Source organism: Streptomyces sp. 6N223, from assembly GCF_052246635.1.
Taxonomy (GTDB): domain Bacteria; phylum Actinomycetota; class Actinomycetes; order Streptomycetales; family Streptomycetaceae; genus Streptomyces.
Genome location: NZ_JBQQCA010000021.1, coordinates 1 through 109,843, shown reverse-complemented (window position 1 = coordinate 109,843; position 109,843 = coordinate 1). Strand labels below are relative to the sequence as shown.

General features: G+C 73.8%; 86 protein-coding genes and 1 pseudogene. 50 read left to right on the top strand and 37 right to left on the bottom strand.

Annotation, left to right across the window (positions count from 1 at the left end):
• Positions 1-150: 150 nt before the first annotated feature.
• Positions 151-1,512 (bottom strand): type I glutamate--ammonia ligase, encoded by a 1,362-nt coding sequence (gene glnA, locus ACTWQH_RS15605; protein WP_443287136.1) that lies wholly within the window; start codon positions 1,510-1,512, stop codon positions 151-153.
• Between the two features lie 404 nt (positions 1,513-1,916).
• Between glnA and ACTWQH_RS15600 the strand changes: the two genes are divergently transcribed.
• Genes ACTWQH_RS15600 through ACTWQH_RS15580 form a run of 5 tightly spaced genes read left to right on the top strand, consistent with a single transcriptional unit; the run spans position 1,917 to position 6,484 of the window.
• Positions 1,917-3,437, top strand: a complete 1,521-nt coding sequence (locus ACTWQH_RS15600) for an ATP-binding protein (RefSeq protein WP_443287135.1) — start codon at positions 1,917-1,919, stop codon at positions 3,435-3,437.
• Between the two features lie 36 nt (positions 3,438-3,473).
• Entirely contained in the window at positions 3,474-3,884 is a 411-nt protein-coding gene (locus tag ACTWQH_RS15595) for a roadblock/LC7 domain-containing protein (RefSeq protein WP_443287140.1), read from the top strand.
• Positions 3,881-4,282: a DUF742 domain-containing protein gene (locus tag ACTWQH_RS15590; protein WP_443287134.1), complete on the top strand. Its 402-nt coding sequence runs from the start codon at positions 3,881-3,883 to the stop codon at positions 4,280-4,282. The genes ACTWQH_RS15595 and ACTWQH_RS15590 overlap by 4 nt, the downstream gene beginning before the upstream one ends.
• Complete coding sequence (locus ACTWQH_RS15585; protein ID WP_443287133.1) at positions 4,263-4,943, top strand: GTP-binding protein; 681 nt, start codon at positions 4,263-4,265, stop codon at positions 4,941-4,943. The genes ACTWQH_RS15590 and ACTWQH_RS15585 overlap by 20 nt, the downstream gene beginning before the upstream one ends.
• Positions 4,940-6,484 (top strand): cytochrome P450, encoded by a 1,545-nt coding sequence (locus ACTWQH_RS15580; RefSeq protein WP_443287132.1) that lies wholly within the window; start codon positions 4,940-4,942, stop codon positions 6,482-6,484. Before ACTWQH_RS15585 ends, ACTWQH_RS15580 begins: the two co-directional genes overlap by 4 nt.
• A gap of 166 nt (positions 6,485-6,650) precedes the next feature.
• On the opposite strand, the gene ACTWQH_RS15575 is transcribed toward ACTWQH_RS15580, so the two are convergent.
• The gene (locus ACTWQH_RS15575) at positions 6,651-7,655 is read right to left on the bottom strand and encodes a terpene synthase family protein (RefSeq protein WP_443287131.1); all 1,005 of its coding nucleotides are present in this window, start codon (positions 7,653-7,655) and stop codon (positions 6,651-6,653) included.
• 357 nt (positions 7,656-8,012) lie between these two features.
• Between ACTWQH_RS15575 and ACTWQH_RS15570 the strand changes: the two genes are divergently transcribed.
• Positions 8,013-9,788: an NAD+ synthase gene (locus ACTWQH_RS15570; RefSeq protein WP_443287130.1), complete on the top strand. Its 1,776-nt coding sequence runs from the start codon at positions 8,013-8,015 to the stop codon at positions 9,786-9,788.
• Between the two features lie 18 nt (positions 9,789-9,806).
• Here ACTWQH_RS15570 and ACTWQH_RS15565 read toward each other — a convergent pair whose 3' ends face one another.
• The 5 genes from ACTWQH_RS15565 to ACTWQH_RS15545 form a co-directional block, all read right to left on the bottom strand.
• A complete protein-coding gene (locus ACTWQH_RS15565; protein WP_443287129.1) occupies positions 9,807-10,418 on the bottom strand; it encodes a hypothetical protein in 612 nt (203 codons plus the stop codon).
• A gap of 45 nt (positions 10,419-10,463) precedes the next feature.
• On the bottom strand, positions 10,464-11,729 hold the full coding sequence (locus tag ACTWQH_RS15560; RefSeq protein WP_443287128.1) for a putative T7SS-secreted protein: 1,266 nt from the start codon (positions 11,727-11,729) through the stop codon (positions 10,464-10,466).
• Between the two features lie 92 nt (positions 11,730-11,821).
• A complete protein-coding gene (pspAB, locus tag ACTWQH_RS15555; protein WP_443287127.1) occupies positions 11,822-12,436 on the bottom strand; it encodes a PspA-associated protein PspAB in 615 nt (204 codons plus the stop codon).
• A 5-nt stretch (positions 12,437-12,441) separates the two neighbouring features.
• The gene (htpX, locus tag ACTWQH_RS15550; protein WP_443287126.1) at positions 12,442-13,341 is read right to left on the bottom strand and encodes a zinc metalloprotease HtpX; all 900 of its coding nucleotides are present in this window, start codon (positions 13,339-13,341) and stop codon (positions 12,442-12,444) included.
• 93 nt (positions 13,342-13,434) lie between these two features.
• Positions 13,435-14,520 (bottom strand): endonuclease/exonuclease/phosphatase family protein, encoded by a 1,086-nt coding sequence (locus tag ACTWQH_RS15545; RefSeq protein ID WP_443287125.1) that lies wholly within the window; start codon positions 14,518-14,520, stop codon positions 13,435-13,437.
• Between the two features lie 225 nt (positions 14,521-14,745).
• Here ACTWQH_RS15545 and panB point away from each other — a divergent pair, with 225 nt between their 5' ends.
• Positions 14,746-15,624: a 3-methyl-2-oxobutanoate hydroxymethyltransferase gene (panB, locus tag ACTWQH_RS15540; RefSeq protein WP_443287124.1), complete on the top strand. Its 879-nt coding sequence runs from the start codon at positions 14,746-14,748 to the stop codon at positions 15,622-15,624.
• A gap of 95 nt (positions 15,625-15,719) precedes the next feature.
• Here the strand turns inward: panB and ACTWQH_RS15535 are convergent, their stop codons facing one another.
• The 3 genes from ACTWQH_RS15535 to ACTWQH_RS15525 all read right to left on the bottom strand — a co-directional run bounded on the left by ACTWQH_RS15535 (position 15,720) and on the right by ACTWQH_RS15525 (position 16,978).
• Positions 15,720-15,914 (bottom strand): hypothetical protein, encoded by a 195-nt coding sequence (locus tag ACTWQH_RS15535; RefSeq protein WP_443287123.1) that lies wholly within the window; start codon positions 15,912-15,914, stop codon positions 15,720-15,722.
• Positions 15,915-15,936: 22 nt separating this feature from the next.
• Positions 15,937-16,668, bottom strand: coding sequence for an NADPH-dependent F420 reductase (gene npdG / locus ACTWQH_RS15530; protein WP_443287122.1), 732 nt, complete (start codon positions 16,666-16,668; stop codon positions 15,937-15,939).
• A 70-nt stretch (positions 16,669-16,738) separates the two neighbouring features.
• The gene (locus ACTWQH_RS15525; protein ID WP_443287121.1) at positions 16,739-16,978 is read right to left on the bottom strand and encodes a hypothetical protein; all 240 of its coding nucleotides are present in this window, start codon (positions 16,976-16,978) and stop codon (positions 16,739-16,741) included.
• Between the two features lie 33 nt (positions 16,979-17,011).
• Between ACTWQH_RS15525 and map the strand changes: the two genes are divergently transcribed.
• The 7 genes from map to ACTWQH_RS15490 all read left to right on the top strand — a co-directional run bounded on the left by map (position 17,012) and on the right by ACTWQH_RS15490 (position 25,287).
• Positions 17,012-17,884, top strand: coding sequence for a type I methionyl aminopeptidase (map, locus tag ACTWQH_RS15520; RefSeq protein ID WP_443287120.1), 873 nt, complete (start codon positions 17,012-17,014; stop codon positions 17,882-17,884).
• Positions 17,885-17,970: 86 nt separating this feature from the next.
• Positions 17,971-18,636, top strand: a complete 666-nt coding sequence (locus tag ACTWQH_RS15515) for a biliverdin-producing heme oxygenase (RefSeq protein WP_443287119.1) — start codon at positions 17,971-17,973, stop codon at positions 18,634-18,636.
• Positions 18,637-18,645: 9 nt separating this feature from the next.
• The gene (locus ACTWQH_RS15510; RefSeq protein ID WP_443287118.1) at positions 18,646-20,268 is read left to right on the top strand and encodes an alpha-amylase family glycosyl hydrolase; all 1,623 of its coding nucleotides are present in this window, start codon (positions 18,646-18,648) and stop codon (positions 20,266-20,268) included.
• 132 nt (positions 20,269-20,400) lie between these two features.
• A complete protein-coding gene (locus tag ACTWQH_RS15505; RefSeq protein ID WP_443287117.1) occupies positions 20,401-21,561 on the top strand; it encodes a phosphatidylinositol-specific phospholipase C1-like protein in 1,161 nt (386 codons plus the stop codon).
• A gap of 48 nt (positions 21,562-21,609) precedes the next feature.
• Positions 21,610-22,626 (top strand): aldo/keto reductase, encoded by a 1,017-nt coding sequence (locus ACTWQH_RS15500; protein WP_443287116.1) that lies wholly within the window; start codon positions 21,610-21,612, stop codon positions 22,624-22,626.
• A gap of 280 nt (positions 22,627-22,906) precedes the next feature.
• Positions 22,907-24,031 carry a HesA/MoeB/ThiF family protein gene (locus tag ACTWQH_RS15495; protein WP_443287115.1) on the top strand — a complete coding sequence of 375 codons (1,125 nt, stop codon included), beginning with the start codon at positions 22,907-22,909 and terminating at the stop codon, positions 24,029-24,031.
• A gap of 8 nt (positions 24,032-24,039) precedes the next feature.
• Complete coding sequence (locus ACTWQH_RS15490; RefSeq protein WP_443287114.1) at positions 24,040-25,287, top strand: hypothetical protein; 1,248 nt, start codon at positions 24,040-24,042, stop codon at positions 25,285-25,287.
• Between the two features lie 6 nt (positions 25,288-25,293).
• Here ACTWQH_RS15490 and ACTWQH_RS15485 read toward each other — a convergent pair whose 3' ends face one another.
• The gene (locus ACTWQH_RS15485; RefSeq protein ID WP_443287113.1) at positions 25,294-25,680 is read right to left on the bottom strand and encodes a VOC family protein; all 387 of its coding nucleotides are present in this window, start codon (positions 25,678-25,680) and stop codon (positions 25,294-25,296) included.
• A 67-nt stretch (positions 25,681-25,747) separates the two neighbouring features.
• A complete protein-coding gene (locus ACTWQH_RS15480) occupies positions 25,748-26,617 on the bottom strand; it encodes a helix-turn-helix transcriptional regulator (RefSeq protein ID WP_443287112.1) in 870 nt (289 codons plus the stop codon).
• Between the two features lie 113 nt (positions 26,618-26,730).
• Here ACTWQH_RS15480 and ACTWQH_RS15475 point away from each other — a divergent pair, with 113 nt between their 5' ends.
• Positions 26,731-27,495 carry an NAD(P)H-dependent oxidoreductase gene (locus tag ACTWQH_RS15475; protein WP_443287111.1) on the top strand — a complete coding sequence of 255 codons (765 nt, stop codon included), beginning with the start codon at positions 26,731-26,733 and terminating at the stop codon, positions 27,493-27,495.
• 21 nt (positions 27,496-27,516) lie between these two features.
• Here ACTWQH_RS15475 and ACTWQH_RS15470 read toward each other — a convergent pair whose 3' ends face one another.
• Entirely contained in the window at positions 27,517-27,660 is a 144-nt protein-coding gene (locus tag ACTWQH_RS15470) for a hypothetical protein (protein WP_443287110.1), read from the bottom strand.
• Positions 27,661-27,784: 124 nt separating this feature from the next.
• Between ACTWQH_RS15470 and ACTWQH_RS15465 the strand changes: the two genes are divergently transcribed.
• The 6 genes from ACTWQH_RS15465 to ACTWQH_RS15440 all read left to right on the top strand — a co-directional run bounded on the left by ACTWQH_RS15465 (position 27,785) and on the right by ACTWQH_RS15440 (position 31,799).
• Complete coding sequence (locus tag ACTWQH_RS15465) at positions 27,785-28,036, top strand: hypothetical protein (RefSeq protein ID WP_443287109.1); 252 nt, start codon at positions 27,785-27,787, stop codon at positions 28,034-28,036.
• On the top strand, positions 27,990-28,502 hold the full coding sequence (locus ACTWQH_RS15460) for a DUF6879 family protein (protein ID WP_443287108.1): 513 nt from the start codon (positions 27,990-27,992) through the stop codon (positions 28,500-28,502). Before ACTWQH_RS15465 ends, ACTWQH_RS15460 begins: the two co-directional genes overlap by 47 nt.
• Positions 28,503-28,527: 25 nt before the next feature.
• Positions 28,528-29,376, top strand: coding sequence for a helix-turn-helix domain-containing protein (locus ACTWQH_RS15455; RefSeq protein ID WP_443287107.1), 849 nt, complete (start codon positions 28,528-28,530; stop codon positions 29,374-29,376).
• Between the two features lie 102 nt (positions 29,377-29,478).
• Positions 29,479-30,681, top strand: coding sequence for a radical SAM protein (locus ACTWQH_RS15450; protein WP_443287106.1), 1,203 nt, complete (start codon positions 29,479-29,481; stop codon positions 30,679-30,681).
• Entirely contained in the window at positions 30,678-30,842 is a 165-nt protein-coding gene (locus ACTWQH_RS15445) for a hypothetical protein (protein ID WP_443287105.1), read from the top strand. Before ACTWQH_RS15450 ends, ACTWQH_RS15445 begins: the two co-directional genes overlap by 4 nt.
• An 84-nt stretch (positions 30,843-30,926) precedes the next feature.
• Entirely contained in the window at positions 30,927-31,799 is an 873-nt protein-coding gene (locus tag ACTWQH_RS15440; protein WP_443287104.1) for a GNAT family N-acetyltransferase, read from the top strand.
• Positions 31,800-31,803: 4 nt separating this feature from the next.
• Here the strand turns inward: ACTWQH_RS15440 and ACTWQH_RS15435 are convergent, their stop codons facing one another.
• Both ACTWQH_RS15435 and ACTWQH_RS15430 read right to left on the bottom strand, forming a co-directional pair.
• Positions 31,804-31,992 (bottom strand): hypothetical protein, encoded by a 189-nt coding sequence (locus ACTWQH_RS15435; RefSeq protein WP_443287103.1) that lies wholly within the window; start codon positions 31,990-31,992, stop codon positions 31,804-31,806.
• A gap of 11 nt (positions 31,993-32,003) precedes the next feature.
• Positions 32,004-32,855, bottom strand: a complete 852-nt coding sequence (locus ACTWQH_RS15430; RefSeq protein WP_443287139.1) for a helix-turn-helix domain-containing protein — start codon at positions 32,853-32,855, stop codon at positions 32,004-32,006.
• Between the two features lie 173 nt (positions 32,856-33,028).
• Between ACTWQH_RS15430 and ACTWQH_RS15425 the strand changes: the two genes are divergently transcribed.
• The 4 genes from ACTWQH_RS15425 to ACTWQH_RS15410 all read left to right on the top strand — a co-directional run bounded on the left by ACTWQH_RS15425 (position 33,029) and on the right by ACTWQH_RS15410 (position 35,904).
• Complete coding sequence (locus ACTWQH_RS15425; protein WP_443287102.1) at positions 33,029-33,229, top strand: hypothetical protein; 201 nt, start codon at positions 33,029-33,031, stop codon at positions 33,227-33,229.
• A 25-nt stretch (positions 33,230-33,254) separates the two neighbouring features.
• Entirely contained in the window at positions 33,255-34,049 is a 795-nt protein-coding gene (locus ACTWQH_RS15420) for a hypothetical protein (RefSeq protein ID WP_443287101.1), read from the top strand.
• Complete coding sequence (locus ACTWQH_RS15415) at positions 34,046-34,642, top strand: class I SAM-dependent methyltransferase (protein ID WP_443287100.1); 597 nt, start codon at positions 34,046-34,048, stop codon at positions 34,640-34,642. Before ACTWQH_RS15420 ends, ACTWQH_RS15415 begins: the two co-directional genes overlap by 4 nt.
• Before the next feature lie 194 nt (positions 34,643-34,836).
• Positions 34,837-35,904: a glycerophosphodiester phosphodiesterase gene (locus ACTWQH_RS15410; RefSeq protein ID WP_443287099.1), complete on the top strand. Its 1,068-nt coding sequence runs from the start codon at positions 34,837-34,839 to the stop codon at positions 35,902-35,904.
• 26 nt (positions 35,905-35,930) lie between these two features.
• Here the strand turns inward: ACTWQH_RS15410 and ACTWQH_RS15405 are convergent, their stop codons facing one another.
• Entirely contained in the window at positions 35,931-38,351 is a 2,421-nt protein-coding gene (locus tag ACTWQH_RS15405; protein WP_443287098.1) for a hypothetical protein, read from the bottom strand.
• A 98-nt stretch (positions 38,352-38,449) separates the two neighbouring features.
• Positions 38,450-38,698 (bottom strand): SCO4226 family nickel-binding protein, encoded by a 249-nt coding sequence (locus ACTWQH_RS15400; protein WP_443287097.1) that lies wholly within the window; start codon positions 38,696-38,698, stop codon positions 38,450-38,452.
• 244 nt (positions 38,699-38,942) lie between these two features.
• On the opposite strand from ACTWQH_RS15400, the gene ACTWQH_RS15395 reads away from it, so the two are divergent.
• Positions 38,943-39,872, top strand: coding sequence for a hypothetical protein (locus ACTWQH_RS15395; protein ID WP_443287096.1), 930 nt, complete (start codon positions 38,943-38,945; stop codon positions 39,870-39,872).
• A 52-nt stretch (positions 39,873-39,924) separates the two neighbouring features.
• On the opposite strand, the gene ACTWQH_RS15390 is transcribed toward ACTWQH_RS15395, so the two are convergent.
• The gene (locus ACTWQH_RS15390) at positions 39,925-40,914 is read right to left on the bottom strand and encodes a threonine ammonia-lyase (RefSeq protein WP_443287095.1); all 990 of its coding nucleotides are present in this window, start codon (positions 40,912-40,914) and stop codon (positions 39,925-39,927) included.
• Positions 40,915-41,001: 87 nt separating this feature from the next.
• Between ACTWQH_RS15390 and ACTWQH_RS15385 the strand changes: the two genes are divergently transcribed.
• The 3 genes from ACTWQH_RS15385 to ACTWQH_RS15375 all read left to right on the top strand — a co-directional run bounded on the left by ACTWQH_RS15385 (position 41,002) and on the right by ACTWQH_RS15375 (position 45,814).
• Positions 41,002-41,910 (top strand): LysR family transcriptional regulator, encoded by a 909-nt coding sequence (locus ACTWQH_RS15385; protein ID WP_443287138.1) that lies wholly within the window; start codon positions 41,002-41,004, stop codon positions 41,908-41,910.
• A 51-nt stretch (positions 41,911-41,961) separates the two neighbouring features.
• Positions 41,962-43,638 (top strand): protein kinase domain-containing protein, encoded by a 1,677-nt coding sequence (locus ACTWQH_RS15380; protein WP_443287094.1) that lies wholly within the window; start codon positions 41,962-41,964, stop codon positions 43,636-43,638.
• A 373-nt stretch (positions 43,639-44,011) separates the two neighbouring features.
• Entirely contained in the window at positions 44,012-45,814 is a 1,803-nt protein-coding gene (locus ACTWQH_RS15375; RefSeq protein ID WP_443287093.1) for an exopolysaccharide biosynthesis polyprenyl glycosylphosphotransferase, read from the top strand.
• A gap of 14 nt (positions 45,815-45,828) precedes the next feature.
• On the opposite strand, the gene ACTWQH_RS15370 is transcribed toward ACTWQH_RS15375, so the two are convergent.
• Positions 45,829-46,830, bottom strand: coding sequence for a GDP-L-fucose synthase family protein (locus ACTWQH_RS15370; RefSeq protein ID WP_443287092.1), 1,002 nt, complete (start codon positions 46,828-46,830; stop codon positions 45,829-45,831).
• Between the two features lie 30 nt (positions 46,831-46,860).
• Between ACTWQH_RS15370 and gmd the strand changes: the two genes are divergently transcribed.
• From gmd to ACTWQH_RS15350, 4 genes are all read left to right on the top strand, one after another.
• The gene (gene gmd, locus ACTWQH_RS15365) at positions 46,861-47,898 is read left to right on the top strand and encodes a GDP-mannose 4,6-dehydratase (RefSeq protein WP_443287091.1); all 1,038 of its coding nucleotides are present in this window, start codon (positions 46,861-46,863) and stop codon (positions 47,896-47,898) included.
• Positions 47,899-48,064: 166 nt separating this feature from the next.
• Positions 48,065-50,824 carry a LamG-like jellyroll fold domain-containing protein gene (locus ACTWQH_RS15360; protein ID WP_443287090.1) on the top strand — a complete coding sequence of 920 codons (2,760 nt, stop codon included), beginning with the start codon at positions 48,065-48,067 and terminating at the stop codon, positions 50,822-50,824.
• Entirely contained in the window at positions 50,824-51,264 is a 441-nt protein-coding gene (locus tag ACTWQH_RS15355) for a hypothetical protein (protein ID WP_443287089.1), read from the top strand. The genes ACTWQH_RS15360 and ACTWQH_RS15355 overlap by 1 nt, the downstream gene beginning before the upstream one ends.
• A gap of 42 nt (positions 51,265-51,306) precedes the next feature.
• Complete coding sequence (locus tag ACTWQH_RS15350) at positions 51,307-52,161, top strand: glycosyltransferase family 2 protein (RefSeq protein ID WP_443287088.1); 855 nt, start codon at positions 51,307-51,309, stop codon at positions 52,159-52,161.
• Here ACTWQH_RS15350 and ACTWQH_RS15345 read toward each other — a convergent pair.
• Positions 52,106-53,281 (bottom strand): glycosyltransferase, encoded by a 1,176-nt coding sequence (locus ACTWQH_RS15345; RefSeq protein ID WP_443287087.1) that lies wholly within the window; start codon positions 53,279-53,281, stop codon positions 52,106-52,108. The genes ACTWQH_RS15350 and ACTWQH_RS15345 overlap by 56 nt on opposite strands.
• 368 nt (positions 53,282-53,649) lie before the next feature.
• Between ACTWQH_RS15345 and ACTWQH_RS15340 the strand changes: the two genes are divergently transcribed.
• Positions 53,650-53,889: a hypothetical protein gene (locus ACTWQH_RS15340; protein ID WP_443287086.1), complete on the top strand. Its 240-nt coding sequence runs from the start codon at positions 53,650-53,652 to the stop codon at positions 53,887-53,889.
• Here the strand turns inward: ACTWQH_RS15340 and ACTWQH_RS15335 are convergent.
• On the bottom strand, positions 53,879-54,580 hold the full coding sequence (locus ACTWQH_RS15335) for a class I SAM-dependent methyltransferase (protein WP_443287085.1): 702 nt from the start codon (positions 54,578-54,580) through the stop codon (positions 53,879-53,881). The genes ACTWQH_RS15340 and ACTWQH_RS15335 overlap by 11 nt on opposite strands.
• Before the next feature lie 241 nt (positions 54,581-54,821).
• Between ACTWQH_RS15335 and ACTWQH_RS15330 the strand changes: the two genes are divergently transcribed.
• From ACTWQH_RS15330 to ACTWQH_RS15315, 4 genes are all read left to right on the top strand, one after another.
• Complete coding sequence (locus ACTWQH_RS15330; protein ID WP_443287084.1) at positions 54,822-56,510, top strand: serine/threonine-protein kinase; 1,689 nt, start codon at positions 54,822-54,824, stop codon at positions 56,508-56,510.
• Complete coding sequence (locus ACTWQH_RS15325) at positions 56,507-57,964, top strand: O-antigen polymerase (protein ID WP_443287083.1); 1,458 nt, start codon at positions 56,507-56,509, stop codon at positions 57,962-57,964. Before ACTWQH_RS15330 ends, ACTWQH_RS15325 begins: the two co-directional genes overlap by 4 nt.
• A 95-nt stretch (positions 57,965-58,059) precedes the next feature.
• The gene (locus ACTWQH_RS15320; RefSeq protein ID WP_443287082.1) at positions 58,060-58,446 is read left to right on the top strand and encodes a hypothetical protein; all 387 of its coding nucleotides are present in this window, start codon (positions 58,060-58,062) and stop codon (positions 58,444-58,446) included.
• Between the two features lie 40 nt (positions 58,447-58,486).
• The gene (locus ACTWQH_RS15315; protein ID WP_443287081.1) at positions 58,487-59,263 is read left to right on the top strand and encodes a class I SAM-dependent methyltransferase; all 777 of its coding nucleotides are present in this window, start codon (positions 58,487-58,489) and stop codon (positions 59,261-59,263) included.
• 63 nt (positions 59,264-59,326) lie between these two features.
• Here the strand turns inward: ACTWQH_RS15315 and ACTWQH_RS15310 are convergent, their stop codons facing one another.
• Genes ACTWQH_RS15310 through ACTWQH_RS15300 form a run of 3 tightly spaced genes read right to left on the bottom strand, consistent with a single transcriptional unit; the run spans position 59,327 to position 63,672 of the window.
• Positions 59,327-60,550, bottom strand: a complete 1,224-nt coding sequence (locus ACTWQH_RS15310; RefSeq protein WP_443287080.1) for a hypothetical protein — start codon at positions 60,548-60,550, stop codon at positions 59,327-59,329.
• A gap of 3 nt (positions 60,551-60,553) precedes the next feature.
• Positions 60,554-62,311 carry a lipopolysaccharide biosynthesis protein gene (locus ACTWQH_RS15305; protein WP_443287079.1) on the bottom strand — a complete coding sequence of 586 codons (1,758 nt, stop codon included), beginning with the start codon at positions 62,309-62,311 and terminating at the stop codon, positions 60,554-60,556.
• On the bottom strand, positions 62,308-63,672 hold the full coding sequence (locus ACTWQH_RS15300) for a glycosyltransferase (protein WP_443287078.1): 1,365 nt from the start codon (positions 63,670-63,672) through the stop codon (positions 62,308-62,310). The genes ACTWQH_RS15305 and ACTWQH_RS15300 overlap by 4 nt, the downstream gene beginning before the upstream one ends.
• Before the next feature lie 166 nt (positions 63,673-63,838).
• Here ACTWQH_RS15300 and ACTWQH_RS15295 point away from each other — a divergent pair, with 166 nt between their 5' ends.
• Positions 63,839-64,384, top strand: coding sequence for an adenylyltransferase/cytidyltransferase family protein (locus ACTWQH_RS15295; protein WP_443287077.1), 546 nt, complete (start codon positions 63,839-63,841; stop codon positions 64,382-64,384).
• Here the strand turns inward: ACTWQH_RS15295 and ACTWQH_RS15290 are convergent.
• A complete protein-coding gene (locus tag ACTWQH_RS15290) occupies positions 64,273-65,049 on the bottom strand; it encodes a CDP-alcohol phosphatidyltransferase family protein (protein WP_443287076.1) in 777 nt (258 codons plus the stop codon). The genes ACTWQH_RS15295 and ACTWQH_RS15290 overlap by 112 nt on opposite strands.
• 77 nt (positions 65,050-65,126) lie before the next feature.
• On the opposite strand from ACTWQH_RS15290, the gene ACTWQH_RS15285 reads away from it, so the two are divergent.
• On the top strand, positions 65,127-66,098 hold the full coding sequence (locus tag ACTWQH_RS15285; RefSeq protein ID WP_443287075.1) for a hypothetical protein: 972 nt from the start codon (positions 65,127-65,129) through the stop codon (positions 66,096-66,098).
• Between the two features lie 24 nt (positions 66,099-66,122).
• Here the strand turns inward: ACTWQH_RS15285 and ACTWQH_RS15280 are convergent, their stop codons facing one another.
• The 5 genes from ACTWQH_RS15280 to ACTWQH_RS15260 form a co-directional block, all read right to left on the bottom strand.
• Positions 66,123-66,872 carry a bifunctional DNA primase/polymerase gene (locus ACTWQH_RS15280; RefSeq protein ID WP_443287074.1) on the bottom strand — a complete coding sequence of 250 codons (750 nt, stop codon included), beginning with the start codon at positions 66,870-66,872 and terminating at the stop codon, positions 66,123-66,125.
• Between the two features lie 232 nt (positions 66,873-67,104).
• Positions 67,105-68,103: a small ribosomal subunit Rsm22 family protein gene (locus ACTWQH_RS15275; RefSeq protein WP_443287073.1), complete on the bottom strand. Its 999-nt coding sequence runs from the start codon at positions 68,101-68,103 to the stop codon at positions 67,105-67,107.
• A gap of 118 nt (positions 68,104-68,221) precedes the next feature.
• Entirely contained in the window at positions 68,222-69,565 is a 1,344-nt protein-coding gene (locus ACTWQH_RS15270; protein WP_443287072.1) for a multidrug effflux MFS transporter, read from the bottom strand.
• Positions 69,566-69,659: 94 nt separating this feature from the next.
• Entirely contained in the window at positions 69,660-71,309 is a 1,650-nt protein-coding gene (locus tag ACTWQH_RS15265; RefSeq protein WP_443287071.1) for an alkaline phosphatase D family protein, read from the bottom strand.
• Between the two features lie 252 nt (positions 71,310-71,561).
• A complete protein-coding gene (locus ACTWQH_RS15260) occupies positions 71,562-71,828 on the bottom strand; it encodes a dsRBD fold-containing protein (RefSeq protein ID WP_443287070.1) in 267 nt (88 codons plus the stop codon).
• Positions 71,829-71,940: 112 nt separating this feature from the next.
• Between ACTWQH_RS15260 and ACTWQH_RS15255 the strand changes: the two genes are divergently transcribed.
• From ACTWQH_RS15255 to rocD, 3 genes are all read left to right on the top strand, one after another.
• Positions 71,941-72,441, top strand: a complete 501-nt coding sequence (locus ACTWQH_RS15255; protein WP_443287069.1) for an Lrp/AsnC family transcriptional regulator — start codon at positions 71,941-71,943, stop codon at positions 72,439-72,441.
• Between the two features lie 84 nt (positions 72,442-72,525).
• Positions 72,526-73,395 carry a dimethylargininase gene (gene ddaH, locus ACTWQH_RS15250; RefSeq protein ID WP_443287068.1) on the top strand — a complete coding sequence of 290 codons (870 nt, stop codon included), beginning with the start codon at positions 72,526-72,528 and terminating at the stop codon, positions 73,393-73,395.
• Entirely contained in the window at positions 73,392-74,597 is a 1,206-nt protein-coding gene (gene rocD, locus ACTWQH_RS15245) for an ornithine--oxo-acid transaminase (RefSeq protein WP_443287067.1), read from the top strand. The genes ddaH and rocD overlap by 4 nt, the downstream gene beginning before the upstream one ends.
• A gap of 30 nt (positions 74,598-74,627) precedes the next feature.
• Here rocD and ACTWQH_RS15240 read toward each other — a convergent pair whose 3' ends face one another.
• Positions 74,628-75,218 (bottom strand): Rv1733c family protein, encoded by a 591-nt coding sequence (locus ACTWQH_RS15240; protein WP_443287066.1) that lies wholly within the window; start codon positions 75,216-75,218, stop codon positions 74,628-74,630.
• A 291-nt stretch (positions 75,219-75,509) separates the two neighbouring features.
• On the opposite strand from ACTWQH_RS15240, the gene ACTWQH_RS15235 reads away from it, so the two are divergent.
• Positions 75,510-76,040: a hypothetical protein gene (locus ACTWQH_RS15235; protein WP_443287065.1), complete on the top strand. Its 531-nt coding sequence runs from the start codon at positions 75,510-75,512 to the stop codon at positions 76,038-76,040.
• 114 nt (positions 76,041-76,154) lie between these two features.
• Entirely contained in the window at positions 76,155-77,147 is a 993-nt protein-coding gene (mgrA, locus tag ACTWQH_RS15230) for an L-glyceraldehyde 3-phosphate reductase (protein ID WP_443287064.1), read from the top strand.
• Between the two features lie 93 nt (positions 77,148-77,240).
• On the opposite strand, the gene ACTWQH_RS15225 is transcribed toward mgrA, so the two are convergent.
• On the bottom strand, positions 77,241-78,014 hold the full coding sequence (locus tag ACTWQH_RS15225; protein ID WP_443287063.1) for a thioesterase II family protein: 774 nt from the start codon (positions 78,012-78,014) through the stop codon (positions 77,241-77,243).
• A gap of 337 nt (positions 78,015-78,351) precedes the next feature.
• Here ACTWQH_RS15225 and ACTWQH_RS15220 point away from each other — a divergent pair, with 337 nt between their 5' ends.
• Entirely contained in the window at positions 78,352-78,981 is a 630-nt protein-coding gene (locus ACTWQH_RS15220) for a response regulator (protein WP_443287062.1), read from the top strand.
• Here ACTWQH_RS15220 and ACTWQH_RS15215 read toward each other — a convergent pair.
• Together ACTWQH_RS15215 and ACTWQH_RS15210 are read right to left on the bottom strand one after the other, a co-directional pair.
• Positions 78,948-80,099: a hypothetical protein gene (locus ACTWQH_RS15215; protein ID WP_443287061.1), complete on the bottom strand. Its 1,152-nt coding sequence runs from the start codon at positions 80,097-80,099 to the stop codon at positions 78,948-78,950. The two genes, ACTWQH_RS15220 and ACTWQH_RS15215, sit on opposite strands and share 34 nt — an antisense overlap.
• Positions 80,092-81,195 (bottom strand): sensor histidine kinase, encoded by a 1,104-nt coding sequence (locus ACTWQH_RS15210; RefSeq protein WP_443287060.1) that lies wholly within the window; start codon positions 81,193-81,195, stop codon positions 80,092-80,094. The genes ACTWQH_RS15215 and ACTWQH_RS15210 overlap by 8 nt, the downstream gene beginning before the upstream one ends.
• A gap of 280 nt (positions 81,196-81,475) precedes the next feature.
• On the opposite strand from ACTWQH_RS15210, the gene ACTWQH_RS15205 reads away from it, so the two are divergent.
• The gene (locus ACTWQH_RS15205; protein WP_443287059.1) at positions 81,476-81,691 is read left to right on the top strand and encodes a DUF5988 family protein; all 216 of its coding nucleotides are present in this window, start codon (positions 81,476-81,478) and stop codon (positions 81,689-81,691) included.
• A gap of 144 nt (positions 81,692-81,835) precedes the next feature.
• Here ACTWQH_RS15205 and ACTWQH_RS15200 read toward each other — a convergent pair whose 3' ends face one another.
• From ACTWQH_RS15200 to ACTWQH_RS15190, 3 genes and pseudogenes are all read right to left on the bottom strand, one after another.
• Entirely contained in the window at positions 81,836-82,309 is a 474-nt protein-coding gene (locus tag ACTWQH_RS15200; RefSeq protein ID WP_443287137.1) for an AfsR/SARP family transcriptional regulator, read from the bottom strand.
• A 6-nt stretch (positions 82,310-82,315) separates the two neighbouring features.
• Positions 82,316-82,546, bottom strand: a pseudogene (locus tag ACTWQH_RS15195) (AfsR/SARP family transcriptional regulator); the annotation flags it as partial.
• Positions 82,547-82,641: 95 nt separating this feature from the next.
• Complete coding sequence (locus ACTWQH_RS15190) at positions 82,642-83,415, bottom strand: AfsR/SARP family transcriptional regulator (RefSeq protein WP_443287058.1); 774 nt, start codon at positions 83,413-83,415, stop codon at positions 82,642-82,644.
• Between the two features lie 747 nt (positions 83,416-84,162).
• On the opposite strand from ACTWQH_RS15190, the gene ACTWQH_RS15185 reads away from it, so the two are divergent.
• The 3 genes from ACTWQH_RS15185 to ACTWQH_RS15175 form a co-directional block, all read left to right on the top strand.
• Positions 84,163-92,751 carry a type I polyketide synthase gene (locus ACTWQH_RS15185; RefSeq protein WP_443287057.1) on the top strand — a complete coding sequence of 2,863 codons (8,589 nt, stop codon included), beginning with the start codon at positions 84,163-84,165 and terminating at the stop codon, positions 92,749-92,751.
• Positions 92,752-92,764: 13 nt separating this feature from the next.
• Entirely contained in the window at positions 92,765-99,520 is a 6,756-nt protein-coding gene (locus ACTWQH_RS15180; protein ID WP_443287056.1) for an SDR family NAD(P)-dependent oxidoreductase, read from the top strand.
• The coding region (locus tag ACTWQH_RS15175; RefSeq protein ID WP_443287055.1) for an SDR family NAD(P)-dependent oxidoreductase at positions 99,517-109,843 on the top strand (10,327 nt) is incomplete at its 3' end. The genes ACTWQH_RS15180 and ACTWQH_RS15175, both read left to right, overlap by 4 nt.

The window sequence follows — 109,843 nt, the reverse complement described above, 5'->3', positions numbered from 1 at the left end:
TATCCCCGCCCGCCCGCCCGCTCGGGGGCTCCGCCCCCGGACCCCCGGTCGCCGCCCACACCCCGGCACCCACCCGGGGTGAGCGCCGTCGTCAGCCACCGCACCGGGGTGGGTGAGGGCCGGGCGCCGTCGTCACCGGCCGGGCGGGATCTACAGCACCGGGAGGTTCTTGCGCAGCTCGAACGGCGTGACCTCCGACCGGTACTCCTCCCACTCCTGGCGCTTGTTCCGGAGGAAGAAGTCGAAGACGTGCTCGCCGAGCGTCTCGGCCACCAGCTCGCTGCGCTGCATCAGCGCGATCGCCTCGCCCAGGTTCTGCGGCAGCGGCTCGATGCCCAGCGCGCGGCGTTCCGCGTCCGTGAGGGACCAGACGTCGTCCTCCGCGCCCGGCGGGAGCTCGTAGCCCTCCTCCACGCCCTTGAGCCCGGCGGCCAGCAGCACGGCGTAGGCCAGGTAGGGGTTGGCGCCGGAGTCCAGGGAGCGGACCTCGATGCGGGTGGAGCCGGTCTTGCCCGGCTTGTACATCGGCACCCGGATCAGCGCGGAGCGGTTGTTGTGGCCCCAGCAGATGTACGAGGGCGCCTCGCCGCCCGCGCCCGCCGGGCGCTGGGCTCCGCCCCAGATCCGCTTGTAGGAGTTGACCCACTGGTTGGTGACGGCGGAGATCTCCCCGGCGTGCCGGAGCAGCCCGGCGATGAAGGAGCGGCCGATCTTGGACAGCTGGTACTCCGAGCCCGTCTCGTGGAAGGCGTTGCGGTCGCCCTCGAAGAGGGAGAGATGGGTGTGCATGCCGGAGCCGGGGTGCTCGGAGAAGGGCTTGGGCATGAACGTGGCCTGCACGCCCTGCTCCAGCGCGACCTGCTTCATCACCAGCCGGAAGGTCATGATGTTGTCGGCCGTGGACAGCGCGTCGGCGTACCGCAGGTCGATCTCCTGCTGGCCGGGGGCGCCCTCGTGGTGGGAGAACTCCACGGAGATGCCCATCGACTCCAGCATGGTGATGGCCTGGCGCCGGAAGTCCATGCCGACGTTCTGCGGGGTGTGGTCGAAGTACCCGGAGGTGTCGGCGGGGCTGGGCGCGCTGCCGTCCACGGGCTTGCTGTTGAGCAGGAAGAACTCGATCTCGGGGTGGGTGTAGAAGGTGAAGCCCAGGTCTGAGCTCTTGGCGAGGGCGCGCTTGAGGACGTACCGGGGGTCGGCGTAGGAGGGCGAGCCGTCCGGCATGAGAATGTCGCAGAACATGCGGGCGGTGCCGGGGGACTCGGCGCGCCATGGCAGGATCTGGAACGTGCTGGGTGCGGGCTTCGCGATCATGTCGGACTCATGGACGCGCGCGAATCCCTCGATGGCGGAGCCGTCGAAGCCGATGCCCTCCTCGAACGCCTGCTCAAGCTCGGCGGGGGCGACGGCGACGGACTTCAGGAAGCCCAGCACGTCGGTGAACCACAGCCGCACGAACCGGATGTCGCGCTCCTCCAGCGTGCGGAGCACGAACTCCTGTTGCTTCTCCATAGTGACCCATCCTCGCAGGCGGGAGTTTCCAGGGCATTGCGCATGCGCGCGCACGCGGGACGTGGAGGCGCCGCCCGACCTCCTGTGCACATTGTGGGGCAACGAAGCGCCCGACGCGGGGTGGGGGGCGGCGGAACTTTCGCCGGTTTCCGGCCGGTCGTCCAGGCGTTTTTCCCGCGACACGCGGGGGCCGGGGGGCGTATACCGCAGACCGGACTCGTTTGGGGGAGGTTTCTCCATCCGCCTGCGGAGCAGCCTCGATTCCCCCTACCCTCCCAGTCACATTGCGAGTTGCCGTGGCTACCTTTCGTTGATCGCACGGAAGTGTGCCCGTAGCGGCTCGCACATGTCAGGGGCATAAGCCCTGCCAGAGAGCCACCAAGAATAAACAGAGAGTGATCAGAGTGAGGAAGCCCATGGAGCGTGCCGCCGCATTACCGCGAGACCAACGCCCCGCCCGCGCCGCCCTGTGGGGCGCCGCCCCCGCCCTGGTCGCCGTCTGCGCCGTCGTCGCCACTCTCCTCGCTCCGGCCGGTGCGCGCCTGGAGGTGCTGGTCACCGGGGGCGTGGCGACGCTCGCCGTGGGCCTGCTCGCGGGCGAGACGATGCGGCGCGGGCGGGCGATCGCCGCGCTGCGGGCGCGCCTCGACTCCCACCTGTCGGAGACCGCCCGCCTGGGCGAGGAGGTGCTGCCCGCCGCGATGACCCGGGCCCGCCGGGAGATGGAGCTGACCAAGACCTTCGACCCAGCGCCGGAGTCCGCCGTGGATCCGCGGATGGCGGAGTTGCTCAACAACGTGCTGTTCAAGGTGACGGACACGCTGCGGGAGATGGAGTTGCAGCGCGACTCCGGCAAGCAGGCGATCGTCAACATCGCCAACCGCATCCAGGCGGAGATCAACCGGATGCGCGAGGAGATCGGGCGCATGCAGTTCCGGCACGGCTCGCCCGGGATGCTGGGCGACCTGATGCGGGTCGAGCACGGCATCAACGTCGCGGGCCGGTTCGCCGCGGGCCTCGCCGTGCTGGGCGGTGGCGGGCCGGTACGCCGCTGGACCAACGCGGTCTCGCTCTACGACGTGATGCGCGCGGGCGCCGGGCCGATCAACGAGTACCTGCGGGTGGAGCAGCAGCGGGTGGTGGAGGTCGGGGTGCGCGGCGACGTCGTCGAGCCGCTGATCATCATCCTGGGCGAGCTGCTGGACAACGCCACCCGCTACTCGCCGCCCACCTCGATGGTGATCATGAACTCCGAGGAGGTCGCCACGGGCGTGGAGATCTCGGTGGAGGACAAGGGCACGGGCCTGTCGGAGGAGAAGCGGCGGCGGGCGGAGTTCCTGCTGCACCAGGGCGTTGACGGCATCGACATCGAGGATCTCGGCGAGACGGCACGGCTCGGGCTGCGGGTGGCGGGCATCCTCGCCAGCCAGATCAAGGCACGCATCTCGCTGCGGCCGTCGACCTGCGACGGCGTGCGGGCGGTGGTGTTCGTCCCGCAGGACCTGCTGGCCCCGGCCCCGCCGCTGAAGGGGCCCTCCATCCACAATCCGCACCCGTCGGTGCTCGCGGCCGAGTACGCCGCCACGGCGGCCGAGCCTGCGCAGGACGACATGTACGAGTACGAGCGGGGCCCCAACGGGCTGCCGCAGCGGCGGCTTCGCCGCGCCCTGGACAGCACCCAGCCCGGTCCGCCCCCGCCGCCGCCCCGCGAGGCGGAGGACGCGAACGTGCCCGCGGCCGGACCCGGGGCAACCGGGGAGGGCGCGGACGGCGTGGCAGCGGGGGAAGGAGCGCCCGCCGCGCGGCGGGAGACGGGGCAGTGGGTCGAGGCGTTCTTCGCCGGTGCGAAGTCCGACCCCGACGGCGCCGCACCGGCACAGGCAGGCTCGCAGGCCGCGACCACGGCCGAGAAGGAAGATGAGTAGGACGTGACACAGCATCGGATCAACCGGCTCAAGAACATGGACTGGCTGCTGCGGGACCTGGCCGCCACCGTTCCCACGATCCGGCACATCGTGGTGCTGTCGGCCGACGGGCTGTGCATGGCGCGGCACAGCACCGAGCGGGACAGCGCCGAGCGCATCGCCGCCGCCGCCTCGGGCATCAAGAGCCTGGCCCAGTCGATCGCGGCCGAACTCCCCCCGGAGGACCCGGAGGCGGACGGGCGCGGCGAGGACGTGCGCGTGATCATCATGGAGCTGGCCGGTGGCTTCTTCTACCTGATGTCGGCGGGCGAGAAGTCCTATCTGGCGGTGACGGCGGGCCCCGAGGTCGACCCCGGCCTGGTGAGCAACCGGATGCGGGACCTGGTGCTGCGCATCGGTGAACACCTCTCCAGCGCGCCCCGCGCGCACGAGCGGGCGGCCCCGTGAGCGCGCGCGAGGGGCCGCGCGGCGGCCCGGGGAACGACGCGAGCTCCCGCGAGGGGCCCGCCGTTCCGCTGTACGTGGTGACGGGCGGGGGCTCGGAGGAAGAGGAGGACCCTTTAGTCCTGGATCTGGTCACGCTGGTCGTGGCCCGATCCGCCCCCTCCTCCGGTATGCGCCCCGAACAGGCGGCCATCCTGCGCATGTGCGGGCGCCCGCTGTCCGTGGCCGAGATTTCCGCTCACCTCGACCTCCCGTTCAGCGCCGTCAGCCTGCTCGTCGCCGACCTCAGGTCCGGCGACCACGTGGAGGTCAGGGAGACCCGGGCCGAGCAGGAGCAGGCAGCGGCCGACCCCGATCTTGAGACCCTGAAGGCGTTGATCGATGGACTCCAACGACTCTGAGCTCACCGCCCTGTCCGCCGGTCCCCGGGACGAGGACCTGCTGCCCAGCTCGGCCGAGAAGTCGGTGAAGGTGGTGATCGTCGGCGGGTTCGGCGTGGGCAAGACCACCATGGTCGGCTCCGTCAGCGAGATCCGCCCGCTCACCACCGAGGAGACGATGACCACGGCGGGCGTCGGCGTCGACGACCTCGCCGGGATCGAGGGCAAGACCGAGACGACGGTGGCGATGGACTTCGGCCGCATCACGCTGAACGACCGGCTGGTGCTGTACCTCTTCGGAACGCCGGGCCAGCAGCGCTTCTGGTTCCTGTGGAACGGCGTGATCGAAGGCGCGCTGGGCGCGGTGGTGCTGGTCGACACACGGCGGCTGGAGGACAGCTTCGCCGCCATGGACCGCCTGGAGCAGGCGGGCATCCCGTTCGTCGTCGCCATCAACAACTTCCCCGACGCCCCGCTGCACCCGGTGGCCGAGCTGCGCGCCGCGCTTGACCTGCCCGATCACCTTCCGGTGGTCAACTGCGATGCCCGCAAGCTGGATTCGAGCCGGGACGTGCTGCTGACCCTGATGCGCTACCTCTACACGACCGCGAACGCCGCGAATCCCGCCGCGCCCCACGCCACGACCGCCACGACCGCGACATCGGAGGCACCGACACGATGAGCGACTCACCCACCGTCCCCCCGGCGCAGGTCTCGGCGGCTCCGGCCGCGGGCGGAGCCGCGAGCCCGCCGCCCGGCTGCCCCGCGCACGTGCCCCGCCGGGGCACGGGGCACGGGAACGGTGCCGCACCCGATCCCGGCATAGGGCCCGGCGGCGTACAGCGGCTCTACGGCCCCGGCGTCGCGGCCGACCCCATGGCGGTCTATGACAGGCTGCGCGCCGAGCACGGCGCCGTCGCCCCCGTCCTCCTGGAGGGGGACGTCCCCGCCTGGCTGATCCTCGGCTACCAGGAGATCCTGCACGTCACCCGCAACCCGCGCCGTTTCAGCCGGGACGGCCGCAACTGGCGGGAGTGGCAGGAGGGCAGGGTCAGGCCGCAGGACCCCATCGCGCCCGTGCTGGCCTGGGGCCCGGACTGCACCCACCAGGACGGCGCGGAGCACCAGCGGCTGCGCCAGGCGGTCAACGAGAGCCTGGAGCGCTTCGACCGCCGCGGCCTGCGCCGGAGCGTCGTTTACCACGGGCACAAGCTGATCGACGAGTTCTGCGAGTCCGGGCGTACCGAACTGCTCGGCCGCTACGCCCAGCAGCTGCCGATGCTGGTGCTGACCAACCTCTTCGGGCTGCCGGAGTCCGCGGGCCCGAGGCTGGTGACGGCCAGCCGCCAGCTGCTGATGGGCACGGAGAAGGCGGTCACCGCCGATCAGTACATCCAGCGGACCCTGGGCGGGCTCGTGACGCGCAAGCACGCCGAGCCCGGCCACGACCTGACCTCCTGGCTGATCGCCCACCCCGGCGGCCTGTCCGACGAGGAGGTCGCCCACCACCTGCGGCTGGTGCTGATCGCGGCGAACGAGTCCACGACCAACCTGATCGCGAGCACCCTGCACATGGTCTTCACCCACCCCCGCTTCCACGGCTCGGTGCGCGGCGGCCGGATGACGCTGCCCTCGGCGGTGGAGCAGGTGCTGTGGGACGAGCCGCCGATCTTCGTCTGCCCGGGCGGCTTCGCCCAGTACGACATGGAGTTGGCCGGGCACAGCGTCCGCCGGGGCGACGTGTTACTCCTGGGCCTGGCGGCGGGCAACTCCGATCCCGGCATCCGGCCCCAGCCCGGCGAGCTGATGCACGGCAACCGCTCGCACCTGTCGTTCACGTGCGGCCCGCACGAGTGCCCCGGCCAGGACATCGGCCGGGCCATCACCGGCACCGGCATCGAGGTGCTGCTCGGGCGGCTGCCCGACATCCGGCTGACGGTGGAGCCGGACGAGCTGACCTGGAGCGCGTCCACCTGGTCGCGCCATCTCGACGCGCTGCCGGTGGAGTTCACCCCCCGCGAGCCGGTACGGCCCGCGCGCCCACCGGCGCCGGGCGCGGCGCGTCATGCGGCGCTGCGGGAGCTGGGTGGCGACGAGGAGCTGCTCCCGGCGGAGGGAGAGGCGGAGGCAGAGGCAGAGGCGGCGTCCGGGCCCGCTCCGACGCGGCGGCGCCGCTGGCGCGCGCTGCTGCGCCGCAGCCGTGCCGGCGGCCGGGGCGCGTGAGCTCTCCCCCACCCCGCTCCTTCCTGAACCGGGGCTCCGCCCCGGACCCCGGCCGCCCACACCCCGGCACCCCACCCTGGGGCGAGGGCCGTCGCGAAACGGCGGGCGGCGGCCGTCGCGACACCGTGGGCGGCGGCCGGGGGTCCGGGGGCAGAGGCCCCGGGGGTCACACCGGCGCGGTCAGGTCGCCGATCACGGCGGGCTGCTCGGCCGCGTCAGCGGCGTAGCGGGCCGTCGCCGTCCCCCACAGCTGGTTGCCGATCATCCACGCGCGCAGCCCCGCCACGTACCGCTCCAGGTCGGCGCGCCCCCGGCCGTCCAGGCCCCAGCGGTCCGCCAGCTCCGGCAGCCGCCCGGACAGCTTCAGGAACAGCTCCACCCGCTCCCGCACCATGCCGGCCACCTGCGCCATGGCCTCGCGCCTGCCGCGGCCCGTGTCGCGCTGCCGTATCAGCACGAGGTTGTGCGGGTCCCCCTGCGCCTCCTCCCGCTCCACCGAGTGCACGTCGTTGCAGAGGAAGATGACGTCCCCGGCACAGCGGGTGAGGGTCTGCACCTCCTGGCTGTAGTACGCCGCCCACGGGACCTCGAAGTGCCCGGCCCGCTCGATCAGGTCGAAGCAGGGCGCGGTGCCCACCGCCTGGCGGCGCAGTGCCACGTACGCCGCCTCGTCCAGCCGTACGCCGAAGTGGCGGTTGGTTGCCTCGTCGACGTACGCGCGGAAGAAGCGGTGGAGGTTGCCCGCGGCACGCCTGCGCCAGGCCGGCGACATGCCCTCCGCGCTGCGCCGCCACACGTCGGCGTGGGCGCGGACGATGGGGGCGGTTCGCGGCGGGGGCGGCCCGGGTGGCCGCTGGGAGACGACGGCCAGCTCGGTGGCGAGCGCCGCCGCCCGTTCCGGCTGGTGGCCGAGGTCGCCGTCGAACTGGTCGTCCAGCGGGAAGCCGAGGCAGACGGCGTCGGTCACCAGGTCCAGGTCTCCGGGGGCGGCGTCGGGATAGGCGTACGCGGCGAGGTCTGTCAGCCGCCACTCGCGATAGCGGCGCAGCGCCTCGTCGCCGCGCACGAGGTCGTGGTCGCGGATCCAGGCGAGGTGGTGCTCGCGCGCCCGGTCCGCCTCGGCGTTGATGCTCGCTCGGAAAGGCAGGTAGAAGGCAATGTCCTGGGGCATGTCACTCCCCCTGCTGCTGCCACGCTGACGACGTGGCTCAAATCTGCCCGGGCGTATGCAGTGGCAACCGGAAGGCGGAGATCCTGGCCGAATGACAGGGGGCAGGCGAGTTCAGCCGACATCGCGGCAGCAATCATGCCGCGGGGCACATGCCGCCGCACCTTGCCATGTTCACTTCACGTCACGCGGACGTCATTCCCACGCGCGCACGCAGCCGGAACGCGCCGGCGGCCGGAAACCTCCGGCTCGCGAGCGGCGGAGCGCGCTCGCGCGCCCACGCGCCCGCGCGCACCCCGGTCCGCGCGCCATAGCGTCAGTCGGACGATTAACCCCTCCCGGCGCACTAGACTCGGCGGTGTGCCTCAGCTACGCATCGCCCTCAGCCAGATCGACGCCCGGGTCGGCGACCTGACCGGCAACGCCGACGCCGTGGTCCGCTGGACGCGGCACGCCGCCGAACGCGGCGCCCACCTCGTGGCGTTCCCGGAGATGATGCTCACCGGGTACCCCGTCGAGGACCTGGCGCTGCGCGCCGCCTTCGTCTCCGCCAGCCGGACCGCGCTGCGCGACCTGGCCGCCCGGCTGGACGCCGAGGGCCTGGGCGAGCTGCCGGTGCTCGTCGGCTACCTCGACCGGGCCGAGGAGTCCGAACGCCCGCCGGGCAACGTGGGCCAGCCCGCGGGCGCCCCGCAGAACGCCGCCGCCGTGCTGCACCGGGGCGGGGTGGCGCTCTCCTTCGCCAAGCACCACCTGCCGAACTACGGCGTCTTCGACGAGTTCCGCTACTTCGTCCCCGGCCAGACCCTGCCGGTGCTGCGGCTGCACGGCGCCGACATCGCGCTGGCGATCTGCGAGGACCTGTGGCAGGACGGCGGCCGTGTCCCCGCCGCACGGGCGGCGGGCGCCGGGCTGCTGCTGACCATCAACGCCTCGCCGTACGAGGTGAACAAGGACGACACCCGGCTCGACCTGGTGCGCAAGCGCGCGGCGGAGGCGGGCTGCGCGCTGGCGTACCTGGCGATGGCCGGCGGCCAGGACGAGCTGGTCTTCGACGGCGACTCGATCGTCGTCGACCGGGACGGCGCGGTGCTGACGCGCGGGCCGCAGTTCGCCGAGGAGTGCCTGCTGATCGACCTGGACCTGCCCGCCGCCTCGCCCGCCCGGGAGCCCGGCGAGGCCGGCGAGGGCCTGCGCATCGAGCGCGTGGTGCTGTCCGACGCGCCGCTGCCGGCGTACGAGCCCCGCTACCCGGCGGGCGCGCCCGGCCGCTTCGCCGAACGCCTCGGCGACGACGAGGAGATCTACCGCGCGCTGGTGACGGGCGTGCGCGCCTACGCCGCGAAGAACGGCTTCCGCTCGGTGCTGATCGGCGTCTCCGGCGGCATCGACTCCTCCCTCGTGGCCGCCATCGCCTGCGACGCGCTCGGCCCGGAACACGTCCACGGGGTGGCCATGCCCTCCCGCTACTCCTCGGAACACTCCGTCGCCGACGCCACCGAGCTGTCCCGCCGCACCGGCCTGCGCTTCCGCACCGTGCCCATCGGCCCGATGTTCGACGCCTACATGGGCGGCATCGAGCTGACCGGCCTCGCCGAGGAGAACCTCCAGTCCCGCCTGCGCGGCACCCTGCTGATGGCGATCTCCAACCAGGAGGGCCACATCGTCCTGGCTCCCGGCAACAAGAGCGAGCTGGCCGTCGGCTACTCCACGCTCTACGGCGACTCGGTCGGCGCCTACGGCCCCATCAAGGACGTCTACAAGACCCTCGTCTACCGCCTGGCCCGCTGGCGCAACGCCGACGCCGAACGCCGCGGCGAGGTGCCGCCGATCCCCGAGAACTCGATCACCAAGCCCCCCAGCGCGGAGCTGCGCCCCGGCCAGGTCGACACCGACTCGCTCCCCGACTACGAGGTGCTGGACGCGATCCTGGAGCGCTACGTCGACCGCGACCAGGGCCACGAGGAGATCGTCGCGGCGGGCTTCGACCCCGAGCTGGTCACGCGGGTGCTGCGCCTGGTCGACACGGCGGAGTACAAGCGCCGCCAGTACCCGCCGGGCACGAAGATCTCCCCGAAGGTCTTCGGCAAGGACCGGCGTCTGCCGATCACGAACGGCTGGCGGGAGGGCCGCTGACGGTCGCCGGGGGCGGCGTCAGGCGGGTTCCACGATCAGGCTGTTCGCCATGTCCAGCGCCGCGTCCATCATCAGCGCGGCCAGCCCCGACCTGTTGAAGGTGATGGTGAACTCGATCACGCCCTCGGGGTAACACTCGGGCAGGACGTAGTGGGTGAGCTCCTCGATCAGCGGCTGACGGCCGTCGTCGGTCGGGGCGTCCTCCACCGTGAGGATCTCCTTCACCTGGCAGGCGGGCCCGAGCGGCAGCGTCACGAGCTCGATCTCCGGCTCCCGGAACCGGCGGGAGCGCGGCCCGCGCACCACCTCGGCGATCGCCTCCACCGTCCGCCCCGCGTCCGGGCTGTCCCGGGGCACCAACCACGCGACCGCCGCCACCAGGGGCCGCGTCTCCGGCGGCGTCAGCGGCACGTACACCGCCACGGGCCCGGCGCTGTTCTCCTGCGCGATCTCGTCGAGGAGCTTCAGCTCGGGCAGCAGCGCCTTAGCGTACCTGCGGTACTTCCGGTCGAGCACCCCGGCCCGCTGCGCGACCTGCCGCGAGACCATCTGGGGCGCCCCGGGCTGGCCGACGGGAAAGTAGATCCACTCGGGCTCCAGAAAGTTGAACTCGCCGATGATGCCACCCACGTGACGTCCTCTCCTGTCTCGTCCGCGTCGTCCCCCCGCTCGCCGTCAGAACAGCTCCCTGTCGGCCCACTGCGCCACGGAGACGCCCGCATCGATGGTGTCGGTGATGGCACCGTAGTCGCTGAATCCCTGAATGGCAGCCATCGCCCCGAGCGCCCCCGATGCCTGCAGCGTCAGCCCTCGCTGGCCGGCCGCGGCGACATCGGTGACGTCGGAGCCGCGGCCCACCAGAGAATAGGCCCCGCCGCCCCGGAACGTGAGGTCGTCCCACGCCTGCCGGCCCACCTGCCGGACGAAGTCGCCAACGCTGCGAGGAGCCTGACTGGCGGCGTCGCTGGCCGCGTCCATCAACTGGCGTCTGTTCGCGCTCACCGCCGTTCGAGCCGAGCTCACGCGCTGGATCGCCGGCACCGTTCCGCGCCCCGCCCGGACCAGATCGTCGTAGCCCCTGAGCCGATTGGCCGTGCTCACCATCCTCGACGTCCTTCCCAGCGCGCTGACGATGCCCCCGGTGGCGAGGCCGAGAACATCCATGGCGGCCGCCCCCCACTCGCCGTTGACGACGTTGCCGAGCAGGGACAGGGCGGTGCCCGCGATGGCGATGAACGCCAGCGCCTGGCCCAGGAAGGGCACCCAGCCCAGGAAGATGGACAGCACTCCGGCTATGGCGGCGATCGCGCCCGCCCATTCGCCGACGGTGGCCATGAAGTCCTGGAACGCGCCCCACAGGCTGCTGGAGTTCTTCAGGCCGTCGTTGTCGATGAACTCGTTGATCGCGTCCGCCGCCCGCTGCGCCGCGCGGTCCTTGTCGTCGACGATCGTGGCCAGTTGGTCGCGCAGGCTCTGGATGGTGGCGTTCGCCGTGTCGATCTGGTCCTGATAGTCCTGGTGCTCGTCGTGGTTGTCGGCGTCCTCGTCCTCCGACTCCGACGCCAGCGGGCCGTACGTGTCCAGCGTGTCCTGCTCGGTCACGGCCTGGGAGCGAAGTTCCTCGCTGTCCTCCTGCGCGGACTTCAGCTCCGGCCAGTACTCCTCCAGCGCGTCCGCCGCCGCCGCGTAGCGGCCCTTGGCGCGGATCACCGAGTCGGATAAGTCCGTCGACCGCTCCCGGAAGGCGTCGGCCGTCTGGCCCACCCACGTCTGGGAGTCCTCGTGCACCGAATCCAGCGTGTCGGAACACCGCTGGATCAGATCGGCCATGTTCCGGTACCGCTCGGCGGCCTCCTTGACCGCCTCCCAGTCCCCCGGCACCGGATCCGACCCGTCGTCCGTCAGCGGCGACCAGTCCCGCGCGCGCGGCGGATCAACCACAACAACCCCCCATGACGCCTTGCATGTCTGTCAGTTGGTCAAGATGCCCCCGTGGCGTGGTCGTTGCCCACCCTACAGAGCCGACAATGGCGTCAAACCGCCAGGCCCGGCGCGCCCCAGACCGGGAACCAGCGGGAGAGGTCCTTCTCCAGCCTCAGGTCGTTCTCCAGCAGGCCGCGCAGCTGGAGTTCCAGCGCGTTGTCGCGCTTCTCGCGCGCGCCCGGCACGGGTGCGAAGGGGTAGAAGGTGCCGCGCTTGTAGAGATAGACGAGGGCGAGGGGGCGGGCGGGGGTGGCGCCGGTGCCGTGGAAGGCGACCAGGGAGCACAGCAGCTGGGGGCCGAAGCCGCCGTCCTGCAGGGCGGTGTTGACCGCGTGCAGGTCGTTCACGAGGCCGGCGACGTCGTCGGGGGCCTGGCGGGAGAGCAGCCAGGTGTAGCCGTAGGAGTCCTGGCTGAACTCGACGGGGATCGCCGAGGGCCCGTCGCCGCGCTCGGTGTCGGCGTCGAGGAGGGCCCGCACCTCCTCGCGGATGCGGGTGAAGGCGCCGCCCTCGACGCTGGCGAAGCAGACGGAGCCGAGGCCGGTGGGGGTGAAGCCGGCGCCCGCCTGGAGGGTGATGGCCGCCGAGGGGACGGCGAAGAGCTGGTCGAGGTCGGGGCGTACGGGCTTGGTGCGGCCGAGGAGGGCGTCGAGCAGGCGTCCCATCGCGCTCAGCCCCGCCCGCCGAGCTGTGCGGAGAGGCGGCCGAGCTGGTCGAGCCGCTGTTCGAGCGTGGGGTGCGAGGAGAACAGGCTGCTGAAGCTCTTCCCGCTCAGGGCCGGGGCGAAGTAGAAGGCGTTGAACGGCTCGGCCCGCCGCAGGTCGCGGGTCGGGATGCGGGCCATCTGGCCGGAGACCTTCGTCAGGGCCGAGGCGAGCGCGGAGGGGCGGCCGGTCAGCAGCGCGCCCGCGCGGTCGGCGGACAGCTCGCGGTAGCGGGACAGCAGCCGGGTGAGCAGGAAGCTGATCACGTAGACCAGGGCGCTGATCAGGGGGATCAGCAGCAGCATGGGGTTGTTGTTGTTGCGCCCGCCGCCGGCGAAGCCCGTCCACAGCGCCATGCGGGTGATCAGCCCGGCCATGACGCCCAGGAACGAGGCGATCGTCATCACCGCCACGTCGCGGTGCGCGACGTGCGACAGCTCGTGCGCCAGCACGCCCTCCAGCTCCTCCGGCTCCAGCCGCCGCAGCAGCCCGGTGGTGGCGCAGACCAGGGAGTTACGCCGGCCGCGGCCGGTGGCGAAGGCGTTCGGCACGTCGGAGTCGGCGATGGCCACGCGCGGCTTGGGCATGTCCGCGAGCGCGCACAGCCGGTCCACGGCGCCGTGCAGCTCGGGCGCCTGCTCGGGCGTGACCTCCTTCGCGCCCATGCTGAACGCCGCGATCTTGTCGCTGAACCAGAACTGCACGATGAACAGGCCGCCGACGAGCAGCACGATCAGTGGCCAGGCCTTGCCGAGGGCCACGATCAGCACGCCCACGAAGATCACGTAGAGCAGCCCGATGAGGAACATGGTGGTGACCATGCGGCCCGTGAGGCCGCGATCCGGGGCGTATCGGGTGTGTGCCATGGTTCCTCCCGGAGAAGCCCGAATAGGGTGGCCTCTATCAAAAATAGCCCTACCGGGAGAAAAGCTCAGAGCTCAGAGGTCAGAGCTCAGAGGTCAGGGGTCGAGGCGGGAGGCCACGGGCAGGTGGTCGCTGCCGGTGGAGGGCAGGGTCCAGGCCGAGACGGGCTCCACGCCGCGCACCAGGATCTGGTCGATGCGGGCCATGGGGAAGCTCGCGGGCCAGCTGAAGCCGAAGCCCGCGCCCGCCGCGCCCTGGGTGGAGCGCAGCTGCGAGGTGAGGGGGGCGAGGGCGCCGTCGTTCATGGTGCCGTTGAGGTCGCCGAGCAGCACCACGCGGTCCTGCGGCTCGGCGGCGATGCTCTGCGCCAGCATCTCGGCGGCGTCGTCCCGCTGCCCGGCGGTGAACCCGGCGTTGAACTGCACGCGCACCGACGGCAGGTGCGCCACGTAGACCGCGACCTGGCCGAGGCCGGTCTCCTCGCCGGTGCTGATGGTGGCGCGCATGGCCCGCGTCCAGCCGAGGCCGATGTCCACGGGGCGGGTGTCGCCGATCGGGTGGCGGCTCCACAGCCCGACCGTGCCCTCGACGGCGTGGTAGGGGTAGGCGTCGGCCAGCTCCTCCCCGTACGTCGCGATCTGCGTCTCGGGCAGCTCCTGGATGGCGAGCACGTCGGCCCCGGACGCGGCGAGCTGCCGGGCCGTGCCGGCGGGGTCGGCGTTGCCCGCGTCGACGTTGTGGCTGACGACCATGAGCGCGCCGCCCTCGCCGGTCTTGTCCACCAGCAGGCCGCCGAAGAGGTCCAGCCACACCAGGGCGGGCGCCAGCAGCGCCACCACCGCCGTGACGGAACGCCGCAGCACCGCGCAGAGCGCCAGCACCGGGATGCCGAGGCCCAGCCAGGGGAGGAAGGTCTGGAGCAGGCTGCCGAGGTTGCCGATCCCGTTGGGGACGCGGGAGTGGACCAGCATCACCAGGGCCAGCAGCAGCGCGGCCCCGGCGACCACCCAGCCGCGCGTCCAGCGGCCACGGCGGTCGCGCCAGCGCGGGCCGGGCCGGGCGGCGGCGCCCCCGGCGCCCCCGACGTACGGGGACGGGGCCGGGGGCGTCGGCCCTCCGGCCGTCGACTCCGCCGCGGCTCGCGCGCCCCGCCGGGCCTCCGGGGAAAACAACCGTGCCATCCCTGTCCTCGCTGACCGTGCCGACCGTGCCAAAACTGACCTCCCCGCCCCGGAACCCTATGGGAACGGGGCCCCCGCTCGCTCGTATGGACCATGACGAGCCGGGGCCGCCGAGGGGTTCCTGAACGCGGCGATTCCTCAATCGCCGTCGCGGTGCCACCATGGAGTCCGATCCGGGGACGCCGTCACGGCGCTTCGAGACGAGGCACAGACAGGAGCATCGCGATGAACGCGACGACGCAGACCAGCCCTGCCCAGGGGGCGACCGAGCCTGGGCTCTACGGCGGCAGGAGCACCCGCCGGATCACCGTGCGGGACATAGCGGCCGCCAAGCGGCGGGGCGAGAAGTGGCCGATGCTCACCGCGTACGACGCGATGACGGCGTCCGTCTTCGACCAGGCGGGCATCCCCGTGATGCTGGTGGGCGACTCGATGGGCAACTGCCACCTCGGGTACGACAGCACGGTGCCGGTCACCCTCGACGAGATGACCATGCTGTCGGCGGCCGTGGTGCGCGGCACGCGGCGCGCGCTCATCATCGGCGACCTGCCCTTCGGCTCCTACCAGGAGGGCCCGGTCCAGGCGCTGCGCAGCGCCACCCGCCTGATGAAGGAGGCGGGTGTGGGCGCCGTGAAGCTGGAGGGCGGCGAGCGCTCCGCCGACCAGATCCGGCTGCTGGTGGAGTCCGGCATCCCGGTGATGGCCCACGTGGGCCTCACCCCGCAGTCCGTCAACGCCTACGGCGGCCACCCGGTCCAGGGGCGCGGCGAGGAGGCGGCGCAGCAGCTGCTGCGGGACGCGAAGGCGGTGCAGAACGCCGGCGCCTTCGCCGTGGTGCTGGAGCTGGTGACGGCGGAGCTGGCCGCCGAGGTCACGCGGAGCCTGCACATTCCCACGGTCGGCATCGGATCGGGCGCGGAGTGTGACGCGCAGGTGCTGGTGTGGACCGACATGGCGGGGATGACGGACTGGCCGGGCGGGCGCGTGCCGCGCTTCGTGAAGGAGTACGCGCGCCTGCGGGAGGTTCTCGGCGACGCGGCGAAGGCGTTCGCCGAGGACGTGGTCGCCGGCGCGTACCCGGCGGAGGGGCACAGCTTCCACTGACGGCTCCTGCCGCCGGGGCCGTCGTCCCTGGGGCTTCGCCCCAGGGACCCCACCCGGTTGGCGGGGTGGCGGGGCGCCGTCGTCGGCGCGGTGGCCTACGCGGCTCGCGAGCGGCGCAGGTAGTACCAGGCGACGTTGGACGACAGTCCGGCCAGCAGGACCCAGACGATGCCCAGCCAGTTGCCCCTGGTGAAGGAGACCACCGCCGCCGTCACGGTCAGGGCGCACAGCAGCAGGGCGTAGTAGGCGAACCGCCGGGCCTTGGCCCGGGGCGTTGCGGCGGGGGACATGACTCGTGCTCCGGTCGTCGTCTCAGATGTCGGTCAGGCGGATGCCGGCGTGCGCCTTGTAGCGGCGGTTGACGGCGATGAGGTTGGCCACCAGGGACTCGACCTGGTGCGCGGTGCGCAGCCGTCCCGCGAAGACCCCCCGCATGCCCGGGATGCGGGCGGCCAGGGCCTGCACGATCTCGCAGTCGGCCCGGCTGTCGCCGAGCACCATCACGTCCGTGTCGATCTCCTCGACGGCCGGGTCCTGCAGCAGCACCGCCGAGAGGTGGTGGAACGCGGCCGTGACCCGCGCGTCGGGCAGCAGCGCGGCGGCCTGCTGGGCGGCGCTGCCCTCCTCGGGGCGTACGGCGTAGGCGCCGCGCTTGTCGAACGCCAGCGGGTTGACGCAGTCCACCACGAGCTTCCCGGCGAGCTCGGCGGTGAGCCCCTGGAGGGTCCTGGCGTGCCCCTCCCACGGCACGGCGACGATCACCACGTCGCTGGCGCGCGCGCAGGCGGCGTTGTCCATGCCCTCGACGCCGAGGCCGAGCCCGGCGGCCGCGGCCTCGGCCCGCTCGGTGGAGCGGGAGCCGACGATCACCCGCTGCCCGGCCTTGGCCAGCCGGTACGCCAGCCCTCTGCCCTGGTCCCCCGTGCCGCCGAGCACGCCGACCGTGAGGCCGGAGACGTCCGGCAGGTCCCACGGGTCCCTGGCCGGGGCCGCCGCCTTCTTCGCTGCCTGGGTCTGGCCGGCAGCCTGCGCGTCGCTAGTCATGCCTGAATACTGCCAAGCCCGCGGGGGTGCTCGGCGCCAGGGGGCCGCAGGGGCCCCGATCCCGCGGCGCCTACGCCTCCCGCTCCCCCTCCTCGCGGTCGCTCCAGCGGGGATCCTTACGCCATGCCGTCTCGCGGTCGCGGGCGATCTCGATCGCGCGCGCGGCCTCCTCGCGGGTGGTGTACGGGCCGAGGCGGTCCTTGGCCGGGCACTCGGGGCCCTCCTCGACCTTGCTGTGCTTCAGGCAGTAGTACCACTCGCCGGGGCGGCCCGTGGGCTCACGGCGGGAGCGGCCGAACAGAGGTGCCATACGCTCATCCTGCCCACCCGTAAACTCGATCGCATGTCTCCGCAGCAGCTTCTCGCCCCGGGCCGGCTCTCCCCCGCCCGCTCCGTGCCCGCCGCCATCCCGCGTCCGGAGTACGTGGGGAAGGGCAAGAAGGGGCCCGCCCCCTACACCGGGCCCGCCGCGCAGAGCGCCGAGACGATCGAGCGGATGCGCGTGGCCGGGCGGCTCGCGGCCCGCGCGCTGGCCGAGACCGCCGCGCACATCGCGCCCGGGGTGACCACCGACGCCCTGGACGAGGTGGCGCACACCTTCCTCTGCGACCACGGCGCCTACCCCTCGCCGCTGGGCTACCGGGGCTTCCCGAAGTCGCTGTGCACCTCCGTCAACGAGATCATCTGCCACGGCATCCCGGACTCCACGGTGCTGCGCGAGGGCGACATCGTGAACCTGGACGTCACGGCGTTCACCGGCGGCGTGCACGGCGACACGAACGCCACCTTCCTCGTCGGCGGCGAGGAGGCGGTGGACGAGGAGTCGCGGCTGCTGGTCGAGCACACCCGCGAGGCGCTGGAGCGGGCCATCAGGGCGGTCAGGCCGGGGCGCCGGATCAACGTGATCGGCCGGGTCATCGAGTCCTACGCCCGCCGCTTCGGGTACGGCGTGGTGCGCGACTTCACCGGGCACGGCATCCACACCGCCTTCCACTCCGGGCTGCTCGTCCCGCACTACGACGACCCGGGGGCGACGCAGGTGATGGTGCCGGGGATGACGTTCACGATCGAGCCGATGCTGAACCTGGGCACGCACGAGTGGGAGATGTGGGACGACGGCTGGACGGCGGTGACGAAGGACCGGCGGCGTTCGGCGCAGTTCGAGCACACGCTGGTGGTCACGGAGGACGGCGCGGAGGTCCTCACCCGTCTTTGAGCATCGCCTGAACCTCACCCGGCCGGTTTACCGACAGGCTGTCGGCAACCTTGACTTAGGCAAACCTAAGTTGTCACCATGGCGAGGTGACCACCGCGCTCGACGCCACCGCGACGCCGTTCTCGACGCTGATCCGCGAGGCGTCCCACCAGCAGCACACCGAGGCCGAGACCTCCCCCTTCATGAGCGAGATGCTCGACGGCCGGCTGGGGGTGGCGGCGTTCCGGCAGTACACCGAGCAGCTGTGGTTCGTCTACCGCGCCCTGGAGGGGGTGGCCGACCGGCTGGCCGGCGACCCCGTGGCCGGGCCCTTCGTCCGCCCCGAGCTGTTCCGCACCGCCGCCCTGGAGCGGGACCTGGACCACCTCCACGGGGGCGGCGACTGGCGCGCGACGCTCAAGCCGCTGCCCGCGACCGAGCGGTACGCCGCCCGCGTGCTGCGGGTCGCGCGCGACTGGCCCGGCGGGTACGTCGCCCACCACTACACGCGGTACCTCGGCGACCTCTCCGGCGGCCAGGTCATCCGGGGAACCGCCGAGAAGACCTGGGGCTTCACGCGCAAGGGCGACGGCGTCCGGTTCTACGTCTTCGACCACATCGCCAACCCGGCGGCGTACAAGCGCGAGTACCGCGCCCGCCTGGACGCCATCCCCGTGGCCGCGCCCGAGAAGCTGCGCATCGTGGACGAGTGCCGCCACGCTTTCGCGCTCAATTCCGCCGTCTTCCGGGACCTGGACGAGGCCAGCCGCTAGCGTGCGGCCATGTCGTCGACACCCGCAACGCCCCCCGCCTTCACCCACCACGTGCCGTCCTGGCTGGCCGACGCCGTCCTCTACCAGATCTATCCGCAGAGCTTCGCCGACGCCTCCGGCGACGGCATCGGCGACTTCAACGGCATCACCGAGCACCTTGACTACCTGGAGTGGCTCGGCGTCAACGCCGTCTGGCTCAACCCCTGCTTCGCCTCCCCGTTCCGCGACGCGGGCTACGACGTCTCCAACTACCTGGCCGTCGCCCCCCGCTACGGCACCGAGGACGACCTCGCCGAGCTGGTGGACAACGCCACGCGGCGCGGCATCCGCGTGATGCTGGACCTGGTGGCCGGGCACACCTCGGACCGCCACCCCTGGTTCACCGCGGCCGCCAACAACCCCGGCGACAACCGCTACATCTGGACCACCGGCGAGGAGAAGGAGCTGCCCGAGGGCTTCGTACCCTCCCCCGGCAGCCGCCCCGGCGGCTACCTGCCGAACTTCTTCGACAGCCAGCCCGCCCTCAACTTCGGCTACGGCCGCCCCGACCCGGCCGAGCCCTGGCGGCAGCCGATCGACGCCGACGGCCCGCGCGCCAACCGGGCCGCGCTGCGCGAGGTGATGGACCACTGGCTGCGGCTCGGCCTGTCCGGGTTCCGCGTCGACATGGCGCACTCGCTGGTGAAGGACGACCCGGGCCTGGCCGAGACCAGCAAGCTCTGGTCGGAGCTGCGCGCCTGGCTGGACGACACCCACCGGCAGGCGGCGCTGCTGGCGGAGTGGGGCGACCCGACGGTGTCGGTGCCGGCCGGGTTCCACGCCGACTTCTTCCTCCAGTTCGGCGGCCCGGACGACGGGCTGCCGCTGCGTTCGCTGTGGAACAACGGGCACGGCACGGTGCACGAGCACTGGGAGCAGGAGAGCTGCTACTTCGACGCCGAGGGGCGCGGCTCGGCGCTGGAGTTCGTCTCCGCCTGGGAGGCGACCGCCACCGTCATCGCCGACCGCGGCTACGCCGTGCTGCCGACCGCCAACCACGACTTCTCGCGCCTGGCCTGCGGCCCGCGCACCGCCGAGCAGCTGCCCCCGGCGTTCGCCTTCCAGCTCACCTGGCCGACGCTGCCGGCCGTCTACTACGGCGACGAGATCGGGATGCGGTACCAGCCGGGGCTGCCCGACCGCGAGGGCAGCGTGCTCGGCCCGCGCTACAACCGGGCGGGCTCGCGCACGCCCATGCAGTGGGACGACACGGCGAACGCCGGCTTCTCCCCCGCCGCCGCCGAACGCCTCTACCTGCCCGTCGACCCCGACCCTGCCCGGCCCACGGTCGACGCCCAGCGCGCCGACAGCGGCTCGCTGCTGAACCTGGTACGCCGCCTGATCGCGCTGCGCAGGTCCACGCCGGAGCTGGGCACCCGCGGCTCGGTCGAGGTGCTGCACACCGGCTATCCCCTCGTCTACCTGCGCGGCGGGCGCTACCTCGTCGTCGTCAACCCGCGCCGGGACCCGGCGACGCTGGCGCTGCCGCGGGCGGAGATGGCGAGGGCCCGCCCGGTGGAGCGCTCGGGCGTGACGGTCGGCGAGAGGGACATCGCGGCGGAGGGCTTCTCCTTCGGCATCTTCGCGCTGTGACCGGCCGGGCGGCCGGCGTCCCGGGGCCCTGAGCATTCACCGCGGCGGCGGCTGCCGGGCATGTTCCGGCCAACAACCCCCGGCAGGATCGGCGTCCCTCACCCCCTCCCCACGCCGACACCGGGAGTCACCGTGCCGTTCCGCCTCCGCGCTTCCGCCACCGTCGCGGTGCTGCTCGCCGCCGCCGGCGTGGCATCCGTCCCGGGCGCCGCGCCCGCCGCGCCCGCCGCGTCGTCCGCACCGGCCGTCCGCATGAACGAGATCCAGGTCATCGGCACGCACAACAGCTACCACCGCGAGCTGAGCTTCGAGGAGAAGCAGATCCAGCAGCAGGAGCACGGCGACGCCAACTTCTGGAATCTGGAGTACTCCCACGCCTCGCTGCCGGCCCAGTTCGGCGCCGAGCGCGTGCGCTCCCTCGAGCTCGACGTCTTCCCCGACCCCGAGGGCGGCCTGTACGCCGAGCCGCTGGTGCGCGGCGAGGCGGGGCTGCCGCCGCTGGACGACCCGGCGTACCAGCGGCCCGGCTTCAAGGTGCTGCACTGGGCCGACCACGACTACGGCACCAACTGCGTCGCCTTCGCCGACTGCCTGCGGCAGGTCCGCCAGTGGTCGCGGGCCAACCCCACCCACGCGCCGCTGTCGATCCTGCTGGAGATGAAGAGCACCGACCCCGCCATGGAGGAGATGGGCGGCCCGACGAGCCCGCTGTGGAACGGCGCGATGCTGGAGGATCTCGACGCCGAGATCCGCTCCGTCTTCGGCGAGGAGGACCTCATCACACCCGACGACATCCGCCGCCCCGGCCAGACCCTGGAGCAGTCGGTGCTCCAGGACGGCTGGCCGGCGCTGCGCGCCTCGCGCGGCACGGTGATGTTCCTGCTGAACCAGGGCACGGCGCCGGCCACGCTGGAGTACCTGGACGGGCACCCCAACCTCGAGAACCGGGTGCTGTTCCCCAACTCCCTCCCGGGCCAGGACCACGCGGCGTTCATCGGCCACGACGACCCGCTGGGGGCGAACGAGGCCACCATCCGGGACTTCGTGGAGCGGGGCTACCTGGTGCGCACCCGCGCCGACGTGCCGTTCGCCGAGGCGTCCAGCGGCGACACCGAACGCCTGCGCGCCGCCCTCGACTCCGGCGCGCAGATCATCAGCACCGACTTCCCCGTGGTCGGTCTCGCCGCCCGCCACGGCAGCGACTACGTTGCCGAGCTCCCCGGCGGGCACGCCGTGCGGTGCAACCCCGTCAACGCCCCCGCCCAGTGCGTCTCCGGCCGGCTCGAACGCTGACGGAACGGGCTTGCCCTGGAGCGCCCTCCAAGACGCAGACTCCCGCACATGAGCACAACGATGACGAACAGAGCGCTCGGACGAAGCGACATCAGCGTCAGCGCCCTCGGCTTCGGCTGCTGGGCCATCGGCGGGGAGTGGTTCAGCAGCCAGGGCCAGCCCTGGGGCTGGGGCCCGGTGGACGACGAGGAGTCGGTGCGGGCGCTGCGGCGCGGCATGGAGCTCGGCGTCACCTTCTTCGACACGGCCGACTGCTACGGCACCGGCCACAGCGAGGAGGTGCTCGGCCGGGCGGTCAAGGGACGGCGGGAGCAGGTCGTGATCGCCTCCAAGTGGGGCAACACCTTCGAGGACGGCCGCCGGGTCTCCGACCTGGCCCCCGACCTCACCCCGGCCTACGCCCGCCGCGCCCTCACCGCCACGCTGCGGCGCCTGGGCACCGACCACCTCGACCTCTACCAGCTGCACGTCAACCAGGCCCCGCTGCCCGAGGCGGCCGAGCTGCGCGAGGCCTGCGAGGCGTTCGTGCGCGAGGGCCTGATCCGCGCGTACGGCTGGTCGACCGACGACCCCGCCCGCGCCCGGCTCTTCGCGGAGGGCCCGCACTGCGCCTCGGTCCAGGTCAACGCCAACGTCTTCGAGGACGCCCCCGAGATGTTCGCGCTGGCCGGCGAGGTGCCGCTGGCCGCCATCATCCGCGGGCCGCTGGCCATGGGCGTGCTGACCGGCAAGTACAGCGCGGCGCCCGGGACCGGACCGGCCCTGGCCGCGGGCGACATCCGCTCCGCCCCGCCCGAGTGGCTGCGGTTCTTCAGGGACGGCCGGCTCGCCCCGGAGTGGGCCTCCCGCTTCGACGCCGTGCGCGACATCCTCACCAGCGAGGGCCGCACCCCCGCCCAGGGCGCCCTGGCCTGGCTGTGGGCCCGCAGCCCGCACACCGTCCCGATCCCGGGCATCCGCACGGTCGCGCAGGCCGAGGAGAACGCCGGCGCGCTGGCGTCCGGCCCGCTGACCGCCGGCCAGGTGAAGGAGATCGACACCCTGCTGGAGCGCCCCGGGAGCTGAACGCCCCGCGGTGAGCGGGCCGGCTGAGTTCGGGTATCAGCGGCGCCTCAGGAGCGTTTCAGCGGGCCGTGGAAGCCTCTGACCAGCGGCTCTCGCCGCGCGCGCAGGAGGTAGAGGAAGGAGGCTGCCATGGAGATCAAGGTCAAGAAGGTCGAGGCCGTGAAGGCGACCCAGAACCCGGCCACCTGAGGCACACCGGCATCGTCCGGTCATCCCACCGCGGGGAGGGCGTTCGCGCCCTCCCCGCGGCCCCTGTTCCGGCCCCGGCGAGGGAGACGATGTGCGTGTCACGTTGAAGGAATGCGTGTGGGAGACGTTCGGAGACGATCTCCAGGTGGTCTTCGACGCCCGCGAGGCGATCACCGTCAGCGATCCGACCGGCCAGATCGCGGCGTTGCTGAGCGAGCTGAGCCGCGCGCCGCAGACCGCCGCCGAACTCGCCGCGGCCCTGGCCCGGCGCGACTTCGACGTGAGCGAGTCCGCCGTGTGCGAGGGCCTGGAGGGCCTGGACACCCTCGGCCTGGTGGAGGACGCCGACGGCCGCTGGCTCGGCGATCCGGCCGCCGACGCGCGGCACTTCTCCAACCTCTCCTTCTTCTCCACCTACGCCGGGCTCGAACGCCCTCGGGCGGCGTTCGCCCGGCGGCTGCGCGGGGCGCACGTGCTGGTGCTCGGCGTCGGCGGCGGCGGTTCGGCGGTCGTGCAGTGCCTGGCCGGGCTCGGCGTCGGGCGGCTGACCCTGGTGGACCGCGACCGCGTCGAGTCGCGCAACTTCGCCCGGCAGTTCCTCTACCGGCACGCGGACATCGGGCGCCGCAAGACCGAGCGCGCCGCCGAGTGGGTGCGCGAGTTCGACCCGGACGTCGAGGTGCGGGCCGTGGAGCGCTGGATATCCGGCCCCGGCGACCTGGCGGACCTCGTCGAGGGCGTGGACCTCATCGCGGGGGGCATCGACGGCCACCCGGACGCGGGCCTGTGGGTGAACGAGGCCGCCGTCCGCGCCGGCGTGCCCTTCGTCGGCGGCGGCGGGACCCGGTCCCAGGTCATGTACCAGTCGGTGGTGCCCGGCGAGACCGCGTGCCTGGCCTGCGACGCCGCCGACCGGCCCGCCCCGGACAGCGCGGCGGGCGCGGCGCTGCGGCTCGCGGAGAAGATCGAGCTGAGCAACCCGCTCACCGGGCCGATGGCGACGCTGATCGGCTCGCTGATCGCCTTCGAGGCGCAGCGCCACCTCTCCGGCTTCGAGCCGCCGCGTGCCGCCGGCGGCCGCGTCGTGCTCGACCTTCGGGAGGGTCTGGCGCCCACGTGGCAGCCCTTCACCCGCGACCCCGGCTGCCGGGTGTGCGCGCTCGCGCCGCGCCGCGACGGGGAGCGCGGGGAGCGCGGGGAGGGCGGAGAGCGGTGAGCGGCGCGATGGACACGGAGACCACGGTGCGGCTCAGCCCCACCCTGAGCGTCGTGCCGGAAGGCGAGGACGAGGTCCTGGTCGGCGACCCGGCCACCGGCACCTTCGTCACGATCCCGGCGGTGGGCGGCGTCGTCATCGCGGCGCTCCAGCGGGGCGCCACCCTCGCCGAGACGGCCGCCGAGGCCGAGGCGTTCGCGGGCCAGCCCGTCAACATCCCCTCCTTCGTGGAGACCCTGCGCGAGCTGGGCTTCCTGGCCGAGGACGCCGACGACGCGCCGCAGGAGCCGGTCCGCAACGCCCCCATCCAGGCCCGGCGCTGGCTCACGGCCGTCCGCCAGGAGACCGTCCGCCCCTTCTTCGGCCCGGTCGCCTGGGCCTGCTACGCCGCCTGCCTGCTGTTCGCCGTCGGCGTCTTCGCCGTCCGCCCCGGCATGGTGCCCGACCCGTCCGAAGACCCCTTCGTCTTCGACGACATCGGGCTGAGCGCCCTGGCCTGGGTGCCCTTCGTGTGGTTCACGGCGGCCAGCCACGAGCTCGGCCACTGGCTCGGCGCGCGGGCGCTCGGCATCCAGGCCCGCTTCGGCATCGACCGGCGCATGGTCAACCTCGTCTTCGAGACCGACCTCACCCAGCTGTGGACCCTCCCGCGCCGCCAGCGGTACGGCCCGCTGCTGGCGGGCCTCGCCGTCGACTCCGTGCTGCTGGCCGCGCTGCTCGCCGGCCGGCTGCTGGCCGGCGACGACGGCGGCGTCCTCGGCTCGCTGCTGGCGGCCTGGGCGTTCATCAAGGTCGTCCAGATGCTGTGGCAGTCGATGGTCTTCCTGCGCACCGATCTGTACGCGGTGCTGGTCAACGCCCTGGGCTGCCGCAACCTGTGGCGCGTGAAGTCGCTGATGCTGCGCCGGGCCTTCGGCCGTCTCACGCCGGAGCAGGCGGAGGAGCTGGCGGAGGCGAGCGAGGCGGACCTGCGCGCCGGCCGCTGGTTCCGCTGGCTGTGGGTGGGCGGCTTCCTGGGCGTGGCCGCGTGGTTCGGCCTCCTGCTGGTCCCCATCTTCGCGGAGGTCCTGGGCTGGGCGGCCGACGGCGTCGCCGAGGGCCCGCTGGACGCGAGCTTCTGGTACCGCCTGGTGTGCGCGGGCCTGCTGATCGGCCCGGAGTCGCTGGCGCTGGCGCTGGCCGCCCGGGAGTACGCCCAGCGTTACGCGGCCCGCCGCGCACGCCGCGCGGCGGGCCGGGCCACCACCCGGGCGTGAGGGCCCTCAGCCCTGGGTGAGGCAGAACTCGTTGCCCTCGGGGTCGGCGAGGATCGTCAGGCGCTCGTGGCGTTCGACGACCTTGGCGCCGAGGGCGGTCAGCCGGCGGATCTCGGCTTCCACATCGGTCGCGAGCAGGTCCAGGTGCATGCGGTTCTTGACCACCTTCGGCTCGGGCACGCGCTGGAACCACAGCCGGGGGCCGGCAACGCCGCGCGGCTCGACGAGCACCGTGGGGTCGTCCTCGGGGTCGTCGATGCCGAAGGCCTTCAGCCGCGCCAACTCGGTGGCGTCGTAGGGCGCGACGGCGTACCCGTCCAGGGCGTCGGCCCAGAAGCGGGCGATGGAGGCCGGATGAGCAGCGTCGACGACGATGTCGTGGAGGCGAGCCATCTGATCATTTTGCCGTCCCGCGCGCCGTGCTGTCAGGCGGATTCGGGAGCTGATCGGATCGAATCGGTCACCGCCCGCCGACACCGGCGCCGACATCGGCGGCACGCTCGGCGAGGATGCGCAGCGCCGCGGCGGCGTCGCTGCCCTCGGGCGCGGCGTAGACGTGGACCTGCACGCCCTCCTGCCCGGGGCCGGCCGGCACGTGCAGCGTCTCGTAGTCCAGCGCGAACTCGCCGGACCCGCCGACGGCCGGCAGGCGGAACCGCTTGGTGCCGCTGGTGCAGCGCACCACGTCGCCCGTCTCCCACAGCCGCCGGAAGTCCGCGCTGAGCGTGGTGAGTTCGGCGACCAGCTCGGCGAGGTAGGCGTCGTCCGGGTAGCGGCCGCTGGCGTAGCGCAGCATGGCGGCCATCTCGCCGGCGCGCTCCTCCCAGTCGGGCATCAGGCGCCGGGAGGCCGGGTCGAGGAACGCGAACCGCGCCTGGTTGCGGTCGCGGGCGTCCGGATCGGCGAGGCCACCCATCAGCGCGCCGCCGAGCGCGTTCCACGCCAGGACGTCGAGGCGGTGGCAGGTGACGAACGCCGGCATGCCGGGCATCTCGTCCAGCATGCGCCGCAGCAGGGGGCTGACCCGGCCGCTGGGCGGCCCGCCGCGGCGGGCCGAGGCGAGGGTCCACAGGTGCTCGCGTTCCGTGGCGCCCAGGCCGAGGACCCGCGCCAGCGCCCGCAGCACCTCGTCGGACGGCTGCGTGGCGCGGCCCTGCTCCAGCCGCACGTAGTAGTCGACGCTGATCCCGGCGAGCTGCGCCAGCTCCTCCCGCCGCAGCCCCCGCACCCGGCGCCGCGCCCCTGCCGCCAGTCCCACGCTCTCGGGCGCCACCCGCGCCCGGCGGGACCGCAGGAAGCCGCCCAGCTCCCGCCCGTCATCGTGTCGCATGCCGTCTGCCATGTCCTCCAGTGTGCGGGTGGTCCTGCCAGTACCAGGAACGGCCTTCCGCAGGAAGCGCAGGATTCTGGCTGAGCCCCGCCCCCTCTGCGAGAACTGATGCCATGACCAGAAACGTGTTGATCGTCAGCGCCAACCCCGAGCCGCGCTCGCTGACCGCCTCCCTCACCACCTTCGCCGCCGACGAGTTGCGGGCGGCGGGCCACGAGGTGCGGGTCTCCGACCTGTACGCCATGAAGTGGCGGGCCGCGCTCGACGCCGACGACTACCCCGACCACGACCCGGCCGAGCGCTTCGACATCATGGCCGTCTCCACCCGGGCGTACGCCGCAGGGCGCCTGTCGGCGGACATCGCGGCCGAGCAGGAGAAGCTGCGCTGGGCGGACGCGGTCATCCTCCAGTTCCCGCTGTGGTGGTTCGGCCCGCCGGCCGTCCTCAAGGGCTGGATCGACCGCGTGTTCACCGCGGGCTTCGCCTACGGCGACACCGGCCGCCCCCTCTACGGCGGCGGCCACCTGTCCGGGCGCCGAGCCCTGCTCTCCGTGACGATCGGCGGCCGCGAGTCGGCGTACTCCGAGCGCGGCATACATGGCCCGCTGGAGCACCTGCTGTTCCCCGTGCACCACGGCGTCTTCTCCTTCACCGGCATGGACGTGCTGCCGCCCTTCGCCATGTACGGGACGGATTCGGTCGACGACGACGCGTACGCCGCCACGACCCGCGCCTACGCGGCGCGCCTGCGCACGCTGTTCGCCGAACCCCCCATCCCCTACCGGACGCTGACCGGCGGCGACTACGACCGCGAGATGCGCCTGCTCCCGGGCCGGGAGACGCCGGGCGCGACGGGCTTCGACCTGCACGTCAGCTGACGGCCGCGGCCCGGCCCTGCGTCAGCCGTCGAGCCCCTCGCCGTGCTGCCTCATGGCGTCCGTGGCGACCCTGCTGAAGTCCGCCGCGCTGGGCAGCAACTCCCGGACCTCAGGCGGCAGCGCCGCGTAGGTGCTGACGGCGAGCGGGGTGGCGCTGCCGCGCAAGGCGTTTGGCGGGGGCCTTGTTGCCCGCGCGGCTGGCAAGTTCCGGCACACTTCTTCCTCTGCCAGCGAGTCGGGCGGCACGCTCTGGCATACAGATCGACGCCTACACCGGAAGGTGGACATCATGACGCTGCGCAAGCTGGGCAAGGACCCCGACAGCCCGAGCGGCGGTTCTCCCACTATCTACCTTGACGAGGAGAAGGACACCTACCTCGTTCAGGGCTGGAAGGTGGAGGACGGCGGGCGCCGTGATCAGATGGACATTCCCGGGCACGAGGACGTCATCGAGATTCCGCGCCGTATGGTGCAGTTCTTCTTGGAGGTACAGGGTGACGAGGGTTCCGACGTTCAAGGAGCTGTTCCAGGGCAGTCGTAAGTCGGCTGTCCATCTGGAGATGCGGGACGCGTACATGAAGTCGGACCCGGCCTACATCGACTGGGAGGGCGGTGCTCATCTCGACCCCGCCGCACGCTGGTCCGACTGGCTTGTCCTAGTGTCCGAAGCCGTGGGCCGCGGCGTCGATGTCCGCCGCGCCCGGATCGTCTCGGAGCCGGTCAGCAAGTACATCCGCTTCGAGCACGAAGTCACCGATGGCCTGAACATTGCAGCCGGCGAGCAGGTGCGCTGGCTGCCTCGCAAGAGGGCCGCCGGCATCGCACTGCCAGCCAACGACTTCTGGCTGTTCGACGGCACGACTCTCCTGGTGAACCACTTCGACGGTGAAGGCGAGATGCTGGCTTCCAGCATCAGCGATGACCCCCAGGAGATCCAGCTCTGCGCCAGCGCCTTCGAGGCCGCTTGGGAGCGCGGCATCCCACACGCCGACTACCGGCTGGCCTGACGCTCGCAGGAAGACCCCGACAGCGATGCCCTCTCCTTCCTCCAGTGTCCAGGAGGCCCGCAGGGCCCTCGGCCAGCGCTTGCGCGAGATCCGGAAAGACGCCGGGCTCACCGCGCGAGCGCTGGCCGCGCGCGCGGGCTGGCACGAGTCCAAGTGCTCACGCTACGAGAGCGCCGCCCGCACACCCTCGGAAGACGACCTCCGCACCTGGGCAGAGCAGTGCGGCATGCCACAGCTTGCCGACGAACTCATCACCACCCTGCGCGGTATCGACGGAATGTACGTCGAGTGGCGCCGCATGGAGCGCTCTGGTCTCCGCAAAGCCCAGGAATCCGTGGTGCCGCTGTGGGAGCGCACGCGCCGCTTTCGGATCTACTCCTCGTGGCTCATCCCCGGCCCCGTGCAGACCGCGCCGTACGTGAAGGCGCTGCTCACATCGATTCGCGACCGGCGCGGGCTGATCGATGACGTGGACGAAGCGGTCCATGTCCGCATGGACAAGCAGCACGTCGTGCACGAGGGGAACCACAGCTTCGCGATCCTGCTTGAGGAAGCGGCGCTGCGCTACCGTATCGGGGGCCCTGAGGTCATGACGGGCCAGCTCAGGCACCTTTTGTCCACGGCCGCCCTGCCTTCTGTATCGGTGGGAATCATTCCCCTCACCGCGGACCGCTCCGGTATCTGGCCCGTTGAGGGCTTCTTCCTCTACGACGCCGACGTGGCGAACGTCGAGCTGGTATCCGCCCATCTCACTGTCACCCAGTCCCACGAAATCAATCTCTACGCAGATGCGTTCGCTCGTCTCTCCGAACTCGCCGTGTACGGAGGCAAGGCCCGTGATCTGATCACGGATGCGATCGACGCGCTCGGGTGACTCCCCGGCAAGTTCCGGCAGACTCCTGGAGGCCCCGATTGCGGCCCTCCTACCGTGGTTGCACGTGCCAGACAAGGCGGGTTCCAGGGAGAGAGAGCAGCGATGAGCTACACAGAGCCAGAGGAAGCCGACGAGGCCACGAGGCGCCGGACGGCCGCCGCTGAACGCGCCTCGCGCTGGCGTCGTCTCATCGCAAGCCCATTCCTTGACGGCCACCTCGTCGTACGGCCGGGCAGCACGAGGGCACTACGCATCCCCGCCCACCACTTCGCGGAACTGGCCGCCGCCGCGGCCTCACACCAGCCGACGCCGTCCTGGTTGCGAGCAGCCGTCCGGCAGCGGTGGGGCCTCGACATGCCCACCGGTCCGGTCGGCGAATCCGTGCTCGTGCGCGCACCGTCCGACTACGGCTTCAGCAGGGCGAGCTGGGAAATCAACCTGGGCTGCAACTTCGACTGCCCCCACTGCTATCTCGCCGCAAAGCAGTTTGCCGGGCTGACGTGGGAGCAAAAGGTCAAGCTCCTTGACATCATGCGCGACGCCGGAGTGCTGTGGCTCCAGATCACCGGAGGTGAGCCCACCATCGACCGCGATTTCCCCGGCGCATACCGCTACGCCCACAGCCAGGGCATGATGCTCACCGTCTCCACCAACGCCTCCCGGCTGTGGAACCGCGACATCCTGGCTCTGTTTCGCGACTGCCCGCCCTACCGGATCGTCGTGAGCATGTACGGCGCCACCGAGGAGACCTTCGACCATTTCACCCGGCGCCGAGGGGCATGGAAGTCGTTCAAGCGCGGCATCGACTCGGGCCGAGCCGCGCGCCTGCCCCTGCGTCTGAACATGATCGTCACCAACGAGACGGCGCACGAGGCAGATCAGATGGCCGCCCTCGCCGAGAAGTGGGACATCCCTCACCACGCCTACACGAACATGACGCCCACCATCTACGGCGGCCCCGAGAGCCTCCTCGCCCAGTCCACCGAGCATCTACGCGAGCGCAAGCCGTTCACCGGCTGCAACGCCGGAGTGACGTTCTTCCACGCCGACCCGCACGGCCGGGTCAGCATCTGCAAGGTCGGTCGAGACGACCAGATCGACCTCATGTCCGAGGGCATCGAGGGCCTGCGCCGGCTGCCCGGCATCTCGGACAAGCTCATGCTTCGCACCGGGGGCTGTGAGGGGTGCGCCCTGTCCGGCACGTGCCGCGTGTGCCGCCCGCTCGCCAAGCAGTACCAGGAGGCGAAGGCACCACTGATCAACTACTGCCAGCACGGCCTACCGAAGGAGAAAGTGAGCGTATGAGTCCCGTGCCCGTGACCATCGGCCGCAAGCCGCCGCCCAGCCGTCCGGAGCTTCCCGAGGCGATCGTCGCGACGCCGAGCGTCGCCCTGGTCGACGACCTCGACGACCTGCTCGAAGGGGTCGCCTGCTCATGCAGCGGGAGCGACGACAACCCCCACTGACCTGCATTGATCAGTTCCGGTCAGGCCCTGGCGAACGTCGTGCCAGGGCCTGTTCCGTATGCGCGTGACGAGTAGGGTGCGGACATGCGATTCCGTTGGGAGTGGCTTCGCCCAGTGGTGACGGTGCCCTTCGTACCGACAATCGGCCCGGTGCACCCGTCGGTCCTGACCGAGGATCTGTTCGCGGACATCCTGACTGCCGCCTCGACCGGTGAAGGCTTCCTGCGCTACGACAAAGACATTCGCTGGTCCCAGCGCAAGGACGAAAGCGTCCTGACCGAGGACATCGTTCATCGGCCCGGCGAGACCCTGATCCCCACGCTGTCCCGGCGTGGTGCCGGGATGATCAGGGTCCACCTCTACGACATCGAGAGCGACAGCGTCCTGGCCGCCTCCGAGCTAGCTCAGAAGCTCGCCGCAACCCACGGCACCGCAAAGGCCCGCGTCGTCCGCTTCCTCGGCCCAGAGGTACCCAAAGGGCGCGGCGTACGCATCCAGCTCAAGGACTTCAGCAAAGCACTCTGCCCGGCACCCGAAGGGCCCGTACCCCCCTTCAGCGAGCTACCGCAGCAGGAGCGGGCAACCTTCGCCGACTTCGCCGACGAGATGGCGGCGGACGGCTTCGCCTTCCTCTACGGACAGATGCGGGCCGGGAAGGTCGGCCCGGTCCTCACCGTGGTGCTGGACGGCAAGGTGGCCGGGGCCATCGGCCCCATGGAGATCCGCCCCGACGCCATCGGAACGCGCCAGCTCATGCCGCAATACTTCGGTGTCCTGGCGAAGCACCGAGGCGCAGGGCTGGGACGCCTGCTGTGGCGAGCCGCGATGCACTGGGGACAGACCCACGGGGCGGCGTACCAGCTCCTCCAGACGGAGGTCGACGGTCCTTCGGACCGTCTGTGCCGATCCGAGGGGCTCGCATCACTTGGCTTCACCTACGCCCAGGCCGCCGCCTAGCTCGTTACAAGAGGTGGTCGGCCTCGCCGCTCTTCACGGCGAGGATCAGCGCGCGCAGCGCGGAGACGCTGTCACTGATGTACTCGCCGGTGTCGGAGCGGCCGATGTAGGCGTTGCCGTCGTCGTCTATGCCGAATTGGAAGCAGTTTGCAGCTTCCGTGCAGAACGGCTCGGTCCACTGGATGTCGGACATGTGCTTCCCTCTCACAGCTCGTGGGCCATGTCGCGGATGAAGTCGCGGGACTCCTCCGGCGACAGCGCCAGCCCCTCCATCCGGTCCAGGAGCTTGCGGTATCTCCGGAGTTGCATCTCGATGTCGATCAGTGCGCCCCCGTGGAACGTGTCAAGCAACACCGTATCGAGCTGGGGAATCGACGCCGAGGCGTAGATGACGGACTGCCCGGCGCCAGGGAAACCGCCCGCCTCGAACGGGATGACGCAGACGGTCACGTTGTCCCGTTCACTCGTCTCCAGGATGTGTCTGAGCTGACCTTTCGCTGTCCTCCGGCCACCGAACTGCATCCTCAGGGCGGCCTCGTGGACAATCGCCGTGAACTCAAGGAGATCGTCACGGTCCAGCACGGCCTGTCGCTTGAGACGGTGCGTCGTACGCGCGAGCACTTGCAGAGCCGGAAGCGGCGGATCAGCCATTGCGAACATGGCCCGCACATGGTCCTCCGTCTGCAACAACCCAGGAATGTGAGCGATCACGGCGGTGCGCACGCTCTTGGCATGCCACTCCAGCTCAGCGATGTCGAGGAAGGTCGAAGGAAGCTCGCCGCGGTACTGCTCCCACCATCCCTTACGCCGCTCCCCCGCCATCCCGGCGAGGGCTTCCACCAACTCCTCGTCCGGGCAGCGGTACGCGCTGGCAAACGTCCGGACGCGATTGGCACTGACCCCGAACCGGCCCGCCTCGATATTGGAGACGCGCGAGCGCGTGAGACCCAACAGGTCGGCCGCGCCCTGCGCGGAGAGTCCCGCCTGCTCCCGCATCTTGCGAAGCTCCGTTCCCAGACGCTGTTGACGCGCCGTCGGGCTGCTCCTTGGCGGCATCTGACTCACTCACCCCTCGAAGATCGCGGTCGACTCGCCCAGCATAGACCTGTCTGCCATAGACGGGTGACACCGGCTTACTTTCTGAGCTACCGTTAGTGCACTGCGGCTCACGCCGCGCATTCGCAGCCTGTCACGCCATCCCCCAGCGCTCATCGAGGAGTTGATCACCCATGTCCAGCGAGTACGACGACGAATCCTGCTTCTGCCCCAACCAACTCGCCCGCGACCTCGACGCCGAGCTGCGCCGCCACGGCATCGTCTTTCCGTCGCTGATCTCCGAGTTCACGATGGACACCGGGCCGCAGGTACACCTCGGCGTCACCTCTGTCGAGTGCGCGCAGGAACTGCTCGACCTCCTCCGGCGGCGTTGAGACCGCGGGGCGGCATCATGGGCTGATGGCCTACGCAGACCGTCGAGCCAGGCTTCGGCTCGTCCTCCCGAAGGACTGGATCGTCGTGACCGACGGCATCCTCGACCCGTTCACGTCGTCGGCGTATCCGCCCCGGGATGACGAGGACGAGGACGAGAGGGCCCGGCTCCGCACGGGGCAGGCTGAGGAACTCGGCCTGTGGGCCATGCTCGTGGGCGACGAGCCGATGCCGTTGTTCGACAATTTCTCGGGGGCCCACGACCCCCTGCGCTCGACCCCGAAGCCGACGTACCGTTCGGCCCGGCACAGGGCCAGGGAACGGGCCGAGGAATGGGCTCTGTGGACCGAGGCCATGGGCGAAGAACCGCGCCGGGAAGAGCCGCACTTCGACGAGGATCCAGAAGAACTGGATGAACCGCGGGAAGACGACGACCCGGTGGTGTTCGCGGGGACGTGGTCCGAGGACTTCTCCGTGGACGCGCCCGACGAGGAAGACCTCCTGGCGGGCGCGGCCTGGCTGGCCTCCTCGTGTGGCGAGTTCCTGTGGTTCTTCCGACGCCACGAGCCGCTGCGCCGCAGCCACGGCCTGGATTACAGCCAGCGGCCCCTGACCATCGGCGGCCGCCCGGCCGCCGCCGTGGCGTACCGGTACCTTGGCGGCCGGGACGGCGAGACAACCGCCGAGCTGCGGCTGGTCGCCATCCACCTCTCGGACGACCGGGTCTCCTTTGCCCTGGGCCTGGCCCACTCAGCCGATCACTGCCGACTCATCGACGACGTCCTCGACAGCGTCAAGCCCCTGCGACGATGGCCGAGATGAACTACTGGAATCACAACGTCGCCCACCACCCGCTCGTCCTTCGCGCCGTGCCGGACCGCTGCGCGGAAGCGCTGGACGTGGGCTGCGGGGACGGGCGGTTCGAGCGCAAGCTCGCCGCCCGCGTCACGCGCGTCACGGGGATCGACACCTCGCCGGAGATGCTGGCCCTGGCGCGTGAGCGCGGCAAGGGGCTGGCCAACGCCGCCTTCCGGGAAGGGGACTTCCTTGCCGCGGACCTCAAAGCGGGAAGCTACGACTTCGTCTGCTCGGTCTCGGCCGTCCACCACATGGACTTCGCCGCCGCCCTGACCCGCATGCGCGAGCTGCTGCGCCCCGGCGGCGTGCTCGTCGTCGTCGGCCTGGCGCGTGACGCCACCGCCGGGGACCGCGTGTTCGGCGCCCTCGGCGTGCCCGGGTGGCTGGTCAACCGGCTGCGCCGCAACCACGGCGGGCCGGCGGGGATGCCCGTCCTGGACCCGGAGATGAGCTGGCGCGAGGTGCGCGACGAAGCCCGCCGCCTCCTGCCGGGCGTTCGGTACCGGCGTCACCTGCTGTGGCGGTACTCGCTGGTCTGGCGCAACGCTCCCTCATGATCCCGAGCACTGCGACGTAACGGTCGCGAAAGCCGCTCTCGGTAACCGAAACGTCGCAGTCGGCGGGATCAACGCCACGCTCGCCCAATCGTCACCGGCACGTCACCACCAGAACGCACCACGGGCCGCCCTCATCCACCCCCACGGCGCATAGTCATGGCCTTCCGCCCAAGTACAGAGCAGAAAGGCATGACGTGCGGGGTTTCTCCAGACTCACTCGACTCGCCGCGGGGCTCCTCGCCGCGGCCTCGCTGGCGGCGTTGGCCGTCGCGGCGCCCGCGCAGGCTGAGAGCGCGCAGCGCCGCTTCGACCTCCAGGCGCACCGCGGCGGCCTCGGGCTCGTCGTCGAGTCCACGCTGGCCTCCTTCTCCAACGCCCTGGAACTGGGCGTCAGCACCCTCGAACTCGACGTGCAGATCACCAGCGACGGCAAGGCGGTCGTCACGCACGACCGGCGGATCTCCCCGGCCAAGTGCCTCGACACGGGGCCGGCGTTCCCCGGCGACCCGCAGTATCCGTACGTCGGCAAGTACATCGTCGACCTCACCCTCGCCCAGGTGCGCACCCTGGACTGCGGCACGCAGACCCTCCCCCAGTTCCCCGGGCAGCAGGCCAGCCCCGGCGCGCGGATGCCGCTGCTGTCGGAGGTGTTCGGCCTCGTCCACCGGTACCGGGCGTACGGGGTCACGCTGAACATCGAGACCAAGGTCGAGGCCGCCGCGCCCCATGAGACGGCGCCGCGTGAGCAGTTCGTCCAGGTCGTGGCGCGGGAGGTACGCCGGGCCCGGTTGCTGGACCAGGTCACGATCCAGAGCTTCGACTGGGGCGCGCTGACGCGGATGCGCGAGGTCGAGCCGCGCCTGCCGATCGTCGCGCTCACCAACGGGCAGCCGTTCCTCCAGGTCGGCCAGCCCGGCGCGTCCCCCTGGCTGGGCGGCATCGACATCGACGACTTCGACGGGAGCCTCGTGGCGGCGGCACGGTCCTTCGGGGCGGACGCGATCTCCCCGGTCCACGGCGACCCGCAGGGCGGCCACGTGGGCGACCCGGGCTACGTGCCCTACGTCACCGAGGAGCTGGTCGACGAGGCGCACGCCGCCGGGATGCTGGTGATCCCCTGGACGGTCGACGACACCGCGACCATGCACAAGCTCATCGACGACGGGGTGGACGGCATCATCACCGACTACCCGGACCGGCTGCGCACGGTCATGGCGGAGCGCGGCTTCCGGCTTCCCAGGGCGTACCACGAGCGTCCGTAACGCCGCATGCCCTAGCCCGGGGACAGCTAACGCCGCTGGATCAGCGAGACGGACGGGGGGACGCGGGCGCCGTCGAGGGTGGCGCGGAAGGTCAGGCGGTGGTCGCGGCCGGGGCGGGTGGCGGGGGCGGCGGTGATCGTGAACGGGACGGTGGCCAGGCCCTTGGCGGGGACCGTCACCTCCGCCGGCCCGGCCGGGCGTATGGACCAGCCGTCGGGCGCGTGGGCGGTGACGGCGACCGTCCGGTCGGTGTCGGTGAAGTTGTAGACCTCCAACTCCATGCGGGTCGTGGCGTCCAGGCGGTAGCCCAGCGGGGGCTCGGCGTCGCCGTCGTCCTTGGTGGGGGCCTGGTGGCGCGGGCCGAAGCGCTGGTTCAGGACGATGTGGTCGGCGTCGGTGAGGCGGCGTCGCCGGGTGGTGGCGGCGCGGGGCGCGCGGGGCGGGGGCGCGTCGGAGACGAGGTAGAAGGGGTCGCGGGAGCGGCGCGGGCGGACCGTGCCGTCCGGCCCAGGGGTGAGGGGGCCGAGGGGCGCGCCCATGATGTCGTATGCCTCGACGCGCGTGGCGCCCGGGACGGGCACCGCGACGCGCCCGCGCCCGGGGGCGTAGACCACGGTGACCGTGCGGCCCGCGCCGTCGTCGAAGGCGAACCCGGCGGCCTCCGGGAGGAGTTCCTCCAGCACCCGGACGAAGGTGGCCTCGCCCAGCAGCGCCGTGAGCGCGGCGTACGCGCTGTACGCGGGCCACGGCTGGAAGTCGCGGCTGAGGAGCGCGAAGGAGACGCCGTCGTCCGTGCAGGGCGGGGCGCAGAACCAGAAGTGGCGCTGCACGCCGGTGGCCAGGCTCTCCACGGTGGACAGGACGAGGTAACGGGCCTCGGCGAGCTGCCGGTCGTGGGTGAGGTCAACGCCGGGCTCGGCCGGGAAGAAGGCGCCGCACTCCGTCATCCAGAGGGGGGTGGAGGAGGCGCCGGCCTCCTCGCGCAGCTCCCGCTGTTCCTCGGCGGCGGCGGGAAAGTCCGGCTCCTCCTCCCCGGGCGCCGGATAGCCGTGGAAGGCCCAGGCGTCGGCGTAGCGCACCACCTCGCTCTCCAGCATCAGCTCCTGGAAGACGCCGCGCCCCGCGATGCCGGGCAGCACCACGGTGCGCCGCTCCCCCGCGCCCAGAGCCGCCGCCTTGACGTACGCCGCGTGCTGGTCGCCGGTGCTGGCGGTGGTGTCCACGTCCGGCTCGTTGGACAGCTGGAGGGCGTCGGCGGCGGCGAGGCGGCGGGCGTAGTGGTAGGCGTGGCGCAGGTCGGCGGGGAGGGGGACGGAGGTCTCGGTCAGGGCCCACTCCGGGGGCGGGGACAAGACCTCCAGGACGCTCAGACCGGCGTCCTGGAAGGTGCGGGTGACGCGGTCGAAGGGGCCGGTGTCGACGGGGCCGGCCGTCTCGGGCTGGGCGGCGGGCCAGGAGCTGCCGTCGCGCACCCAGCCGACGCCCAGCTCGCGGACGCCGGAGACGAACGCCGGGAGGCGGGCGGGCGGCACGAGGGCGTAGGTGAAGGCGTTGACGCCGAAGCGGCTGCGCGATGCGCTGGCGGCGCGCCGCTCGGGAAGGACCGCGAAGTGGCCGGTGACGTCCTCGGCCAGCACCCGGTAGTTGCCGGGCGGGAGGGCGTCGGGCAGTGGAGCGGCGGCGGCAGAACGCCCGGCCGGGACCGTCGCGGTGCCGGAGGCGACCCGCGCGGCGCCGTGGTCGAGGACGCGGTAGCGGATGCGATACGGCGTGGGGGCGCGGCCGTTGAGGCGGAAACGCAGCTCCGCGGCCTCGCTCGCGCGGCAGACGCCGATGGTGGTCGCGGGGTCGCCGAGGCTGATCGCGCGCAGCGCCGGCCCGACGGGGGCGAGGGTGAACTCGTCCAGCAGGAAGCGGTATCCGAGGCGGCCGTCGGGCAGCGCGGTCGGCTCCGCGACGGTGAAGGTGAGGGCGTTGTGGCCGCCGCGCAGCTCGACCTCGCCCAGCTCGCAGCGGGCCAGCTCGCCCCAGGCGGGGGCCGACTCGTACCAGTGCGGCTGCGAGCGGGCGATGGGCTCGGGCGGGCCGTCGTTGACCGAGAGGGTGAGGTAGGAGCCGGTCTGCTCGGCGTGCGGCAGCTCGGCGGGGGAGGTCGCCACGGCCGTGAGCCGGTAGATGCCGCCCCCGCCGGGGGCCTCGACGGCGTAACGCGCGTACCAGCGGCGCCGCTCGGCGGTGCCGGTCAGGGCGAGGAGGGCGCCGCCGGAGGCGCGGGGGTCCCCGACGACGGGAATGTTGGTGTCGGCCGGCGACTCGCCCGGCACGGTGATCACGCCGGACTCCTGCCGCTTCCCACGCCGCGCCGCCGTCGCGGCCCCGGCCGCCAGCGCGCCGACGCCCGCGAGCGCGGTGCGCCGGCGGATCCCGGCGTTGATGGTGAACCTCATGCCCCCAGCTCACCGGCATGGACGGCCGGAGGCGTCATGCGCGGGAGCGAGTCGGCCCTGATGGCGAGTCAGGGGTTGCGTACGACCGTGGGCGGACCTCAGATGCTGAGGGGCACCCGGTGGATCTCGTCGGCCCGGTGGCCCGCCTTGTCGTGGACGCGCTGCACCGCCTCGGGCGAGGGGCCACGCGAGAGGCAGTACACCGTGCCGGACTCGGGGTCCGCCCACGCCCGCTCGAAGTGCACGCCCTCCTCGGCCTCGTGGGCGAGGTCGGCCTCATGGGCCGCCTTGAGCTGGTCGGCCGTGATGTCCTTCATCCCGTGGTGGACATCCATGTATGTGGCCATGACTAGCACCTCCGACTAAGTCGTGATATTTGCCCCGTCTCCTCCCTTCCATGCTGCACCCGGGTATCGGAGGACGCGAGGCGATGGAACGATTCATGCCCTCACTGGGGGCGGGCGACGCATGACTACGTATCGTTACGGATCACTGCCAGAAATTGCCAGATATCGCTCAGTCGGCTGGAGGATAATGAACTCCTGGTGAGCAGCCTCTCGGGGAGGGAGGCCGGGGAGGGAGGGACGAGTGGTGAGCGCCGGGGACGACCCGATCACCGTCACATGGATGGTGGTCAGGGTGCTGGACTGGGAGCGGTTCGCCGCCGAGCAGTGGGGGCGGGAGCCGGTGCGGCTGTTAGGCGGGGTGGACTCGGCCGGGATTGACGCCGGGCGGGCCTGCCGGGCGGCCGTGGGCGCGGAGCCGTATGCGTTTCCTGAGCGGATGCGGGCGCCGGGGTGGCGGCTGAGCTTAGGGGATCCGCTGCGCGGGGACTTCGCGCTGTGGGCGGCGGTGCGCGACGAGCTGGTCAACCTGTGGTGGCGCGTCGGCTGGCCGCTCGCGTCGGTGGCCGCGGAGCTGGCCATGGGGAGGGGGCACACGTGCGCCCTCGGCCCCGATCACGGCCCCGGCCGGGCGGGGTTGTGCTGGGTGCTGCGCGGCGAGGTGAGCCTGCGGCTCGCGGCGGGCGCGGCCCCGGCCACCCTGGAGCTGTCCGGCTCGGCCGGGGATCTCCTCTACTGGCCGCCCGGCTTCCGCGTCGCCGAGAGCTTCCCCGAGGCGGGCGGCCCGGCGGCGGTGGTGCTGCGGCTGGCGCTGCCCGAGGGCGGCGGGAGCGGGGCGGGGGACCCGAGCGGCGCGGGTGAGCGGGCGGTGCTGCGTTCCGCCGCCGGCCTGGTCCCGGCGCCGCCGCCGCGCGCCGGCTCCGGGCTGGGCCCGGCCGACCGGATCCGGGTCACCAACCACATCGTGCGGGAGGGCGGGGCGTGGGCGGTCAACGGCCACCCCCTGCCGGAGGAGTTCGGCAAGGAGCGGGCCGAGCGGCTCCTGGACGCGCTGCCGCTCGGGCGGGAGGCGGACGTCGGCGCGCTGTGCCGCGCGGGCGGCGACGCCGGGGCGAACGCGACGCTGGAGCTGCTGCGCGCGCTGCACCGGCTGCGGGCCGTGGAGACGCTGCGCTAGCCGGCCCTCGTGCCGGTGGCGTTCGCCTGGTCCGGCCGTCCGGAGCGACGGCTCACGCCGTACATCGTCTGAGCTCGCGCTCGCTGGCGTTGGCGCCGCTGCACACGATCGCGACGCGCCGGCCCGCGAAGCGGGCGGGATCGGCCAGCAGCGCGGCCAGCGCCGTGGCGCCGGCGCCCTCGGCGAGGGTGTGGGCGTCGCGCATCATCAGCCACTGGGCGGCCGCGATCGCCTCGTCGTCCAGGAGCACGAAGTCGGCCAGGCGGTCGCGGATCATCCGCTGTGGGAGGCCGAAGCCGCAGCCCGTGGCCAGGCCCTCGACGCGGGTGCGGTTGGGGCGGGTCAGGAGACGCCCGGAGCGCCAGGAGTCGTGGGCGGCGGGCGAGGCGGCGGACTGGGCGGCGATGACGCGGCAGCGCGGCGCGACCGAGGCGGCCACCAGGCAGGCGGCGGCCGCGCCGCTGCCGCCGCCGACCGGCACGATCACGGCGTCGAGATCGGGCTCGCGCTCGAAGACCTCCAGGTAGGCGGTGGCGACCCCGGCGATCAGCTCGGGCTCGTCGCCGGCGCTCACCAGCCGCATGCCGCGCTCGGCGGCGAGGTCGGCGGCGTGGGCGCGGGCCTCGTCGAGGTCGGCTCCGTGCTCGATCAGCTCGGCGCCCAGGGCGCGGACGGCCGACGCCTTGGCGGGGTTGGGGTCCTTGGGCATGACGATGGCGCAGGGCGCCTCGAAGTGGGCGGCGGCGTACGCCAGGGACTGGGCGTGGTTGCCCGTCGAGTAGCCGGCCACGCCGCGCGCCCGCTCGGCCGGGGTCATGGAGGCCAGCAGCGTGAGGCCGCCGCGCACCTTGAACGCCCCCGTGGGCTGGGCGTTCTCGTGCTTGACGAAGACGACCGAGCCGGTGGTGGCGTTGAGCGCGGAGTAGGACCACATCGGCGTCGGGGGCAGGTGGGAGGCCAGCAGGCGGCGGGCGCGCAGCGCGTCGGTGAGGGGGGGCGCGGGCGGCGCGGGCGGCGCGGGCGGCGGCGACGTGTCAGGCATGACGCCACCGTCCCACAACCCGGACATATAGCTCCAATGATTGTTTTCGATGGAAGCATCGATGCTGTCTATGCTTCCCGCATGACCGTGCTGGACCTCACCCGGCTCCGCGTCCTCGTCGCCGTGGCCCGCGAGGGCTCGATCACCGCCGCCGCCGAGGCGCTGCACTACGCGCAGCCCTCCGTCAGCCACCACCTCGCCCGTCTGGAGGCCGAGGCCGGCGTGGTGCTGGTGCGGCGCGTCGGGCGCGGGGTGGTGCTCACCGACGCCGGTCGGCTGCTGGTGGTGCGGGCCGAGGAGATCCTCGGCCGGGTCGAGGCGGCGCGGGCCGAGCTGGCCGCCCACGCCGGGCTGCGCGCGGGCCGGGTGCGGCTGGCGGCCTTCCCCTCGGCGCTGGCCACCCTCGTGCCCCCGGCCGCCGCCCGCCTCTCGGCCGGCCATCCCGGCGTCGAGCTGGCGCTGACGGAGGCCGAGCCGCCGGAGGCGCTGACCGCGCTGCGCAACGGCGAGGTGGACGCGGCCCTGGTCTTCGAGCACGGCGAGGGCGGCCGGACCCCGGAGGGGGTGCGCAACGCCACGCTCACGCCGCTGCTGGAGGAGCCGCTGTACGTGGTCATGGCCGCCGGGGAGGACGGGGACGGCGGCCTGGGCGCGTACGCCGAGCGGAGCTGGATCGCCGGCTGCGAACGCTGCCGCGCCCACCTGGTGGCGGCGTGCGAGAGCGCCGGGTTCACCCCGCGCATCACCTTCGAGACGGACGACTACGTGGCGGTGCAGGCGCTCGTCGCCGACGGCCTCGGCGTGAGCGTGCTGCCCGGCCTGGCGCTCGCCGCCCACCGCCACCCCGGGGTGCGCACCGCCCAGCTGCCGCAGGACCGCAGGCGCGTCTCGCTCGCGATCTACGGGCGCCCGCCCGCGCCGGAGCCCGTGCGGGCGTTCGCGGAGGCGCTTGCCACCGCGACCGAGCAGTACGAAGGTACGCTGAGGGGCCCCTAACGGGGCACGCCCAGGCAGGTGTTGGGCCACGGGAACGGAACGGGGGCGCGCGTGCAGGGGACGTTGCTCGACGGCCGGTACCTGCTGGGCGAGCTGATCGGCGAAGGCGGCATGGGCGCGGTGTGGCGGGCTCGGGACACGCGGCTCGGCCGCGATGTGGCCGTGAAGACGCTGCGGAGCTTCGACCTGGTGGGGAAGGGGTCCGCCGGTGCCGCGGAGCGCTTCAAGCGCGAGGTCCGAACGGCGGGGCGGCTCAGCAGCCCGTACATCGTCACGGTCCACGACGCGGGCGAGACGCAGGTGGACGGGCGGAGCGTTCTCTACCTGGTCATGGAGCTGCTGCGGGGCCAGTCGCTCGAGGAGAGGCTGAGCGACGGCCTGCCCACCCTGGCGGAGGTGGCCGTGTGGGCCCGGCAGATATGCGGCGCTCTGGAGGTCGCCCACGCGGCCGGCGTCGTGCACCGCGACCTGAAACCGGCCAACGTGTGGGTGGGCGAGGACGGCCGCGTCAAGGTGGTCGACTTCGGCATCGCCCGCTTCCTCCACGACACGACGGGCCACACGAGGCTGACGGCGACCGGGGCGTGGATCGGGACCCCCGCGTACATGTCGCCCGAGCAGGCGCAGGGGGCCGACGAGAACCGCCCGTTGGACCAGCGCAGCGACCTGTACTCCCTGGGCTGCCTCCTCTACGAGATGGTGACCGGCGTCCCGCCGTTCCTCACCGAACAGTCGCCGATCGCCCTGATCTGGATGCACATGCAGGCCAAGCCGGTGTCACCGCGCCGGCGTCGCCAGGATCTGCCGCCCCAGTGGGAGAGGCTGATCATGGACCTGCTGAAGAAGAAGCCGGAGCGGCGCCCGCGGAGCGCCGAGGCCGTGCGGCTGCGGATCGAGGAGTGGTCCTCCCTCCGCGGACGGGCCGGAGGGGCGTTGACGGCGCCGTCGCCGGCCGACGCGACCGCCCCTCGGGTTGCTGACGCTCCGCCGGCGGCGGACGACGTGGACCGGCCTCCGCAGCAGGATCCAGACCCGCGGCGCAGCGCGGAGCTGCGCGAGAAGGCGACGGAGCGCGTCCGGCTCCGGGGAGACATACCACCGGGCGCGCTCGCCCTCCGGGAGCAGCGGGCGTTGCGCGCGGCGGGCGGACTGTCGCTGGCCGGATGGATCTTCGCCGCCCTGATCTGGTGGGGCGGCACCGACCCGCTGCTCGCGGGCGCCGTCGCGGCGGGCGCCGGCGGGCTGGGCTGGTGGCGGTTCGCGGCGTTCGTGAGCTACGTCCCCGGGACGAGGGGCAACAGGGGCTCCGACCGCGATCTCGACTGGGCCGGAAGCCTTGGCGGGTTGACGATTCTCCCCGCTCTCCTCGCGGGCTTCATCGCCTCTCCGCCGTCGTCGGTGCCCGTCTTCCTCGCGCAGGGGCTCTGGCTCCTCGCGTTCGTGGTGTTCACCGGCTTCTGGGCGGTCTTCGTCGCGGCCATGGCGCGGGGGGAGGATCACGTGCCGTCCGGGGCGGGCGTCATCAGGGTCCACCTCGTGCAGCCGGGGATGGTCGCCGCCCTCGTCGGGTGGGCGGCCGGGATGACCGCGGCCGGGGCCATGCTGGCGGCCGGCGACACGTGGTGGGTGGCGATCCTCAGTGGCGGCGGCGTCTGGCTGGGGGGTGCGATGTGGACGGCGATCGCCGGCAACGTCGCGCGGCTCGCGGCGTTGCGCAGGAGCGCGTAGCCGCCGAGCCGACGAGCCGCCGCGAGAGCCGGAAGGGCTCCGGGCGCGGTGTTCACCGAGGGGCCGCCGAGCCGGGTCTGCGACCACCGAATTCGAGGCGTGGCCCCATCCGGTCACGGTTGGTCACATCGCGCTCCCCCGCCGACCGGAGAAAACCAGTCCCTGACGCGGGCAGTTTCGGAAAGTTTCACCAAACACCAGCCAAACCGTCGTTGGATGCCCTAATCTTTTCCCGATTCGTTCACATGGGCCAAGAGTCATGGCGCGTGCTCACGGGGAGATGAGGACGCGCCTTCGTCGACTCCGCACCTCGGCACCCGCCATCGCCCGTCACTACGAGACCACTGGGGGGTTCATGCGTCGGATACCAGGCATGGCCGGAGATCCATCAGGTGCCCGGCGACCCGCGGTCCCGCGCCGCGACACCTCCCCGTGGTACGCGCCCATCGCGCTCGCCGCGGACGCGCTCGGCGCCTTCCTGCCCGTGCTCGCGGTCCACACCCTCGCCGACGAGCCCCGCCCCCTCGCCGCCGCCACCGTCGCCGCCGCCTGCTGGACGGGCGTACGGGCGGCGCACCGGCGCTACGGCGGACGGACCCTCGGCGTGGGCGAGTTCCGCGGCCTGCTGGCGGCCGTGCACGACTGGCTGATCCTGCTGGGGCTGCTGGCCATGCTACGCGCGGTGACCGGCGAACCTTCGGGCATGCTGAGCAACCTGCTGGGGCTGCTGCCCGCGCTCGTCGTGACCGCGTGGGCGGGCTGGCTGATCCACCGTCACCTCGCCCGGCAGCGCCGCGAGGCGCGGGCGGTACGCCGGGTGCTGGTGGTCGGCGAGGCGGGCCCGGCCGAGGCCGTGACCGCGCGGCTCGCGGCCCGCACGGACCATCCGTACGTCGTCATCGGCGTGGTGACCGTCGGCGGCGGAGCCCTCGCCAGCGGAACGCCACAGATGGGCCGGCTCCCGGGCGCGGCGGGCCCGCCGGCGGAGGACGCGCCACCGCACGGCCCGGGGCGGGAGGCCCCGGGCGGGCTTCCCGCCGTCACGACACACGCCACAAGCCCCGACGTGCCCGAGGGCCCCTGGGCGGAGGCGGAGACCGGAGCCGAAGCCCTGCCCGTCAGTTGGCCGGCCACCGGACCCGGGACGGAGGCGCCGGGCGCGCCCATCTGGTCAGCGGCCTCCGCCGCGGGCGGGCCCGCCGAACCGGGGACGGAGGCGCCCGGGGCGGCGGCCTCGCCCGAGGCGTTCGCCGACGCGCTCGCCGACGCCCTCCCCGACGCGCTCCCCGGCGGCCTGACGGCCGCCGCGCCGCCGCCCGACGTGGTGCCCGACAGCCCCGACGGCCCCACGGTCGTGGCCGCCGCCCGCCGCCACGCCGCCGACCTCGTGCTGGTCGTGCCCGGCAGCCTGGTCACCGGCGAACGCCTGCGCAGCCTGTCCTGGGCCGTGCAGGACGCGGGCCTGTCGCTGGCCGTCGCCTCCGGCCTGACCGAGGTGGCGCGCCGCCGCGTCAGCCTCGCCACCGCCGCCGGGCTGAACCTCCTCCACGTCGCCGCCCCGACCCGCCGCGGCGCGCAGCCCGCGCTCAAGTCCGTGCTCGACCGCGCCGGCGCCGCGCTGGGTCTGGTCCTGCTCTCCCCCCTGTTCGCCCTCCTGGCCCTGGCGGTGCGGCTGGACTCCCCCGGCCCCGCCCTCTACCGCCAGACCCGCATCGGCCACCACGGCGCCCCGTTCACCCTCCTGAAGTTCCGCACCATGATCGACGGCGCCGAACACCTGCGCTCCCGCCTGGAGCCGGCCAACGAGCACGGCGGCCGGCCCCTGTTCAAGATCCGCCGCGACCCGCGGATCACGCGCCTGGGCCGCCTGCTGCGCCGCACCTCCCTGGACGAGCTGCCGCAGCTCGTCAACGTGCTGCGCGGCGAGATGTCGCTGGTCGGCCCGCGCCCGCCGCTGCCGGAGGAGGTCGCCCGCTACGGCGTGGTCGAGCTGCGCAGGCTGGCGGTCAAACCGGGCCTGACCGGCCTGTGGCAGGTCAGCGGGCGCTCCGAGCTCTCCTGGGACGAAGGGCTGGCGCTCGACCTCGCCTACGCCGACAACTGGTCGGTCACCGGCGACCTCGACGTGCTGGCCCGCACCGTCCGCGCGGTCATCGACGGCCGCGGCGCGTACTGAACCGGCCCACGGAGTCAGGGAGTATCACTGTGCAGCCACCACTCGTAGGTCTCGCGAGCGCCGCGCTCCAGCGGGACGTTCGGGACGAAGCCGAGCGCGCGCAGCCGGCCGACGTCCAGCAGCTTGCGCGGCGTTCCGTCGGGGCGTGTGCGGTCCCAGCCGATGCGGCCGGTGAAGCCGACGGCCCCGGCCACCGTGCGGGCGAGCTCGGCGATGGTCAGGTCCTCGCCGCAGCCCACGTTGACCGGCGCCTCGCCGTCGTAGCGGCGCAGCAGCAGCAGGCAGGCGCGGGCGGCGTCCTCGCTGTGCAGGAACTCACGGCGCGGCGTGCCGCTGCCCCACAGCACCACCTCGTCCCGGCCCTCCTTCCGCGCCTCGTGGAAGCGGCGGATGAGCGCGGGCAGCACGTGAGAGGTCTCGGGGTCGAAGTTGTCCCGGGGACCGTAGAGATTCGTCGGCATCGCCGCGATGTACGAGCGGCCGAACTGCCGGCGGTAGGCGCGCACCTGCGAGATCCCCGCGATCTTCGCCAGGGCGTACGGCTCGTTGCTCGGCTCCAGCGGCCCGGTCAGCAGCGCGTCCTCCGGGATGGGCTGCGGGGCGAGTCTCGGGTATATGCAGGAGGAGCCGAGGAACAGCAGCCGGTTGACGTCCGCCGCGTGCGCGCCGGCGATCACGCTGAGCTGAATGAGCAGGTTCTCCTCGAGGAACGGCACGGGATACCGCTGGTTCGCCATGATCCCCCCCACCCTGGCGGCGGCCAGCACCACCGCGTCCGGCCGCGTGCCGACCAGGAACTCCCTGGTCCGCGCCGCGTCCCGCAGGTCGAGCCGCTCCCGGCCCCGCGTGATCACCTCGTGGCCCTCGTCCGCCAGCACGCGGGCGACGGCCGAGCCGACCAGGCCCCGGTGGCCCGCCACGAACACCCGGGCACCGGGCGGCAGCAGGCCGGACGCCTGGTCGCTGTCTCTTCGTTCGTCGTCCTGAGTGGCCTCGGCCCTCGTGGCTTCATTCATACCCGCATCATCCCGCTGGGGGATCACATCATGAGCAACGCCTCGGCAAACACCTCAAACAAGACCGCACTCATCACCGGTGTCACCGGTCAGGACGGCTCGTACCTCGCCGAACTGCTGCTGGACAAGGGGTACACCGTGCACGGCGTGGTGCGGCGCTCCTCCTCGTTCAACACCGAGCGGATCGACCACATCTACCAGGACCCGCAGCAGCCCCGCCGGACGCTGATGCTGCACTACGCCGACCTCACGGACGGCGTCGCGCTGGTCAACCTGCTGCGCGAGCTGCGCCCCGACGAGGTGTACAACCTGGGCGCGCAGTCGCACGTCCGCGTCTCCTTCGACGCGCCGCTGTACACCGGGGAGGCGACCGGGCTCGGCACGCTGCGGCTGCTGGAGGCGATACGCGCCAGCGGCGTCGAGACCCGCATCTACCAGGCGTCGTCCTCGGAGATGTTCGGCTCCGCCCCGCCACCGCAGAACGAGCGCACCCCCTTCCACCCGCGCAGCCCCTACGGCTGCGCCAAGGTCTACAGCTACTGGTCGACCGTCAACTACCGTGAGGCCTATGGCCTGTTCGCGGTGAACGGCATCCTGTTCAACCACGAGTCGCCACGCCGGGGCGAGACCTTCGTCACCCGCAAGATCAGCCGGGCCGTGGCCCGCATCAGGGCCGGGCTGCAGGACCGGCTCTACCTGGGGAATCTGGACGCGATCCGCGACTGGGGGTACGCCCCCGAGTACGTCGAGGCGATGTGGCGGATGCTCCAGCAGGACGAGCCCGACGACTACGTGCTGGCGACGGGGGTGCCCGCGAGCGTGCGGCAGTTCCTGGAGGCGGCGTTCGCGGCAGGGGGCCTGGACTGGCGGGAGCATGTGGCGTTCGACGCGAAGTACGAGCGGCCGAGTGAGGTGCACGCGCTGGTGGGGGACGCGGCGAAGGCGCGGGAGCTGCTGGGGTGGGAGCCGGCGGTGCGGTGGCGGGAGCTGGCGGAGCTGATGGTGGAGGCGGACATCGAGACCCTCGACGCGGAGCTGAGCGGCGCGCGCGTCCGCATCGACCGCTGAGAGGCTTCCCGCCCGCTCTGTCCCCCGCGAGAGCCGGGGGTGGGGGGATGACGGCGGCAACGCCCAATGCGCCCCGGGCGCACGACGCAGAGGACACAACCACCGACGTGGCCCGTTGGTCTCACTCAGGAGGCCCACGGCGACCCGAGGGGAATCGATAAGAACGATGAGCACACAACGAGCGCGGCGAGCCGCGCTATGCGCGGCCCTCGCCGTCACGGCAGGCGCGCTCGCCGCGCTTCCGAGCGGCTCCGCCCCCGCCCTCACCCCGCCGCTGTCCATGACCGCCGAGCACCTGCCGACCTGGCAGACGAACGGCATCGTCTACGCCATGGCGGAGGCGGACGGCACGGTCTTCGTCGGCGGCACCTTCTCCACGATCCGCCCGCCCGGCGCCGCCTCCGGCACGCGGGAGCGGCCCGCCGTCAACTTCGCCGCCTTCGACGCGGCCACGGGCGCGCCGGCCGACTGCTCGATGTCGTTCACGATCGGCTCCGGCACCGCCCAGGTGCGGGCGATGGACGTCTCCCCCGACGGCGAGACGCTGTACGTCGGCGGCAGCTTCGGCTCGGCGGGCGGCTCCGGCGCCTCGTCGCTGGCGGCCATCGACATCGACACCTGCACCCGCGTCGGCTCCTTCCGGCCCTCCGCCAACGGCATCGTGCGCGCCATCGCCGCCACCGACGACCGGGTCTACCTGGGCGGCGACTTCACGCAGATCAGCGGCGAGTCGCACGCCCGCTTCGCGGCCCTGACCACGGCCGGCGCGGTGGTGGACGGCTGGACGGCCGACGCCGACGAGATCGGCAAGGCGGTGGAGGTCACCCCGGACGGCGAACACGTGCTGCTGGGCGGCGACTTCTTCACCGTCAACGGCGACGACTCGCACGCCCTGGCCGTGGTGAGCGCGGACAGCGGCGAGGTGGAGCGGGCCTACCCGGAGGGCTTCATCCCGACCGCCTCCACGGTGCAGGACATCTACGCCGACGCCACCGGCTTCTACACCGGCAACGAGGGCTCGGGCGGCGGCGTCTTCGACGGGCGCATCGCGCTCGACCTCGACACCTTCGAGGAGCGCTGGCGCGACACCTGCCTGGGCGCCACCCAGGCCGTCCAGGTCCACGACGACGTGCTCTACAGCGGCCACCACGCCCACAACTGCTCCAGCATGGGCGCCTTCCCCAACCAGTCGCGCTACCACCTGCTCGCCCAGTCGGTGGACGACCCGAAGCTGCTGGGCTGGTTCCCCAACACCAACGACGGCCTCGGCGAGGCGCTGGGCCCGCGCGTCATGGCCGTGGCGGAGAACCTGCCGGGCGAGGACCGCGACTACCTGTGGGTGGGCGGCGGCTTCACCACGGTCAACGGGCAGGCGCAGTGGGGCCTGACCCGCTTCGCCACCTCCCCCGACAGCGGCAGGCCGACGGCGCCCGAGGCGCACGCGGCCAGCACCCGGCCGGGCGAGATCGACGTCACCTGGCGCGCCAGCCAGGACCTGGACGACAGCCTGCTGACCTACCGCGTCTACCGCGACGGCGGCAGCGAGCCGGTCCACTCCGTGCAGGCCGAGTCGGTGCCGTGGCTGCGGCCGCAGCTGGCGTTCACCGACACCGGCGTGCCGGAGGGCGAGAGCCACAGCTACCGCATCACCGCCACCGACGGCGCGGGCAACGTCAGCACGCTCTCCCCCGCCGTCACCGCCACCTCGGCCGCCGGCACGGAGCCGTACGTGGAGGAGGTGCTGGCGGACGACCCGCTGCTGTACTGGCGTTACGACGAGACCGCCGGCAACTTCGCCTCGGACGCCTCGGGCAACGCCTCAAGCGGCGTCCACCGGGGCGGGCCGCAGCGCGGCGTCACACCGGGCGCGGTGCCGGGCCCGCAGGCGGCGTCGGTGGGCCACGACGGGGCGGACTCCTACACCTACAGCGACGACGTGTACTCGGGCGTGACCCGCTACACGCTGGAGACGTGGTTCAGGACGACGACCGACGAGGGCGGCAAGCTCATCGGGATGGGCGACCGCATCCTGGAGGAGAGCTACAGCCACGACAACAACGTCTACATGCTGAACGACGGGCGGCTGCGGTTCGCCCTCTTCAACGGCACCTTCCGGACGGCGACCAGCACCAGTGCGTACAACGACGGCGAGTGGCACCACGTGGCCGCGTCGGTCGGCTCGCGCGGCATGGAGCTGTACGTGGACGGCGAACGCGTCGCCCGCAACTTCCTCGTCACCTCCGCCCGCAACCTGTCCGGCTACTACTGGCACACCGGCGGGGACAACCTGGACCGCTTCCCCGGCCAGCCGGCGAGCGACTACTTCGCGGGGCAGCTCGACGAGACGGCCGTCTACGGCAGCCAGCTGCCGGCCGACCGGATCGCCGCCCACCTGGGCGCGGCCGAGGCCCCCGGCGACTCGGTGACGACGCTGGAGCCCGCCGCCGACACGTACGTCAACGGCGCGGCGACCGGCACCTCCTACGGCTCCCACCAGCAGCTCGCGGTGCGCGGCAGCAGCCCGTACGAGAGCTACCTGCGCTTCGCCGACCTGCCCGGGGCACCGGCCGGGACGGTGCTGAAGGGCGCGGCGCTGCGGCTGACGGTCGGCGGGGACTCGTTCTCCGGCTCCGGCGACGACGTCGCGGTGGTGCCGGTGGAGGGGTCGTGGACGGAGTCCGGCACGACGTACGCCGGAAGGCCGGCGCTGGGCGAGGGGACGCTGGGGACGCTCAGCGCGCCGAGCGCACCGGGCGGCGTGCAGACCGTGCCGCTGGACCGGGCGACGGTTGAGGCGGCGCTGGGCGGCGGCGAGCTGGACCTGGCGCTGGTCGGCGAGGGCACCGACAGCCTGTGGCTGTGGGCGCGCGAGGCCACGCAGAGCGGGTACCGGCCGCAGCTGGTGCTGACGTTCGGGGCGCCGTGATGCGGCGGGCGCTGGCGGCGGCGACGCTCGCCGCGGGGCTGCTGCTCGCCGGGTGCGGCGGCGGCGGCGGGGACGAGAAGGAGGAGGCGGCGGCCGCCGAGACGCCGGGGGCGGGGGCGGAGGCCGCCGTCCCGGGCGAGCCCGGCGCGGCCGACGGCATCCCGGACGAGACCGTCCCGACCGAGGAGCTCACCCCGCCCGAGGGCGCCTTCACGCGCGAGCAGCGGGCGTACCTGACCGACCGGGTGCCGGTGGGCGCGGACCCGGCGGCGATCCTCCTGCTCGGCGCCGAGGCGTGCGAGCGGATCGGCTACCTGGAGCGGCACGACCCCGACGGCGTGGTGGCGGCGTTGCGCGACGGCGAGATCCCGGACGCCGGGGCCGCCATCGAGCACCTGTGCCCGGAGTACGCCGACCTGTGGGCCCAGGCCCAGCAGTAGCCCGCCGGCAGTCCGTCGACAGAAGAGAAGAGAGGTGAACGGGTGCCAAGACTCCCGATCGTCGTCATCATCCCGACCCGGAACGAGGCGGCGAACATCACCGGCGCGGTGCGGTCGGTCATCGACCACGTCACGGCCGTGGTCGTGGTCGACTCCGACAGCACCGACGACACCCGGCTACTGGCGAAGGCGGCGGGCGCCGAGGTGGTGCCGTACGAGTGGGACGGCCGGTACCCGAAGAAGAAGCAGTGGTGCCTGGAGAACGTCCGCACCGAGACCGACTGGGTGCTCTTCCTCGACGGCGACGAGACGGCGTCGGGGGCGCTCCTCGCCGAGCTGTGCCGCATCTTCCTCGACGGCCGCCGCGTGCGGCCCGCCGCCTTCGACATCCCGCTGGGGTACTGGTTCGCCGGGCGTCGGCTGCGGCACGGCCACACCATCGTCAAGCGGGCGCTGGTGGACCGCACCCGCGTCCGCTTCCCCGAGCCCGACGACCTCGACGCGCCCGGCATGGGCGAGCAGGAGGGCCACTACCAGCCGCTGGCCGACCCGGTGTTCCGGCTGCGCACGCCGATCGAGCACCGCGACCTGGACCCGGTGCGGACGTGGTTCGAGCGGCACAACCGGTACTCGGACTGGGAGGCGTGGCTGGAGGGCCGGCCGGAGGTGCGCGAGCGGATCCGCACCGCCAAGACCCGGCAGGGCCGGCTCTTCCACCGCGCGCCGCTGAAGCCGCTGCTGTCCTTCGCCTACGCCTACGTCTGCCGGTGCGGCTTCCTCGACGGCCGCGCCGGGCTCGACTACGCCCTGGCGATGAGCTTCTACCGCTGGCAGATCGGGCTCAAGGCGCGGGAGGGGCGGGAGGCGCGGGAGGCGGGGTCGGCCGGGCGCGAGTGACGACCCCGGCGTAGACGTCCTGGAGGGTGTCGACCACCGAGTCGAGGGTGAAGCGCTCCCGGACGAGGCCGAAGGCGGCCCGGGAGGCGGCGTCGTTGGCGGCCGGGTCGAGCAGCTCCAGCACGGCGCGGGCAATGTCGTCCGCGCCCCCGGTCACGACGCGGCCGGCGCCGGCGCGTTCGACGTCGGGCGCCAGGCCGGTGGTGCGGGTCACGACCACGGGGGTGCCGACCGACATCGCCTCCAGCACGGCCATGGAGAACGCGTCCTGCACCGAGGGCACCACCAGCGCGCTGGCCCGCCGCAGCTCGGCCATGGCCTCGGGTGGGTCGAGCGCGCCCAGGTGGTCCAGCGAGCCGCGCACGCCCAGGCGTTCGGCCAGGGCCAGGGTCCCGGCCAGGGCGCCGGTGTCGGGACCGGCGATCACGAAGCGGGTGCGCGGCTCCTTCTCCAGCACGGCGGGCATGGCGCCGACGAAGTCCTCGGGGCGCTTCCCGGCCTGCACCCGCGCCAGGTACAGCACGCGCGGCGGCTCGGCGGCGTCCGGCTCGCGGCGGTGCCGCTGCGCGCGTACGCCGTTGACCAGCCGGAACGCCGGGGCCGTCGGCCGGGGCGCCACGACGGCCGCGGTCTCCTCCCGCTCGCGGTCCGTCAGGTGCAGCACGGCGTCGGCCTCGCGCAGCACGCGCCTGACGCCGAGCCGGTCCACGAGCCGCGCGACGGGCTTGTCGGTCGGGTCCACCATGCCGTGGGTCTGGAGCACCAGCGGCGTCCCGGCGGCGAGGGTCAGCAGCGCGAAGGGCAGCGTGACGAGGTCCCGCATCAGGTGCACGTGGACGACGTCCGCCGAGCGGGCGTATGCCCACGCCCGCGCCAGCAGCGCGCCCGAGGTGATGCCGCTGACCTCGAAGCGGGGCGCCACGTGCCGGGCCCGGAACAGCCGCACCGGAACGCCCTCGACCCACCTGGGGAGCTCTCCGTCGAAGTCGTCCCCCAGCGCGGCGACCACGGCGCGGTCACCGCGCTCGCGCAGCCCCCGGCAGAGGTTGAGCGCCACCCGCGTCGGACCCCCGAACGCGTGGGTGGGCGTATGCAGCGTCACCACGTGCAGCACCTTCACGGGATCACCCTAGCGAAGCCACGAAATCTCGTGCGGGTGCGTGCCGCTGAGGCCGAGTTCGCGCGTCACATCGCCCGCCACGTCAGCAACGGGGAGGAGACCGACTACCCCTTCATCGCCAACTACTCCAAGGGCCTGCCGCACAACGAGTGAGTGCGAGGTCGTCCCGGACGCCCACCGCAGGCTGCGGCGGGCGGCGACCACCGGCGAGTTCGACGACTTCGAGCGGATACCGATGGGCGGCGCCCTGAAGCTGGTCAACCCGCAGGCGGGGGGCGGGTTCGACCTTCACGCGCTTCAAGGCGTGGTTCGACGAGTCCCACCCGGTCGCCGACCCGGTGGTCCCCTCCGAGGACGGCACGCGCCGTGTGCCGTACGAGGGCGAGGACGCCGGCCGGCTCACCGTCGGCGGCGAGCTGAACCAGCTGGCCGCCAACGTCGCCATCGGCCGCAGCATGGGCGGCGTCCACTGGCGCACGGACTACTCGGAGGCGGTGCGGCTGGGCGAGGAGATCGCCAGCGCCATCCTCCGCGAGGTCACCGACACCACCCTGGAGGACGCCCACTTCACCCTCAGCCGCTTCGACGGCACGACCATCACGATCTGAGCGAGGCGGTGCGCTGCCCGGGGCCGGTCGGCGGACCGGTGCCGGGCAGCGCCTGCGTCACCCGCCACAGGCGGCGCGGCAGCTCCCCCTCCTCGAAGGGGCGCACCTCGCGCAGCTCCCAGCCCTCGGCCAGCTCGTCGACGAGCGCGCGCGGGAAGAAGTGGACGGCGAAGCCGCCGTGTTCGTAGACGTCGTCGCCGTGGGCGGTGCCGGTGCCGTAGTGGGCGTCGCCGGTGTGGCGGACGGTGTAGACGAAGACGCCGCCCGGCCGCAGCACGCGGCGGACCTCGGCGACCAGGCCGTGGATCTCCTTGGTGGACAGCGCCATGCACAGCAGCATGTGGGCGTACGCGCCGTCCACCGAGCCGTCCGGCAGCGGCAGCGGCCGGCGCACGTCGTGGACGACGGTGCGCACGTGGTCCGACAGCCCCTCGGCGCCGGCGTCGCGCCGCAGCTGTTCAAGCCCGACCGCGCTGAAGTCGGTCGCGGTCACGGTGCACCCGGAGCGGGCGAGGTGCAGGGTGTCCCGCCCGTGCCCGGCGCCCAGCTCCAGCACCTGCCGTGCGCCCGCCGCCCGGAACGCCCCGGCCGCGTGCCGCGCGGGCGCGGAGGGCTCGCCGCCGTACATCCAGGGGTGCGCGGCGTAGGTCTCCTCCCAGTGCCGCCGCTGGTCGTTTCCCAGTCCCGCCATGGCCGTCAACAGTAGCCTGTGGCGGGAGGGGAGGACGGCCTGAGAGGCCCGCGTGGGTGGCGTGGACTTCGCACGGGTGCCGGAGTGGAGCGCGGACCCGGACGCGGCGGACATGTTCTGTTACCGGCTGACGTGCGTCGTCACGGATGCGTCACGGCGTGCCGGGCCGGACGGAGGACCCCGCCACATCCCCCATACTGGGCCTGCACAATGACCGATGATCGGGGGAACGGGGTACACCGTGAAACCACTGGGCCAGGGAGATCCGCAGACGCTCGGCCAGTACCGCCTCCTGCGGGCGCTGGGTTCGGGCGGCATGGGCCGCGTCTTTCTCGGGCGTTCCGCGCAGGGCCGCATGGTGGCGGTCAAGCTCATCCACCCGCAGTTCGCGGCCGAGCCGGAGTTCCGGCGCCGCTTCGAGCGCGAGGTGGCCGCCGCGGTACGGGTGGGCGGGCAGTGGACGGCTCCCGTGCTCGACGCCGACACCACGGGGGAGATCCCGTGGGTGGCCACCGGCTACGTGGCGGGGCCACCGCTGCAGCGGGTCGTGGACGAGCTGTACGGTGCCCTGCCGGAGTCCACGCTGTGGCGGCTGGCGGACGGGCTGGCTCAGGCGTTGACGGCCATCCACGGCAGCGGGCTGGTGCACCGCGACCTGAAGCCGTCGAACGTGATGGTCACCGTCGACGGCCCGAAGGTCATCGACTTCGGCATCGCCCGCGCCGCCGACGCCAGCGTCGTCACCCGCACCGGCGCGGTGATCGGCTCGCCCGGCTTCATGTCGCCCGAACAGGTCCGGGGCGAGCGCCTCGACGCCTCCAGCGACATCTTCAGCTTCGGCGCGGTGCTGGCGTTCGCCGCGAACGGGTCCGGCCCGTTCGACACCGAGGACAGCGCCGTGCACGCCATGATGTACCGGGTCGTCGCCGAGCCGCCCGAGCTGGGCCGCCTGGCGGGCCCGCTGCGCGAGCTGGTGGCGAGCTGCCTGGCGAAGGAGGCGGGCGACCGGCCCGCCCTGGCGGACATCGCACGGCTCGCGGTCGGCCATGGCGGCAGCGGGCCGTGGCTGCCGCCGGAGCTGACCGACCGTCTCGCCCGGGATGCGGCGGCGCTGCTCGACCTCGAGGGGCCGGAAGCCACGCAGCTCGCCCAGCCCGCGCCCGCGGCCCCTGCCGTTCCCGCCGCCCCCGTCCCCGCCGTGCCGACCATGACCGCCGCCACCACGCCGCAGCCCGGATACGCCACGCCGCCCCCGCCGCCCGGCTACCACACCCCGCCGCCCGGGTACCACACCCCGCCGCCGACCGGATACGTGACGCAGCCGCAGGGTCCCGTCGGCCCCCCGAGCCGGGGCCGGGGCCGCTCCCTCGTCATCGCCGCCGTGGCGGGCGCGCTGGTGGCGGGCATCGCGCTGGTCTCGGCGGTCTCCCTCCTCGGCGGCGACAGCGACAGCGGCGACACCGGCGACACCGCGAACGGCGGGGAGTCCTCCCAGCCCGCCCAGCCGACCCAGGATGACGGGCAGGCCACAGACGACGAGCCGACGGCCGGGGACCAGCCCTCCACCGAGGAGGAGACCCCGGCCGAGGAGGCCAAGGAGCCGGGCGAGGAGGGCTACTTCGAGGGCGACTGGGCGGGCACGTACACCCAGGACGACATCGTCATCGAAACCGTGGAGGTGGACTACACCGGCGGCGAGGTCGGCGAGACCGTGGCGTCGGTGCGGTACCCGTCGCTGGAGTGCACCGCGACCTGGCGTCTCGAGCAGGAGAGCGCGGAGGTGATCGTGGTGTACGAGCAGGCCACCTCCGGTGACTGCATCAACACCGAGATCACGCTGACGGCCATTGATGCCTTCACGATGTCCTACTTCTTCGAATCCGACTACTTTGCATCCGGCGACGGCGAGGGCGAGCTGAAACGGCAGTGAGCACCGAGGCGGCGCGGCGCGGCACGTGGGGGGTGCGGCCCTCGCGGCCGCCCGTCTCGCTGCCGCTGTCGCTGCCGCTGATCGGCGGCGTGGTGGGGGCGTTGCCCCTCTTCGTGGCGGCGCAGCCGGGCGAGGGCACGCGCGACACCACCTTCTGGCTCCAGCTCGTGGTGGCCTGCTACGCCGGGGTGCGGCTGTGCGCCATGGTCCTGTCGGGGCGGCGGCGGCTGGTGCAGGGGGCGTTCTGGCTCTTCGGCTACCTGGCCATGGGCATCGCGCCGCTGGCGCAGAGCGTGCTGGGCCGCGACCCGACACCCGTGCTGGGCCCCCGCTCGGACACCGAGCTGGCCACCGCGCTCGTGCTGTGCGGCATGGCCGCCTTCGACGTCGGCGCGCTGCTGGCGCGGCACCGGCCGAGCCTGCGCAGCCGGCGCCGCCCGGCGGCGACCGTCCACCGGACGCGCCTGTACCTGCTGGTCGCCCTCTCCTACGCGGCCAGCGCGTACCTCATCCTCCGCGTCGGCGGCGTCGGGGTGTTCTTCACCAGCCGCGAGGGCCTCTCGACCAGCCTGAGCTCGGCGACGGGCGCGGAGTCGGGCGAGGCGGGCAACGCGCTGCTGCGCGGCTTCGGGACGGTGCCGGCGCTGCTGTCGATGCTGTTCCTGACGCGCTGGCTGGTGACCTCCCGCCGCGCGCGGCGCCGCCCGGAGGTGCTGCTGCCCTGGGCTGGGCTGCTGGTGATCAACGCGATCGTCAACAACCCCGTCGCCAACCCGCGCTACTGGTTCCTGACGGTGCTGTTCGCGCTGCTGTTCACCCTCTTCCCGCGCAGCCCCGTGATGTACCGGGCGGCCCTCGCGATGGGCGTGGTGATCGCGCTGCTGATCTTCCCCTTCTCCGACCGGTTCCGCTACGACGAGCAGGGGCAGCGGCCGGTGGAGACGGGGTCGCTGCTGGAGCCCCTGGTCGTCAAGGACTACGACCAGGTCAACATGTTCGCCAACACCATCACGTACGCCGGTGACGGCAACGGCCACACCTACGGCGAGCAGCTGGCGGGCGCGGCGCTGTTCTTCGTGCCGCGCGCGGCCTGGGAGGGCAAGGCGGAGGACACGGGGTTCGTGATCGGCGAGTGGATGGGCACCGACAGCCCCAACCTCTCCTCGCCGCTGTGGGCCGAGCTGTGGCTGGACTTCGGGCCGCTGGGGATGACGGCCGGGTTCCTGGCGGTGGGCTACCTCGCGGCCCGCACCGACCGCCGGTACGTGCAGCGGACGGTGGACGACCCCTCGCCCGGCAACGTGCTGGCGGTGGTGGTGCCCGTGCTGGCGGGCTACAGCTTCATCCTGCTGCGCGGCTCGCTGCTCCAGGCCTCCGGCCGCATCGGCATCGCGCTGCTGTGCCTGGCGTTGGTCACCACCTTCCGGGAGGGCGGCCGGTCGCGGCTGTCTTGACGAGTGAGCTTCCGGGAACCCTCCCCGGCCCGGGCCGGTAGGACTGTGCCACGGCCAACCGCCGTACGCGCACAGTGGCATGGGAGGAGAGGGTCGTGGGAGTCGAGGATGAGGTGAGCCGGGATGGCGCCAGGTGGGTGTATCTGGGAACGGCGCTGCTCTCGTTCACGGTGATCGGGCTGTTCCTGGCGTGGGTCGTCCCGTTCACCGTCCTGAGGGGAACCAGGGATCGATGGCTCCAGAGGCACGCCACGGCGGTCCTGAACTTCGCCCTCACCGCGCTCTGCTCGATGCTTGTCGCCTATTGCGGGTATGCGGGGCTCTCCGCGTCCGCGGGAGCAGGCCTGGCGGGATTGCTGCTGTGGCTGTGGGCGGGGTACCTCATGGTCGGGTTGATCGGACTGCTGGTCGGGGCCGTGCGGACCGGACGGGGCCGGAGTTTCACTCTCCTCGAGTCGATCTCGTGGGAGCTGGTGGACTGAGCCTTGCCTTGCCGGGTGGCGGCACGGCTACGGTGCTCGCGTGGACCAGGATGACCGGCTCCTTCACCGATCGTCGTTCGGTGCGGCGGCGGCCGCATACGCCGAGCACCGCCCGGACTACGCGCAGGCCGCGGTGCGCTGGGCCCTTGAGTCCGCACCCGGCCCGCGAGTGCTCGACCTGGGCGCCGGAACCGGCAAGCTCACCGCCACGCTTGTCGCGATGGGCGCGGACGTCGTCGCGGTCGAGCCCGACCCGGCGATGCTGACAGAGCTGCGCCGCGCGCTGCCGGCTGTCCGTGCCCTGCCGGGCAGCGCCGAGGCGATCCCGCTGCCGGACGGCTCCATCGACGCCGTGCTGGCCGGCAACGCCATGCACTGGTTCGACATGGCCGTCGCGGGACCCGAGATCGCCAGGGTCCTCACACCCGCCGGCATCCTGGCCGGTCTGTGGAACGTCATGGACGACCGGGTCGGCTGGGTGGCCGGGCTCGCGCGGGTCAGCGGGAGCGCGGCCGTCGGCCCGCGTGACGTGCCCACCAGTTGGCGTACGGAGACGGCCGGCATGCACCTTCCCAAGACGGGCGCGGCCCGGTTCGGCTCGCCGGAACAGGCCGAGTTCCCGCACGGGCAGCGTCGCACCGCCGACGCCCTCGTCGCGACCCTCGCGACGAGGGCGGGGATGCTGGTCATGCCGGGACGGGAACGCGAGGCCACGCTGGGCCGCATCCGCGCCTACCTCGCGAGTCGGCCGGAGACCGCCGACGGCGAGTTCACCCTCCCGATGCTGACCTGTGTGCTGCGCGTCCGGCGGCTATGAAGGCCATCGACGATCGGCGTCAGGCCGCGACGGCCGGCGAGACTCCTCACACGTCGGCCCTCGTCAATCCCTCGCTCGGTCGCGCAGCGTGTAGGAGACGCGCACCTCGAACGCCACGCGCGTCCAGCTCGCCGCCGCCTTCGCCGCCGAGCCGAGGGCCAGGCCCCACGCCGCCCCCGTGATGCCGCCCAGCGCGTAGCCACCCAGCAGGCAGGCCACCGACAGCGCCGAGAACACCAGCTGCACGCCGAGCGTCGCCCGCGGCGTCAGCACCCGCAGCGCCAGCAGGCCGCACGTGCCCACCGCCATGGCGGCGTACTGGCTGCCGGTGGCGGGCAGCAGCTCCGCGGCCGAACGCCAGGTGTCGCCGAGGAGCGCGCGCCCGGCGGCGTCGGGCAGCACCGACAGCACCAGCGCCCACGCCGCGGCCAGGGCGGCCAGCGCCAGCCCGGCCGCGCCCGCCTGCCGCGCCTTGCGGGCGGGGCTGTGCGGGCCGGTCATCCGGTTCAGCAGCGGCGGGCCGAAGCCGGTGGCGGCGTTGAACAGCACGTTCAGCGGCCCGAAGAGGGTGGTGGCGCCGCGCAGCGCGCCCACGGCGAGCGGGTTGGCCAGCAGGCCCAGGCCCGCGATGGCGGCCTGCGAGGCGGCGTTGCCGACGCCGAACTCGACGACGAAACGCCGCCCGAGGTGGCTCCGCTCCAGCAGCGCCCGGGGCTCCGGGCGCCCCGCGCCGCGCGTCACGCCCACCAGCGTCCCCGCGCCGAGCAGCAGCGCGGGCAGCGCCGACAGGCCCCAGGCCAGCACCATCCGCGCCGACCCGGCCCCGTCGGGCTGCGCGGCCAGCGCGGGCACGGCCGCCGCCAGCCGCAGCAGGTCCATGGCGAGCGCCAGGTGCGGGCGGCCCAGCAGCGAGAAGGCGTACCGCAGCGCGTCCTGGGTGAGCAGCACCGGCAGCGCCGCGCCCAGCGCGCCGAACTCGGGCGCGAGCGGCGTGGTGACGGCCAGCAGCGCCCCCAGCGCGGCGGAGGCGAGGAGCGTGAACGCCACGGAGGAGCGGCAGTGCCCGTGCAGGTCCGCCGCCTCGCCGCGCCGCAGCACCAGGGCCTGCCCGACGTACGCCGTGAACGCCCCGAGCAGCAGCGCGAAGACCGTGTAGACGACGGCGAAGTCGGCGAAGTCGGCGGCGGAGGACTGGCGGGCCGCGACCACGACCACCGCGATGTTGGTCAGCGCCGCAACGCCCTGGTCGGCGGCCGAGACGGCAGCACCGGTGAGTCGTCTGCCCATCGCTTACCGGGCGGTGCGCGGCGGCTCGTCGAGTTCGGCGGTGTCGAGGATGCGCAGGCCCATGGTCTCGGAGTTGTCCACCAGGGGCTCGTGGCGGGTCGCCGGGGCCGGGGCCGGCCGGCGCGTCGCCGGGAGGCGGTCCGCCGCGGGCGTGACCTGGGTGGTGGGGCCGGCGCCCCGGCCGCCGCCGTCGGCCCCGGCGCCCCAGGAGTGCAGCACGGCGCCGAGCAGCAGCCCGCCCGCGCCGACGACCAGCTCCCGCACCCGGGCCAGGTCCTCGCGCCGCACCTGGCTGGGGTCGCAGACGACGAGGACGCCGTCGACGCGGTCGGTCAGCGCGATGGCGTCGGCGTACGACAGCACGGCGGGGGCGAGGACCACGACGACCGCGCCCTTGGTGTCGGCGTGGCTGATGAGGTGGGTGGCGGCAGGGGAGGTCAGGGCGCGGGGCACGTTGCGCACCTTCAGGCCCGGCACGAGGTCGAAGATGCCGGACTCGCCGGCGTCGATGGGCACGCGCAGCCCGGCGGGCCAGCCGCCGCGCCCCCCGTCGCCGTCGGGCGTCGCGGCCCAGCCGGGGCGTACGCCGTCGGCGTGGCGGAGTTGCTCGATGAGGGTGGGGGTGCGCAGGTCGGCCTCGACGAGGAGGGCGTCCATGCCCATCTCGGCGAAGGCGGCGGTGAGGTTGACGGCGGCGGCCAGCGGCGTCTCGATACTGCCGCGCGGCGCGACCACCAGCAGCCTGCGGCGCTGCGCGAACGCCTCGTCGTAGGCGAGGCGGAACGCGACGGAACGGTACTCCTCCGCCAGCCGCCCCTCGGCCAGCAGCTGCTCGGGGTGGTCGCGCCCGGTGCGGGGCAGCACGCCGAGGACGGGCGCGCGCAGCGCACGCGTCACGTCGCCCGGCGAGCGGACCGTGGGGTCGAACACCAGCCGCACCCAGGCGGCGAGCAGGCCGAGGCCGATGCCGACGACGTAGCCGAGGCCGAGCAGCAGCGGCAGCCCGGGGCCGGCGGGGCTGCCGGGCGGGGTGGCCTCGGTGATGATCCGGCCGCCGGTGGTGTCCAGCGACTGGAGGCTGGAGATGCTGGCGTTGATCTCGGAGATCTGGCCGGTGACGGTGGACAGGTCGGCGAGGGCGCTCTCGTAGGCGCCGCTTCCCTCGAAGAGGGCGTCGAGCTCGGCCTGGATGTCGTCGCGGCGGTCGAGCAGCGGCTCGCGCTGGCTCTCCAGGGAGTCCACGGAGTGCCCGATGGTCTCGTCGGCGTCGGCCTGGCGGTTGGCGAGGTACGCCTCGGCGAAGGCGTTGGCGCGCTCGGCGGCGGCGTCGGGGTCGGAGGCGGAGTACGCGAAGCGCAGCACCTCGGTGTTGGGCGGGTTGGTGACGGACAGGCCGCCCTTGAGCGCCGGCGCCTCGTCCGGGTCGCCGAGCAGCTCGGCCGCGCGCTGGGCCACGGTGTCGCTGGCGGCGGTGCGGCGTTCGGAGCCGATGGCGACCTGGTCGACCGGCTCGTCCTCGAACGGGTCGGCGGTGGGCTGCCGGACGGTGACCTCGCTGGTGGCGATGTAGGTGTCGTCGGCGGCGAGGCCGAGGTATCCGCCGCCGGCGAGGCCGAGGAGGATGCCGCAGACGATGAGCAGCCGGTAGCGCAGGAGCTGGCGGAACTGGTCGCGCAGCAGGTCGGGCTCGTCGTACGGGCTGGGCTGCGGTGGGGCGCTGTCGCGCTGCGCGGCTTCCCGGCCGGTCGCGTCGGCCCTCATGCCGGTCCCTGCTCCCCAGCGACCGGTGCGCCCGGGCTCGCCGGGCTCGCCGCCTCACGGCGGCCCGCGGTGCGGGTCGTGCGGCCCGTCCCGCTCATCGCGAGCGCCTCGTCCACCATGGCCTCGATGCGCGCCAGCCCGGCGGCGGGCGAGAGGTGGCTGCGCGCGTAGTCGGCGCCCCTGGCGCCTATGGCGTCGGCGGTGGCCGGGTCGTCGGCGGCCTCGCGGGCGGCGGCGGCCAGCGCCTCCGGGTCCTCGGGCGGCACGACCCAGCCGGCGCCGGAGCGGCGTATCTCCTCGGCGGTGCCGCCGTCGAGGGCGACCGAGGCGATGACGGGGCGTCCGGCGGCGAAGTACGAGGTGAGCTTGGAGGGCACGCTCATGTCGAGGACGGTGGCGCGCTGGGTGACGACGAGGACGTCGGCGGCGGCGAGCACGTCGGGGAAGTCCTCGGCGGGGGCGGGCTGCCGGATCTCCACGTTGGGCAGCCCGGCCGCCAGGCCCGCCAGCCGCTCCCGCTGGCTGCCGTCGCCCATCAGCACCACGTGCAGCCAGGGCGCGACGCGCGCGGTGCCGATCAGCACCTCGAGGCCCTGCTTGAGGCCCATGTTCCCGGCGTGCAGCAGCACGGTGCGCCCCTCGGGCCAGCCGAGGCGGGCGCGGATGCGGGCGGGCGGGCGCGAGGGGCCGGCGATGTGGGACCAGTTGGGGACCAGGCGGATGCGGTCCCCGGGAACGCCGAGGGCCCGGACGCGGTCGCGGAAGCTGTCGTGGATGATGCCCACCAGCGTGGCCTGGCGCAGCGTCCGCCCCTCCACGGCGGCCGCGGCCCCGGCGGCGCGGCCGCCGCCGCGTATGCCGCTCTGCTCGGCCGCCGCGCCCATCAGGTCCTGGACGATCGGCACGTACGGCACGCCGTACCGCCGGGCGAGGCGCGCGGCGAGGACGCCCCCGGCGAGGCTGGGCACCTGGGCGAGGACCACGTCCGGGCGGCCGATGCGGGGCGGCGCGAGGAGGCCGCCCAGGAGGATGGACGCCTCGTACGCCGCGCGGCGGGCGGCGCTCTGGCGCGGGGGCACGGAGTGGCGGCGGCGGTGGACGAAGACCCCGCGGTGGGCGTCCACGGTCCGCCACACGCCCCGGTAGCCGGGGTCCAGCCGCCAGGCCGGGTAGTGCGGCATCCCGGCCAGCACGTGGACCTCGGCGTCGCGGGCGGTGGCCCAGTGCTCGGCGATCTGGGTGGCGTAGGGGCCTATCCCGGCCTGCTCGGGCGCGTAGTTGGTGGAGACGAGCAACAGCCGCTCACCGGTGGCCGGCGGGGCGGCCTGGCCGGTGGCGGAAACGGTGACTGGGATGCTCATGTCCCACTCCCTCCCCTGGTCTTCCCCCTGGGCTGCCTCCCCCGACAGCGGCAAGTATCCAGCCTATCCGCCGAGCCGCACAGTCTGTGAGCGGTATTGAGGTGGTTGGGGCTATCCTCGGGAGAATCGAACGCCGCGCCGGGGGTCATTTTCGTGGGGGGACGCTGTGGATCAAAAGGCGGGTCACAGACCCGGTCATAGAGTCGGTCACCGTGTCGGTCACCGGGTCGGCTACGCACCCGGGGTCTACGACCTGTTCCACGTCGGGCACCTCAACATCCTCCGGCATGCCAGGAGCCACTGCGACTACCTGGTGGCGGGCGTGGTCTCCGACGAGATGGCCGAGCTGGCCAAGGGGCGGCCGCCGGTGATCCCGCTGGTGGAGCGGCTGGAGATCGTCCGCAGCATCCGCTTCGTGGACGCCGCCTTCGTGGAGACGGTGCCGGACAAGCTCGACACCTGGCAGCAGGTGCGGTTCGACGTCCTGTTCAAGGGCGACGACTGGCGGGGCACCTCGAAGGGCGAGAGGCTGGAGCGGGACTTCGGCACGGTGGGCGTGGAGATCGTGTACTTCCCGTACACGGTGCACACCTCCAGCACTCAGCTGCGCGGCGTGCTCGACGCGCTGGAGGCCGGGGGCGCGGCCGGGGGCGCGGGAGCCGCCAGCTCGCGGAACCACTTCACCAGGAACGCCACGCAGAACAGCACGTAGGCCGCGCACAGGGCGGCGTACCCGGCGCGGAAGGCGTCCTGGCTTCCCAGCAGCAGGAAGACCACGCACAGCACGCCGTAGTCCACCGGCAGCAGCGCGAACGCCCGCAGCCGCGAGGGCGGCGCGGCCGAACCCGCCCGTGCGGCGGGGGACTTGAGCTTGTCGGTGAGCAGCCCTCCGAAGAAGATCAGCACGGCGGCGAGCTGGAAGCACAGCGGCACCAGCAGCCAGCCCTCGCCGGCGTCGTCGCCGAAGCGGTGGAAGGAGACCAGCACGGCGGCGTGCATCGCCGTGATCTTGGCGCAGTCCACGACGTGGTCCAGCCACTCCCCCGCCGGGCTCGAGGCCCCGCGCAGCCGCGCGAGCTGGCCGTCGGCCGAGTCCAGCGCGAAGCCGAGCACGAGCGCGGCGTAGACGGCCACGCCCAGCGCCCACGAGGGCCGCGCCAGCGCGACGGCGGCGATCCCCGCGAAGCTGAACGCCGCGCTGAGACCGGTGACGTGGTTCGGCGAGAGCCCCGCCCGGTAGGCGGCGGCGGCCAGCACCCGGCCCAGCGGCCGGTTGACGTAACGGGAGTAAAGGGACACGCCCTTGGCGGTCTTCTGCGCCTGGCGCAGCCGCGCCAGCGCCTCGCCGAAGCCGTCGTCGTTCACCCTCCCCGCCATGGCGGGCATCATCGCACGTCCCGGTACGATGCGTGGGCCTCACGTCAACGGATGGAAGTTCAAGGGGAGGGCGCGCGATGCGGGTGCGAGCACGAGTGGCCGGGCTGATCGGGGCCCTGGCCATGGTGGCGTCGCTGGCGAGCTGCGTCACGGTGCACGGCGAGACCGCGATCGTGCCGGCCACCACGAAGGACGAGGCCCAGCGGGCGCTCGACCGGTGGGTCGAGCTGAGCAACGAGGCCAATCGCGACTACGCCCCGGACGTCAACGAGCGGATCGAGCGCGGCCCGATGGGCGCCATCGACCACGCGTCGCTGCGGGCGTTGCGGGGCCTGAACCCGGACGGCAACCCGGACTTCCGGCCGATGGAGCTGTCGGACCCGGAGTTCCACATCCCGCAGCAGCAGGGCTGGCCGAAGTTCTTCATGGTGGACGCCGTGCCCGAGTTCGGCCCGGACCGCTGGCTGCTGACCTTCACGCGCAACAGCGTCGAGGAGGAGTGGTACGCCACCTACCTGACGGTGCTGCCCGAGGCGGAGATGCCGGAGTTCGCCGAGGACGAGGACGGCTACCTGGAGGACATGCCGGTGGGCCAGGAGTACCCGGGCCTGGCGGCCTCTCCGAAGGAGCTGAGCGCGGCGTACACGGCGTACCTGACGGATGAGGAAGGGCCGTTCGCCGCCGGGTCCCACACCACCGGGGTGCTGGAGAACCGCGAGCAGGAGAACAGCAACCCCGAGTACGAGATGAACTACCAGGACGAGGCCGTCGATCCCGCCGCCGAGCCGCAGATGGCGCCGGTGGCGGTCAGGACGGCGGACGGCGGGGCGTTCGTGGCGTTCACCTCCCGCTTCTTCGACCGTCAGACGGTGGCGCCGGGCTTCACGCCGTCGGTGGACCCGGAGGTCGAGGAGCTGATGGAGGGCACGGCCGAGACCTCGGTGACGCGGGAGTGGATCACGATGCTTTCGGCGTTCGTGCCCGAGGGCGACGGGGAGGTCGTGATCGCGCACCGCGTCAGCGGCGTCGTCTCCGCCCAGGGCGAGTAGCCCTCTCCGGTCGGTGCGGTCGCGTCAGTACGCCGGCCGGCCCGCCGCGTGGTGGTGCTCGTCGCGCTCGCCGTCCCAGGCCGCGGCCTGGGCGGCAGCCTCGGCGGCGCAGGCGTCGGTGAGGGCGGGCAGCAGTGACAGCGGCTCGGGCAGCGGCTGCTCGGGCCCGAGCTGCCAGCGCACGCCGCCCTCGGTGAGGCCCTCGCCCAGCACGCGGGAGGGCGGCAGCAGCACATAGCTGCCGCGGCAGTGCCAGCGCAGCCCGGGGTGCTCGTCCATGGTCTCGGGGTGGCAGTCGAGCACGCACGGCCACCACTCGTCCTCGTCGTCCGGGGTGCCGCGGGTGGCGGTGAAGAAGAGCATCCGGTCGGGGTCGGCGATCGCGACCGGGCCGGGCTCGGTGCTCTCGGCGGCCAGGCGTTCCAGCGCGGCGTACCCGGCGGTCAGGGGCACGTCCAGCACGTCGTGGGCGCGGCCGGTGGCGGTGATGAAGTTCGCCTCCGGGTCGGCGCGCAGCCAGCGCAGGAGCTGCTCGGGGTCGGTGGTGGCCTGCGTCTGCCAGGCCAGCGAGACGGGGTGGCGGGCGGGGTTCGGGCAGCCGATGCGCTCGCAGGAGCATCGGTAGTCGTGCGGATGGGCGGCGGGCGCCATGGGGAACCCGGCCCTGGCGGCGGTGAGCAGCAGCTCCTCGCGGGCCTGCGCCGCGGCGGCACCCGCCGCCGCGCCCTTGGCGCCTCGGCGCAACCAGCGGGGAATCCTGCTCTCGCGTTTCATCAGCCGCCTACCGCCTCACTTCCGTCCCGCTCACCGCAGCGCACCGGGCGCGGCGTTTATTCCGCCCATCCTGCACCGCGGCGATCCCGGATGGGTAATCGGAGCACACCGGCACACAGAAGCACGGGGGAGCACACGGGTCCCTCCGCCCACCCCCGTCCACGGGGCTCCGCCCCTGCTGACGGCGGCCCTGCCGCCGGGTTGGGTGCCGGGTGTGGGCGGCGCCCCCGGGTCAGGGCTCCGCCCACTCGTCGCCCCAAGCCGTGGCGCGGGCGGCGCGGTAGGCCGCGCCCTGCCGCTTGGTGACCGTGACGCGCCGCAGCTCCCCCTCCGGCGCGCACAGGTCGAGCAGCACCTGGCCCTTGCGGACCTGCGGGTGGCGCACCACCCGCGCGGACGGCGGCGGCGCGGGCGCGGGGGCGGCGGCGGGCGGCCGCACGGCGGCCACGTAGCTGAACTTCTCGTCCTCGTACGCCAGCGTGCCGCCCTTCACCCGGCGGTGCAGGGCGGAGCGGCCCACGCGGGTCGCGAAGTGGCACCAGTCGGCGCCGACCTCGATGGGGCACCGCTCGCTGTGCGGGCACGGCGCCAGGACCCGCAGCCCGGCGGCGGTCAGGCGGTCACGGGCGGCGCGGACGCGCAGGTAGCCGTCGGGGGTGCCGGGCTCGACGAGCACCACCGCGCCGCCCGGGCGCACCGCGCGGGCCGCCGCCCCGGTCAGCGCCTCGCGGCGCGCCTCGTCCAGCTCCCCCAGCACGTAGCACGCGGTGACGAGGTCCGCGGGCGGCAGCTCGACGCCGGCCGCGCCGAGGGTTCCGCGCCGCCACTCGGCCGCCCGCAGCGCGGGCTCGGGCGCGTGGGCGGCCAGCTCGCGGCCCAGCTCCAGGGCGGGCCGGGCCCGGTCCAGCAGCAGGGTGCGGCGTTCGCCGGGCCACGCCTCCGCCGCGGCCCAGGCGGCGGCGCCGGTCCCGGCCCCGGCGTCGACGTGGACGGCGGGCCGCCAGCCCGGGCGGCGCTCGGCCAGCCGGGCGAGGGCGCCGGACACGGCGGCGTGGGTGGCGGGCATCCGGTACGCGGCGTACGCCACCGCGTCGGCGCGGTCGCGCAGCGCGGGGGCGGGCCCGCCGCTCCGGTAGCCGGCGATCAGCCGCTCGACGGCCGCCGACGCCTGCCGGGGCGGCAGCCCGTCGAGCAGCGCGTCGAGCGCGTCCCGCAGAACAGAGGTGGTCACCCGGCTCAGTCTAGGAACCACCCTCGCCGGCCTGACTGTCGGCCAACGCCCTCGGGCGGCCGGGACTCCGGCCCCGGGGCCCCCGGCGGGCGGGTCTGGGGGGCGGAGCCCCCAGGGGTCAGGGGCGCGGGGACCGCGCCCAGGACGTCGGGCGGGGTGGCAGGGGCCGCCACGGGCGGCACAGGCCGAGGAACGCCGCCGTCGCCAGCAGCACGGCCGTGAGCTGCACGAGGGCCATCGGCACCGCCGTGTCCTCCCCGGCGACCCCGACCAGCGGCGAGGCCACCGCGCCGACGAAGAACTGCGAGGCGCCCAGCAACGCCGCCGCCGAGCCCGCCGCGTGGGGCGTGCGCATCATGCCCTGGGAGTTGGCGTTGGGCATCACCAGCGGCATCGAGCCCATCAGCACGAAGAGCCCGGCCGCCACCGGCACCAGGCCGGGCCGGCCGAGGACGCCGGAGGTCATCACCAGCAGCGCGGCCGAGGCCAGCGTCAGCAGGACGAAGCCGACGGCCATGACGCGGTTGAGGGAGACCCGGCCCACCAGTATCTTGCCGTTGACCTGGCTCATGCCGACCAGCGCGACGGAGTTGGCCATGAAGATGAGGCTGAAGGTCTGCGGGGAGGCGCCGTAGATCTCCTGCACGACGAAGGGCGATGCCGCGACGTACGCGAACAGCCCGGCGAAGGTGAGGCCGCCCGCCAGCAGGTAGCCGGCGAAGACGCGGTCGGCGAAGAGCCGCCCCATCGCGCGCAGGGCGGTGGGCAGGCCGCCGGCGTCGCGGCGTTCGGCCGGCAGGGTCTCGGGCAGCCAGCGGGCCGCGACCAGGGCGAGCAGCGCGCCGGCCACGGCCAGGACGAGGAAGATGCCGCGCCAGTCGGTGAAGCGCATGAGCTGGCCGCCGACGACGGGGGCGAGGATGGGCGCGGCGCCGGAGATGAGCAGGAGGTTGGAGAAGAAGCGGGCCATGGCCAGGCCGTCGAAGAGGTCGCGGACGACGGCGCGGGCGATGACGACGCCGGCGGCGCCGGACAGGCCCTGGACGAGGCGGAAGGCGATGAACGTGCCGGCGGTGGGGGCCAGGGCGCAGGCGATGGAGGCGAGGACGTAGCAGGCCATGCCGGCCAGCAGCGGGCGGCGGCGGCCGAGTTGGTCGCTCATGGGGCCGACGACGAGCTGGCCGAGGCTCAGGCCCAGCAGGCAGGCGGTGAGGCTGAGCTGGACGGTGGCGGCGCCGGTGTGGAGGTCGTCGCCGACCTCGGGCAGCGCGGGCAGGTACATGTCCATGGACAGCGGGGTCAACGCCGTGCAGCTGCCGAGGATGAGGGTGAGCAGCAGTCCGGCCCGCCGCTTGCTGCTCAGCTGCGCTGCTGGGGCGGGCCGGGGGGAGGCGAGTCGTCCGGGTGCGGGTGGGGTTGCGGGCGGGGAGTCGGCTTCGGCGGGATGGCCGGACTGAGTCATTACCTCTCCGTGAGTCGAGCGCGATCGGCCCAATCATCCCATGACTTGTTCAGGACTTCGCACCCGGGGTCGGACAATCGGGTCAGACACCGCGTCAGACCTGGGTCAGGCCCGGGTCCCCGGCCAGGGAGACGAACGACGCCGCCGTGGTCACCGTGCCGCCCTCGGTCGTCACGTGCGAGACGGTGCGGTAGTCGGCGCGCACCTGCTGCTCGTCGAGGGTCACCAGCAGGTAGCCCCGGCGGCCGTCGTAGAGGTGCATGTGCGGGTTGGCCTCGGTGACGGTCTCCCAGTTGTCGGGGTGCTCGGCGCCGTCGCCGCCGCTGGCGATGGAGGTGGTGACCAGCTCGACGCCCAGGGTGCGGGAGTCGGGGTCGTCGAAGTCCTCCTTGATGTCGCAGGCGTAGTGGACGTGCACGTCGCCGGTGAGCACGACGAGGTTGGTCACCCCGCCGGTCTCGGCGGCGTCCAGCAGCCGCTGCCGGGCGGCGGGGTAGCCGTCCCAGGCGTCCATCGACACCGTGCCCTCGCCCTGCTCGGGGTTGGAGCGGCGGGAGACCATGACCTGCTGGCCGACGAGGTTCCACACCGCCTCGGACGCCGCCCAGCCGTCGGCGAGCCACCGCTCCTGGGTGGCGCCGAGCATGGTGCGCTCGGAGTCCTCGGACTCCGGCCCCGGCACGTCCCAGCCGTCGTCGTACGCCTGGTCGTCGCGGTACTGGCGGGTGTCGAGGATGTCGAGCTGCGCGAGGCGGCCGTAGTGCAGCCGCCGGTAGAGCTGGAGGTCGGCCTCGTTGGGGAGCTGGGGGGCGCGCAGCGGCATGTTCTCGTAGTACGCCCGGTACGCGGCGGCGCGGCGGACCAGGAACTCCTCGGCGGGGTCGTCGTCCTGCGAGACGTCGCCGGCGTAGTTGTTGTCCACCTCGTGGTCGTCCCAGGTGACGATGAACGGGTGGGCGGCGTGCGCGGCCATGAGGTCGGGGTCGCTGTGGTAGAGGGCGTACCGCAGCCGGTAGTCCTCCAGCGTGGTGGTCTCCCGGTTGAAGATCTCCGGCAGCTCCTCGGTGTAGGCGCGGGCCCCGGCCACCGAGTTGACGGCGTATTCGTAGAGGTAGTCGCCGGCGTGGATGACGGCGTCGACGCCCTCCTCCCCGGCGAGGTGCCGGTAGGCGGTGTAGTAGCCCTGGTCGTAGCGCTGGCAGGAGACCAGGGCGAAACGCAGACTCTCCGGCGTGTCGTCGGCCGCGGGCGCGGTGCGGGTGCGGCCGACGGGGCTGGTCCAGTCGCCGGCCTGGAAGCGGTAGTAGTAGTCGGTCGAGGGGAGCAGGCCGTCGGGCTCGACGTGCACCGCGTGATTGAACTCGGCGTAGGCCACGACCTCGCCGCTGCCGGCCGGCTCGAGGAAGTCGGCGTCCTGGGCGATCTCCCAGGCCACGGTGACGGACTCCTCGCCCATGCCGCCGTTCGCCACGAACGGCTCCGGGGCCAGCCGCGTCCACAGCACGACCGACTCCGGCAGCGGGTCGCCCGAGGCGACGCCGAGGGTGAAGGGGTCGCTGTCGATGGCCGCGGCGGCGTCGCGGGCGCGGCGGGGGGCGACGGCGGCGTCGGCGGAGTCGGGGTTGGGGAGGTTCGTGGTGAGGGCGATCGCGGCGGCGGCGCCGGTGACGGTCAGAAATCGGCGACGGTCCAATGCGCGGGCGGCGGCCCGGAGTTCGTCTGTGGGGGACGATGTCTGCGTCATGCAGGTAAGTGCAGCGGGCGGGACCGTCGTGAGGCTGGCACGTACACGTCAGCCGCATGGCGATCTGATGAAGGGTTGCGCTCCGGAAGGTATCGCGTACGCAGCGCAAACACCGCCAGCGCGTGACGGGTCGTTGAACGTTGGTCCGAATGCCCGTCCCGTCGCCGCCCCGCATGCCGCCCCACATGCGGCGACGGCCCCCGCCGTCATGCGGCGGGGACCGTCGTGGTGGTGGGTGTTGCGCGGTGGCCGTCAGACCCGCAGGTGCGTCACCCGTTCGTGGGTGTGGGCCTCGATGTCCCGGATGGTGGAGTGCACGAGCTGGTGCGACAGCTCGGAGAGGGCACGCGCCGTGGCGAGCTCGGCTCCGATGTCGAGGACGTTCTCGTCGCTGGGATTGGCGCGGGCCGTACCCTCCGCGACGTAGACCTCGTCCTTGCCCTCCAGCCGCGCCTCCGCCCTGGTCAGACGGTCGCTGGTGTCGATGGCGATGTGCACGTTCCAGGTCTCGTGCGCCATGATGCACCTCCCTGGTTGACCCCTGCGTCCCCTCCATCGTCCCGCCGATCCGCCGCCCGCGCGACCCGGGCGGTGCCGGAGCCGGGAGCGCGTCCGGCACGATCTGGTGACCATGAGACCCGTGACTCCTCACTCCGTGGCACTCGACGACCTCGACCGCCGCATCATCGCCGCGCTGATCGCCAACGCCCGCACCAGCTACGCCGAGATCGGGGCCGCGATCGGCCTGTCCGCCCCCGCCGTGAAGCGGCGTGCCGACCGCATGCGCGAGGCCGGGGTGATCACCGGCTTCACCGCCCTCGTGCTGCCCTCCGCGCTCGGCTGGCGCACCGAGGCGTACGTGGAGGTCTACTGCGACAGCGCGGGCCCGCCCCGGCGGCTGGCGGAGGTGGTGCGCGACCACCCGGAGATCACCGCGGCGATGACGGTGACCGGCGGGCCGGACGCGCTGCTGCACATCAGGGCCACGGACATCGCCCACTTCGAGGAGGTGCTGGAGCGCATCCGGGCGGTGCCGTTCGTCCAGCGGACGGTCAGCCACGTGGTGCTCTCGCACCTCATCGCGGGCAGCCCGGAGGCGGGCGCCACCGAGGACGCAACGAATCTCGGCTGAGGCCGCCGCGCACGCAACAACGCTGCGCGACCGCGCATGATCCATCTGTTGTCGTACGCACCCTTGCTTCCTATCGTTGCTGGTATGCCCCCCTTTCACCGTGCGTGGCGTCCCCGGCGCTTCCTGTGCTGCGAGCCCGCGTTCTTCGAGGTGCGGTACGCCATCAACCCGTGGATGCGCGAGGGCGCGCCGGTCGACGCCGCCCTCGCGCGCGAGCAGTGGCGGGCGCTGGTGGCGGCGTACCGCGCCCACGGCCACGTGGTGGAGACGATCGAGCCGGTGCCCGGCCTGCCCGACATGGTCTTCGCCGCCAACGCCGCGCTGGTGCTGGACGGCCGGGTCCTCGGCTCCCGCTTCCTGGCGCCGCAGCGGCAGCCGGAGGCGGAGGCGTACCGGACGTGGTTCAAGGCGGCGGGCTTCGACGTCCACGAAACCGAGCCCGAGCCAGAGCCCGAGCCGGGCCCGGGGACGGGCGTGGTGTGCGAGGGCGAGGGGGACCTGGTGCCGGTCGCCGGGCTGGTGCTGGCCGGCAGCGGCTTCCGCACCACGCCGGAGGCCCACCGCCAGGTGCAGGAGTTCTTCGGCGTGCCGGTCGTCGGGCTGCGCCTGACCGACCCGTACTTCTACCACCTCGACACCGCGCTCTTCGCCCTCGACGAGGAGAACGTCGCCTACTACCCCGGGGCGTTCTCCCCCGGCAGCCGCGAGGTGCTGCGGCGGCTCTTCCCCGACGCGATCGTCGCCGGCCGGGACGACGCCATGGCGTTCGGCCTCAACGCCGTCTCCGACGGCCGTCACGTCTTCGTCGCCCCCGGGGCCACGGGCCTGATCGACGCCCTGGACCGCCGGGGCTACGTCCCCGTCCCCGTCGAGCTGCCGGAGCTGCACAAGGCGGGCGGGGGCATCAAGTGCTGCACCCAGGAGATCCGGGCGCCCAAGGAGGCACAGCCATGAACGCACGCACGTCCGAGGAGCTGATCCGGGCGGAGGAGTCCCTCCTCGCGCACAACTACCACCCGCTGCCCGTCGTGGTCGCCCGGGCCGAGGGCGTATGGCTGGAGGACGTCGAAGGGCGGCGCTACCTCGACATGCTCGCCGGCTACTCCGCGCTCAACTTCGGCCACCGCCACCCGGCGCTGGTGGAGGCCGCCCACCGCCAGCTCGACCGGCTCACGCTCACCTCCCGCGCCTTCCGCAACGACCAGCTCGCCGGCTTCGCCGAGGGCCTGGCCGCGCTGACGGGCCTGGAGATGACGCTGCCGATGAACACCGGCGCCGAGGCGGTCGAGAGCGCGATCAAGGTCGCCCGCAAGTGGGCGTACGAGGTCAAGGGGGTCGCCCCGGACCGGGCCACGATCGTGGCGGCGGCCGGGAACTTCCACGGCCGGACCACGACCATCGTCGGCTTCTCCTCCGACCCGGTGGCCCGCGAGGGCTTCGGCCCCTTCACCCCCGGCTTCCGCCTCGTGCCGTACAACGACCTGGCGGCGCTGGAGGCCGCCGTCGACGAGACCACGGCCGCCGTGCTGATCGAGCCCATCCAGGGCGAGGCGGGCGTCGTCATCCCCGACGACGGCTACCTCGCCGGGGTGCGGGAGCTGACCCGCCGGGCCGGGGCGCTGTTCATCGCCGACGAGATCCAGTCGGGCCTGGGCCGCACCGGCACCACGCTCGCCTGCGACCACGAGGCGGTGCGGCCCGACGCGGTGCTGCTCGGCAAGGCGCTGGGCGGCGGGATCGTCCCGGTCTCGGCGGTGGTCGCGCGGCGCGAGGTGCTGGGCGTGCTGCGGCCCGGCGAGCACGGCTCCACCTTCGGCGGCAACCCGCTGGGCGCGGCGATCGGCTCGGCCGTCGTCGAGCTGCTGAGCACCGGCGCGTACCAGCGGCGCGCCGCCGAGCTCGGCGAGGTGCTGCACGACGGGCTGGCCGCGCTGCTCGACAAGGGCGTGACCGGCTACCGCTGCCGGGGCCTGTGGGCCGGGGTGGACGTCGACCCGGCGATCGGCACGGGCCGGGAGATCAGCGAACGCCTCATGCAGGAGGGCGTTCTCGTCAAGGACACCCATGGCTCGACGATCCGCCTCGCCCCGCCGCTGACGATCACCCGTGAGGAGCTGGAGTCGGCCCTGGCCACCCTGGCGACCGTCGTGACCTAGCTCCCGCGCGGGGCCGGCACGCGCGGGGCCTCACCTGCCGCCGCGCAGCCGGGCGCTCCACTCGGGGCCGACCTCGGCCCACTCCCGCCCCCAACGCCGCTCCCGCCAGGCGTCGAGGCGGCAGCGCAGCACGATCAGGCCGCCCAGGACGAGCAGCCCGACGAGCACCCCGACGGCCGCGCCGGTCATGACGCCGCCGGCCCACGCCTCGCTCGGGCTGGGGGGCGCCTGCCGCCGCTCGCCCTCGTCGTCCAGCCAGACGGTGACGCGGGTGCCCGCCTCGCTGCCGGGCTCGGCCGGGGCCGTGCCGGTGTAGGTGGTGCCGTTCGGCGCGGTCCAGCGGGCGTCGGCCGCCACCCGGTCCTCGCCCGCGCCCAGCGGGAAGCCCTCGCCGCCGGCCGGCCCGGGGGTCTCGGGGGCGGGCGCGGTGAGCACGGCGGTGGCGCGGTGCAGCTCCTCGCCCTGCCGCAGCGTCTCGTGGGCCACGCTGGTCGCGGTCAGGGCCGCCACGCCCGGGCCCGCCACCACGATCAGCAGGGCGGCCACCAGGCAGAGCCACCCCTCCAGCAGGTCCGAGCGGCGCCGCAGCGGGTTGCGGCGCCAGCGCCAGAGCCCGGCCATGGCCGCCCTCCCCTCCCCCGTGACCGTCCTCTCCGTCCCCGCCATGCCGTCCTCACCGCCTTCCGTGCCGCGGAGCCCTGTCCCCTTCGGGGTACCCGCCGCCTCCCGCCCGAACAGCACTCGCCCGGCTCTTCGCCGGTTCTCCGCCGGGGCCCTCCGCCACGGCCGGGATCGGGGGGCGGCGGACGCTCCGCCCTCTTGGCGACGCGCGTAGACGTCGGGCATCATCCTGCGTGCACCACCTGCTCAGCCGGATCCCCCCAACCACCCCACACCAGCAGGAGGTTCCCCATGCGCCACCCGCGCGTCCGTTCCGTGCTCGCAGCGCTGTCCCTCACCGCCGGCGCGCTGACGGCCGTGGCCGCCGCCCCCGCACAGGCGGCGGCGCCCGCCTCGGCTCCGGTCCCGTTGGTGACGAAGATCAGCCACGCCGAGGCCACCGCGATGTTCCAGGCGGCCGGCATCACCTGGTCCTCCTCAGGCAACTGCTCCGACCGCGACAACCCCACCTGCACCTCCTTCGAGCAGCTCAACCTGGAGTCGGCGCAGGGCGCCCAGACCCTGAAGTCCGCCAGCGGCTGCGCGCTCAACATCACCGGCGGCACGGAGACCGGCCACGCCGGCGGCACCTACAGCCACTGGAACGGCTACAAGCTCGACTACTCCCTGAGCGGCTGCCTCGACGGCTACATCACCGGCAGCTTCGCCTACATCGGCGAGCGCGGCGACGGCGCGCCGCTGTACGAGTCGGGCTCCGGCAACATCTACGCGCTGGAGAGCAACCACTGGGACGTGACCTACTACAACTGCGGCGGCTGCTGAGCGCGGCCACCCGGGACGCGAGACGGGGCAGGTCACGCCGCCGCGGCGGCGGCGTGACCTGCGCCTCACGGCGACGGACGGCCCGCATGCCCGGATGTATGTACGGTGTGGTCCGTGACCTACCTCGCTGCCGACACCCGTTACGACGCCATGCCCTACCGCCGCAGCGGCCGGTCGGGCCTCAAGCTCCCGGCTGTCTCCCTGGGCCTGTGGCACAACTTCGGCGACGCCAACCCGCTTCAGGGACAGCGCGCCATCCTCCGCCGCGCGTTCGACCTGGGCGTGACCCACTTCGACCTGGCCAACAACTACGGCGCGCCCGCCGGCGCCGCCGAGCGCAACTTCGGCCGCGTCCTCGCCGCCGACCTGCGCCCGTACCGTGACGAGCTGATCATCTCGACCAAGGCGGGCTACTACATGTGGCCCGGCCCGTACGGGGAGTGGGGCTCGCGCAAGTACCTGCTGGCCAGCCTGGACCAGAGCCTCGCGCGGATGGGCCTGGAGTACGTGGACATCCTCTACTCCCACCGGCCCGACCCGGACACCCCGCTCGAGGAGACCATGTCCGCGCTGGACACGGCCGTCCGGCAGGGCAAGGCCCTGTACGCCGGAATCTCCAACTACTCCGCCGAGCAGACCCGCGAGGCCGCCCGCATCCTCGCGGAGCTCGGCACGCCGCTGCTGATCCACCAGCCCTCGTACTCGATGGTCAACCGCTGGGTCGAGGACGGCCTGCTCGACGCCCTGGAGGAGGTGGGCGCGGGCTCGATCGCGTTCTCGCCGCTGGCGCAGGGCCTGCTGACCAACCGCTACCTCGGCGGCATCCCGGAGGGGTCGCGGGCGGCGGGCGACAGCCCGTTCCTGACGCCGGAGGGCGTCAACGCGAAGGTGGCGACCGCCCGCGCGCTGAACGAGATCGCCCGGCGGCGCGGCCAGACCCTCGCGCAGATGGCGATCGCCTGGGTGCTGCGCGGCGGCCGGGTGACCTCGGCCCTGATCGGCGCCAGCAGCGTCGAGCAGCTGGAGGACAGCGTCGGCGCCGTGCGCGGCCTCGACTTCTCGGCCGAGGAGCTGGCCGAGATCGAGACCGTCCTCGCGCGCGCGTAAACGGCGGGAACGGCGGGAACGGCGGGAACGGCGGCGCGAGGCCATGCCAGGCCTTTGCCCGGCACGGCCTCGCGCCGCCGTCACCTGACGCCGTCACCGGGGGTGCGCGAGGTACTCCTTGAGGTCCATCATCACGCGCTCGACGATCTCCTGCGTGTGCTGCGACAGGAAGAAGTGCCCGCCGGCGAAGACGTGCAGCTCGAACGCGTCCGTGGTGTGCACCCGCCAGGCCTTGGCGTCCGACACGCTGGTGCGCGGATCGGCGTCGCCGATGAGCGCGACCACGCGGCAGCCGATCCTGGCCTCCGGCTCGGCGCGGTAGGTCTCGATGGCCTGGTAGTCGTTGCGGATCGCGGGGAGCACCATGCGCAGCAGCTCGTCGTCGGCGAAGACCGCGGCCTCGGTCCCGCTGAGGGTGCGCATCTCCTCGATGACGGCGTCGTCGTCGCCCTGGTGAACGCGGTCCTCCGCCTCCCGCACGATGCCGGGCGCGCGCCGGCCCGAGGCGAAGAGCACGACGGGGCCGGTGCCGCCGTCCCGTTCCATGCGTCTGGCGGTCTCGAACGCCACCACCGCCCCCATGCTGTGCCCGAAGAAGGCCAGCGGCCCGGAGGCGGCCAGCGGCCGCAGCACCTCGGCCAGCCGGTCGGCCAGTCTCCCGATCTCCGGCACGAGCGGTTCGTTCCGCCGGTCCTGGCGTCCCGGGTACTGCACCGCCAGCACCTCAACGCCGGGGGCGAGCGACCGGGACATGGGAATGTAGAAGCTCGCCGAACCACCGGCATGAGGGAAACACACCAGGCGTATGCGAGCCCCCGCCGCCGGTGCGAAGGTCCTCAACCACACTTTGTCGATCTCTGCGACCATGCTGCTCCCGTCAGCGCACGAGGCCGTGTCGCCCTCGATTCTCACCTCGGCTTCTAAACCACGTCTTTCGTTGTACGGTCTGACCCGGGTCACGGTCGTGACCAGCGGCGTCGACCGGCAGGTGTGACGGATTCCTTGGAGGAAAGGAGCGAAAGGCGGGGAACACTCTGGGCAGGCTCGCCCCGAATGAGCAGGATCCTCAAGCATCAGGTGAAGCATCACCTCAAGCGGGTCCATTCCACGAAACTCGGGGTGCGTCTGGTTGTCTGAACGGTGAACACGCGGTCTCTAGCCATTGGGTAGGTGGGTGTTGGAGTCAGAGATTCCCCTCAGCGTCGTGTTAGTCGATGATCACCCCGTGGTCCGCGCGGGGATCTCGACGTGGTGCGCGGCCGCCGATGTGCCGATCACGGTCGTGGCCGAGGGTTCGGACGTGTCGGTGGCGCACTACGGACCCGGCAGAACCGCGGACGTGGTGGTCCTGGACCTGCTGCTCAGAAACGGCAGACCGGCGTACGACGAGTTGCAGGAGTTGGTCGCCCAGGAGCGGAAGGTCGTCGTCTACACCATGCGGGACAGCCAGGAGGCGGCGTTGACCTGCATGGATCTCGGCTCGGCCACGTACATCACCAAGGCGGAGGGGCAGCGGCACCTGGTCAAGGCGATCCGCGCCGCCGCCGAGGACATCCCCTACACGCCCCCGGCGCTGGCCGGCGCGTTCGGCAGCGACACCCGGCAGAGCCGCCCGCTGCTGTCGGTGCGGGAGGTGGAGGTGCTGGTGGAGTGGTTCCAGTCCGAGTCGAAGGCGATGGTCGCCCAGAGCCTGGGGATCTCGGAGCGCACGGTGAACACGTACCTGGACCGGGTGCGCATCAAGTACGCCAACGCCGGCCGCCCGGCGACCACGAAGGCGAAGCTGGTGGCCAGAGCGGTTCAAGACGGCCTCATCTCGCTCGACGAGCTGTGAGCGCGGGTCCGGCATGCAGCCTCCACCAGGAGCTTGTCCTCGCCGTGCACGGTGCGGACCCGGATCTCGCGGGCCGAGGGCTCGGGCAGCTCGGCCTGCCGCGCGTCCACCACGACGCCCACCCGCACCTGGTCCTCGCCGCGGACCACGGTGACGCGCGCGGTGCGCTGCGCGGCGGCCAGGGCGGCGATGACCGGGTCGATGAGTGCGCGGCGCAGCGGCAACGGCAGGTCGAGGGGGGCGCCGCGCACGGCGAGCTGCACGGCGGTGCCGTTGCGCTCGGCCACGTCGATGCAGGCGCGCATCTCGTGGACCAGCGGATCGAAGCTGTAGTCGCTCTCGGCGAACAGCCGTCTCAGGCGGGCGGCCTCCAGCGCGCAGGCGCGCCGCACCTCCTCGTCCTCCGGGTCGAGGGAGCCGTCGGCGAGCCCGGTCAGCAGCGGCAGCACGGTGGAGTTGAGCTCGGCGTAACGCCGCCGCTGGTCGGCGTGGATCTGCGTGGCGACGGCGATGCGCGTGCCCACGCGCTCCTGCACTTCCAGGGCCTCCCCGACGGCCGCGCTGCTGTCGATCAGCAGCTTCGCGCCGGTCGAGATCGTCAACTGGAACAGGGAGGCGGACAGGGCGCTGACGGCCGCGCCCACGGCGACGGGACGCGAGGGGACCTCGACGGCCAGGAGCTGGGCGACGGTGACGGCCAGGTGGCAGCTGATGAAGACGCTGGAGGCCACCGGCCCCCGGTGGCCGAGGAGGACGACGGCGAACCAGCCGGCGATCTGGAAGGACCAGTGGGAGGTGTCGACGAAGTAGTCCTCGGCCGGGAGCTGGCTGTTGGCGGCGACCGAGGCGGCGAAGGCGCAGGCCAGCGCCGTCGGCACCCAGCCGCGCGGCCACGGGCGGCCGTCGATGCCGAGGACGAAGCTGCCGGCGAGCACCAGCGTCATCAGGGCGAAGGCGGCCACCTGCACCCAGGGGTGCCGGTAGTCGCCGAGGTTGGAGAGCAGTCCGGGCAGCGCGAGGCCGATGTGGAGGGTGGCCAGGATGAGCAGCGCCCCGGTGCGGATGCCGCGGAGCTGGTGGCGGGCGATGAGCTGGCGGTGGTCCGGGGGTTCAGACACGCGGCCACTCCAGTCTCACGGTCGTGCCGCGCCCCGGCGCGGACTCCACGCTGCCCCGGCCGCCCACGTTCCACATGCGTCCGCGGATGGAACGTCTGATGCCGATGCGTTGCGTGGGGATCCGCTCGGGGTCGAACCCGACGCCGGCGTCGGAGACGGTCACGACCATCACGTGCTGCTCGCGCTCGGCCGACACCCGCACGGCGTCGACGCCGGCGTAGCGGGTCACGTTGCGCAGCGCCTCGCCCAGGCTGCCGCGCAACGCCGCCGCCGCGGGGCGCCAGACGGTGCCGAGGTCGTCGTCGAACGTCGCCGTGACGCGGAGGGGATGGCCGGCGATCTCCTCCGCCAGCTCGGCGGTGAGGTCCACCTCGCCCGCGGCCGTCTGCCCGGCGCGCAGCCGGGCGATGTCCCGGGCGGCCTGGGCCCTGACCGTCTCCGGCGGCATCGAGGACCACGGCGCCGAGGCGATCAGCAGGGTGGCGCAGGCGGTGTCGTGGAGCGCGGCGAGGTGTTCGCGTTCGGCGGCGCAGCGGGCCTCCTCCACTTCCCACTGCTGCCGTGCCCGCGCCGCCCGGTCGGCGGCCTCGTCGGCGGCCCGGCTCTCGCCGAACACCAGCCGGATCACGACCTGGGCGAGGGTGATGTTCACCAGCACCCAGCAGACGATGGGGAGGGCCTCGGTCCACTGCCCGGGCCGGTGCAACGCCGTGCCGGCGAGATCGGCGCAGCACAGCCAGACGCCCGCCGGGATGCCGATCCGCGCGGGCAGGGTGAGCTGGTAGGAGACGGCCGTGAAGTCGACCGCCACCAGGATCCAGGTGCTGCCGTGCACGGTCTGCGCGTCGGGGATCGTCATCGGCTGGGTCAGGCACAGCGCCGTCATGACCGTCAGGTCGGCGGCGAGCAGCAGCCCGGGCCGTACCGCCGAGGCGGTGGCGAGCCGCAGATGGGCCCAGCTCCACACGACCGCGACGGCGGCGAACGCCGCCGCGGGCGCCATCTCCGCCACCGGCATGGCCAGCACGGCCAGCACGGCGCAGCCGCTCACCACGCCGGCGCGGCCGCGGAGTGCCAGGCGTCTGTTGAACGCCATGTATTCCCGTGCCCATGGTCCCTGCGGACCGGAAACGCGGACGAAGCCCGGAAGGGCCATGCTGGGCTGCTGTAAGGCTATCTTCATCGGTCATCATCCCCGGCGACCAGGCTGCGGCAATCGGATTCGTCATTTGTCGGTCGAACGACCCTCACACCATATGGCGCGGGGCGTCTAGGCTTGACCAATCGCGGCGACCAACGAATAAGTCGCACATCGGCGCACTTTCGCCTCATTCCAACCTTCTCTTGGACGTGTAGTGAAGGGAATGCAGTCTCTTATGCCCACACCTGCACCCAACGCCATCCTGCGCGGCGGTCCCATTGAGGTGCCCGATCAGACGTCCATGCGGTACGTCGATGACATCGAATCGATCCTGAAGCTTCCTATCGGCAACGCCTATGAGCACTTCCGGCCCACCGGGGAAGTCCTGGAGCACGAGGGGCGGAATCTGCGGGTCTTCGAATGGATCCGCCGCACCTACGTGGCAGAGTGACCAGGCCGGAGGAATCGCCAGTTCTGGAATGCATGCCGACTCTCCCGCGCGCATCCACGCGCGGGAGAGTTCGGGCGTTATGGGGTATGGGTTTGGGGTATGAGCGGGGCCGGGATGGCGCCTTCGCCGCCCCGGCCCTTCGCGTCAGGTCGAGGCAAGAACGGTGTGGCGGAGTTCCCGGAGCTTCCGGCCTGGCTCCAGGCCCAGCTCCCGGTCGAGAACGCGCCGGGCGTACTCGTATATGCCGAGGGCGTCGGTCTTCCGGTCGGAGCGGTAGAGGGCCAGCATGAGCTGCCGGTAGAACGTCTCGCGGAGCGGGAACTCGGCGACGAGGGAGCGCAGCCGGCCGACGATCTCCTGGTGGCGGCCGAGTTCGAGCTGCACCTCGACGGACATTTCGGTGCATTCGATGCGCAACTCGTCGAGCCGCTTGAGGAAGCCCGCGACGATCGGGCCAGGCTGGACGTTGGCCAACGCGGGCCCGCGCCAGAGGTTCAGCGCCTGCTCGAAGCAGGCGGACGCCTCGGCGTGCTCGCCGCATCTGACGCGCTTTCGTCCCTCCGTCACGAGCCGCTCGAAGATGTCGACGTCGCATTCGCTCGAGGCCCTGCGGAGCATGTATCCACCGGGGCGCGTGATGATGGGGTTCTGCTGGCCCGGCCGGCCGAGGAACTTGCGAAGGCGCGAAACGCATACGTAGATGCCGGCGGTCGTGTGCTGCGGAGGCAGTTCGCCCCATATCTCTCTCGTGAGCTGTTCCGCCGTCACGACCTGGTCCGATCGAATCAGCAGGACCGCCAGGACCGTGGCGAGTTTCTGCGCTTTGAGCGGTGATCTGCCCTTCTCATCGACCACACGAATGGGTCCCAGAATCTCGTACCGCACGAAATACCCCCTGTACTTCGAACTTGGCTTGCGTGACGTGAGACTGCAGTGCGCGTAGAAACCGGCTAGACCGTTACGGCCTCGGGCTCGAGTTCCGGGGCATCGACGAGCACGGCGTGGTGCAGCCGCCGAAGGGCGGCGGAGGGCTCAAGACCGAGTTCCTCGCTCAGCACGGTGCGCGCCGACTGATAGACGCTCAGAGCGTCAGCCCTGCACCCCGAGCGGTAAAGCGCCAGCATCAGTTGGCGGTAGAACGCCTCGTGCAGCGGAAGCTCCTCTATCCGCGCGTAGAGATAGCTGACGAATTCCCGGTGGCGCCCGAGTTCGAGGCCGGCGTCGACGAACCACTCGACGCATTCCAGCCGGGCCTGCTCGGCCCAGCACACGAAGCCGTTGACGATGGCTCCGTCGCGCAGGTCCTCCAGTACGGGGCCGCGCCAGAGGCCGAGTCCCTCCTCGTACGCCTCGCACGCCTCCTCGACGCGCCCGGCCCGCTGGGCGGCCCGTCCCTGGCGCACGAGGTCCTGGAAGATGTGGAAGTCCAGCTCGTCCGAGCCCAACCGCAGGACATATCCGCTGCGAGCGGTCACGATGGGGCTTTCCGACCGGTCGGGCCGCCTGAGGAACTTGCGGAGCTGGGACACGTACACGTGGAGCGCGGCGATCGCCTGACGCGGTGCGCGCGTGCCCCATATCTCCTTCATGAGTTCTTCGCTACTAACCACCTCATCCGCACGCACGAGCAAAGCGGCCAGCAGCACTTCGATCTTCCGGGCACTGAGCGACCTCATGGACGTGCCGTCAACGACGCGCAACGGGCAAAGTATCTCGTACCTCATGATGCGCGACCTCCCACCGTCGCCTGCGTCTTCTCGCAGCAGGGGGACATTCCAATGTCATCGAATACGGTCAGCATTCGACATTCACCCCGATTTTGAAACGTTTCTTCCAACCAGCAGCCGCATGCTTGGTGCGGCCGGATTCCTTTATGATCGCGCGTCAGGCTTCAACCAGGGCGTCTTACCCGCGCCAAAGACACCCCAGACAGAATGAAAGCACCTCTACATCTTTCACGCGAATGCAACATTGTCCCCAGATTCGATGTTTTCGTCAGGTGAGACTGGTCTTCCATTTTCCGCAGATCGACGGTTGCTTCACGATCTGGTCGCGCTGGCTCGTGGCACCGCTCGACGGCCGGCACCACAGACGTTAGTTGCCTCGGTCGGGAGAGCAATCAGCAGCAGCGCTCGTGGAGAGGGCGGCATTGACGCATCCTAACTGCGCGACGCGCAGCGGTGTGAGGGTCGATGGACCGACAACCAAATAGGTACATAGCCGGATTCGTCGATGACACATGCGTTCTGACCAGGCCACTCTCGGCGACGGCCGCGGTGTGGCGTTCGTCTCTTCCGGGGCCGGCGAACGAGATCATCGCGCACATACGCAACGCATACGCAACCCATACGCAACTTCGCCTTCAGCGGACCCCATTCAGTTAGGTCAACTTTAGGTCTTATTCCGAGAATGAACGCAGTTCGGGGCATGTGATGGGCCCATAACCAGTCGATTGATGTATGGGGGTGGTCATGGCCGGGAGCAGCCCGACCCGCTCGCCGCAGGTAACCGTGCCCGTCGCGATCGTGGGCCTCGCATGCCGCTTGCCGAACGCGCCGAACCCGGAGGCGTTCTGGCGCCTGCTGCGCGCCGGTGAGAATGCCATCGCCCCCGTGACGAACGGCCGTTGGCCCGCCCGGGCCGGTGCGCCGCCGTACTTCGCCGGACTTCTGGACCGCGTCGACGCCTTCGACGCGGCTTTCTTCGGCATCTCGCCGCGCGAAGCCGTGGCGATGGACCCCCAGCAACGCCTGATGCTCGAACTGGCCTGGGAGGCCATGGAGGACTCGGGGCTCCGCCCCGAGACCCTGGTGGAAAGCCGCACCGCGGTGTTCACGGGCGCGATCTGGGACGACTATGCCACCCTCCTCCACAGGCACGGACTCCACGACATTACCCGTCACACGATGACGGGTCTGCACCGCGGCATCATCGCCAACCGGATATCCCACCGCCTGGGGCTGCGAGGCCCGAGCCTCACCGTGGACGCCGCCCAGTCCTCGGGGCTCGTCGCCGTCCACCTGGCATGCGAGAGCCTGCGCCGGGGAGAGGCCGACCTGGCGCTCGCGGGCGGCGTCAACCTGATCCTGGCCGAGGAGAGCATGCGGGTCGCCGAGGCCCAGTTCCAGGGCCTCTCGCCGGACGGCCGGTGCTACACCTTCGACGCGCGCGCCAACGGCTTCGTGCGCGGCGAGGGCGGCGGCATGGTGCTCCTCAAGCCGCTGGCCGACGCCCTCCGCGACGGCGACCCGGTGTACTGCGTCATCGAGGGCAGCGCCGTCAACAACGACGGCGCCACGGACGGCCTGACCCGGCCCAGCGCCGACGCCCAGGCGAACGTCCTGCGGCAGGCGTGGGACCGGGCCGCGGTCGAGCCCGCCGACCTCCAGTACGTCGAGCTCCACGGCACCGGAACGCCGGTCGGCGACCCGATCGAGGCCGCCGCCCTCGGCGCCGCGCTCGGCGGCCACCGCCCGGCACACGCACCCCTGCGGGTCGGCTCGGTCAAGACCAACGTGGGCCACCTGGAGGCTGCCGCCGGGATCGCGGGCCTGCTGAAGACGGCCCTGAGCATCCATCACCGGAGTCTCCCGCCGAGCCTCAACTACGCCACCCCGAACCCGGACATCCCGCTCGGCGAGCTCGGCCTGCGCGTGCAGACCGAGTTCGGGCCCTGGCCGGACGAGGAGCGGCACCTGCGGGCCGGCGTCAGCTCCTTCGGCATGGGCGGCACCAACTGCCACGTCGTGCTCGCCGAGCCGCCCGCCCGAACCCCCGACCCCGCGCCGCCGGCGCCGCGCACCGCCCCGCCGGTCACCGCCTGGCCGGTCTCGGCGGCGAGCCCCGCCGCGTTGACCGCCCAGGCCGCCGCGCTGCGCGAGCACCTGCGGACGCACCCCGACCTGCACCCGGTCGACGTCGGTCACGCGCTCGCCACCACCCGCACGGCGCTCCCCCACCGCGCCGTCGTTCTCGGCACCGACGGCGCCGAACTCCGCGAACGCCTCGACGCCCTGGCCGGCGGCACGGAGACCACCGGCGTGGTCCGGGGCCGACCGGGCGAGGGCCAGGTCGCGTTCCTCTTCAGCGGCCAGGGCAGCCAGCGCCCCGGCATGGGCCGCGAGCTGTACGCGGCGTACCCGGTCTTCGCCGAGGCGCTGCGCGAGGTGTGCGGGCACATGGACCCGCTCCTCGACACCCTGCTGCTCGACGTCATGTTCGCCGAGCCCACGCCGGGAACGACGTCGCCGCTGGACCAGACGGCGTTCACCCAGCCCGCGCTCTTCGCGATCGAGGTCGCCCTCTACCGGCTGGTGACCTCGTGGGGTCTCAGGCCCCACCACCTGATGGGCCACTCCGTCGGCGAGATCGCCGCCGCGCACGTGGCCGGGGTCCTGTCGCTGCCCGACGCCTGCGCGCTGGTGGCGGCACGGGGCCGCCTCATGCAGTCGATCCCCGCGACCGGCGCGATGGCCGCCTGGCAGGCGACCGCCGAGGAGGCGGAGAGCGCGCTGGCGGCGTACCGGGGCCGGGTGGGCCTCGCGGCCGTGAACGCCCCCGCCTCGGTCGTGGTCTCCGGCGACCGCGACGACGTGGTGGAGGCGACCGACGCCTGGCGGGCGCGGGGCCGGAAGGCCACCGTGCTGAAGGTCAGCCACGCGTTCCACTCCCCGCACCTGGACGGCATCCTCGGGGAACTCCGCGCCATCGCGGCCGGGCTGACGTTCGCCGCCCCCGCGCTCCCGATCGTCTCCAACGTCACCGGCGCGCCCGCCACCGAGGACCAGCTCCGCTCCCCCGGCTACTGGGCCGACCACGCGCGGCAGGCCGTGCGGTTCGACGCCGGCGTGCGGCACCTGTGCGACGCGGGCGTCGGCACGTTCGTCGAGCTGGGCCCCGACGCCTCGCTGACCGGCATGGCGCGCGAGAGCATCGCGGCCTGGGCGGCCGACGCGCCGCGGTCCCGCCCGGCGGCGATCGCGGTGCAGCGCCGCGAACGACCGGAGGCGCACACCTTCGTCACGGCGATGGCCCAGGCGCACGTGCGCGGCACCGCCGTCGACTGGGCGGCGGCCTTCGCCGGGCACGAGCCCCGGCGGGTGAGCCTGCCGACCTACGCCTTCCAGCGCGAACGCCACTGGCCCGACGCGGGTTCGCTCGACGCCGCGCCTTCGCAGGGCGCGCCGACGGCCACGTCGCCGGGCGACACGGCAGCGGCCGCGGCATCGGGCGCGGATGCCGACGCCGCCACCCCGGCGGCCGGCGACCGCGCGCCCTCCCCGGGCGAGCTGCTGACGCTCGTCCGCACCCACACGGCCCTGGTGCTGGGACACGCCGGCCCCGACCGCGTCGACCCGGCCCTGACCTTCACCGACCTCGGCTTCGACTCGTTCGCCGCGACGGAGCTGAGCGAACGCCTCGGCGCGGCGACCGGCGTCACGCTGCCCGCCACCCTCACCTTCGACCACCCCACGCCCGCGGCCGTGGCGTCCTGGCTGGGCTCGGCGCGCGACGGGCGCGCCGCCGCGGCCCCGGCGGTACGGGCCGGCGGCGCGGCCACGGCCGACGACCCCGTCGCCGTGGTGGCCGTGAGCTGCCGCTACCCCGGCGGCGCCGACTCCGGCGACGCGCTGTGGCGCCTGGTCGACGAAGGCGTCGACGCCGTGGGCGACTTCCCCGGCGACCGGGGCTGGGACCTGGCCGAGCTGTTCGGCGGAGAGCCCGGCCGGGCAGGCGGCAGCGCGACGGGCCGCGGCGGCTTCCTGTACGACGCGGGCGACTTCGACGCGGAGTTCTTCGGCATCAGCCCGCGCGAGGCGCTGGCCATGGACCCGCAGCAGCGCATCCTGCTCGAACTCTCCTGGGAGCTGCTGGAACGGGCCGGCATCCCGCCGGCCTCGCTGGGCGGCAGCGCCACCGGCGTGTTCGTCGGCGCGACCGCGAACGACTACGGGCCCAGGCTGCACGAGGCCACCGACGAGATCGACGCGCACCTGCTGACCGGCGGCACGCCGAGCGTGGTGTCCGGCCGGGTGGCGTACGCCCTGGGTCTGGAGGGTCCGGCCCTCACGGTGGACACCGCCTGCTCGTCCTCGCTGGTCGCCCTGCACCTGGCCGCGCAGGCGCTGCGGCGCGGCGAGTGCGACCTGGCACTGGCCGGCGGCGTGACGGTGATGGCGACGCCGGGCATGTTCACCTCCTTCTCCCGGCAGCGCGGCCTGGCCCCGGACGGGCGGTGCAAGCCGTTCGCGGCCGCCGCCGACGGCACCGGCTGGAGCGAGGGCGCGGGCCTGGTGCTGCTGGAACGCCTCTCCGACGCCCGCCGCAACGGCCACCGGGTGCTCGCGGTCATCCGCGGCTCGGCGATCAACCAGGACGGCGCCAGCAACGGCCTGTCCGCCCCCAACGGCCCCTCGCAGCAGCGCGTCATACGCCAGGCCCTCGCCGACGCCCGCCTCTCCCCGGCCGATGTCGACGCCGTCGAGGCGCACGGCACGGGCACGACGCTGGGCGACCCCATCGAGGCGCAGGCGCTGCTGGCCACCTACGGCCAGGACCGGCCCGGCGACCGGCCGCTGCGCCTGGGCTCGATCAAGTCCAACATCGGCCACACGCAGGCCGCCGCGGGCGTGGCCGGCGTCATCAAGATGATCATGGCGCTCCGCAACGGCCGCCTGCCCGCCACCCTCCACGTCGACCGGCCCAGCCCGCACGTCGACTGGACCAGCGGCGCCGTCGAACTCCTCGCCGAGCCCGCCGACTGGCCGCGGGCGGACGAACGCCCCCGCCGCGCCGCCGTCTCCTCCTTCGGCATCTCCGGCACCAACGCCCACCTCGTCCTCGAACAGGCCCCCGGCGGGCCCGAGCCGGAGCGGCCCGAACCGGGGCCGGCACCCGAGGCAGCCGGCGGCGTCGTGCCGCTGGTCCTCTCCGCCCGCACCCCCGACGCGCTGCGCGACCAGGCCGGGCGTCTGGCCGACTGGCTCGACGGCACCGGCACCGGCACCGCGCCGTCCCCGCAGGACGTGGGCTGGTCGCTGGCCACCACGCGGTCGGCGGACCGGCACCGGGCCGTCGTCAGCGGCTCGGACCCGCGCGAGCTGCTCTCCGGCCTGCGCGCGGTGGCGGACGGCCCTCCGGTCGCCGCCGCCCTCGCCGCGGCGACCGCCCCCGGCCCCGTCATGGTCTTCCCCGGCCAGGGCTCGCAGTGGCGCGGCATGGGCCTGGAACTGCTGGAGGCCTCCCCCGCCTTCGCCGCGCGCGTCGCCGAGTGCGAGGCGGCGCTGGGCGAGTTCGTCGACTGGTCGCTGACCGACGTGCTGCGCGGCGCGCCCGGTGCGCCGGACCCGTCCCGGGTCGACGTCATCCAGCCGTGCCTGTGGGCGGTGATGGTGTCGCTCGCCGCCGTCTGGGAGAGCTTCGGCGTGACGCCCGCCGCCGTCGTCGGGCACTCGCAGGGCGAGATCGCCGCCGCCTGCGTCGCCGGCGGCCTGCCGCTCCGCGACGGGGCCAGGGTCGTGGCGTTGCGCAGCCGGGCGCTGCGCGCCCTCGCGGGCCAGGGCACCATGGCCTCGCTCGCGCTGAGCGGCGAGGAGACCGACCGCTTCCTCGCGGAGCGGGGCGCGGAGGCCGCGCAGGTGACCGTGGCGACGTTCAACGGGCCGTTCTCCACAGTGATCTCGGGGCCGACCGACCAGGTGGCCGCGGTGGTGGCGGCGTGCGAGGCGGCCGGCCACCGGGCCAGGACGATCGACGTGGACTACGCCTCGCACGGCCCGCAGGTCGACCGGCTCGCCGACACGATCCGCGCCGACCTGGCGGGGATCGGCCCGCGCGCCGCCGCCACGGCGTTCTACTCCGCCGTCACCTGCGCGCGGCAGGGGACCGAGGAGCTGGACGCCGAGTACTGGTTCACCAACCTGCGGCAGCCGGTCCGGTTCGCGCCGACGATCGACGCCATGCTGGCCGACGGGTACCGCGTCTTCATCGAGGTCAGCCCCCACCCCGTGCTGATCCCCGCGCTGCGCGACTGCTTCGAGGAGGCCGACGTCCCGGCCGTCACCGTGCCGACGCTGCGCCGGGACCAGGGCGGCCAGGAGCAGGTGGCGCACGCCCTGGGCGAGGGCTTCGCGGCGGGGCTCGCCGTCGACTGGAGCCGCTGGTTCGCCGAGTTCGCCGACGGCCGGGTCCGGCCGCGCACGGTCGAGCTGCCCACCTACCCCTTCCAGCGGCGGCGTTACTGGCTGACGCCGGACGAGGGCCGCCGCGAACAGCGCGCGGCGGCGGCCGGCACCCGGCCCGCCGGCCACGCGCTGCTGTCCTCGGCGGTCGAACTCGCCGACGGCGGCCTGGTGTTCAACGGCCGCCTCCCGGGCGACGCCGACTGGCTCGGCGGCCACACCGTGGCGGGCGTACGCCTGGTGCCCGGCGCCGCCCTGGTGGAGTGGGCGCTGCTGGCCGCCGACGAGGCGGGCGGGGCGTCGCTGGAGGAGCTGCTGTTGCGCGCGCCGCTGGAGCTGCCCGCGTGCGGCGAGGTGCTGGCGCAGGTCGCGGTCGCGGCGCCGGACGACTCCGGCCGCCGCGAGGTGCGGATCTCCTCCCGCCCCACCGACGCCGGTGCCGGGTGGACCTGTCACGCGGTGGGCTCGCTGGTCCCCGGGACACGGGCCCAGGAGGCCTGTCCGGTGGAACCGGGGCTGTCCGCGGACGCCGAGGCCATCGAGCTGACCGGGCTGTACGAGCGGGCCGAGCTGCGCGGCTACGGCTACGGGCCCGAGCTGCGCGGCGTGCGGGCGCTGTGGCGGGACGGCGCCGAGCTGGTCGCCGACGTCGCGCTGCCGGAGGAGGCCGGGGACGACGTGGAGGGCTTCGGCGTCCACCCGGTGCTGCTGGACGCCGCGTTGCAGCCCGCGCTGCTGACCGGGCCCGACGAGAAGGACGACGCAGACGACGCGGACGGCGCGGACGGCGCGGCTGCGGACGACCGGCTGTGGCTGCCGTTCGCGTGGAGCGGGGTACGCCTGTGGGCGACCGGGGCCCGCGCCGTGCGGGTCCGGCTCTCGCCGGTGGCGGGCGGCACGGACGACGAACGCGAGCTGCGGATCGCCGTGTCCGACACGGCCGGGGCTCCCGTGCTGAGCGTCGCCTCGGTGGTGCTGCGCCCGCGGAGCGCGCGGCAGGTGCGCGAGGCGAGCCAGGCGGCCGCCGGTGGTCTCTTCGCCGTCGAGTGGGTGCCGGTGGCGCCCGGCGACGGGGAGCCGGCCGGGCGGGTGGCCGTGCTGGGCGAGGCGCCCGCGGAGCCGAGCGGGCCGCGCGCCGACCGGTACGCCGATCTCCCGGCGCTGCTGGCGGCGTTGGAGGCGGGGGCACCGGCCCCGGCCGTGGTGCTGTGGCGCCCGCCGGTCGGGGACGACGACGCCCTGGCCGGCGTGCGCGGGATCGCGGAGGTGCTGGGCGCCTGGCTCGCCGAGCCCTCGCTGGCGGGCAGCCGCCTGGCCGTGCTCACCCGGCGAGCGGTCGACGAGCCGGCGGATCCCGCCGCGGCGGCGGCCTGGGGCTATGTCAGCGGCGTCCAGGCGGAGCACCCCGGCCGCCTCTCCCTGATCGACACGGACACGGACACCGACGCCGGCGACGGCGCCGTCGCGGACCCGGTGGCCGTGGCGCGGGTGGCCGCGCTCGACGAGCCGCGGGCCGCGCTGCGCGGCGACCGGGTGCTCGTGCCACGCCTGGCGCGCTCGGCTCCCGTCCCGGGCGGCGCGGTCTTCGACGCGGAGGGCACGGTCCTCGTCACGGACGCCTCAGGCCCGCTGGCCGACGCGGTCGCCGAGCACCTGGCCCGCGCCGAGGGCGTACGGCACCTGCTGCTGCTCCGCCTCGGCGGCGGGCACGGCGAGGCAGGCGACGAAGGCAATGAAGGCGATGAAGGCGATGAAGAGCGCTGGGGCGCCCGGGTGCGGGTCGTCGAGGCCGACCCGCTCGACGCCGACGCGCTGGACCGGGCGGTGGCGCAGGTCGATCCCGCCCATCCGCTGACCGGCGTCGTCCACGCCGCGGGGCTGTCCGCCGACGCCGCGACGGCGAGCGGCTGGGCCGCGGCGGCGGGATCCCTGACGGCGCTGCACCGCGCGACGGCCGGGCTGCGCCTGGCGCGATTCGTGACCCTGTCGGACGGCGCCGCCCTGTGGGGCGGGCCGGTGAGCCCCGAGGCGGCGGCGGCCGGCGCGTTCGGCAAGGCCGTGATCGCCGAGCGGCGGCGGGCCGGGCTGCCCGGCGCGTCGGTGGCGTTCGGGCCGTGGGCAGCCGCCGGTGCCGATGCCGATGCCGATGCCGATGACGGTCCCTGGGCCGGGGCGGTGGGCGCCGACCGAGGGCTGGCGCTGCTCCTGGCGGCCTGCCGCGCCGACCGGCCCGCGCTGGTGGCGGCCGGCATCGACGCCCGGGCGCTGGCCGCCCGGCCGGTCCGCGAGCTGCCGGCGGCGCTGCGCGCGCTCGCCACGGGCGGGGCCGGCGCGTCCGGCGGGTCCGGCCGTGCGGCACCGGCCCGGCCGGTGGCCGCCGCCGCGCCCGGCCGGACCACCGACTGGGCGGACCGGCTGGCGGGTCTCGCGCCGGCCGAACGGAGCCGCACCGTGCTGGAGCTGGTGCGCGACCACGCGGCCACCGTGCTCCGGCAGTCCGACCCGGGGGCGGTGCGGGTCGACGCCTCCTTCAAGGAGCTGGGCTTCGACTCGGTGACCGCGGTCGAGCTGCGCGACCGGCTGGTGGCGGCCAGCGGGCTGCGGCTGCCCGCAGCCGTCGTCTTCCGGCACCCGACGCCGCAGGAGCTGGCCCGCCGCATCGAGCAGCAGCTCACCCCCGACGAGCCCACCCCCGCGAACTCCACGCACGACACCACCAGCACGAGCGGCACGCACAGCACGGGCGAGAACGACGGGAACGGCACGACGCCCGACGCGGCGGACAAGCTGGCGTCCGCCTCGGCCGAGGACCTTCTCGACTTCATCGACAACGAGCTGGGCGTGCTCTCCGACGCCCGTCCCCCGCACCCCTCCCGCTGAAGGCCGGTGACGAATGGTCAGCGAAGAGAAACTGGTCGAGTATCTGCGCCGGGTCACCACCGAGCTGCACGACACCAGAACCCGTCTGCGGGAGCTGGAGGACGGGCAGCACGAGCCGGTGGCGGTGGTCGCCATGGCCTGCCGCTTCCCCGGCGAGGTCCGCTCGCCCGAGGAGCTGCGGCAGTTCGTGCTCGCCGGCGGCGACGCGATCGGCGACTTCCCCACCGACCGGGGCTGGGACCTGGACGGCCTCTTCCACCCCGACCCGGGCAACGTCGGCACCAGCTACGTCAGCCAGGGCGGCTTCCTCTACGACGTCGACCGCTTCGACGCCGCCTTCTTCGGGATCAGCCCGCGCGAGGCGCTGAGCATGGACCCGCAGCAGCGGCTGCTCCTGGAGCTGTCGTGGGAGGCGCTGGAGCGCGCCGGCATCGTCCCCGACACGCTGCGCGCCAGCCGCACCGGCGTGTACGTGGGGGTGTCGAGCGAGGACTACATCTCCGGCATGCCGCGCATCCCGGACGGCTTCGAGGGCTACGCCACCACCGGCAGCCTCACGAGCATCATCTCCGGCCGCATCGCGTACACGTACGGCTTCGAGGGGCCCGCGGTCACCGTCGACACCGCCTGCTCCTCGTCGACGGTGGCCATCCACCTGGCGGGCGAGGCGCTGCGGCGCGGCGAGTGCTCGCTGGCCCTGGCGGGCGGCGTCACGGTGCTGTCCACGCCGCTGATGTTCACGGAGTTCTGCCGGCTGCGGACGCTGGCGCCCGACGCCCGGTGCAAGCCGTTCGCCGCCGCCGCCGACGGCACCGGCTTCTCGGAGGGCGCGGGCCTGCTGGTGCTGGAACGCCTCTCCGACGCCCGCCGCAACGGGCACGAGGTGCTGGCCGTCCTGCGGGGCTCGGCGATCAACCAGGACGGCGCGAGCAACGGCCTGACCGCGCCCAACGACGTCGCCCAGGAGAACGTCATCCGGGACACGCTGGCGCGGGCGGGCCTCACCAGCGCGGACGTGGACATGGTCGAGGCGCACGGCACGGGCACCCGGCTGGGCGACCCCATCGAGGCGGAGGCGCTGCTGGCCACCTACGGCCAGGACCGGCCCGGCGACCGGCCGCTGTGGCTCGGCTCCATCAAGTCGAACATCGGCCACACGCACGCGGCGGCCGGGGTCGCGGGCGCGATCAACACCGTGATGGCGCTGCGGGACGGGAAGCTGGCCCGGACCCTGCACATCGACGAGCCGACCCGGCACGTGGACTGGAGCGACGGCACGGTGCGGCTGCTGACGGAGCCGCAGGACTGGCCGGCGAGCGACAGGCCGCGCCGCGCGGCGGTGTCGTCGTTCGGCGTCTCCGGCACCAACGCGCACATGATCCTCGAGCAGGCCCCGGACGCCGATGAGGAGCCGGCGCCTGCGGCCGGCGGCGCCGCCCACGGCGTGGTGGCCTGGCCCGTCTCGGGGCGCACCGAGGCAGCGCTGCGCGAGCAGGCCGCGCGGCTGGGCGCGTTCCTGGCGGAGGACGGAACGGACGGCACGGACGGCGCGGACGGCGCGGACTGCACGGCGGGCGACCCCGCCGCCGTGGGCTGGTCGCTGGCGACGCGCCGCTCGGCATTCGAGCACCGGGCCGTGGTGGTGGGCCGGGACCGCTCCGGGCTCCTCGCCGCGCTCGACGGCCTGACGGCCGGCGAGCCGGGCCCCGCCGTGGTGCGGGGCGTGGCGGGCGACGTGGGCGCCGGCCCGGTCATGGTCTTCCCCGGGCAGGGGTCGCAGTGGCTCGGCATGGGCGTCGAACTGCTGGAGGCCTCCCCGGTCTTCGCCGCGCGCGTCGCCGAGTGCGAGGCGGCGCTGGGCGAGTTCGTGGACTGGTCGCTGACCGACGTGCTGCGCGGCGCCGACGGCGCGGCCGACATCGGCCGGGTCGATGTGCTCCAGCCGGTGCTGTGGGCGGTGATGGTGTCGCTGGCCGCGGTGTGGGAGGCGCACGGCGTGCGGCCGGCGGCCGTGGTGGGCCACTCGCAGGGCGAGATCGCCGCGGCCTGCGTCGCGGGCGCGATGACGCTGCGGGACGGCGCCCGCGTGGTGGCGCTGCGGGCGCTGGCCCTGCGGGCGCTGTCCGGGCACGGCACCATGGCCTCGCTGGGCTGCGGCGTCGAGCTGACCGAGGAGCTGGCCGCCTCGCACGCGCCGGAGGTGACGGTCGCGGCGGTCAACGGGCCGTCGTCCACGGTCGTGTCCGGGCCGCCCGAGCAGGTCGCGAAGCTGGTGGCCGCCGCCCAGGGCGACGGTCTGCGGGCCCGCGCCATCGACGTGGACTACGCCTCGCACGGCCCGCAGGTCGACCGGATCGCCGGCGAGCTGGCCAAGGTGCTCGCCGGGGTGTCCGGCGCCGCCTCGGACGTCGCCTTCTACTCGACGGTGACCGGCGCCCGCATGGACGCCTCCGGCCTGGACGCCGGCTACTGGTTCACCAATTTGCGGCAGCCCGTGCGCTTCGCCGACGCCGTCCAGGCGCTGCTCGCCGACGGCTACCGGGTGTTCGTCGAGGCCAGCGCGCACCCCGTGCTGTTGCTCGGCATGCAGGAGTGCTTCGATGCGGCGGGCGTCGCCGCCGTGGGCATCGGGACGCTGCGGCGGGACGAGGGCGGCCCCGAGCGGCTGTGCCGGGCGCTGGCCGAGGCGCACGTCGCGGGCGTCGCGGTCGACTGGACCCGCTGGTACGCCGCCGGTGACGGGCCCGCGCCCCGGGCGGTGCCGCTGCCGGTGTACGCCTTCCAGCGGGAGCGGTACTGGCTGCCGACCGAGGGCGGCTCCGCCGGGGCCGGCGGGTCCGGCGCGTTCGGCGGCGCGGCCGGCGTCGCGGGCGCGGGCCTGATCCCGGTGGGGCACCCGCTGCTGCCGGCGGCGGCGCGGCTGCCGGACGGCAGCCTGCTGCTCACCGGGCGGCTGCCGGAGGCGGCCCGCGCGGGCTGGCTGGCCGAACACGTCGTCGCGGACGTGGCGTTGCTGCCCGGCGCGGTGCTGATGGAGTGGGTGCTGCGGGCGGCCGACGAGGCCGGGTGCGGCGGCATCGAGGAGCTGGCGCTCCAGGTCCCCGCGGCGTTCCCCGCCTCGGGCGGCCTGCTGGTCCAGGTGGTGGTGGGCGCCGCCGACGGCGAGGGCCGGCGTTCGGTGCACGTGTACTCCCGGCCCGAGGAGGACGGCGAGCACGCCGGGGTGCCCGAGCCGGACGCCTGGCTCTGCCACGTCTCCGGCACGCTGCTGCCGGGCCGGGCCGGACCGGTGCCGCCCGGCCTGGACGGCGCGTGGCCGCCCCCGGCGGCGCGGCCGGTGGCCACCGACGGGTTCTACGAGCGGGCCGAGGCGGCGGGCTACGGCTACGGAACGCACTACCGGGGCCTCGAGAGCGTGTGGCGCGACGGCGATGACACGCTGGCCGAGGTGACGCTGCCCACGGAGGCGGCGGACCAGGCGGACGGCTTCGGCATCCATCCCGCGCTGCTCGACGCGGTGATGCAGCCGGTGCTGCTGGCCGGTCACCTCGACGCCGAGGGCTCGGGCGGTGAGGTGCTGCTGCCGTTCACCTGGAGCGGGGTGTCGCTGTGGGCCGGCGGCGCGACGCGCGTCAGGGTCCGGCTGTCGCCGCTGCCGGGCGGCGGGCTGCGGGTGCTGGTGGCGGACGCCGCGGGCGCACCCGTGCTCAGCGCGGACGCGGTCGCGCTGCGCGAGACCAGCGTCCAGCAGCTCCGCGCGTCGAGCCGTGCGCGCGGCTCGCACGGCCTGTACGCCGTCGAGTGGGCGCCGCTGCCCGGCACGCCCGACGCGGCGGCGGCCCCGGTCACGCTGGCGGTGCTGGGCGACGACGCCCCCGAGCTGCCCGGCGCCGAGCGCTACGCCGACCTCGGCGCGCTGTCCGGCGCCGTGGACGCGGGCGCCGAGGTCCCGCAGGCCGTGGTGGCCGTGGCGCCGGCCGGCGGCGCGGACCCGGCCGGGGCCGACGCGGCCGACGCGGGCCTGAGCGCCGCGAGCCGCGTCCTGACGCTGGCTCAGGCCTGGCTGACGGTGAGCGGCGGGAGCGAGGGCGCGCGGCTCGCCGTGGTCACCCGCTCGGCGGTGCGCGTCGAGGACGCGGGCGCGGAGCCGGTGGACCCCGCCGCCGCGGCGGTCTGGGGACTGCTGCGCAGCGCGCAGACGGAGCAGCCGGGGCGTTTCCTCCTCGTCGACACCGACGCCGACACCGATGACGCGGACCTGGCGGCGGCCGTCCGCGAGGCCGTGCGCGCCGACGAGCCGCAGCTCGCGCTGCGCGGCGGGCGCGCGCTGGTGCCCCGGATGGCGCGGGCGGACCGTGAGGCGGAGCTGGCGCCCCCGCCGGGCGAGCGGGCCTGGCGCCTGGTGGCCGGCACGACCGGGCCCGAGGGCCTGACGGCGGCGCCCAGCCCGCGCGCCGCCGCGCCCTTGGCGCCCGGGCAGGTGCGGATCGCCGTGCGGGCCGCGGGGCTCAACTTCCGCGACGCGCTGATCTCCCTGGGCATGTATCCCGACGCCTCGGCGACCATCGGCAGCGAGGGCGCCGGCGTCGTCGCCGAGGTGGCCGACGACGTGACGGGCCTCGCCGTCGGCGACCGCGTGATGGGCCTGTTCGACGACGCGTTCGGCCCGCTGGCGGTAGCCGACGCACGGATGCTCGCCCCCGTGCCGCACGGCTGGGGCATGCGGGAGGCGGCGGCGGCGCCGGTGGCGTTCCTCACCGCCTGGTACGGCCTGGTCGAGCTGGGCCGGCTGCGTCCCGGCGAGCGCGTCCTGATCCACGGCGCGACCGGCGGCGTGGGCATGGCGGCGGTGCAGGTGGCCCGGCACCTGGGTGCCGAGGTCTACGCCACCGCGAGCCCGGCCAAGCACCCGGTGCTGGAGGGCATGGGCGTCGATGCCGCCCACCGGGCCTCCTCGCGTGACCTCGACTTCGAGGAGGCGTTCCGGTCGGCGACCGGCGGCCGGGGCGTGGATGTCGTCCTCAACAGCCTGGCGGGCGAGTTCACCGACGCCTCGCTGCGGCTGCTGGCGCCCGGCGGGCGGATGGCCGAGATGGGCAAGACGGACGTGCGCGATCCGCAGCGGGTCGCGCGGGACCACGGGGGCGCGGCGTACCGGGCGTTCGACCTCATCGCGGACGCCGGTCCCGCGCGCATCGCCGAGATGCTGGCCGGCCTGGGCGGGCTGTTCGCCGACGGCAAGCTCACGCCGCTGCCCGTCGCCGCGTGGCGGCTCGGCCAGGCCCGGCAGGCGCTGCGGCAGCTCAGCCAGGCCCGGCACACCGGGAAGCTGGTGCTGGAGGTGCCGCCCGCGCTGAACCCGGACGGCACGGTGCTGATCACCGGGGGCACCGGCACCCTCGGCGGCCTGATCGCCGAACACCTGGTGCGCGCGCACGGGATCGGGCACCTGCTGCTGCTCAGCCGCCGCGGCCCGGACGCGCCCGGGGCGGGCGAGCTGACGGCCCGTCTCACCGAACTCGGCGCGCGGGTGCGGGTGGCGGCGGCGGACGCCGGGAACGCCGCCGACCTCGCCGAGGCGCTCGCGGGCGTCGACCCGGCGCATCCGCTCACCGGCGTCGTCCACGCGGCGGGCACCGTGGCCGACGCCATGCTGCCCTCGCAGGACGAGGAGCGCCTGGCCGAGGTGTGGCACGCCAAGGCCGCGGCGGCGGCCCACCTGCACGCCGCCACGGCCGGGATGCCGCTGGGCATGTTCGTGCTGTTCTCCTCCTTCGCCTCGACCCTCGGCACCCCGGGGCAGGCCAACTACGCCGCCGCGAACGCCTACTGCGACGCGCTCGTCGAGCGGCGGCACGCCGAGGGCCTGCCGGGCGTCTCGGTGAGCTGGGGCCTGTGGGCCGCCGCGAGCGGGCTCACCGGCGGGCTGACCGAGGCCGACGTGGCGCGCATCGCCCGCCAGGGCATCGTTCCCACCAGCACCGAGCAGGGGCAGGACCTGTTCGACGCGGCGCTCGGGCACGGGCGGCCCGCGCTGCTCGCGCTGAACCTGGACACCCGCGGCCTGGCCGCGCAGCCCCCCGCGGCCCTGCCCGCGCCGCTGCGCGCCCTCGCGGCGGACGCCCGTTCCGCCGGGGCGGCGGCGCGGCCGACCGCGTCGTCGGGGGCGGGGGGCGAGGATCCCGGGGACTGGGCGTCCCGGCTGGCCGGGCTGGCCCCGGCCGAGCAGCGCCGCCTGCTGACCGACATGGTCCGCAGGCACGCCGCCACCGTGCTCGGGCACGCCGACCCCGCCGCCGTGCCCGCCGACGCGGCGTTCAAGGAGCTCGGGTTCGACTCGCTGACCGCCGTCGAGCTGCGCAACCGCGTCACGGCCGCCACCGGCCTGCGGCTGCCCGCCACGGTCATCTTCGACTACCCGGAGGCCACGGCGCTGGCCGAGCACCTGCGCACCCAGCTCGCGCCCGACGGCCAGGCGCCGGCGGCCCGTGACGCCTACGCGCCCGTGCTCGGCCAGCTCACCAGCCTGGAGGAGGCACTCACGGCGCTGGCGGCGCTCGCCGCACCCGGCGCCGACGGAGCCAACGGCGGCGAGGCGGGCGAGGGAGGCGACCCGGCGGCGGTGACGGCGCGTCTGGAGTCGCTGCTGGCCACGTGGAAGACGGCCCACGCCACGAGCCAGAACGGCGGCGGCGCGGCCGAGCGGCTCCAGGCCGCGACGACCGACCAGGTCCTGGACTTCATCGACAAGGAACTCGGAGTGCAATGACTACGGAGGCGACGGAAGAGCGGCTGGTCGACTACCTCAAGCGAGTCGCCGCCGACCTGCACGACACCCGGGCACGCCTGCGCGAGGTGGAGGACGGACAGCGCGAGCCGGTGGCCATCGTGGCGATGGCCTGCCGCTACCCGGGCGGGGTCGCCTCGCCCGAGGACCTGTGGGACCTCGTCGCCGCGCGCCGGCACGCGATGACGGCGTTCCCGGCCAACCGCGGCTGGGACCTGGAGCGGCTGTTCCACCCGGACCCCGGCCACCCGGGCACCACCTACGCCCGCGAGGGCGGGTTCCTGCACGACGCCGACCTGTTCGACCCGGAGTTCTTCGGCATCAGCCCCCGCGAGGCGGCGGCGGTCGATCCGCAGCAGCGGCTGCTGCTCGAGGTGGCCTGGGAGGTGCTGGAGCGGGCGGGCATCGACCCCGCGTCGCTGAAGGGCGGGCCCGTCGGCGTGTACGCGGGCACCGCGCTGCCCGGCTTCGGCACGCCGCACGTCGACCGGGCCGCGGAGGGCTACCTGGTCACCGGCAACGCGCCCAGCGTGCTGTCGGGCCGGGTGGCGTACACCCTCGGCCTGGAGGGGCCGGCCGTCACGGTGGACACGGCGTGCTCGTCGTCGCTGGTGGCGATGCACCTGGCCGCGCAGGCGCTGCGGGGCGGCGAGTGCGACCTGGCCCTGGCCGGCGGCGTGACGATCATGACGACGCCGTACGTCTTCACCGAGTTCGCGCGGCAGCGGGGCCTGGCGGCCGACAGCCGCTGCAAGGCGTTCTCCGAGTCGGCCGACGGCACGGCGTTCTCCGAGGGCGTGGGGCTGCTGCTGCTGGAGCGCCTGTCGGACGCCCAGCGCAACGGCCACCGCGTGCTCGCGGTCATCCGCGGCTCGGCGATCAACCAGGACGGCGCCAGCAACGGCCTGACCGCGCCCAACGGCCTGTCGCAGCAGCGCGTCATCCGCTCCGCGCTGGCCAACGCCCGGCTCTCGCCGTCGGACGTGGACGCGGTCGAGGCGCACGGCACGGGCACGACGCTGGGCGACCCCATCGAGGCCCAGGCGCTGCTGGCGACCTACGGTCAGGAGCGCCCCGACGACGACCGGCCGCTGTGGCTGGGCGCGGTCAAGCAGAACCTCGGGCACACGCAGGGCGCGGCGGGCGTCGCCGGCGTCATCAAGATGGTCATGGCGATGCGGAACGCCGCGCTGCCCGCCCTGCCGCACGCCGGACGGCCGACGCCCGTCGTCGACTGGGACGGCGGCGCGGTGCGGCTGCTGGCCGAGCCGGTGGCGTGGCCGTCGGGGGACCGGCGGCGCCGGGCCGGGGTGTCGTCGTTCGGCATCAGCGGCACCAACGCCCACCTGATCCTGGAGGAGGCCCCGAGCCGCCCGGAGCCGCAGGACGCGGAGGAGCCGGGGGCCCCGGCCCCCGCGAACGCCTCGCCGCGGCCGGAGGGCACGGTCGTGCCGTGGGTGGTCTCGGCGCGCGGAGCGGCCTCGCTGCGGGCGCAGGCCGCGGCGCTCGCGGAGCACGTGGCCGCGCGGCCGGACGTGCCGGTCGACGACATCGGCTGGTCCCTGGCGGCCACGCGGTCGGCGCTGGACCACCGGGCGGTCGTGCTGGGCGCGGACCGCGAGGAGCTGTGCGCCCGGCTCGCCGAGCTCGCGGAGGGAACCTCCCACCCGGACGCGACGCTGGCGTCCGCGCCGGCGCGGCTGGGCGGCAGCGCGTTCCTGTTCACCGGTCAGGGCAGCCAGCGCCCCGGCATGGGCGCCGAGTTGTATGCGGCGTACCCGGCGTTCGCGGCCGCCTTCGACGAGGCGTGCGCGGCGCTGGACTCCCATCTCGAGGGGCAGCGGCCGCTGCGCGAGCTGGTCTTCGCGCCCGCCCGCGAGGGCGAGGCGTCGCCGCTGGACGCCACGGGCGTGACGCAGGCCGCGCTCTTCGCCGTCGAGGTGGCCCTGTACCGGCTGGTCGAGTCCTTCGGCGTGGTGCCGGGCTACCTGGCGGGCCACTCGGTCGGCGAGCTGGTCGCCGCCCACGTCGCGGGGGTGCTGTCGCTGCCGGACGCCGCGCGGCTGGTCGCCGCCCGGGGACGGCTGATGCAGGCGCTGCCCGAGGGCGGCGCGATGGTCGCGCTGGAGGCCGCCGAGGAGGAGGTGGCGCCGCTGCTGGCCGGCCGCGAGGACCGGGTCGCGCTCGCCGCCGTCAACGCCCCGTCCTCGGTGGTGGTCTCGGGCGAGGAGGAGGCCGTCGAGGACATCGCCCGCACGCTGCGGGAGAGCGGGCACCGCACCCGGCGGCTCGCGGTCAGCCACGCGTTCCACTCGCCGCTGATCGAGCCGATGCTGGAGGAGTTCCGGCGGGTCGCGGCCTCGCTGGCGTACGCCCCGCCGCGGATCGCCGTCGTGTCGAACGTCACCGGCGCGCTCGCCGGAGCCGAGGAGCTGTGCGACCCCGACTACTGGGTGCGGCACGCCCGGCAGCCGGTGCGGTTCCGCGAGGGGATCGCCGCGCTGCGCGCGGAGGGCGTCAGCCGCTTCCTGGAGCTGGGCCCCGACGCCGTGCTGACCACCATGGCGCGCGACTGCCTGTCCGCCGAGGGGCCGGGCCAGGGTTCGGGCGCGGGCGAGCCCGTGCTGGCCACCGGGCTGCGCAAGGGACGCGACGAGTCCCGCACGCTGCTCACGGCGCTCGCCCGGCTGCACGTGGACGGCGAGGCCGTCGAATTCGCCGCCGCCTTCCCGTCCGGCGCCTCGGCGACCGAGCTGCCCACCTACCGCTTCGACCGCCGCCGCTACTGGCGCAATCCCTCGCAGGGCGAGGCCGACGTGCGGGCCGCCGGGCTGGAGGCGAGCGACCACCCGCTGCTGCGCGCCGCCCTCGAACCGGCGGACGGAGGGGTGCTGCTGACGGGCCGTCTGTCGCTGGGCAGCCAGCCCTGGCTGGCCGACCACGCCATCGTCGACGCCGTGCCGCTGCCCGGCACGCTCTTCGTGGAACTCGCCCTCCACGCCGGCGAGCGAGGCGGCTGCGACCGGATCGAGGACCTCACGCTCGAGGCGCCGCTGCTGATGCCCCCGGCCGGGGCGGTGGACCTCCAGGTCGCCCTCGGCGCCGCCGAGCCGTCCGGCCGGCGCGCCGTCACGATCTACTCGCGCCCGTCCGGCGGCGAACCTGACGCGGCGGACGACGCGAACGCCGTGGACGCCGCGGACGCCGCGGAGAACGGGCCGTCCGGCCCGTGGCGACGGCACGCCACGGGCACGCTCGGGCGGGCGGGCGCGGCCGAGGCCGCCGAGCCGCCGGCCCAGTGGCCGCCCGCCGGGGCGGTCGCCATCGACGTCGACGGGCTGTACGAGCGGCTGGCCGCCGACGGCTACCGGTACGGACCGGCGTTCACCGGGCTGCGCGCCGCGTGGCGGGCCGGCGACGAGATGTACGCCGAGGTGGCCCTCGCGCCCGAACAGCGCGGCGACGGCGCCGCGTACGCCGTCCACCCCGCGCTCCTCGACGCCGCCCTGCACCCCATCGGCGAGCTGTTCACCGGCGAGGACCAGGCGGGCGGCGCGCCGGGCACGGTCCGGCTGCCGTTCTCCTTCGGCGGCCTGCGGCTGCTGGCGCGCGGCGCGTCCCGGCTGCGGGTCAGGGTCACCCCGACGGGCCCGGACAGCGTGACGATGCGGCTGTCCGACGACGCGGGGGCCGAGGTCGCGACCATCGACTCCCTCGCGCTGCGCACCGTCTCCGCCGAACGGTGGCGGTCCGGGGCTGGCCAGGCCGACAGGTCGCTGTACCGGCTGGAGTGGGAGCCCTTCGCGGCGTCCGCCTCGGCGTCGGCGTCGGCCTCGGAGACCTGGGCGGTCATCGGCTCGGACGCGACGGACCCCGCCACCGGCTCGCTGCCCGAGGAGCGGGTGACGCGCCATCGGGACCTCGACGCGCTGCGCGCCGCGCTCGCCGCCGGCGCGCCGGCACCCGACCTGATCGTCGTGGGAGCCACCGAGAACGCCGACGACGCCGGCGACGCCTCCGACGCCGACGAGCCGCCCGCCCTGGTCCGCGCCGCCACGCACCGGACCCTGGCGCTGCTGCGCGACTGGCTGGCCGACGACGCCTTCGCCGGCACCCGTCTGGTGGTCCTCACCGCCGGAGCCGTCGCGGCCGAGCCGGACGACTCCCCCGCCGACCTGGCGGGCGCCTCGGTCCTGGGCCTGCTGCGCGCCGCCCAGGCCGAACACCCGGGCCGCGTCACCGTGGTGGACCTGGACGACGCCCCGGCCTCCCGGGACGCGCTGGCGGCGGCGGTCACCGCCGCGGGGGCGGCCGACGAGCCCCACCTGGCGCTCCGCGACGGCCGCGCGCTGGTGCCCCGGCTGGTCCAGGGCCTCCCCGACGAGCCCGGCCAGCACGGCCGGCACGGCCAGCCCACCGGTCAGGACGCGGCACCCGCCCCGCTCGACCCCGAGGGCACCGTCCTGATCACCGGCGGCACCGGCTCCCTCGGCCGGCTCGTCGCCCGGCACCTCGTCGAGACGCACGGCGCCCGGCATCTGCTGCTGGTCAGCAGGAGCGGGCCGGACGCCGAGGGCATCGAGGCGTTCGCGGCCGAGCTGGCCGGTCTGTCGGCCGAGGCGCGCGTCGAGCGCTGCGACACCACCGACCCCGAGGCATTGGCCGCCCTGCTCGCCACCGTCCCCGAGGAGCACCCGCTGACGGCGGTGATCCACACCGCGGGCGTGCTCGACGACGGCGTCGTCACCTCGCTGACGCCCGCCCAGCTCGACGCCGTGCTGGCGCCGAAGGTGGACGCGGCCTGGCACCTGTACCGGCTGACGCGCGACGCGGGCCTGGCGGCGTTCGTGCTGTTCTCCTCCGCCGCGTCCGTCCTCGGCAACGGCGGGCAGGGCAACTACGGCGCGGCGAACGCCTTCCTCAACGCCCTGGGCGAGCGCGTCCGCGCCGAGGGCGGCTCCGCGACCTCGCTGGCCTGGGGCCTGTGGGGGGTCGGAGACGGCATGACGGAACACCTCGCCACCGCCGACCTGGCCCGTATGGCGCGCTCGGGCACCGCCGCGATCTCGGAGGAGCAGGGCCTGGCCCTGTTCGACGCGGGGCTCGCCAGCGCGTTGCCCGTGCTCGTGCCGGCCAGGTTCGACCTCGCCGTGCTGCGCGAGCAGGCCGCCGCCGGAACGCTGCCGCCGCTGCTGCGGCGCCTCGTGCGCGTCCCCGTGCGCACGGCCTCGGCGGGCTCGGCGGCCCCGGCGGCCGAGGCGCCCTCCTGGGCCGGGCGGCTGGCCGGGCTGCCCGAGGCCGAGCAGGACCTGGTGATCGGCGAGCTGCTGCGCGAGCGCATCGCCGCCGTCCTGGCGCACCCCGATCCGGACTCCATCGAGCTGGGCCGGACCTTCCAGCAGCTCGGCCTCGACTCGCTGACCGCGCTGGAGCTGCGCAACGCCATCCACGCCGCGACGGGCGTACGCCTGCCCGCCACCGCCATCTTCGACTACCCGACCCCCGAGACGCTGGTCGGCCACCTGCGCACCGAGCTGCTCGACACCGTGGCCGCTGCCGCCTCGGCGCCTCTCCCGCCGGGCCCTCGCCCCGCGGCCGGGAACGCCGACGACCCCGTCGTGGTCGTCGGCATGGCCTGCCACTACCCGGGCGACGTGCACTCCCCCGACGAGCTGTGGCGGCTGGTGGCCGACGGGGTGGACGCCATCGGGCCGTTCCCCGAGGACCGCGGCTGGGACGTCGCCGGCCTGTACGACCCCGACCCCGAGCGGACGGGCAAGAGCTACACCAGTCAGGGCGGCTTCCTGCGTGACGCGGCCCTGTTCGACGCGGAGTTCTTCGGGATCAGCCCCCGGGAGGCGCTGGCCACCGACCCGCAGCAGCGGCTGCTGCTGGAGACGGCGTGGCAGGCGTTCGAGCACGCCCGCATCGATCCGGTGTCGCTGCGCGGCAGCCGGACGGCGGTGGTCACCGGCATCATGTACGACGACTACGGGGCGCGGTTCCTCGGCCGGATCCCGGAGGGCTACGAGGGCCAGATCATGACCGGCAGCACGCCGAGCGTGGCGTCCGGCCGGGTGGCCTACACCTTCGGCCTGGAGGGGCCGACGCTCACCGTGGACACGGCGTGCTCGTCGTCGCTGGTGGCGATGCACCTGGCGGCGCAGGCGCTGCGGGGCGGCGAGTGCGACCTGGCCCTGGCCGGCGGCGTGACGGTGATGGCGACGCCGAACACCTTCGTCGAGTTCTCGCGGCAGCGCGGCCTGGCCGCGGACGGGCGGTGCAAGCCGTTCGCGGCCGCCGCCGACGGCACCGGCTGGAGCGAGGGCGCCGGGCTGCTGGTGCTGGAGCGGCTGTCGGACGCCCGCCGCAACGGGCACCGGGTTCTCGCGGTCCTGCGCGGCTCGGCCGTGAACCAGGACGGCGCCAGCAACGGCCTGACCGCCCCCAACGGCCCCTCGCAGCAGCGGGTGATCCGCCAGGCCCTGGCCAACGCCGGCCTCGCCCCGTCCGACATCGACGCGGTGGAGGCGCACGGCACGGGCACGACGCTCGGCGACCCGATCGAGGCGCAGGCGCTGCTGGCGACGTACGGGCAGGAGCGGCCGGAGGACCGGCCGCTGTGGCTGGGCGCGATCAAGTCGAACCTCGGCCACACGCAGGCCGCCGCGGGCGCGGCGGGCGTCATCAAGATGATCATGGCGATGCGGCACGGCCAACTGCCCGCCACCCTCCACGTCGACCGGCCCAGCCCGCACGTGGACTGGGACAGCGGCAACGTCCGGCTCCTCACCGAGCCCGCCGACTGGCCCGAGACCGGCCAGCCGCGCCGCGCCGCCGTCTCCTCCTTCGGCATCTCCGGCACCAACGCCCACGTCGTCCTCGAGCAGGCCCCCGACCGGCCCGAGCCGGAGCGTCCCGTGTCGGAGGCGGCCCCCGAGGCCGGCGGCCTCGTGCCGCTCGTCCTCTCCGCCCGCACCGCCGGCGCGCTGCGCGACCAGGCCGCGAACCTGGCCAGGCGGCTCCCCGCCGCCGAGGTGGAGGAGGTGGGCTGGTCGCTGGCGACGACGCGGTCGGCGTTCGAGCACCGGGCGGTGATCGTGGGCGACGACCGGGAGTCGCTGCTGGCCGGGCTGGAGAAGCTGGCCGCGGACGAGCCCGATCCGGCGGTCGTCACCGGCACGGTCACGACCGCGAAGGCGGGCCCCGTCTTCGTCTTCCCCGGCCAGGGGTCGCAGTGGCAGGGCATGGGCGTGGAACTCCTGGACACCTCGCCCGTCTTCGCCGCCCGGATCGCCGAGTGCGAACGCGCCCTCGCGCCGTACGTCGACTGGTCCCTGACCGCCGTGCTACGCGGCCAGGACACCGACACCGACCCCACCCGCGTGGACGTCATCCAGCCCACCCTCTGGGCCGTCATGGTCTCCCTGGCCACCCTCTGGAACCACCACGGCATCACCCCCGCCGCCGTCATCGGCCACTCCCAAGGCGAAATCGCCGCCGCCTGCGTCGCCGGAGCACTCACCCTGGACGACGCCGCCAAAGTCGTCGCCCTCCGCAGCCAAGCCCTCCGCACCCTCACCGGCCACGGCGGCATGGCCTCCCTCACCCTCAGCGCCGACGACACCACCACCCTCCTCACCGAACTCGGCGAGGCCGCCTCGGGCATCGCCATCGCCGCCCACAACGGCCCGGCCGCCACGGTGATCTCCGGCCCGTTCGAGGAGATCACCACCGTCCTGACGGCCGCCAAGGCCCAGGGGGCGCGGACCCGCACCATCGACGTCGACTACGCCTCCCACGGCCCCCACGTCGACCGCATCCACAACGACATCACCACCGCCCTGGACGGCCTGACCCCCACCACCTCCGAAGTCGCGTTCTACTCCACCGTCACCACCCAACGCCACGACACCACCGACCTGAACGCCGACTACTGGTACACCAACCTCCGCCAACCCGTCCGCCTCACCGACACCCTCACCACCGCCCTCGCCCACGGCCACCGCCACTTCATCGAAATCAGCCCCCACCCCGTCCTCATCCCCGGCATCCAGGACACCATCGAAACCGCCACCACCACCGCCGCCACCATCCCCACCCTCCGCCGCGACCACGGCGGACCCCACCAACTCGCCCACGCCCTCGCCCACGCCCACACCACCGGCCTGACCATCAACTGGCACCCCTGGTACACCACCACCCCACCCACCACCACCGACCTCCCCACCTACCCCTTCCAACACCAGCGCTACTGGCTGGCCATGGACGGCGGACCGGGCGACCTGCGGGGCGCGGGGCTCACGTCGGTGGCGCACGCCCAACTCGGTGCCGCGGTCGAACTGGCCGACGGCGGCCTGGTGATGACGGGCCGCCTGCCCTCCGCCGGGAGCGGCGGCTGGCTCGCCGACCACGTCGTCGCCGACACCACCCTGGTGCCGGGCGCGGCCCTGGTGGAGTGGGTGCTGCGGGTCGCCGACGAGGCGGGCTGCGGCGGCGTCGAGGAGCTGGCGCTCCAGGCCCCGATGACGCTGCCCGCGTCCGGCGGGCTGCGCGTGCAGGTGGTGGCGTACGCCCCCGGCGAGGACGGCCGCCGCGAGGTGCGGGTGCACTCCCGTCCCGACGCGGACGACGGCTCGGCGCCCTGGACGTGCCACGCCATCGGGCACCTGGCCTCGGCGCCTCCTGCCACCCCGGACGCGGCGGACGCGGTGCTGGCGGGAGCGTGGCCGCCGCCGGGCGCCGAGCCGGTGGAGGTGGCCGGCTTCTACGACCGCGCCGAGGCGATGGGCTACGGCTACGGCCCGGCGTTCCGCGGCCTGACCGCCGCCTGGCGGCAGGGCGACGACCTGCTCGCCGAGGTCGCGCTGCCCGAGGCGGCCGGCGAGGGCGCCGACGGGTTCGGCATCCATCCCGCGCTGCTCGACGCCGCCCTGCACCCCCTGGCGCTGGACGGCCAGGGCGAGGAGGGACAGCTACGGCTGCCGTTCGCCTGGAGCGGCGTCACGCTGTGGGCCACCGGCGCACGCGCGGCGCGGGTCCGCATGTCCCCGCTGGAGCACGGCTTCCGGCTCGTGGTGGCCGACGCGGCGGGCGGCGCGGTGCTCAGCGCCGAGTCCGTGGTCGTCCGCGCGACGAGCGCGCGGCAGCTGCGCGACGCCGGCACGCGGCGGGTCGACGGCCTGTACGCGGTCGCGTGGGTGCCGATGCCGGCGTCCTCGGAGGCCGTGGCGCCGGGATCGGTCGGCTTCGACGCCGCGGAGTGGGCGGTCCTGGACGGTGGTCCGCTCCCGTTCGACGTCGACTCCTCGGAGGAGGACCGGCCGCCCCGCTACGCCGACATCGACGCCCTGCTCGCCGCCTGCGCCGACGACGGGACGGCAACGCCCTCGACGGTGCTCGCCGGCGTTCCCGCGTCCGAGAGCAGCGACCCGGAATCGGCCGACGGCGCGCTGGCCGTGACCGCCGGCGCGCTGGCGCTGGCGCGGCGGTGGCTGGAGGAACCGGCCCTGGCCGACGCCCGGCTGGTGCTCGTCACCCGCGGCGCCGCCGCCGTGGACGAGGGCACGGACGTCGACCTGGCGGCGGCCGGCGTGTGGGGCCTGGTGCGCAGCGCCCAGTCGGAGAACCCCGGCCGTTTCCTGCTGTGCGACATCGACGACGACGCTCGCCCCGGCGAGGTGCTCGACGCCGTCGCGCGGGCGGTGGCGCTCGACGAGCCGCAGGTGGCGGTGCGCGGTGGTCGCGTGCTGACGCCTCGGCTGGAGCGGGCGGCGGCGCCGGAGTTGACGCCGCCGCCGGGCGAGGTGGCCTGGCGGCTGGCGTCGAACGACGCCGGCACCATCGACGGCGTCGAGGTCGTGGCCTGTCCCGAGGTGCTGGAGCCGCTGGCGCCCGGGCAGGTCCGGATCGCGGTGCGCGCCGCCGGCATCAACTTCCGCGACGTGCTGATCGTGCTCGGCATGTACCCGGACAAGGGCGTGTTCCGGGGCAGCGAGGGCGCGGGCGTGGTGCTGGAGGTGGCCGAGGACGTGACCTCGGTGGCCGTCGGCGACCGCGTGCTGGGCCTGTTCGAGGGCGCCTTCGGCCCCATCGCCGTCGCCGACGCGCGTGCTCTGGTGTCCATCCCGCCGGGCTGGTCCGACCAGCAGGCGGCGGCGGTTCCGACGACCTTCCTGACCGCCTGGTACGGGCTGGTGGACCTCGCCGGCCTCACGGCGGGCGAGAAGATCCTCATCCACGCCGCCACCGGCGGCGTGGGCACGGCGGCCGTGCAGATCGCCCGCCACCTCGGCGCGGAGATCT

Excerpts from the sequence above, each read along its gene's own strand:
- ACTWQH_RS15235 (WP_443287065.1), top strand. The coding sequence starts at position 75,510 with ATGCGCCACCCGCGCGTCCGTTCCGTGCTCGCAGCGCTGTCCCTCACC.
- ACTWQH_RS15485 (WP_443287113.1), bottom strand. The coding sequence starts at position 25,680 with ATGGCTCGCCTCCACGACATCGTCGTCGACGCTGCTCATCCGGCCTCC.
- ACTWQH_RS15400 (WP_443287097.1), bottom strand. The coding sequence starts at position 38,698 with ATGGCCACATACATGGATGTCCACCACGGGATGAAGGACATCACGGCC.
- ACTWQH_RS15205 (WP_443287059.1), top strand. The coding sequence starts at position 81,476 with ATGCCCACACCTGCACCCAACGCCATCCTGCGCGGCGGTCCCATTGAG.
- htpX (WP_443287126.1), bottom strand. The coding sequence starts at position 13,341 with ATGGCACACACCCGATACGCCCCGGATCGCGGCCTCACGGGCCGCATG.
- ACTWQH_RS15285 (WP_443287075.1), top strand. The coding sequence starts at position 65,127 with ATGCGGGTGCGAGCACGAGTGGCCGGGCTGATCGGGGCCCTGGCCATG.
- ACTWQH_RS15360 (WP_443287090.1), top strand. The coding sequence starts at position 48,065 with ATGAGCACACAACGAGCGCGGCGAGCCGCGCTATGCGCGGCCCTCGCC.
- ACTWQH_RS15535 (WP_443287123.1), bottom strand. The coding sequence starts at position 15,914 with ATGTCCCCCGCCGCAACGCCCCGGGCCAAGGCCCGGCGGTTCGCCTAC.
- ACTWQH_RS15290 (WP_443287076.1), bottom strand. The coding sequence starts at position 65,049 with ATGGCGGGGAGGGTGAACGACGACGGCTTCGGCGAGGCGCTGGCGCGG.
- ACTWQH_RS15480 (WP_443287112.1), bottom strand. The coding sequence starts at position 26,617 with ATGCGACACGATGACGGGCGGGAGCTGGGCGGCTTCCTGCGGTCCCGC.
- ACTWQH_RS15425 (WP_443287102.1), top strand. The coding sequence starts at position 33,029 with ATGTCCAGCGAGTACGACGACGAATCCTGCTTCTGCCCCAACCAACTC.
- ACTWQH_RS15545 (WP_443287125.1), bottom strand. The coding sequence starts at position 14,520 with ATGGCACGGTTGTTTTCCCCGGAGGCCCGGCGGGGCGCGCGAGCCGCG.
- ACTWQH_RS15490 (WP_443287114.1), top strand. The coding sequence starts at position 24,040 with ATGGACACGGAGACCACGGTGCGGCTCAGCCCCACCCTGAGCGTCGTG.
- ACTWQH_RS15335 (WP_443287085.1), bottom strand. The coding sequence starts at position 54,580 with ATGGCGGGACTGGGAAACGACCAGCGGCGGCACTGGGAGGAGACCTAC.
- ACTWQH_RS15280 (WP_443287074.1), bottom strand. The coding sequence starts at position 66,872 with ATGAAACGCGAGAGCAGGATTCCCCGCTGGTTGCGCCGAGGCGCCAAG.
- ACTWQH_RS15475 (WP_443287111.1), top strand. The coding sequence starts at position 26,731 with ATGACCAGAAACGTGTTGATCGTCAGCGCCAACCCCGAGCCGCGCTCG.
- ACTWQH_RS15440 (WP_443287104.1), top strand. The coding sequence starts at position 30,927 with ATGCGATTCCGTTGGGAGTGGCTTCGCCCAGTGGTGACGGTGCCCTTC.
- ACTWQH_RS15355 (WP_443287089.1), top strand. The coding sequence starts at position 50,824 with ATGCGGCGGGCGCTGGCGGCGGCGACGCTCGCCGCGGGGCTGCTGCTC.
- ACTWQH_RS15450 (WP_443287106.1), top strand. The coding sequence starts at position 29,479 with ATGAGCTACACAGAGCCAGAGGAAGCCGACGAGGCCACGAGGCGCCGG.
- npdG (WP_443287122.1), bottom strand. The coding sequence starts at position 16,668 with ATGACTAGCGACGCGCAGGCTGCCGGCCAGACCCAGGCAGCGAAGAAG.
- ACTWQH_RS15405 (WP_443287098.1), bottom strand. The coding sequence starts at position 38,351 with ATGAGGTTCACCATCAACGCCGGGATCCGCCGGCGCACCGCGCTCGCG.
- pspAB (WP_443287127.1), bottom strand. The coding sequence starts at position 12,436 with ATGGGACGCCTGCTCGACGCCCTCCTCGGCCGCACCAAGCCCGTACGC.
- ACTWQH_RS15500 (WP_443287116.1), top strand. The coding sequence starts at position 21,610 with ATGAGCACAACGATGACGAACAGAGCGCTCGGACGAAGCGACATCAGC.
- ACTWQH_RS15200 (WP_443287137.1), bottom strand. The coding sequence starts at position 82,309 with ATGCTCCGCAGGGCCTCGAGCGAATGCGACGTCGACATCTTCGAGCGG.
- ACTWQH_RS15270 (WP_443287072.1), bottom strand. The coding sequence starts at position 69,565 with ATGACTCAGTCCGGCCATCCCGCCGAAGCCGACTCCCCGCCCGCAACC.
- ACTWQH_RS15595 (WP_443287140.1), top strand. The coding sequence starts at position 3,474 with ATGGACTGGCTGCTGCGGGACCTGGCCGCCACCGTTCCCACGATCCGG.
- ACTWQH_RS15255 (WP_443287069.1), top strand. The coding sequence starts at position 71,941 with ATGAGACCCGTGACTCCTCACTCCGTGGCACTCGACGACCTCGACCGC.
- ACTWQH_RS15210 (WP_443287060.1), bottom strand. The coding sequence starts at position 81,195 with ATGGCGTTCAACAGACGCCTGGCACTCCGCGGCCGCGCCGGCGTGGTG.
- ACTWQH_RS15310 (WP_443287080.1), bottom strand. The coding sequence starts at position 60,550 with ATGGGCAGACGACTCACCGGTGCTGCCGTCTCGGCCGCCGACCAGGGC.
- ACTWQH_RS15260 (WP_443287070.1), bottom strand. The coding sequence starts at position 71,828 with ATGGCGCACGAGACCTGGAACGTGCACATCGCCATCGACACCAGCGAC.
- glnA (WP_443287136.1), bottom strand. The coding sequence starts at position 1,512 with ATGGAGAAGCAACAGGAGTTCGTGCTCCGCACGCTGGAGGAGCGCGAC.
- ACTWQH_RS15390 (WP_443287095.1), bottom strand. The coding sequence starts at position 40,914 with ATGCCTGACACGTCGCCGCCGCCCGCGCCGCCCGCGCCGCCCGCGCCC.
- map (WP_443287120.1), top strand. The coding sequence starts at position 17,012 with ATGTCTCCGCAGCAGCTTCTCGCCCCGGGCCGGCTCTCCCCCGCCCGC.
- ACTWQH_RS15420 (WP_443287101.1), top strand. The coding sequence starts at position 33,255 with ATGGCCTACGCAGACCGTCGAGCCAGGCTTCGGCTCGTCCTCCCGAAG.
- ACTWQH_RS15580 (WP_443287132.1), top strand. The coding sequence starts at position 4,940 with ATGAGCGACTCACCCACCGTCCCCCCGGCGCAGGTCTCGGCGGCTCCG.
- ACTWQH_RS15180 (WP_443287056.1), top strand. The coding sequence starts at position 92,765 with ATGGTCAGCGAAGAGAAACTGGTCGAGTATCTGCGCCGGGTCACCACC.
- ACTWQH_RS15305 (WP_443287079.1), bottom strand. The coding sequence starts at position 62,311 with ATGAGGGCCGACGCGACCGGCCGGGAAGCCGCGCAGCGCGACAGCGCC.
- ACTWQH_RS15225 (WP_443287063.1), bottom strand. The coding sequence starts at position 78,014 with ATGGTCGCAGAGATCGACAAAGTGTGGTTGAGGACCTTCGCACCGGCG.
- ACTWQH_RS15435 (WP_443287103.1), bottom strand. The coding sequence starts at position 31,992 with ATGTCCGACATCCAGTGGACCGAGCCGTTCTGCACGGAAGCTGCAAAC.
- ACTWQH_RS15455 (WP_443287107.1), top strand. The coding sequence starts at position 28,528 with ATGCCCTCTCCTTCCTCCAGTGTCCAGGAGGCCCGCAGGGCCCTCGGC.
- ACTWQH_RS15415 (WP_443287100.1), top strand. The coding sequence starts at position 34,046 with ATGAACTACTGGAATCACAACGTCGCCCACCACCCGCTCGTCCTTCGC.
- ACTWQH_RS15190 (WP_443287058.1), bottom strand. The coding sequence starts at position 83,415 with ATGAGGTACGAGATACTTTGCCCGTTGCGCGTCGTTGACGGCACGTCC.
- ACTWQH_RS15370 (WP_443287092.1), bottom strand. The coding sequence starts at position 46,830 with ATGAATGAAGCCACGAGGGCCGAGGCCACTCAGGACGACGAACGAAGA.
- ACTWQH_RS15240 (WP_443287066.1), bottom strand. The coding sequence starts at position 75,218 with ATGGCCGGGCTCTGGCGCTGGCGCCGCAACCCGCTGCGGCGCCGCTCG.
- ACTWQH_RS15465 (WP_443287109.1), top strand. The coding sequence starts at position 27,785 with ATGACGCTGCGCAAGCTGGGCAAGGACCCCGACAGCCCGAGCGGCGGT.
- gmd (WP_443287091.1), top strand. The coding sequence starts at position 46,861 with ATGAGCAACGCCTCGGCAAACACCTCAAACAAGACCGCACTCATCACC.
- panB (WP_443287124.1), top strand. The coding sequence starts at position 14,746 with ATGAACGCGACGACGCAGACCAGCCCTGCCCAGGGGGCGACCGAGCCT.
- ACTWQH_RS15185 (WP_443287057.1), top strand. The coding sequence starts at position 84,163 with ATGGCCGGGAGCAGCCCGACCCGCTCGCCGCAGGTAACCGTGCCCGTC.
- ACTWQH_RS15575 (WP_443287131.1), bottom strand. The coding sequence starts at position 7,655 with ATGCCCCAGGACATTGCCTTCTACCTGCCTTTCCGAGCGAGCATCAAC.
- ACTWQH_RS15525 (WP_443287121.1), bottom strand. The coding sequence starts at position 16,978 with ATGGCACCTCTGTTCGGCCGCTCCCGCCGTGAGCCCACGGGCCGCCCC.
- ACTWQH_RS15445 (WP_443287105.1), top strand. The coding sequence starts at position 30,678 with ATGAGTCCCGTGCCCGTGACCATCGGCCGCAAGCCGCCGCCCAGCCGT.
- ACTWQH_RS15265 (WP_443287071.1), bottom strand. The coding sequence starts at position 71,309 with ATGACGCAGACATCGTCCCCCACAGACGAACTCCGGGCCGCCGCCCGC.
- ACTWQH_RS15585 (WP_443287133.1), top strand. The coding sequence starts at position 4,263 with ATGGACTCCAACGACTCTGAGCTCACCGCCCTGTCCGCCGGTCCCCGG.
- ACTWQH_RS15375 (WP_443287093.1), top strand. The coding sequence starts at position 44,012 with ATGGCCGGAGATCCATCAGGTGCCCGGCGACCCGCGGTCCCGCGCCGC.
- rocD (WP_443287067.1), top strand. The coding sequence starts at position 73,392 with ATGAACGCACGCACGTCCGAGGAGCTGATCCGGGCGGAGGAGTCCCTC.
- ACTWQH_RS15430 (WP_443287139.1), bottom strand. The coding sequence starts at position 32,855 with ATGCCGCCAAGGAGCAGCCCGACGGCGCGTCAACAGCGTCTGGGAACG.
- ddaH (WP_443287068.1), top strand. The coding sequence starts at position 72,526 with ATGCCCCCCTTTCACCGTGCGTGGCGTCCCCGGCGCTTCCTGTGCTGC.
- ACTWQH_RS15300 (WP_443287078.1), bottom strand. The coding sequence starts at position 63,672 with ATGAGCATCCCAGTCACCGTTTCCGCCACCGGCCAGGCCGCCCCGCCG.
- ACTWQH_RS15510 (WP_443287118.1), top strand. The coding sequence starts at position 18,646 with ATGTCGTCGACACCCGCAACGCCCCCCGCCTTCACCCACCACGTGCCG.